The 112,022-nt window shown below is 72.0% G+C and carries 104 protein-coding genes and 3 tRNA genes (1 of these 107 cut by a window edge); 55 read left to right on the top strand and 52 right to left on the bottom strand.

The genetic code is table 11. The features are described 5' to 3' along the window. Window positions 1-161 precede the first annotated feature (161 nt). The 10 genes from dnaN to ACZ4TW_RS02070 all read left to right on the top strand — a co-directional run bounded on the left by dnaN (window position 162) and on the right by ACZ4TW_RS02070 (window position 9,946). Window positions 162-1,316 carry a DNA polymerase III subunit beta gene (gene dnaN, locus ACZ4TW_RS02115; protein WP_465539675.1) on the top strand — a complete coding sequence of 385 codons (1,155 nt, stop codon included), beginning with the start codon at window positions 162-164 and terminating at the stop codon, window positions 1,314-1,316. Window positions 1,317-1,377: 61 nt separating this feature from the next. Further along, window positions 1,378-2,691 carry a DNA replication/repair protein RecF gene (recF, locus tag ACZ4TW_RS02110; protein WP_465539673.1) on the top strand — a complete coding sequence of 438 codons (1,314 nt, stop codon included), beginning with the start codon at window positions 1,378-1,380 and terminating at the stop codon, window positions 2,689-2,691. Next, complete coding sequence (locus ACZ4TW_RS02105) at window positions 2,684-3,163, top strand: DciA family protein (protein ID WP_465539672.1); 480 nt, start codon at window positions 2,684-2,686, stop codon at window positions 3,161-3,163. Before recF ends, ACZ4TW_RS02105 begins: the two co-directional genes overlap by 8 nt. A gap of 123 nt (window positions 3,164-3,286) precedes the next feature. Continuing rightward, the gene (gyrB, locus tag ACZ4TW_RS02100; RefSeq protein WP_465539670.1) at window positions 3,287-5,302 is read left to right on the top strand and encodes a DNA topoisomerase (ATP-hydrolyzing) subunit B; all 2,016 of its coding nucleotides are present in this window, start codon (window positions 3,287-3,289) and stop codon (window positions 5,300-5,302) included. After that, window positions 5,292-7,883 carry a DNA gyrase subunit A gene (gene gyrA, locus ACZ4TW_RS02095; protein ID WP_465539668.1) on the top strand — a complete coding sequence of 864 codons (2,592 nt, stop codon included), beginning with the start codon at window positions 5,292-5,294 and terminating at the stop codon, window positions 7,881-7,883. Before gyrB ends, gyrA begins: the two co-directional genes overlap by 11 nt. 5 nt (window positions 7,884-7,888) lie before the next feature. Continuing rightward, the gene (locus ACZ4TW_RS02090) at window positions 7,889-8,293 is read left to right on the top strand and encodes a DUF3566 domain-containing protein (protein WP_465539667.1); all 405 of its coding nucleotides are present in this window, start codon (window positions 7,889-7,891) and stop codon (window positions 8,291-8,293) included. Between the two features lie 67 nt (window positions 8,294-8,360). Then, window positions 8,361-8,434: transfer RNA gene (locus tag ACZ4TW_RS02085), tRNA-Ile, on the top strand. Window positions 8,435-8,474: 40 nt separating this feature from the next. Beyond that, a tRNA-Ala gene (locus ACZ4TW_RS02080) sits at window positions 8,475-8,547 on the top strand. A 205-nt stretch (window positions 8,548-8,752) separates the two neighbouring features. After that, window positions 8,753-8,971: a hypothetical protein gene (locus ACZ4TW_RS02075; RefSeq protein ID WP_465539665.1), complete on the top strand. Its 219-nt coding sequence runs from the start codon at window positions 8,753-8,755 to the stop codon at window positions 8,969-8,971. A gap of 195 nt (window positions 8,972-9,166) precedes the next feature. Next, complete coding sequence (locus ACZ4TW_RS02070) at window positions 9,167-9,946, top strand: N5-glutamine methyltransferase family protein (RefSeq protein ID WP_465539663.1); 780 nt, start codon at window positions 9,167-9,169, stop codon at window positions 9,944-9,946. On the opposite strand, the gene ACZ4TW_RS02065 is transcribed toward ACZ4TW_RS02070, so the two are convergent. Next, entirely contained in the window at window positions 9,943-10,305 is a 363-nt protein-coding gene (locus ACZ4TW_RS02065; protein ID WP_465539661.1) for a GntR family transcriptional regulator, read from the bottom strand. The genes ACZ4TW_RS02070 and ACZ4TW_RS02065 overlap by 4 nt on opposite strands. A gap of 142 nt (window positions 10,306-10,447) precedes the next feature. Here ACZ4TW_RS02065 and ACZ4TW_RS02060 point away from each other — a divergent pair, with 142 nt between their 5' ends. Both ACZ4TW_RS02060 and ACZ4TW_RS02055 read left to right on the top strand, forming a co-directional pair. Beyond that, window positions 10,448-11,269 carry a hypothetical protein gene (locus ACZ4TW_RS02060; protein ID WP_465539659.1) on the top strand — a complete coding sequence of 274 codons (822 nt, stop codon included), beginning with the start codon at window positions 10,448-10,450 and terminating at the stop codon, window positions 11,267-11,269. Window positions 11,270-11,293: 24 nt separating this feature from the next. Then, window positions 11,294-11,737, top strand: coding sequence for an NUDIX hydrolase (locus ACZ4TW_RS02055; RefSeq protein ID WP_465539657.1), 444 nt, complete (start codon window positions 11,294-11,296; stop codon window positions 11,735-11,737). Between the two features lie 92 nt (window positions 11,738-11,829). On the opposite strand, the gene ACZ4TW_RS02050 is transcribed toward ACZ4TW_RS02055, so the two are convergent. Next, on the bottom strand, window positions 11,830-12,075 hold the full coding sequence (locus ACZ4TW_RS02050; protein ID WP_465539654.1) for a hypothetical protein: 246 nt from the start codon (window positions 12,073-12,075) through the stop codon (window positions 11,830-11,832). A 560-nt stretch (window positions 12,076-12,635) separates the two neighbouring features. Further along, the gene (locus ACZ4TW_RS02045; protein WP_465539652.1) at window positions 12,636-13,199 is read right to left on the bottom strand and encodes a hypothetical protein; all 564 of its coding nucleotides are present in this window, start codon (window positions 13,197-13,199) and stop codon (window positions 12,636-12,638) included. A gap of 121 nt (window positions 13,200-13,320) precedes the next feature. Between ACZ4TW_RS02045 and ACZ4TW_RS02040 the strand changes: the two genes are divergently transcribed. After that, the gene (locus tag ACZ4TW_RS02040) at window positions 13,321-13,860 is read left to right on the top strand and encodes a peptidylprolyl isomerase (RefSeq protein ID WP_465539650.1); all 540 of its coding nucleotides are present in this window, start codon (window positions 13,321-13,323) and stop codon (window positions 13,858-13,860) included. Window positions 13,861-13,867: 7 nt separating this feature from the next. Further along, window positions 13,868-14,725: a rhomboid family intramembrane serine protease gene (locus ACZ4TW_RS02035; protein ID WP_465539648.1), complete on the top strand. Its 858-nt coding sequence runs from the start codon at window positions 13,868-13,870 to the stop codon at window positions 14,723-14,725. Between the two features lie 226 nt (window positions 14,726-14,951). Here the strand turns inward: ACZ4TW_RS02035 and ACZ4TW_RS02030 are convergent, their stop codons facing one another. After that, window positions 14,952-15,191: a cell division protein CrgA gene (locus tag ACZ4TW_RS02030; RefSeq protein ID WP_465539646.1), complete on the bottom strand. Its 240-nt coding sequence runs from the start codon at window positions 15,189-15,191 to the stop codon at window positions 14,952-14,954. 94 nt (window positions 15,192-15,285) lie between these two features. On the opposite strand from ACZ4TW_RS02030, the gene ACZ4TW_RS02025 reads away from it, so the two are divergent. Genes ACZ4TW_RS02025 through ACZ4TW_RS02015 form a run of 3 tightly spaced genes read left to right on the top strand, consistent with a single transcriptional unit; the run spans window position 15,286 to window position 16,909 of the window. Next, window positions 15,286-16,113 (top strand): class E sortase, encoded by an 828-nt coding sequence (locus ACZ4TW_RS02025; RefSeq protein WP_465539644.1) that lies wholly within the window; start codon window positions 15,286-15,288, stop codon window positions 16,111-16,113. Beyond that, window positions 16,110-16,271 (top strand): hypothetical protein, encoded by a 162-nt coding sequence (locus ACZ4TW_RS02020; RefSeq protein ID WP_465539642.1) that lies wholly within the window; start codon window positions 16,110-16,112, stop codon window positions 16,269-16,271. The genes ACZ4TW_RS02025 and ACZ4TW_RS02020 overlap by 4 nt, the downstream gene beginning before the upstream one ends. Then, on the top strand, window positions 16,268-16,909 hold the full coding sequence (locus ACZ4TW_RS02015) for an anthranilate synthase component II (protein ID WP_465539640.1): 642 nt from the start codon (window positions 16,268-16,270) through the stop codon (window positions 16,907-16,909). The genes ACZ4TW_RS02020 and ACZ4TW_RS02015 overlap by 4 nt, the downstream gene beginning before the upstream one ends. Window positions 16,910-16,914: 5 nt before the next feature. On the opposite strand, the gene pknB is transcribed toward ACZ4TW_RS02015, so the two are convergent. From pknB to ACZ4TW_RS01970, 9 genes are all read right to left on the bottom strand, one after another. Next, window positions 16,915-18,621 (bottom strand): Stk1 family PASTA domain-containing Ser/Thr kinase, encoded by a 1,707-nt coding sequence (gene pknB, locus ACZ4TW_RS02010; protein WP_465539638.1) that lies wholly within the window; start codon window positions 18,619-18,621, stop codon window positions 16,915-16,917. A gap of 22 nt (window positions 18,622-18,643) precedes the next feature. Beyond that, entirely contained in the window at window positions 18,644-20,341 is a 1,698-nt protein-coding gene (locus ACZ4TW_RS02005) for a serine/threonine protein kinase (protein WP_465539636.1), read from the bottom strand. Continuing rightward, entirely contained in the window at window positions 20,338-21,792 is a 1,455-nt protein-coding gene (locus ACZ4TW_RS02000; RefSeq protein ID WP_465539634.1) for a peptidoglycan D,D-transpeptidase FtsI family protein, read from the bottom strand. The genes ACZ4TW_RS02005 and ACZ4TW_RS02000 overlap by 4 nt, the downstream gene beginning before the upstream one ends. Beyond that, complete coding sequence (locus tag ACZ4TW_RS01995; protein WP_465540251.1) at window positions 21,789-23,120, bottom strand: FtsW/RodA/SpoVE family cell cycle protein; 1,332 nt, start codon at window positions 23,118-23,120, stop codon at window positions 21,789-21,791. The genes ACZ4TW_RS02000 and ACZ4TW_RS01995 overlap by 4 nt, the downstream gene beginning before the upstream one ends. Window positions 23,121-23,181: 61 nt before the next feature. Continuing rightward, on the bottom strand, window positions 23,182-24,414 hold the full coding sequence (locus tag ACZ4TW_RS01990) for a PP2C family protein-serine/threonine phosphatase (RefSeq protein ID WP_465539632.1): 1,233 nt from the start codon (window positions 24,412-24,414) through the stop codon (window positions 23,182-23,184). 3 nt (window positions 24,415-24,417) lie between these two features. Continuing rightward, on the bottom strand, window positions 24,418-24,969 hold the full coding sequence (locus tag ACZ4TW_RS01985; RefSeq protein WP_465539630.1) for an FHA domain-containing protein FhaB/FipA: 552 nt from the start codon (window positions 24,967-24,969) through the stop codon (window positions 24,418-24,420). Beyond that, window positions 24,966-25,715 carry an FhaA domain-containing protein gene (locus ACZ4TW_RS01980; protein WP_465539627.1) on the bottom strand — a complete coding sequence of 250 codons (750 nt, stop codon included), beginning with the start codon at window positions 25,713-25,715 and terminating at the stop codon, window positions 24,966-24,968. Before ACZ4TW_RS01980 ends, ACZ4TW_RS01985 begins: the two co-directional genes overlap by 4 nt. A 100-nt stretch (window positions 25,716-25,815) precedes the next feature. Then, complete coding sequence (locus tag ACZ4TW_RS01975) at window positions 25,816-28,335, bottom strand: glycoside hydrolase family 65 protein (protein WP_465539625.1); 2,520 nt, start codon at window positions 28,333-28,335, stop codon at window positions 25,816-25,818. After that, complete coding sequence (locus ACZ4TW_RS01970) at window positions 28,332-29,033, bottom strand: HAD family hydrolase (protein WP_465540249.1); 702 nt, start codon at window positions 29,031-29,033, stop codon at window positions 28,332-28,334. Before ACZ4TW_RS01970 ends, ACZ4TW_RS01975 begins: the two co-directional genes overlap by 4 nt. Window positions 29,034-29,371: 338 nt before the next feature. Here ACZ4TW_RS01970 and ACZ4TW_RS01965 point away from each other — a divergent pair. From ACZ4TW_RS01965 to ACZ4TW_RS01950, 4 genes are all read left to right on the top strand, one after another. Continuing rightward, window positions 29,372-29,458, top strand: a tRNA-Leu gene (locus ACZ4TW_RS01965). A 101-nt stretch (window positions 29,459-29,559) separates the two neighbouring features. After that, window positions 29,560-30,231, top strand: a complete 672-nt coding sequence (locus ACZ4TW_RS01960) for a phosphatase PAP2 family protein (RefSeq protein ID WP_465539623.1) — start codon at window positions 29,560-29,562, stop codon at window positions 30,229-30,231. Between the two features lie 62 nt (window positions 30,232-30,293). Then, window positions 30,294-31,013, top strand: a complete 720-nt coding sequence (locus ACZ4TW_RS01955) for an ABC transporter substrate-binding protein (protein ID WP_465539622.1) — start codon at window positions 30,294-30,296, stop codon at window positions 31,011-31,013. Window positions 31,014-31,021: 8 nt separating this feature from the next. After that, window positions 31,022-31,399: a cupin domain-containing protein gene (locus ACZ4TW_RS01950; RefSeq protein WP_465539620.1), complete on the top strand. Its 378-nt coding sequence runs from the start codon at window positions 31,022-31,024 to the stop codon at window positions 31,397-31,399. Here ACZ4TW_RS01950 and ACZ4TW_RS01945 read toward each other — a convergent pair whose 3' ends face one another. From ACZ4TW_RS01945 to ACZ4TW_RS01935, 3 genes are all read right to left on the bottom strand, one after another. Next, complete coding sequence (locus ACZ4TW_RS01945; RefSeq protein WP_465539618.1) at window positions 31,400-31,954, bottom strand: YbaK/EbsC family protein; 555 nt, start codon at window positions 31,952-31,954, stop codon at window positions 31,400-31,402. Window positions 31,955-31,993: 39 nt separating this feature from the next. Next, on the bottom strand, window positions 31,994-32,380 hold the full coding sequence (locus ACZ4TW_RS01940; protein WP_465539616.1) for a DUF2255 family protein: 387 nt from the start codon (window positions 32,378-32,380) through the stop codon (window positions 31,994-31,996). Window positions 32,381-32,477: 97 nt separating this feature from the next. Beyond that, window positions 32,478-33,230 carry a DeoR/GlpR family DNA-binding transcription regulator gene (locus ACZ4TW_RS01935; RefSeq protein ID WP_465539614.1) on the bottom strand — a complete coding sequence of 251 codons (753 nt, stop codon included), beginning with the start codon at window positions 33,228-33,230 and terminating at the stop codon, window positions 32,478-32,480. Between the two features lie 48 nt (window positions 33,231-33,278). On the opposite strand from ACZ4TW_RS01935, the gene ACZ4TW_RS01930 reads away from it, so the two are divergent. Then, the gene (locus tag ACZ4TW_RS01930) at window positions 33,279-33,659 is read left to right on the top strand and encodes a DUF4406 domain-containing protein (RefSeq protein WP_465539612.1); all 381 of its coding nucleotides are present in this window, start codon (window positions 33,279-33,281) and stop codon (window positions 33,657-33,659) included. 14 nt (window positions 33,660-33,673) lie between these two features. On the opposite strand, the gene ACZ4TW_RS01925 is transcribed toward ACZ4TW_RS01930, so the two are convergent. Next, window positions 33,674-34,396 (bottom strand): SOS response-associated peptidase, encoded by a 723-nt coding sequence (locus tag ACZ4TW_RS01925; protein ID WP_465539610.1) that lies wholly within the window; start codon window positions 34,394-34,396, stop codon window positions 33,674-33,676. Window positions 34,397-34,637: 241 nt separating this feature from the next. On the opposite strand from ACZ4TW_RS01925, the gene ACZ4TW_RS01920 reads away from it, so the two are divergent. Then, window positions 34,638-36,419: an LVIVD repeat-containing protein gene (locus ACZ4TW_RS01920; protein WP_465539608.1), complete on the top strand. Its 1,782-nt coding sequence runs from the start codon at window positions 34,638-34,640 to the stop codon at window positions 36,417-36,419. Between the two features lie 59 nt (window positions 36,420-36,478). Here the strand turns inward: ACZ4TW_RS01920 and ACZ4TW_RS01915 are convergent, their stop codons facing one another. Next, complete coding sequence (locus tag ACZ4TW_RS01915; protein ID WP_465539606.1) at window positions 36,479-37,138, bottom strand: DUF305 domain-containing protein; 660 nt, start codon at window positions 37,136-37,138, stop codon at window positions 36,479-36,481. A 71-nt stretch (window positions 37,139-37,209) separates the two neighbouring features. Between ACZ4TW_RS01915 and ACZ4TW_RS01910 the strand changes: the two genes are divergently transcribed. Beyond that, window positions 37,210-38,394: a low temperature requirement protein A gene (locus tag ACZ4TW_RS01910; protein WP_465539604.1), complete on the top strand. Its 1,185-nt coding sequence runs from the start codon at window positions 37,210-37,212 to the stop codon at window positions 38,392-38,394. 12 nt (window positions 38,395-38,406) lie between these two features. Here the strand turns inward: ACZ4TW_RS01910 and ACZ4TW_RS01905 are convergent, their stop codons facing one another. Together ACZ4TW_RS01905 and ACZ4TW_RS01900 are read right to left on the bottom strand one after the other, a co-directional pair. Beyond that, window positions 38,407-38,577 (bottom strand): hypothetical protein, encoded by a 171-nt coding sequence (locus tag ACZ4TW_RS01905; protein ID WP_465539602.1) that lies wholly within the window; start codon window positions 38,575-38,577, stop codon window positions 38,407-38,409. A 78-nt stretch (window positions 38,578-38,655) separates the two neighbouring features. Next, a complete protein-coding gene (locus tag ACZ4TW_RS01900) occupies window positions 38,656-39,666 on the bottom strand; it encodes an SDR family oxidoreductase (protein WP_465539601.1) in 1,011 nt (336 codons plus the stop codon). Between the two features lie 90 nt (window positions 39,667-39,756). On the opposite strand from ACZ4TW_RS01900, the gene ACZ4TW_RS01895 reads away from it, so the two are divergent. The 5 genes from ACZ4TW_RS01895 to ACZ4TW_RS01875 all read left to right on the top strand — a co-directional run bounded on the left by ACZ4TW_RS01895 (window position 39,757) and on the right by ACZ4TW_RS01875 (window position 42,456). Then, window positions 39,757-39,888 carry a hypothetical protein gene (locus tag ACZ4TW_RS01895; protein ID WP_465539600.1) on the top strand — a complete coding sequence of 44 codons (132 nt, stop codon included), beginning with the start codon at window positions 39,757-39,759 and terminating at the stop codon, window positions 39,886-39,888. A 124-nt stretch (window positions 39,889-40,012) separates the two neighbouring features. Continuing rightward, window positions 40,013-40,504 (top strand): hypothetical protein, encoded by a 492-nt coding sequence (locus tag ACZ4TW_RS01890; protein ID WP_465539598.1) that lies wholly within the window; start codon window positions 40,013-40,015, stop codon window positions 40,502-40,504. Beyond that, window positions 40,501-41,730 carry an NRAMP family divalent metal transporter gene (locus ACZ4TW_RS01885; protein WP_465539596.1) on the top strand — a complete coding sequence of 410 codons (1,230 nt, stop codon included), beginning with the start codon at window positions 40,501-40,503 and terminating at the stop codon, window positions 41,728-41,730. Before ACZ4TW_RS01890 ends, ACZ4TW_RS01885 begins: the two co-directional genes overlap by 4 nt. 8 nt (window positions 41,731-41,738) lie before the next feature. Continuing rightward, a complete protein-coding gene (locus ACZ4TW_RS01880) occupies window positions 41,739-42,119 on the top strand; it encodes a hypothetical protein (protein ID WP_465539594.1) in 381 nt (126 codons plus the stop codon). Further along, on the top strand, window positions 42,106-42,456 hold the full coding sequence (locus ACZ4TW_RS01875) for a PRC-barrel domain-containing protein (protein WP_465539592.1): 351 nt from the start codon (window positions 42,106-42,108) through the stop codon (window positions 42,454-42,456). The genes ACZ4TW_RS01880 and ACZ4TW_RS01875 overlap by 14 nt, the downstream gene beginning before the upstream one ends. Here ACZ4TW_RS01875 and ACZ4TW_RS01870 read toward each other — a convergent pair. The 3 genes from ACZ4TW_RS01870 to ACZ4TW_RS01860 form a co-directional block, all read right to left on the bottom strand. Continuing rightward, entirely contained in the window at window positions 42,417-43,652 is a 1,236-nt protein-coding gene (locus tag ACZ4TW_RS01870) for a DNA polymerase domain-containing protein (RefSeq protein WP_465539590.1), read from the bottom strand. The genes ACZ4TW_RS01875 and ACZ4TW_RS01870 overlap by 40 nt on opposite strands. A gap of 9 nt (window positions 43,653-43,661) precedes the next feature. Continuing rightward, complete coding sequence (locus ACZ4TW_RS01865; protein WP_465539588.1) at window positions 43,662-44,648, bottom strand: hypothetical protein; 987 nt, start codon at window positions 44,646-44,648, stop codon at window positions 43,662-43,664. A gap of 106 nt (window positions 44,649-44,754) precedes the next feature. After that, window positions 44,755-45,264: a hypothetical protein gene (locus ACZ4TW_RS01860; RefSeq protein ID WP_465539586.1), complete on the bottom strand. Its 510-nt coding sequence runs from the start codon at window positions 45,262-45,264 to the stop codon at window positions 44,755-44,757. Between the two features lie 205 nt (window positions 45,265-45,469). Between ACZ4TW_RS01860 and ACZ4TW_RS01855 the strand changes: the two genes are divergently transcribed. Continuing rightward, the gene (locus ACZ4TW_RS01855) at window positions 45,470-45,943 is read left to right on the top strand and encodes an Hsp20/alpha crystallin family protein (RefSeq protein ID WP_465539584.1); all 474 of its coding nucleotides are present in this window, start codon (window positions 45,470-45,472) and stop codon (window positions 45,941-45,943) included. 3 nt (window positions 45,944-45,946) lie between these two features. Here the strand turns inward: ACZ4TW_RS01855 and ACZ4TW_RS01850 are convergent, their stop codons facing one another. The 5 genes from ACZ4TW_RS01850 to ACZ4TW_RS01830 form a co-directional block, all read right to left on the bottom strand. Beyond that, a complete protein-coding gene (locus ACZ4TW_RS01850) occupies window positions 45,947-46,300 on the bottom strand; it encodes a DUF7882 family protein (RefSeq protein ID WP_465539583.1) in 354 nt (117 codons plus the stop codon). 64 nt (window positions 46,301-46,364) lie between these two features. Then, window positions 46,365-47,609 (bottom strand): cytochrome P450, encoded by a 1,245-nt coding sequence (locus ACZ4TW_RS01845; RefSeq protein ID WP_465539581.1) that lies wholly within the window; start codon window positions 47,607-47,609, stop codon window positions 46,365-46,367. Between the two features lie 69 nt (window positions 47,610-47,678). After that, a complete protein-coding gene (locus tag ACZ4TW_RS01840) occupies window positions 47,679-47,984 on the bottom strand; it encodes a CDGSH iron-sulfur domain-containing protein (protein ID WP_465539580.1) in 306 nt (101 codons plus the stop codon). Beyond that, the gene (locus ACZ4TW_RS01835; protein WP_465539579.1) at window positions 47,981-49,078 is read right to left on the bottom strand and encodes an iron-containing redox enzyme family protein; all 1,098 of its coding nucleotides are present in this window, start codon (window positions 49,076-49,078) and stop codon (window positions 47,981-47,983) included. Before ACZ4TW_RS01835 ends, ACZ4TW_RS01840 begins: the two co-directional genes overlap by 4 nt. A 105-nt stretch (window positions 49,079-49,183) precedes the next feature. Further along, complete coding sequence (locus tag ACZ4TW_RS01830; RefSeq protein ID WP_465539577.1) at window positions 49,184-50,317, bottom strand: trans-sulfuration enzyme family protein; 1,134 nt, start codon at window positions 50,315-50,317, stop codon at window positions 49,184-49,186. Between the two features lie 105 nt (window positions 50,318-50,422). Between ACZ4TW_RS01830 and ACZ4TW_RS01825 the strand changes: the two genes are divergently transcribed. From ACZ4TW_RS01825 to ACZ4TW_RS01805, 5 genes are all read left to right on the top strand, one after another. After that, entirely contained in the window at window positions 50,423-51,340 is a 918-nt protein-coding gene (locus ACZ4TW_RS01825) for a DNA-3-methyladenine glycosylase family protein (RefSeq protein WP_465539575.1), read from the top strand. Between the two features lie 79 nt (window positions 51,341-51,419). Beyond that, window positions 51,420-51,899: a GNAT family N-acetyltransferase gene (locus ACZ4TW_RS01820; RefSeq protein WP_465539573.1), complete on the top strand. Its 480-nt coding sequence runs from the start codon at window positions 51,420-51,422 to the stop codon at window positions 51,897-51,899. Window positions 51,900-52,034: 135 nt separating this feature from the next. After that, on the top strand, window positions 52,035-52,874 hold the full coding sequence (locus tag ACZ4TW_RS01815) for a universal stress protein (RefSeq protein ID WP_465539571.1): 840 nt from the start codon (window positions 52,035-52,037) through the stop codon (window positions 52,872-52,874). 15 nt (window positions 52,875-52,889) lie between these two features. Beyond that, entirely contained in the window at window positions 52,890-54,305 is a 1,416-nt protein-coding gene (locus tag ACZ4TW_RS01810) for an MBL fold metallo-hydrolase RNA specificity domain-containing protein (RefSeq protein ID WP_465539569.1), read from the top strand. Continuing rightward, window positions 54,302-54,742, top strand: a complete 441-nt coding sequence (locus ACZ4TW_RS01805; RefSeq protein ID WP_465539567.1) for a pyridoxamine 5'-phosphate oxidase family protein — start codon at window positions 54,302-54,304, stop codon at window positions 54,740-54,742. Before ACZ4TW_RS01810 ends, ACZ4TW_RS01805 begins: the two co-directional genes overlap by 4 nt. Before the next feature lie 12 nt (window positions 54,743-54,754). Here the strand turns inward: ACZ4TW_RS01805 and ACZ4TW_RS01800 are convergent, their stop codons facing one another. From ACZ4TW_RS01800 to ACZ4TW_RS01770, 7 genes are all read right to left on the bottom strand, one after another. Continuing rightward, window positions 54,755-55,630: a carbohydrate kinase family protein gene (locus tag ACZ4TW_RS01800; RefSeq protein ID WP_465539565.1), complete on the bottom strand. Its 876-nt coding sequence runs from the start codon at window positions 55,628-55,630 to the stop codon at window positions 54,755-54,757. Window positions 55,631-55,706: 76 nt separating this feature from the next. Next, on the bottom strand, window positions 55,707-55,919 hold the full coding sequence (locus ACZ4TW_RS01795; protein ID WP_465539563.1) for a hypothetical protein: 213 nt from the start codon (window positions 55,917-55,919) through the stop codon (window positions 55,707-55,709). 150 nt (window positions 55,920-56,069) lie between these two features. Next, a complete protein-coding gene (locus ACZ4TW_RS01790) occupies window positions 56,070-61,358 on the bottom strand; it encodes a DNA/RNA non-specific endonuclease (RefSeq protein WP_465539561.1) in 5,289 nt (1,762 codons plus the stop codon). Continuing rightward, window positions 61,330-63,174, bottom strand: a complete 1,845-nt coding sequence (locus tag ACZ4TW_RS01785) for a S1 family peptidase (RefSeq protein ID WP_465539558.1) — start codon at window positions 63,172-63,174, stop codon at window positions 61,330-61,332. The genes ACZ4TW_RS01790 and ACZ4TW_RS01785 overlap by 29 nt, the downstream gene beginning before the upstream one ends. A 193-nt stretch (window positions 63,175-63,367) precedes the next feature. Continuing rightward, the gene (locus tag ACZ4TW_RS01780; RefSeq protein WP_465539556.1) at window positions 63,368-63,832 is read right to left on the bottom strand and encodes an SRPBCC family protein; all 465 of its coding nucleotides are present in this window, start codon (window positions 63,830-63,832) and stop codon (window positions 63,368-63,370) included. Further along, on the bottom strand, window positions 63,829-64,164 hold the full coding sequence (locus tag ACZ4TW_RS01775) for an ArsR/SmtB family transcription factor (RefSeq protein ID WP_465539555.1): 336 nt from the start codon (window positions 64,162-64,164) through the stop codon (window positions 63,829-63,831). Before ACZ4TW_RS01775 ends, ACZ4TW_RS01780 begins: the two co-directional genes overlap by 4 nt. Before the next feature lie 61 nt (window positions 64,165-64,225). After that, window positions 64,226-65,797, bottom strand: a complete 1,572-nt coding sequence (locus tag ACZ4TW_RS01770) for a molybdopterin-dependent oxidoreductase (protein WP_465539553.1) — start codon at window positions 65,795-65,797, stop codon at window positions 64,226-64,228. Between the two features lie 77 nt (window positions 65,798-65,874). Here ACZ4TW_RS01770 and ACZ4TW_RS01765 point away from each other — a divergent pair, with 77 nt between their 5' ends. After that, a complete protein-coding gene (locus ACZ4TW_RS01765; protein ID WP_465539551.1) occupies window positions 65,875-66,753 on the top strand; it encodes a DNA/RNA non-specific endonuclease in 879 nt (292 codons plus the stop codon). Here the strand turns inward: ACZ4TW_RS01765 and ACZ4TW_RS01760 are convergent. Continuing rightward, a complete protein-coding gene (locus tag ACZ4TW_RS01760) occupies window positions 66,719-67,282 on the bottom strand; it encodes an RBBP9/YdeN family alpha/beta hydrolase (protein WP_465539549.1) in 564 nt (187 codons plus the stop codon). The two genes, ACZ4TW_RS01765 and ACZ4TW_RS01760, sit on opposite strands and share 35 nt — an antisense overlap. A 154-nt stretch (window positions 67,283-67,436) precedes the next feature. Here ACZ4TW_RS01760 and ACZ4TW_RS01755 point away from each other — a divergent pair, with 154 nt between their 5' ends. Further along, window positions 67,437-69,011, top strand: coding sequence for an FAD-dependent monooxygenase (locus ACZ4TW_RS01755; RefSeq protein WP_465539548.1), 1,575 nt, complete (start codon window positions 67,437-67,439; stop codon window positions 69,009-69,011). 207 nt (window positions 69,012-69,218) lie between these two features. On the opposite strand, the gene ACZ4TW_RS01750 is transcribed toward ACZ4TW_RS01755, so the two are convergent. Then, window positions 69,219-69,596, bottom strand: a complete 378-nt coding sequence (locus tag ACZ4TW_RS01750) for a hypothetical protein (protein ID WP_465539546.1) — start codon at window positions 69,594-69,596, stop codon at window positions 69,219-69,221. 273 nt (window positions 69,597-69,869) lie between these two features. Between ACZ4TW_RS01750 and ACZ4TW_RS01745 the strand changes: the two genes are divergently transcribed. The 3 genes from ACZ4TW_RS01745 to ACZ4TW_RS01735 all read left to right on the top strand — a co-directional run bounded on the left by ACZ4TW_RS01745 (window position 69,870) and on the right by ACZ4TW_RS01735 (window position 71,964). Next, complete coding sequence (locus tag ACZ4TW_RS01745; RefSeq protein ID WP_465539544.1) at window positions 69,870-70,799, top strand: NAD(P)-dependent oxidoreductase; 930 nt, start codon at window positions 69,870-69,872, stop codon at window positions 70,797-70,799. 72 nt (window positions 70,800-70,871) lie between these two features. Then, the gene (locus tag ACZ4TW_RS01740; RefSeq protein WP_465539541.1) at window positions 70,872-71,519 is read left to right on the top strand and encodes a hypothetical protein; all 648 of its coding nucleotides are present in this window, start codon (window positions 70,872-70,874) and stop codon (window positions 71,517-71,519) included. Window positions 71,520-71,583: 64 nt separating this feature from the next. Beyond that, a complete protein-coding gene (locus ACZ4TW_RS01735; protein WP_465539539.1) occupies window positions 71,584-71,964 on the top strand; it encodes a DUF2834 domain-containing protein in 381 nt (126 codons plus the stop codon). A gap of 15 nt (window positions 71,965-71,979) precedes the next feature. On the opposite strand, the gene ACZ4TW_RS01730 is transcribed toward ACZ4TW_RS01735, so the two are convergent. Then, complete coding sequence (locus ACZ4TW_RS01730; protein ID WP_465539537.1) at window positions 71,980-73,554, bottom strand: carboxylesterase/lipase family protein; 1,575 nt, start codon at window positions 73,552-73,554, stop codon at window positions 71,980-71,982. 147 nt (window positions 73,555-73,701) lie between these two features. On the opposite strand from ACZ4TW_RS01730, the gene ACZ4TW_RS01725 reads away from it, so the two are divergent. Both ACZ4TW_RS01725 and ACZ4TW_RS01720 read left to right on the top strand, forming a co-directional pair. Beyond that, entirely contained in the window at window positions 73,702-74,352 is a 651-nt protein-coding gene (locus ACZ4TW_RS01725) for a DUF1349 domain-containing protein (protein WP_465539535.1), read from the top strand. An 85-nt stretch (window positions 74,353-74,437) separates the two neighbouring features. Then, window positions 74,438-77,044, top strand: coding sequence for a cation-translocating P-type ATPase (locus ACZ4TW_RS01720; protein WP_465539532.1), 2,607 nt, complete (start codon window positions 74,438-74,440; stop codon window positions 77,042-77,044). A gap of 15 nt (window positions 77,045-77,059) precedes the next feature. On the opposite strand, the gene ACZ4TW_RS01715 is transcribed toward ACZ4TW_RS01720, so the two are convergent. From ACZ4TW_RS01715 to pdxR, 5 genes are all read right to left on the bottom strand, one after another. Continuing rightward, complete coding sequence (locus tag ACZ4TW_RS01715; protein ID WP_465539530.1) at window positions 77,060-78,376, bottom strand: FAD-binding oxidoreductase; 1,317 nt, start codon at window positions 78,374-78,376, stop codon at window positions 77,060-77,062. A gap of 222 nt (window positions 78,377-78,598) precedes the next feature. Beyond that, window positions 78,599-80,737: a S9 family peptidase gene (locus tag ACZ4TW_RS01710; protein ID WP_465539529.1), complete on the bottom strand. Its 2,139-nt coding sequence runs from the start codon at window positions 80,735-80,737 to the stop codon at window positions 78,599-78,601. Between the two features lie 20 nt (window positions 80,738-80,757). Continuing rightward, complete coding sequence (locus tag ACZ4TW_RS01705; protein ID WP_465539528.1) at window positions 80,758-81,162, bottom strand: hypothetical protein; 405 nt, start codon at window positions 81,160-81,162, stop codon at window positions 80,758-80,760. Then, window positions 81,159-81,647 carry a LysM peptidoglycan-binding domain-containing protein gene (locus ACZ4TW_RS01700; RefSeq protein WP_465539526.1) on the bottom strand — a complete coding sequence of 163 codons (489 nt, stop codon included), beginning with the start codon at window positions 81,645-81,647 and terminating at the stop codon, window positions 81,159-81,161. The genes ACZ4TW_RS01705 and ACZ4TW_RS01700 overlap by 4 nt, the downstream gene beginning before the upstream one ends. Window positions 81,648-81,748: 101 nt before the next feature. Next, complete coding sequence (gene pdxR / locus ACZ4TW_RS01695; protein WP_465539525.1) at window positions 81,749-83,212, bottom strand: MocR-like pyridoxine biosynthesis transcription factor PdxR; 1,464 nt, start codon at window positions 83,210-83,212, stop codon at window positions 81,749-81,751. Between the two features lie 91 nt (window positions 83,213-83,303). Between pdxR and ACZ4TW_RS01690 the strand changes: the two genes are divergently transcribed. The 4 genes from ACZ4TW_RS01690 to ACZ4TW_RS01675 all read left to right on the top strand — a co-directional run bounded on the left by ACZ4TW_RS01690 (window position 83,304) and on the right by ACZ4TW_RS01675 (window position 88,161). After that, window positions 83,304-84,035, top strand: a complete 732-nt coding sequence (locus tag ACZ4TW_RS01690; protein WP_465539523.1) for a pyridoxamine 5'-phosphate oxidase family protein — start codon at window positions 83,304-83,306, stop codon at window positions 84,033-84,035. Between the two features lie 300 nt (window positions 84,036-84,335). After that, entirely contained in the window at window positions 84,336-84,536 is a 201-nt protein-coding gene (locus ACZ4TW_RS01685; RefSeq protein ID WP_465539520.1) for a hypothetical protein, read from the top strand. Between the two features lie 77 nt (window positions 84,537-84,613). Further along, window positions 84,614-87,571 carry a helix-turn-helix transcriptional regulator gene (locus ACZ4TW_RS01680; RefSeq protein ID WP_465539519.1) on the top strand — a complete coding sequence of 986 codons (2,958 nt, stop codon included), beginning with the start codon at window positions 84,614-84,616 and terminating at the stop codon, window positions 87,569-87,571. A 74-nt stretch (window positions 87,572-87,645) separates the two neighbouring features. After that, entirely contained in the window at window positions 87,646-88,161 is a 516-nt protein-coding gene (locus ACZ4TW_RS01675) for a glutathione peroxidase (protein WP_465540246.1), read from the top strand. A gap of 6 nt (window positions 88,162-88,167) precedes the next feature. On the opposite strand, the gene ACZ4TW_RS01670 is transcribed toward ACZ4TW_RS01675, so the two are convergent. Continuing rightward, window positions 88,168-89,703 (bottom strand): leucyl aminopeptidase, encoded by a 1,536-nt coding sequence (locus ACZ4TW_RS01670; RefSeq protein ID WP_465539517.1) that lies wholly within the window; start codon window positions 89,701-89,703, stop codon window positions 88,168-88,170. After that, complete coding sequence (locus ACZ4TW_RS01665) at window positions 89,700-91,400, bottom strand: MFS transporter (RefSeq protein ID WP_465539515.1); 1,701 nt, start codon at window positions 91,398-91,400, stop codon at window positions 89,700-89,702. The genes ACZ4TW_RS01670 and ACZ4TW_RS01665 overlap by 4 nt, the downstream gene beginning before the upstream one ends. Before the next feature lie 130 nt (window positions 91,401-91,530). On the opposite strand from ACZ4TW_RS01665, the gene ACZ4TW_RS01660 reads away from it, so the two are divergent. Next, window positions 91,531-92,442 (top strand): cation efflux transmembrane domain-containing protein, encoded by a 912-nt coding sequence (locus ACZ4TW_RS01660; RefSeq protein WP_465539513.1) that lies wholly within the window; start codon window positions 91,531-91,533, stop codon window positions 92,440-92,442. 144 nt (window positions 92,443-92,586) lie between these two features. Next, on the top strand, window positions 92,587-93,129 hold the full coding sequence (locus ACZ4TW_RS01655) for a DedA family protein (protein WP_465539512.1): 543 nt from the start codon (window positions 92,587-92,589) through the stop codon (window positions 93,127-93,129). Here ACZ4TW_RS01655 and ACZ4TW_RS01650 read toward each other — a convergent pair. After that, window positions 93,117-94,220: a DUF998 domain-containing protein gene (locus tag ACZ4TW_RS01650; RefSeq protein WP_465539510.1), complete on the bottom strand. Its 1,104-nt coding sequence runs from the start codon at window positions 94,218-94,220 to the stop codon at window positions 93,117-93,119. The two genes, ACZ4TW_RS01655 and ACZ4TW_RS01650, sit on opposite strands and share 13 nt — an antisense overlap. A 74-nt stretch (window positions 94,221-94,294) precedes the next feature. Between ACZ4TW_RS01650 and ACZ4TW_RS01645 the strand changes: the two genes are divergently transcribed. Continuing rightward, window positions 94,295-95,374 (top strand): LacI family DNA-binding transcriptional regulator, encoded by a 1,080-nt coding sequence (locus ACZ4TW_RS01645; protein WP_465539508.1) that lies wholly within the window; start codon window positions 94,295-94,297, stop codon window positions 95,372-95,374. Window positions 95,375-95,382: 8 nt separating this feature from the next. Here ACZ4TW_RS01645 and ACZ4TW_RS01640 read toward each other — a convergent pair whose 3' ends face one another. After that, window positions 95,383-97,104 carry a glycoside hydrolase family 32 protein gene (locus ACZ4TW_RS01640; RefSeq protein WP_465539506.1) on the bottom strand — a complete coding sequence of 574 codons (1,722 nt, stop codon included), beginning with the start codon at window positions 97,102-97,104 and terminating at the stop codon, window positions 95,383-95,385. A gap of 640 nt (window positions 97,105-97,744) precedes the next feature. Between ACZ4TW_RS01640 and ACZ4TW_RS01635 the strand changes: the two genes are divergently transcribed. Next, complete coding sequence (locus ACZ4TW_RS01635) at window positions 97,745-99,331, top strand: glycoside hydrolase family 68 protein (protein ID WP_465539504.1); 1,587 nt, start codon at window positions 97,745-97,747, stop codon at window positions 99,329-99,331. Window positions 99,332-99,385: 54 nt separating this feature from the next. On the opposite strand, the gene ACZ4TW_RS01630 is transcribed toward ACZ4TW_RS01635, so the two are convergent. The 4 genes from ACZ4TW_RS01630 to ACZ4TW_RS01615 form a co-directional block, all read right to left on the bottom strand. Beyond that, on the bottom strand, window positions 99,386-102,274 hold the full coding sequence (locus ACZ4TW_RS01630) for a GH32 C-terminal domain-containing protein (RefSeq protein WP_465539502.1): 2,889 nt from the start codon (window positions 102,272-102,274) through the stop codon (window positions 99,386-99,388). A gap of 236 nt (window positions 102,275-102,510) precedes the next feature. After that, on the bottom strand, window positions 102,511-104,220 hold the full coding sequence (locus ACZ4TW_RS01625) for a hypothetical protein (protein ID WP_465539500.1): 1,710 nt from the start codon (window positions 104,218-104,220) through the stop codon (window positions 102,511-102,513). 255 nt (window positions 104,221-104,475) lie between these two features. After that, window positions 104,476-105,426 (bottom strand): PfkB family carbohydrate kinase, encoded by a 951-nt coding sequence (locus ACZ4TW_RS01620; protein WP_465539498.1) that lies wholly within the window; start codon window positions 105,424-105,426, stop codon window positions 104,476-104,478. 4 nt (window positions 105,427-105,430) lie between these two features. Beyond that, window positions 105,431-106,492 (bottom strand): LacI family DNA-binding transcriptional regulator, encoded by a 1,062-nt coding sequence (locus ACZ4TW_RS01615; RefSeq protein ID WP_465539496.1) that lies wholly within the window; start codon window positions 106,490-106,492, stop codon window positions 105,431-105,433. Between the two features lie 116 nt (window positions 106,493-106,608). Here ACZ4TW_RS01615 and ACZ4TW_RS01610 point away from each other — a divergent pair, with 116 nt between their 5' ends. The 5 genes from ACZ4TW_RS01610 to ACZ4TW_RS01590 all read left to right on the top strand — a co-directional run bounded on the left by ACZ4TW_RS01610 (window position 106,609) and on the right by ACZ4TW_RS01590 (window position 110,735). Further along, window positions 106,609-107,703 (top strand): substrate-binding domain-containing protein, encoded by a 1,095-nt coding sequence (locus ACZ4TW_RS01610; RefSeq protein WP_465539494.1) that lies wholly within the window; start codon window positions 106,609-106,611, stop codon window positions 107,701-107,703. Window positions 107,704-107,824: 121 nt separating this feature from the next. Beyond that, window positions 107,825-108,865 (top strand): ABC transporter permease, encoded by a 1,041-nt coding sequence (locus ACZ4TW_RS01605; protein ID WP_465539492.1) that lies wholly within the window; start codon window positions 107,825-107,827, stop codon window positions 108,863-108,865. Next, a complete protein-coding gene (locus ACZ4TW_RS01600) occupies window positions 108,862-109,641 on the top strand; it encodes an ATP-binding cassette domain-containing protein (RefSeq protein WP_465539490.1) in 780 nt (259 codons plus the stop codon). Before ACZ4TW_RS01605 ends, ACZ4TW_RS01600 begins: the two co-directional genes overlap by 4 nt. Before the next feature lie 5 nt (window positions 109,642-109,646). Continuing rightward, a complete protein-coding gene (locus ACZ4TW_RS01595) occupies window positions 109,647-109,994 on the top strand; it encodes a putative quinol monooxygenase (RefSeq protein WP_465539488.1) in 348 nt (115 codons plus the stop codon). Between the two features lie 63 nt (window positions 109,995-110,057). After that, window positions 110,058-110,735, top strand: coding sequence for a TetR/AcrR family transcriptional regulator (locus ACZ4TW_RS01590; RefSeq protein WP_465539486.1), 678 nt, complete (start codon window positions 110,058-110,060; stop codon window positions 110,733-110,735). A 66-nt stretch (window positions 110,736-110,801) separates the two neighbouring features. Here the strand turns inward: ACZ4TW_RS01590 and ACZ4TW_RS01585 are convergent, their stop codons facing one another. Next, on the bottom strand, window positions 110,802-112,022 hold the final stretch of the coding sequence (locus ACZ4TW_RS01585; protein WP_465539484.1) for an immune inhibitor A domain-containing protein. It continues 1,572 nt past the right edge of the window; the window shows 1,221 of its 2,793 coding nt (coding positions 1,573-2,793); its start codon lies off the right edge, out of view; the stop codon is at window positions 110,802-110,804.

The following is a 112,022-nucleotide window of genomic DNA, read 5'->3' as shown; positions in this document are numbered from 1 at the left end:
ACAGTTTCCACACCGGTTAACACCGTTAAGAGATAGAGGGTTAATCCGGGGCGTTCGACAACCTCGGAGTCGGTCGGCCTCGGAACGCCGGAAATCCCCGCGCCCGGAATGACCGTCCGGATAGCATGGGAGCCGATCCAGCCCTCCACGACGGGAGAACCGTGAAGTTCCAGGTCAATCGCGACGTCTTCAGTGAGGCCGTGTCCTTCGCCGTCAAGCTGCTGCCGCAGCGCACGACACTGCCGATCCTCTCCGGAGTGCTGATCCAGGCGAGCGGCGACGGGCTCGTGCTCTCCTCCTTCGACTACGAGGTCTCATCGCGCACCGAGATCCAGGCCGATGTCGAGGAGCCGGGCACCGTCCTGGTCTCCGGTCGCCTGCTCGCCGAGATCGCCGGCCGGCTGCCGAACGCGCCGGTCCGCGTGTCGACCGAGGAGTCGCGCATCTCGGTGGCCTGCGGATCGGCGAGCTTCACGCTGCTGTCGATGCCGGTCGAGGAGTACCCGTCGATCCCCGAGATCGGCGAGCGCACCGGCGTCGTGCCCGCGGAGGAGTTCGCCTCGGCCGTCTCGCAGGTGGCGGTCGCGGCATCCCGCGACGATGTCACCCCGGTCATCACGGGCGTCCAGCTCGAGGTGCGCGAGAACAACCTGAGCCTCGTGGCCACCGACCGGTACCGGGTGGCCATCCGCGAGATCGAGTGGGATGGCGGCGGCGTCGCCGGCGAGGGCCAGGACGCGCCGACCGCGCTCGTGCCGGCCCGCACGCTGCAGGAGGTCGGCAAGACCTTCGGGCACTCGGGCACGATCTCGGTCGCCATCACGAGCCGTGACGACCGCGAGCTGATCGCGTTCTCGGCCGACCGCAAGACCGTCACGAGCCTGCTCATCAAGGGGAACTTCCCGCCGGTGCGTCGACTCTTCCCCGAGACGGTCGACAATTACGCCGTGATGAACACGGCCGAGCTCATCGAGGCGACGCGTCGCGTGGCGCTCGTGCTGGAGCGCGAGGCCGCACTGCGCTACACGTTCACGGCCGACGGACTCACGCTCGAGGCGATCGGCAGCGAACAGGCCCAGGCATCCGAGTCGATCGACGCGATCCTCACCGGCGACGAGACGGTCGTCTCGCTGAAGCCCCAGTTCCTGCTCGACGGCCTGCAGGCCGTGCCGAGCGAGTTCGTGCGCATCTCCTTCACGAAGACCGAGAACCCCAACAAGCCGGGACCCGTGCTCATCACGAGCCAGACCTCGCGCGAGCAGGCCGGCGCAGACAGCTACCGCTACCTGCTGCAGCCGAACCTCCTGCTGAGGTAGCGCAGCCGCGACTGTCGGCGGCGACGGGTAGCGTGGTGGTCTGCCAGAAGGGAGCCGCACCGTGCACGTCGCCAGGCTCTCCCTGACCGACTACCGCAACTACCGAACGGCCGATCTCGCCTTCGCTCCCGGCCCGACCGTCATCGTGGGCCGCAATGGGCAGGGTAAGACCAACCTCGTCGAGGCCGTCGGCTACCTCGCCACGCTCGGATCGCACCGCGTCTCGAGCGACCAGGCGCTGATCCGCGCGGGCGCCGAGGCCGCGGTGGTCCGCGCGGTTCTCGCCCACGGCGGTCGCGAGGTCCTGCTCGAGCTGCAGCTCAACCGGCAGGGCGCGAACCGCGCGCAGGTCAACCGCGCGGCGGCGAAGCCGCGCGACCTGCCGCGTTACGCGCACAGCGTGCTGTTCGCGCCCGAAGACCTCGCGATCGTGCGGGGCGAGCCGTCGGTGCGGCGCCGCCTGCTCGACGAGCTGCTCGTACAGCAGACTCCACGGCTCGCCGGCGTGATGGCCGACTACGAGCGCGTGCTCAAGCAGCGCAACTCGCTCCTGAAGAGCGCCCGCGCCCGAGGGCTGGCGGCCGCGCAGCTGCCGACGCTCGACATCTGGGATGAGCGCCTCGTCGGGCTGGGGTCCGAGCTCATCGACCGGCGGTTCGAGCTGGTCGGCGAGCTGCGGGCGCCGCTCGCGGCCGCCTACCGGTCGATCGTCGACGCCGATCACGCCCCCGAGCTGCGGCCGGTGCTCTCGATCGACGGCGCCGACCCCGACGACGAGTCCGCCGATGGCGGGTCGGCAGCCGGTGCTGCCGCGGCTGAGGCTCCAGGCGACGCCCCGGCCGACGTCGCCGAAGCAGCCCCGCGGCCCTCGACGGCCGAGCGCTTCGCCGCGACGCTCGCGACGCTCCGCCGCAAGGAGCTCGAGCGCGGCGTGACGCTCGCGGGCCCGCACCGCGACGACGTGCTCCTCCTTCTCAACGGCCTGCCGGCCAAGGGCTACGCGAGCCACGGCGAGTCGTGGTCGTTCGCGCTCGCGCTGCGCCTGGCGTCGGCCGAGCTCCTCCGGCGCGACTCGACCACCGGCGACCCCGTGCTCGTGCTCGACGACGTGTTCGCCGAGCTCGATCGCCTCCGCCGTGAGCGACTCGCCGCGGCGATCGGCGAGTACGAGCAGGTGCTCATCACCGCCGCCGTGCTCGAGGATGTGCCCGAGTCGCTCGCGCAGCGCGTCGTGCGCATCGACGCGGGTCGCGTCGTCGACGCGGACTCGAGCACTCCCGCTCCCGCCTCCGAGACGCAGCTCGAGCCCGCGTCCGGCCCCGACCGGGCGATCGAGGGCGCTCCCCAGCCCCAGCCGGAGGCATCCGGTGTCTGAAGCCGCCCGCACCTACCAGCACTTCCGCGAGATCTTCGGCGGGGAACCGCGCATCCGCCCGGGCCGGGCACGAGTCCGCACGCGCGAGACCACGGGAAGCGAGCCGTTCACGCCGGGCCGCGACCCGAAGCCCCTCGGCGCGGCCATCGACCAGCTCACCTCACAGCTCGGGTGGACCGGGCCGCTCTCCCAGCACGAGCTGCTCGCGACCTGGCCCGAGATCGCGGGCGACGAGATCGCGAGGCACTCCGACCCCATCGGGATCGAGGGGGGCGTGCTGCAGGTCCGCTGCGAGTCGACGGCGTGGGCGACCCAGCTCCGGTTGATGCGCGGCGAGCTGCTGGCGGCGATCCTCGACCGCCATCCGGGCGCGGGCGTCGAGACCATCCGCTTCCAAGGCCCGGATGCCCCCACCTGGAAAAGGGGTCCCAGATCGGTTCCAGGGCGCGGTCCGCGCGACACCTACGGCTGAGAGGGCAAAATCGGTCACTTCCCCTTCGTCGAGGCCTCAGAAGGGCGCGAAGCCGCCTGAGCCCGCCCCGGTCTTGATAGGATCAAGGGTCGCCAGAACGACGGTTTGGAGCCCGATTCACCCATGACAGCGGAACCGACGAAGGCCCAGGGTGCGCCCGAATACGGCGCCGACGCGATCCAGGTGCTCGAGGGCCTCGAAGCGGTTCGCAAGCGGCCGGGCATGTACATCGGCTCGACCGGCCCGCGCGGGCTCCACCATCTCGTGTACGAGATCGTCGACAACTCGGTCGACGAGGCGCTCGCGGGCTACGCGACCGACATCGACGTGACCATCCTCGAAGACGGGGGAGTGCGCGTCGTCGACGACGGGCGCGGCATCCCCGTCGACATCCACAAGACCGAGGGCCGCTCGACCGTGGAGGTCGTCCTCACGGTCCTCCACGCCGGCGGCAAGTTCGGCGGCGGCGGCTATGCGGTCTCCGGCGGCCTGCACGGCGTGGGTTCGTCGGTCGTCAACGCGCTGTCGAGCCGGCTCGAGGTGGAGGTCCGCCGTCAGGGCCACGTGTGGCGTCAGGCGTACGAGGTCGGGGTTCCCCAGGGCCCGCTCTCGCAAGATGAGGCGAGCGACGCGACCGGCACGACCATCACGTTCTGGCCGAGCGACGAGATCTTCGAGACGGTCGAGTTCGACTACGAAACCCTCCGCACCCGGTTCCAGCAGATGGCGTTCCTCAACAAGGGCCTGCGCATCACGCTCACCGACCTGCGGGTGGGCCACGTCGAGATCGACCCCGAGGACACGCCGACCACCGGCGCCATCACCATCCCCGCGCAGCGCACCGACACCTTCCTCTACGAGCGGGGCCTGGTCGACTACGTCGAGTACCTCAACCGGTCGAAGAAGGCCGACCTCGTCAACGACGAGATCATCTCGTTCGAGGCCGAGGACACCGAGCGCAAGATCGCGCTCGAGGTCGCCATGCAGTGGACGACGGCCTACACCGAGTCGGTGCACACCTACGCGAACACGATCAACACGCACGAGGGCGGCACCCACGAGGAGGGCTTCCGTGCGGCGCTCACGACGCTCGTGAACCGATACGCGCGCGAGAAGGGCATCCTCAAGGAGAAGGATGACAACCTCTCGGGCGACGACGTGCGCGAGGGCCTCACTGCGGTCATCTCGGTCAAGCTGTCCGAGCCGCAGTTCGAGGGCCAGACCAAGACCAAGCTCGGCAACACCGAGGCGAAGTCGTTCGTGCAACGCGTGGTCGGCGACCAGCTCGGCGACTGGTTCGACCGCAACCCGAACCAGGCGCGCGACATCATCCGCAAGGCGCTCCAGGCCGCGACCGCGCGGATCGCGGCGCGCAAGGCGCGCGAGGCGACCCGCCGCAAGGGCTTCCTCGAGACGAGCGGCATGCCGGGCAAGCTCAGCGACTGCACGAGCAAGGACCCGACGATCTCCGAGATCTTCCTCGTCGAGGGCGACTCGGCCGGCGGCTCCGCGAAGACCGGCCGCAACCCCGAGACGCAGGCGATCCTGCCGCTTCGCGGCAAGATCCTCAACGTGGAGAAGGCCCGCCTCGACCGGGCCCTCGGCAACGCCGAGATCCAGGCCATGATCACCGCCTTCGGTACGGGCATCGGCGAGGACTTCAACCCCGAGAAGGCCCGCTACCACAAGATCGTGCTCATGGCCGACGCCGACGTCGACGGCCAGCACATCACCACGCTGCTGCTCACCCTGCTGTTCCGCTACATGCGGCCGCTCATCGAGATGGGGTACGTCTACCTCGCCCAGCCGCCGCTGTATCGCATCAAGTGGTCCAACGCCGACCACGACTACGTGTACTCCGACCGCGAGCGCGACGCCGTGATCGCCGACGGCCAGGCGGCCGGCCGGCGCCTCCCCAAGGAGAACGGCGTGCAACGGTACAAGGGCCTCGGCGAGATGAACCACCAAGAGCTGTGGGACACCACGATGAATCCCGAGTCCCGCACGCTCCTGCAGGTGACGATGGATGACGCGGCCGCGGCCGACGAGATCTTCTCCACCCTGATGGGCGACGACGTCGAGAGCCGTCGCTCCTTCATCCAGAAGAACGCGAAGGACGTGCGTTTCCTTGACATCTGACGTGATCGAGCCCGGCGCCGGCGACGGCGAGGGCTTCGGCATCCACGGCCGCATCGACCAGGTCGACCTGCATCTCGAGATGCAGCGCTCCTACCTCGACTATGCGATGAGCGTGATCATCGGGCGCGCCCTCCCCGACGTGCGCGACGGCCTCAAGCCCGTGCATCGCCGTGTGATCTACACCATGTACGACGGCGGCTACCGGCCCGACCGCGCGTTCTCGAAGTGCACGCGCGTCATCGGCGATGTCATGGGCCAGTTCCATCCGCACGGCGACAGCGCGGTGTACGACTCGCTCGTCCGGCTCGTGCAGCCGTGGGCGCTCCGATACCCGCTCGCGCTCGGCCAGGGCAACTTCGGCTCGCCCGGCAACGACGGCGCCGCCGCGCACCGGTACACCGAGACCAAGATGTCGCCGCTGGCCATGGAGATGGTCCGCGACATCGAGGAAGACACCGTCGACTTCCAGGACAACTACGACGGTCGCACGCAGGAGCCGACGGTCCTGCCGAGCCGCTTCCCGAACCTGCTCGTGAACGGCTCGGTCGGCATCGCGGTCGGCATGGCCACCAACATCCCGCCGCACAACCTGCGCGAGGTGTCCGAGGGCGCGCTCTGGGCGCTCGAGCACCCGGAGGCGTCCCGCGAAGAGCTCCAGGAGGCGCTGATCCAGCGCATCAAGGGGCCCGACTTCCCGACGGGCGCGCAGATCCTGGGCGTGAAGGGCATCCACGACGCCTATCGAACCGGTCGTGGCTCGATCACGATGCGCGCCGTCGTCAGCGTCGAGGAGATCCAGGGCCGCACCTGCCTGGTGGTCACCGAGCTGCCCTACCAGGTGAACCCCGACAACCTCGCGATCAAGATCGCCGACCTGGTCAAGGACGGCAAGCTCTCGGGCATCGCCGACATCCGCGACGAGACCTCGGGCCGCACCGGCCAGCGCCTCGTGATCGTGCTCAAGCGCGACGCGGTGGCCAAGGTGGTGCTGAACAACCTCTACAAGCACACCCAGCTGCAGGACAACTTCGGCGCGAACATGCTCGCGATCGTCGACGGCGTCCCGCGCACGCTCTCGATCGACGGCTTCATCGCGCACTGGATCGACCACCAGATCGAGGTCATCGTCCGCCGCACCGAGTTCCGCCTGCGCAAGGCGGAGGAGCGGATGCACATCCTGCGCGGCTACCTCAAGGCGCTCGACGCGCTCGACGAGGTCATCGCGCTGATCCGCCGCTCCGCAACCGCGGAAGACGCCCGCGACGGGCTGATCGAGCTGCTCGACATCGACGAGCTCCAGGCCCGCGCCATCCTCGAGCTGCAGCTGCGCCGGCTCGCGGCACTCGAGCGCCAGAAGATCATGGACGAGGCCGCCGAGCTCGAACGCCAGATCGCCGACTACCGTGAGATCCTCGTCTCCCCGCTCCGCCAGCGCAGCATCATCTCCGACGAGCTCCGCGAGATCGTCGGCAAGTTCGGCGACGAGCGCCGCACGCACATCGTGCCGGGCTTCGACGGCGACATGTCGGTGGAGGACCTCATCCCCGAGGAGGAGATGGTGGTCACGGTCACGCGTGGCGGCTACGTCAAGCGCACGCGCAGCGACAACTACCGGTCGCAGCACCGGGGTGGCAAGGGAGTGAAGGGCGCGCAGTTGCGGGCCGACGACGTCGTCGACCACTTCTTCGTCACGACCACCCACCACTGGCTGCTGTTCTTCACGAACATGGGCCGCGTGTACCGCGCCAAGGCCTATGAGATCCAAGAGGCGGGTCGCGACGCCAAGGGCCAGCACGTCGCGAACCTGCTCGAGCTGCAGCCCGACGAGGAGATCGCCGAGATCCTCGACATCCGCGACTACGAGGTCGCGACGTACCTCGTGCTCGCGACCCGCGACGGCCTCGTCAAGAAGACCGAGCTCACGGCGTACGACACCAACCGCTCCCGCGGCGTCATCGCGATCAACCTGCGCGAGGGCGACGAGCTCGTCTCCGCGATGCTCGTCGACGAGCACGACGAGATCCTCCTCGTGTCGAAGAAGGGCATGTCGCTCCGCTTCGAGGCGACCGACGAGGCGCTGCGCCCCATGGGTCGATCGACCTCCGGGGTGAAGGGCATGTCGTTCCGGTCGGGCGACGAGCTGCTCGCGGCATCCGTCGTGCCCCACTCGATCGACGAGTCCGAGCTCGCGGGCGAGGCGAACGGCGGCAGCCCGAGCGACACGTACGTCTTCGTCGTGACCGAGGGCGGCTACGCGAAGCGCACGCGCATCGAGGACTACCGCCCGCAACAGCGCGGTGGCCTGGGCATCAAAGTGGCCAAGCTGAACGTGGAGCGGGGCGACCTCGCCGGGGCGATCATCGTGGGCGGCGGCGACGAGGTCCTCGTGGTTCTTGCCAGCGGCAAGGTGGTACGCTCTGACGTCGCCGAGGTGCCCGCCAAGGGCAGGGACACCATGGGCGTCGTGTTCGCGAAGTTCGATGCAGCAGACCGCATCATCGCCATCGCGAAGAATTCCGAGCGGAATCTCACGGAGGAAGCCGCAGAAGCCGAAGCGGCCGAGCCCGCAGGAGAGGAGTGACCGTCATGAGTAGCGTTGCCGAGAAACTGGCCGGCAAGTCGAACCGGAAGCCCCCCGCCAAGCAGGTGCGGCTGCGCCTGGTCTACATCGACTTCTGGTCGGCGGTGAAGCTGTCGTTCCTGGTCGCGGTGTGCCTCGCGGTCGTGAACATCGTGGCGTCGTTCCTCGTGTTCACGATCGTGCAGTCGACCGGCCTGTTCGAGAACCTGAACAGCCTGGTGCAGGATGTCGCGGGCGCCGGCACCGATCTTCGCTCCATCCTGTCGATCGGCAACGTGATGGGCTTCGCGATCGTCGTGTCGCTGCTGAACCTCGTCGTGACGACCGCCCTCGGCGCCGTCGTCGCGGTGCTGTACAACCTCAGCGTCAAGATCACGGGCGGCATCCTGGTGGGCTTCACCAACAACTGATCCGCAGCGTTCGGCTCGATTCGGAGATTCACGACCCTTCGGGTAGTCTTTCCTTCGGCCGAAATTCGGGGATATAGCTCAGGCGGTTAGAGCGCTTCGCTGATAACGAAGAGGTCCGAGGTTCAAGTCCTCGTATCCCCACTCCGACAACTCCACAACCGGATGCCGCGGCATCCGCCCGGGGGCCTTAGCTCAGTTGGTAGAGCGCCTGCTTTGCAAGCAGGATGTCAGGAGTTCGAATCTCCTAGGCTCCACAGTGTCGTGACACGCCGGTCATCGCACGGCGTCCACTCCCCCTGCGCTCGTCCGATGCGCGTGGCTCTCGCCCGGCCGTCGACCTCCCCGACCTGCCGCCGGCGCTTCCGGAAAAATCGACCGCCGGGTGCATCCGAACCGGCGCTGCGATGAGAAGTATCGGTATCGGGTGAATAGGCACCCGCCGATCGAAGGGGAAGTCCAATGAAGCGCATTCTCGCCACCGGATTCATCGCCGCCCTCGCCACGTTCGGCTTCGCCGGCGCCGCGCACGCTGCGCCCGCCGACGCCGCCTGCTTCGGCCAGATCCACAAGACGATCAACACGGAAGGCGCCCTCGGCTTCACGAAGGTCGGAGACGTCGTCAAGTTCGCCGGCGGCCAGGGCAAGAACGAGATCGCCCGGGGGATCTGCGGCGGCTGAGCCGTCCTGACGCTTCTCGGCACCGTCGTCGGCGGCTCGGAATCCTCGCGTCCGAGCCGCCGACTCGCGTGCAACCCCGTGGACGCGGCCGCGGGCCGACCCGGTCGAGCTCGATTCCGTTCTGCGGTGTCGCTCCGGTCGTGGCGTCGGCCTCGCACACGGAGGTCGGTGTGCGGACGTCCTAGGCTCCACTCTGTGGATGATTCGTCCGACGCGCTCGTCGATCGATTGCGTGCCGCCGGGTGCGTGTTCGCCGAGGAGGAGGCCGCGATCCTCCTCGAGCGCTCCGGGAACGACGCGACCGAACTGGAGTCGCTCGTCGCTCGCCGTGAGGCGGGCGCGCCGCTCGAGATGCTCGTCGGATGGGTGGGCTTCGGTCGGCTGCGGCTCGCGGTAGGGCAAGGAGTGTTCGTCCCGCGGCAACGCTCGCTCCTGCTCGCGAGCGCGGCGATTCGAGCCGCGCGCGACCAGGCCGACCCCGTCGTCCTCGAGCCCTTCTGCGGCGTCGCGCCCATCGCGGCGTCCGTCGCGAACGCGATCCCGACCGCCGAGGTGCATGCGGCGGATCTCGATCCGGTCGCGTTGGGCTACGCGCGACGGAACCTCCCGACGGGCGCCGGGGTGTACGAGAGCGACGGGCTCGCCGGCGTGCCGTCGCCGCTCCGCGGACGGCTCACGCTCGTGGCATCCGTGCCGCCCTACGTGCCGACAGAGGCCGAACGATTCGTGCCGCGCGAGGCGCTCGACCACGAACCGGCGGCGACGCTCTTCGCGGGCGCGGACGGGCTCGATCATGTGCGGGCGCTCGTCGACGAACTGACGGGATGGCTGCGCCCCGACGGACTGGTGCTCATCGAGCTGAATCGTGCCCAGTATCCGCCCGCGGCGGAGGCGGCCCGGCAGGTCGGATGGCGGCCCTCTCCCCGGCACGGCGGTGACGGACAGACCACGCTGCTCGCGTTGCGGTCAGCCTAGGCGGACGCCGGGTCGGGGAGGTCGAGGATGAGATCGATGACGTCCTGTCGGGAGTAGCCGTACCGACGGGCGAACTCGACGAGTTCGCGCGTGCGCTGCACGACGGCTCCGCGCTCGGGTGCCGCGACGACCGAGACGCCGCGCCCGCGGCGGAACTCGAGCAGGCCCTCCTCGCGGAGGAGCCGGAGCGCACGGAGCACCGTGTTCGGGTTCACGCCGAGCACCGCGGCGAGGTCTTTCGCCGGCGGGAGACGGTCGCCGGGCCCGGCGTCGCCTTCGGCGATCGACCGCCGGATCTCGGCGGCAACCTGCTCGTAGAGGTCGGTCGGATCGCGTCGATCGAGCTTGACATCGATCATGATGCTAATGATAATAGTTTCATCGGTTGGAGGGCAAATGACCATCTCGACAGCCCGCCGCCCGCCAGACCGTCAGCAGTCCGACGGACGAGGAAATCCAAGACCACGACGCCCCAAGATTCCGGTACCCGCGATTCGCGAGGTGCGGGACCTCCCGCCGGCCCTGATCCAAGACGGAGCGATCTCCGAAGCGCGCCGCCATGCCCGTCGTCGCCGCACCGCGTACGCCCTGGTCGCCTCGCTGACCGCCGCCGCGCTCGGCGCAGCCGCACTCATGAGCCTCGACGGAACGCCGTCCGCGCCCGCCGGCGCCGTCCGTGAGGAGGCTGCGGGCCCCGGAGCCGGCGCCCCGACGGGCGACCCGGCAGATGTCGTCACCGCATGGAGCCGCATCCACGCAGGATGGGTGTTCGTCTACGCGGATGGCACTGTGCTCATCTCGTACGATGGGCGAGCCCCGGTCGGTCTCCGCCTGAACGAGCACGGGCTCGAACTCGTGCGGTCGGGCGGGGTGGAGGCCGACGCGTTCGTCACCGCACCGTGGACCATCCCCGTGTCGGCCTGGCTCGACGCCGACGCCCGCATCTACGATGCCGAGCGGTACGCGATCTGCCGCCCGCCGGGTCCGGAGGGCGAGCCCGGCACTCCGCTGGGCGATGTGACCGGCATCGTGCCTCGGCTTCCCGATGACGTCGGAGGCATCGTCTCCGGCACGACGACGATGTTCTCGACCGGGCCGTTCGGTGAGGGCTTCGCACCCGATGCCGGCGGTGCGACCGGCTGCTGGGTGCTCACTGCGACCGACGCCGATGCGCTCTGGACCCACACGCGAACCCGTGGTGAAGGCGCACTCGACGGTATCGAGTCGGCGTGGGTCGAACTGACGGCGACGGATGGATCGACGTTCGGACTCGTGGCGCTGCCGGTGCTGCCACACGGCGGGTTCGTGCTCTGGGGCGGCTGATTCCGCGACGGGTACAGTGGCGGGATGGACATCCGAATCGCCGCGTACGGAGTCATCATCCGCGACGGGGCCATCCTGCTGTCCCACTGGAACGAGCACGGCCGGTCAGCATGGACCCTGCCGGGCGGGGGCATCGAGCTCCCCGAGCACCCGGTCGAGGCCGCCAGGCGCGAGATCTTCGAGGAGACCGGCTACGAGGCCGAGATCGAACGCCTCCTCGGCATCGACACCATGGTGGTGCCGGCCGCGAAGCGGCACCACGGCACCGCCCCCCTGTACGCCATGCGCGTGGTCTACCGCGCGCGCGTGGTGGGTGGCGAGCTGCGCAACGAAGTCGGCGGCTCGAGCGACGAAGCGCGCTGGTTCCCCCTCGCCGACGTCGCCTCGCTCACGCGCGTGAGCCTGCTCGACATCGCGCTCCGGTTCAACGACCAGGAGCCGGCCGACGGGGTGCTGCCCCGCAACTGAGGCCGCCGGCGCCGGCCGCCGACACGGGAACGGCCCCGTCCGACGAGCGGACGGGGCCGTTCCGATCGGCTCCTGTGCGGCGGTCATGACGATCAGAGCGTCCTGGCCAGCACCGCGAGGGTGGTGAAGTTGTCGTCTCGCAGGCGACGCGCGTCGCGCTCGAGCTCGGTGCGCCGCGCGAGATCGTCGCTGCTGCGACGAGCCTCCGCCGCGCGGCTCCATGCCAGGAGTGCGAGACCGGCGCGGCGCGCGAGGCGCTCCCTGAGGCGACCGGCCTCGGCACGCACGGCTGCGGCCTGTTGCGAGGTCGACGTGGTGACGGTGAGTGAGGTGTTCACGGTGATTCCTTCATCGGATGGTGGTGCGAACGGATGGCGCGCGCGGGTGCACGGGCCGTGAGGAGACGTGAGGTGAGGCGCTCCAGCGCGGCAAGCCGCGGCATCCACCGCCGGTCAGGGCGGAAGGGACGCGAGCATCCGGTTGGGAGCCAGCCGGCGGCTCGCGCACGCCTCGGAACGTGGCGGGCGGAGCAGACGCCGGTGCGATGGAGGCCGGCTCGGGATGCGGAGCTGGGCTCGTCAGGCGGGCATTGGTCCTGCGGTCAGCGCAGAGAGCGCGACGTCAGCAGGCGCCGGAGGGCGCGACGCAGGAGGCGACCTCCGAGCGGATGGAATCATCGTGATGCGGCATCTTCATGGTGGTCTCGCCTCCTCTCGCTTTCGGGGCTTCGCCGGAATGGCGGGCCGAGCAATGAACCTAGCGGGTTTCGCGCCGGTTCCGCAAGCATGCATCCGGAATCATCGAGAAGTTCCGTGCGCGCACTGAGATCCGGTCGTGGGCGCACGACGAAGGCCCCCGGTCCGAACGAGCGGAGCGGGGGCCTTCGAGCAACCGTGGGTCAGATCACCGGCGAGGGCGCGGTGCCCGACGTGGCGGACGCGCTCGAGGTGCCCGAAGCGCCGGACGTGGCCGCCGACTCCTCATCGGCCACCCAGAGCTCGTCGTCGGCCCGGAACGTCTGCCAGACGGCGTAGGCGACGCCTGCCGCCGCGACGATGCCCGCCCCGATCGCGAGATAGGTGCCCACACCGGGGCCCGTCTTCTGCTGGACCACGACGCCGCGCGGCGACACGCGCTCGAGCGCACGCCGAACACGCGTGTCGTTGGCGATGTCGCCGATCGAGAGCAGCGAGCCGACGGCGCTGCCGATGGTGCGCTCGACGGACTCACCCGCACCGCGCGCCGCGACACGCGCGCGGTCGAAGCCGGGCCGCACGTAGCTCTCGTAGCCCGACCGCACCCGCGGAACGACCTCTTCCTGCGTCAGGAAACCGAGCTGCCGCCGCGCCTCACGCGCGACCCTGCTCGCGTGGTCCAGCACGTCCTGCTGGTCCCCCCACAGTTCCTCTGCACTGCTGCGCAGCCGCTTGAGTTCCTTCCGGCGCTTGCGTGACAGGCTCATCTCGACCTCCATCGTTGTGCAGCGAACTCCTCCATCCTGCCACCGAACGGGCTGGAAATGGGGTGGGAGTGCAGGGGGTTGCATACCGCGGGCCGAATCCTCACGTGAGAGAATCGTCGCTATGCCGAATCCCACCGCAGTCGCGACGATCACCACGAACCACGGCGACATCAAGGTCGACCTCTACGGCCACCACGCGCCCAAGACGGTCCAGAACTTCATCGGGCTCGCGACGGGCGAGATCGAGTGGACGCATCCCGGCACCGGGCAGACCTCGACCGACCCGCTCTACGACGGCGTGGTCTTCCACCGCATCATCCCCGGGTTCATGATCCAGGGCGGCGATCCCCTCGGACAGGGCATCGGCGGTCCGGGCTACCGCTTCGACGACGAGATCCACCCCGAGCTCGACTTCACCGAGCCCTACGTGCTCGCGATGGCCAACGCCGGCACCCAGGGCGGCCGCGGCACGAACGGCTCGCAGTTCTTCATCACGGTCGGCCCGACCACGTGGCTGCAGGGAAAGCACACCATCTTCGGCAAGGTGACGGATGCCGCGAGCCAGGGCGTCGTCGACAAGCTCGCGTCGGTGCCGACCGACGGCCGCGACCGTCCGCTCGACGACGTCGTGATCGAGAAGATCACCGTCGAGCAGCTCTGACCGAGCGGTGACCGACGCGGCGCCCCAGCGCTCGAACTTCTGCTACCGGCATCCCGACCGGCAGAGCTTCGTGCTGTGCCAGCGCTGCGGTCGAACCATCTGCGGTGAGTGCCAGACGCCCGCGCCCGTGGGTGTCATCTGCCCCGAGTGCATGCGAGAGCAGCGGGCGTCGGCTCCGCGCACGAAGCCCGCGGTGCTGACGCGCGCGCGTTCAGCCGCAGGGCGCGGCGCGCCGGTCGTGACGTATTCCCTGATCGGCATCACCCTCGCCGTCTACGTGCTGCAGCTCGTCCCCGGCCTCGCCGTCACGGATCGCCTGCTCTATGCGGGCGTGTACTCGATCCCGGGCAACTTCGAGCCATGGCGAATGCTCACCTCGGTGTTCGTCCACTCGACCGGGCTCATCTTCCACGTGCTGCTCAACATGTACACGCTGTGGATCTTCGGCCAGCTCCTCGAGGGGCTGCTGGGCCGGTGGCGGTTCCTGTCGCTGTACCTGATCTCCGGGCTGGCAGGCTCGGTCGGCGTCCTCTGGCTGGGCGATCCGCGCACCGGCGTCGTGGGCGCGTCCGGCGCGATCTTCGGCCTGCTCGGTGCCTTCCTCGTGATCCAGCGCCGGCTCGGCGGCAACGCGACGCAGTTGCTCATCCTGCTCGGGATCAACCTCGTCATCGGCTTCATCCCAGGATTCAACATCTCCTGGCAGGCGCATCTCGGCGGCCTGGTGGCCGGTGCGCTCGTCGGGTTCATCTTCGTCGAGACCCGCAAGCGCGATCAGCAAGGGCTCCAGGTCGGACTGCTGATCGGTCTGACCGTGATCCTGCTCGTGCTGAGCCTCCGGTACTTCGTGTTCCCCGTCTTCTGACGACCCCTGACACGGGAGCGGCCTCGGGTTATCCACAACGCTGTCCACAATTGGGGAGAGTTACACGGGTGTGATTCCACACGATGTCCGGAATTACGCGGATGACCCCGTTCCACAGGGTGTGGATGATGTGGACAAAGCTGTGGATGATGTGGATAACCCTGTGCAGAGACGCCAAGAGGCGGGGCGGTTGCCGCAGCATCCGCCCCGCCTCGAAGGATCGCCGTCAGCGCCAGCGTGTCGTCATGAGGAAGCCGACGAACGCGATGCCGAAGCCGATCAGGATGTTCCACGAGCCCAGCGCCGCGACCGGGAGAGCGCCCTGGCTCACGTAGAAGACGATGATCCAGAGCAGGCCCAGGAGCATGAACCCGAACATGACGGGCTTGAACCAGACGGGATTCGGCGCGTCCTCGCCGCTCGGCTGCTCCGCGCGAGCGGGCTTCGAAGATTTCGTGCGTGCCATGCGGGAGATTCTAGTCGAACAGCCTGCGGTACCCGATCCCGGGTGCGCAGACGCACGGCGGGACCGGTCGGCGGCGCCGAATAGAATCGTCCGCATGCCACGTGGCGGGCTCGACGGGGATGCCGGTCGCGACGCAGTCGCCGATCGGCTGGGTGTCGAGCCCACGACCCACCCGAGTGTTCGCGTCGTCGGCGTCCTCGGCGAACTGCTCCTCACGGCGGGCGCGATCGCCCTGCTCTTCCTCGGATGGCAGCTCTGGTGGAACGATCCCATCATGGCGTCGCAGCAGTCCCGCGCGGCATCCGATCTCTCGACCGACTGGCTCGAGCAAGCCCGGGCCGGCCCCCGCGCGGGTGAGCCGTCCGCGATGCCGGCGACGGATGCCGCCGACCACGGCGACCCCGTCGTCGACGCGACCGCGTATGCGAACGGCGACGCGTTCGCGATCATGTACGTGCCGCGCTTCGGAGAGGGGTCGCAACGCACCATCGCCGAGGGCGTCGGCCTCGATGTGCTCAACAGCGCCACGGCGGGTGTCGGCCATTACCCGGGCACGCAGATGCCCGGCGAGGTCGGCAACTTCGCCATCGCCGCGCATCGCAGCGCGTACGGCGGCGGGATGCACGAGATCGACCAGCTGCAGCTCGGCGACGCCATCCACATCCAGACGCGCGACGGCTGGTACACCTACCGATTCCGCGACCTCGAGTACGTCACCCCCGAGACGAGCGCGGTGCTCGCGGCCGTGCCCCACCGCCCAGACGTCACGCCGACCGACCGCATCGTCACGCTCACGAGCTGCAACCCGCTGGGCTCGACCGCCGAGCGGATCATCGCGTACGGCGTGCTCGAATCGTGGCAGGCTGCCGACGCCGGGCCGCCGTCCGAGATCGCCGCCGAGGTTGCGGGATGGGGAACATGATGTACGGTGCCTTGTGGCGCATCCTTCCCGGCCCGGCCTGGGTGCGCGTCGTCCTCCTGCTGGCGATCCTCGCCGGCGTGGTCTTCGTCCTGTTCACCTGGGTCTTCCCCTGGGTCGACGGCATCATCAATCCAATCGACGTCACGGTGGAGCAATGACCCGGATCCTCGTCATCGACAACTACGACAGCTTCGTCTACACGCTGAACGGCTACCTGCAGGAGCTCGGAGCCCAGACCGACGTGGTGCGCAACGACGACATCGCGACGCCCGAGGTCGCCGAGCGCATGGCCGAGTACGACGGCGTGCTGATCTCGCCCGGCCCCGGCAAGCCCGCCGACGCCGGCGTGTCCATTCCCGTCGTTGAGGCCGCCCTGCACTCGGGGCAGCCGCTGCTCGGCGTGTGCCTCGGTCACCAGGCGATCGCCGAGGCGTTCGGGGCGACGGTCACGAATGCCGAAGAGCTGATGCACGGCAAGACGTCCCGGATCACGCACGACGACAGCGCGTTCTACGAGGGGGTTCCGCAGCCCTTCACGGCGACGCGCTACCACTCGCTGGCCGTCGTCGACGGAACGGTGCCCGAGGAGCTGGTCGTCACCAGCCGCACGCAGGGCGGGGTGATCATGGGACTGCGCCACGAGTCGGCCCCGATCTTCGGCGTCCAGTTCCACCCGGAGTCGGTGCTCACCGAAGGCGGCTACCGGATGCTCGGGAACTGGCTCGAGGTCGCGGGCCTGCCCGAGGCGAAGGAGCGCGCGCGCTCACTCAACCCCCTCGTGCGGGCCGCCGACTGAGCGACTCAGCCCGCGCAGTACGCGAGCTCGACCTCGGACTTCTGCGGCACGTCGCCCGGCGGCAGGGACTGCCGGATCACGGGTGAGCCCGCCTCCGACGCGCAACTCGAGTCGGGCACCGGAACCGCGCTCAGCTGGAGCGTCGACGTGCCCAGGTACGAGGAGGCGGCCTGCAGCGACTGACCGGTCAGGTCGGGCAGCGTCACCAGGCCGCTCGAGATCCGGAAGTTGACCGTGCCGCCCGCCTCCGTCGACGCGCCCGCAGCCGGGTCGGTCGCGAGCACGATGCCCTCGGCGACGGTCGGCGAGTTCTCCCGGGTCTCGCTGCCGGCGACCAGGCCGGCCGCCTGGAGGTCGGCCTTGGCCTCCTCGAGCGGCTTGTTCACGACGTTGGGGACGGTCACCGCCTCACGGCCCGTCGAGATGTAGACGTTCACCGGCGTGCCGGTGTCGACGATCTCGCCTTCTGCCGGTTCGGTCCGGATGACCTCGCCGGCCGGTATGGTGTCGTTCGTCTCCTCCATCTTGGTGGCCGGCAGCGTCAACGACTGCAGTTCGTTCGCCGCCTCCTCCCAGGTCAGCCCCGCCAGGCTCGGGACCTCACGCGAGTTCGACGGCAGATCGTCGGACGGCTGGAGGTTGAACGCCCAGTACATGACGGCGACGACGATCACGACGACCGCGATGATGCCCGACCAGATCCAGATCGCCGGAGGGCGACGCTGCGTGCGCGACATCGTGTCGTCCTCGGTGAGCTGCCGCAGTGCGAGCTCGGAGGTCGACAACGCCCCGGTCGGGGTGCCGAAGAACATGGCCGCCTCGTCGGTCTTCCGCTGCGAGGGCAGGCGACCGGATGCCGCGGCATCGACGTCGGCACGGAACTCGGCCGCGGTCTGGTACCGCACGTTCCGGTCCTTCGCGAGCGCGTGCATCACCACCGAGTCGAGTGCCGGCGAGACCTTCGGGTTGATCACGCTCGGCTTGACGGGACGCTCGCTCACGTGCTGGTAGGCGACCGCGACCGGGGTGTCGCCGCGGAACGGCGGGCGCCCCGTGAGCATCTCGAACAGCACGACCCCCGTGCTGTAGAGGTCGGTGCGGGCGTCGACCGTCTCGCCCTTCGCCTGCTCGGGCGAGAAGTACGACGCGGTCCCGAGGATCGCCGTGGTCTGGGCGACCGTCGTCGCCGAGTCGGAGACGGCGCGCGCGATGCCGAAGTCCATGACCTTCACCTGGCCGGTGGTGCTGATCATGATGTTGCCGGGCTTGATGTCGCGGTGCACGACGCCCGCCCGGTGCGAGTACTCGATCGCGGTGAGCACGCCGTCGATGACGCGGGCCGCCGCGAGCGGGTCGAGCGGACCCTCGTGGATGATGTCCTTGAGGAGGCGACCCTCGACGAACTCCATCACGATGAAGGGCAGCTGGACCTCCTGCCCGGACGAATCGCGCACCGTCTCCTCGCCGGCGTCGAACACGCGCACGATCGTCGGGTGCGCCATCCGCGCCGCCGATTGGGCCTCCTGGCGGAAGCGCATCCGGAACGCCGGGTCGGTGGCCAGTTGCGGCTTCAGGAGCTTGATGGCGACCTGGCGGCCCAGTCGCATGTCGGTGCCGGCATGGACGTCGGACATGCCGCCGCGACCGATGAGGGCGCCCACGCGGTACCGTCCCGCGAGCATGCGTCCGTCATCGTTCACGGTGCCTCCCATCGTGGTGGACTTCGGCTGTGGTTCAGTCGCCGACGGTGACCGTCGCCGCCGGGGACGCCGGAGACGACCCGCCACCGCTGCAGGTGTACAGGTACGTGACCTGGTGCGTGGTGCCCGACTGCTCCGACGCGGAGAACTGGAAGCTCGTTCCCGAGACGGAGGTCGAGGCGCCGTCGACCGACACCTGGTAGCCGGTCAGCTCCTGACCGGCCGGACAGGACGCGGCCGGCCAGCTCACGTTCACCGGCTCGCCGGGCGAGGGGTCGGCCGGCTGGACCGTCGGGGCGCTCGACGGGGCGCTCGGTGCGGCGGGCGACGTGAGATAGGTCACCGTGATGGCCGAGCCGACCGTGAGGGTGCCGCTCGGGTTCACGTCGGAGACCGTGTTGGCCTGCGCGGCCGTGTCGGCGGGCTGACCCTCCTGGGTCGTGACGGCGAAGCCGGCCTGCTCGAGTTCGGCGCGGACCTCGTCGACGTTCCGGCCGATGTACGCGGCACGATCGACGGTGACGGTCTCGGGGGCCGCGGTCGTCGGCGGGGGCGGCGGCGGGGTCGTCGTCGTGGGAGGCGCGCTCGTCGTGGTGCGCGCGGGCGTCGTGCTCTGGGTGGGGTCGGGGTCGTCGCCGCTGTTCACGGCCAGGGCGATCAGCGTGCCGATGAGCACGAGCGCGAGCAGTGCGATGAGGACGATGAGCGGCCAGGTCCACGGGCTCCGCTTCTTCTGCGGCTCGGCCGTCTCCTCCTCGGTCTCGGTCGTGGTCATCGCCGCGCCGGCAGCACCTGCCGGGAGGACCGTGGTCGCCGCGGTGTTCGCGCCCTGCTGCGGCAGGAGCGCGGTGGCGGCGGTCGCACCGGCTGCGGCGCCGAGGACCGCGGGAACGGCCGTGGCCGCACCGCGGACATCGCCTCGCCGCAGCGCGTTCGCCGCACGCGCGAGGTGCGCCGCGGTCTGCGGCCGGTCGGCCGGGTTCTTCGCGATGCAGGCGTAGACGAGGTTGCGCACCGGCTCGGACACCGTGACGGGGAGGTCGGGCGGCGTCTCGTTGATCTGCGCCATCGCGATCGCGACCTGCGACTCGCCGGTGAACGGTCGTCGTCCGGCGAGGCACTCGTACGCGACGATCCCGAGCGAGTAGATGTCGGTGGTCGGCGACGCAGGGTGTCCGGACGCCTGCTCGGGTGAAAGGTACTGCACCGTGCCCATCACCTGGCCGGTCGCCGTGAGCGGCACCTGGTCGGCGATCCGGGCGATGCCGAAGTCGGTGATCTTCACGCGGCCGTCGGGAGTGATGAGCAGGTTGCCCGGCTTGATGTCGCGGTGGACGAGACCCGCGGCGTGCGCGGCCTGCAGGGCCGACGCCGTCTGCGCGACGATGTCGAGCACCTTGTCGGTCGAGAGCACGTGCTCGCGCTCGAGGATCGTCGAGAGCGCCTCGCCGGGCACGAGCTCCATGACGAGGTAGGCGCTGCCCTCCTCCTCGCCGTAGTCGAAGACATTGGCGATGCCCTCGTGGTTCACGAGGGCGGCGTGGCGAGCTTCGGCGCGGAAGCGCTCGAGGAAGCCCGGGTCGCCGAGGTACTCGTCCTTCAGGATCTTGATGGCGACCTGCCGCCCGATGACGAGGTCGGTGGCCTGCCAGACCTCGCCCATACCGCCGATGGCGATCCGGGACTGGAGTTCGTACCGTCCTCCGAAGGTGAGCCCAGCGCTCGGTCTCATTTGTTCAGCACCGCCTCTAGTACCTGTTTCGCCACGGGCGCGGCAATTCCGTTGCCGAACCCCTCCTGACCAAGTCCCCCGCCGTCTTCCACGAGTACCGTGATCGCATACTGAGGGTCGTCGGCGGGGGCAAAACCGGTGAACCACAAGGTGTAGGGGTCATCCTCGCCGTTCTCCGCTGTACCCGTCTTACCGGCCACGCTGACGCCGTCTATTCTTGCATTACTCGCGGCGCCGTTCTCGACGCCGGCGACCATCATCTCGGTCATCGTCCGGGCGGTCTCCTCGCTGATCGCGCGACCGAACTGGGAGGCCTCGAACTCCTGGATGGAGCGGAAGTCGGGAGCCGTGATGGAGTCGACGAGCTCGGGGTTCATCACGATCCCGCCGTTGGCGATCGCGGCCGAGACCATGGCCATCTGCAGCGGCGTCGCTCGCACCTCGCCCTGCCCGAAGCCGGTGAGCGCGGTCTGCGGCTCGTCGGGGTTCGCGGGATAGGTGCTCGTCTCGGTGGGGTTCGGCGTCGTGAAGTTCGTGTTGAACCCGAACTTCTCGGCCTGCGCGCGGATGGCGTCGTCGCCCAGCTGGAGCGCGAGCTCGGCGAACGGGATGTTGCACGAGAGGCGCAGCGCGGTCGCGAGCGTGACCTCGGAGCCGCCGCCGCAGCTGCCGCCGCTCGAGTTCCTGACAACCGAGTTCGTGCCCGGGAGCGTGAACTCCGCCGGGTTCGGGAACGTCGAGTCGGGCGTGTACTGGCCCGATTCGAGCGCGGCCGCGGTCATCACGAGCTTGAACACCGAACCGGGCGGGTTCATGTCGCCACCGGTCGCGCGGTTGAACAGCGGGTCGGCCGGGTCCTGGAGGAGGGCGTCGTAGGTCTCCTCGACCTGGGCGCCGTTGTGCACCGCGAGCGAGTTCGGGTCGTAGGTGGGCTTCGTGACCATCGCGATGATCCGGCCCGTCGCCGGCTCGGTGACGATGACCGCGCCGGTGTAGTCGCCGAGCGCGTCCCACGCGGCCTGCTGCGCCACCGGGTCGATGGCGACCTCGACCGAGGCGCCCATGGGGTCCTGGCCCGAGACGATGCGGTTGAGCGAGTCGAAGAACTGCGATTCGGACCGGCCGCTGAGCTCGGCGTTGAGGGACTGCTCGAGCCCGGTCGCCTCGCCGTTGACGGGGATGAACCCGGTGACCGGTGCGTAGAGCGGGCCGTTCGCGTACACGCGCTGGAACTTGTAGTCGTCGTCGGACGGCTCGGAGAAGGCGATGGGCTCCCCGCCGACGAGGATCGGCCCGCGCTCGACCGAGTAGCTCTGGTAGAGCGTGCGGGCGTTGCGCGGATCGGCCGCGAGGTTCTCGGCCTGCACGTACTGGATGACCGTCGTCGAGACGAAGAGCGTCAGGAACATGAGGAGGGCGACGATCGTCACCCGCTTGAGCTCGCGGTTCATCCGTCGATCACCAGCCTCGGGTGGTTGCGGACCGTGTCGGAGAGCCGGAGCAGCAGCGCGACGATGATCCAGTTCGCGACGAGCGACGAGCCGCCCGCCGCGAGGAAGGGGGTGGTCAGGCCGGTGAGCGGGATGACACGCGTCACACCGCCGACGACGATGAACACCTGCAACGCGACGACGAACGCGAGGCCCACGCCGAGGAGCTTGCCGAAGTCGTCCTGTCCGGCGAAGCCGATGCGGAAGCCGCGGGCGACGAAGAGCACGTAGAGGGCGAGGATCGCGAAGACGCCGGCGAGGCCGAGCTCCTCGCCGAGGCTCGCGATGATGTAGTCGCTCTGGGGCACGGGGGTCAGGTCGGGCCGCCCCTGGCCGAGGCCGGTTCCGATGAGCCCGCCGTTCGCGAGGCCGAAGAGGCCCTGGACGAGCTGGTAGGAGCCCCCTGTGGCCTCGTACACCTCGGGGTTGAATGCGTCGAGCCAGTTGCGGAACCGGCCGTTGACGTAGTCGAGCGTCTGGCTCGCGAGGATCGCGCCGCCGAAGAACAGGCTGAGCCCGATCACGACCCAGGAGAGGCGGCTCGTGGCGACGTAGAGCATCACGAGGAACAGCCCGAAGTAGAGCAGGGCGGTACCGAGGTCGCGCTGGAAGACGATGACCGCCATCGAGAGCGCCCACACGACGAGCAGCGGACCGAGGTCCCGCGCGCGCGGGAATCGCATGCCGAGGAACGTGCGGCCCACCATCGACAACGAGTCGCGGTTGCGGACGAGGTAGCCGGCGAAGAACACCGCGAGGGCGATCTTCGCGATCTCACCGGGCTGGAAGGTCGCGAAGTCGCCGAAGCCGATCCAGACTCGCGCGCCGCTGACCTGGCGACCGAGGCCCGGCACGAGGGGCAGCAGGAGCAGCACGATGGCGATGAGGCCGGAGAGGTAGGTGTAGCGGAAGAGCACCCGGTGATTGCGGATCAGCAGGATGGTGGCCAGTGCGGCGACGATCGCGATGACGCTCCACGCGATCTGCCGCACCGCCGCGCTGTCCCAGCCGGCGTCGCCGGTGGCGATGTCGATGCGGTAGATCATGGCGATGCCGAGCCCGTTCAGCACCGTCGCGATGGGCAGCAGGAACGGATCGGCGTCGCGGGCGACGAAGCGCATCGCGATGTGCAGGCCGAACACGAGGGCGGAGAGGCCGGCGCCGAGCAGGACGAGCTGCGTGTCGATGCGGCCCAGCGCGCCGAGCTGCACGAGCACGATGGCGCCGGCGTTGATGACGCAGGCCGCGACGAGCAGCCCGAGTTCGAGGTTCCGGAGCTTCTGCGGCATGCGGATGCGACGGACGCTCGCCGTCGCGGGTGCGCGTTCCGCGGTGCGCCGGCCGCCTGACTCACTCAACGGACTCCTCCAATCGGGACACGATCCGGAAGGCCTCCTCGAGTGAACCGGCGCTGATCGTCTGCTCGACGCGCTGCTGGTCGTACACGCGCAGGTCGGCGATGTCGACGCCGGTCTCCGAGTGCAGGTGGTTGAGCGAGATCGGTCCGAGGTCCTGCTGGATGCCCTGGTACACGGCGACTCGGCCGTTGTACTCGCCGACGTAGTACCGGGTCTGCGTCCACCGGTAGCCGATGGCGAAGGCCGTGACGATCGCCGCGATCAGCAGGACGATCCAGAGGCCCCACATGAAACGCCGACGGCGTCGACGGCGCTCGTCCTCCTCGATCAGCTCGTCGAAGTACTCGGCCGAGTCGGGCTCGAAGTGCGTCTCCTGCACGGGGTGCGGTCGGAACGGCGTGAGGCGGATGCCCGGGCGCCGCACGGGTTCGGGCGCCGTGCCGAAGGCGAGGGGTGCCGCCGCGGAGCCCACCACGAGCGGCGGCGTCTCGGGGGCCGGCGGATCGCCGATGTCGATGACGACGACCGTGACGTTGTCGGGAGCCCCGCCGTCGAGGGAGGCCTTGACGAGCCGGTCGGCGACCTGCTTCGCCCCGGCGTCGCTGGAGAGGATCTCGTGCAGCTCGTCGAACGACACGACGCCCGACAGCCCGTCGGAGCACAGCATCCAGCGGTCGCCGGGGTGCGTGTCGATGACGAGGGTGTCGATCTCGGGCGAGGCCTCGACGTCGCCCAGCACGCGCATGAGCACCGATCGCCGAGGGTGCACCATCGCCTCCTCGGCCGTGATCCGGCCGGCGTCGACGAGGCGTTGCACGAAGGTGTGGTCGGTGGAGACCTGGCTGAGCTCGCCCGAGCGGAAGAGGTACACCCGCGAGTCGCCGATGTGGGCGATGACGACGCGATCCTGCTGCACGAGCATGGCGCTCACCGTGGTGCCCATGCCGGTGAGCTCGGAGTGGTCGGCGACGGTCTCCTCGAGGCTGCGGTTGGCCGAGAGCAGCGACTCCTCGAGGGCGGCGGCGGCCGCCTGCGAGCTCTCGTAGTCGCCGTCGGCCTCGGCGATCCGCTTGGTGGCGATCGCGCTGGCGACGTCGCCGCCGGCGTGGCCCCCCATGCCGTCGGCCACGAGGAACAGACGCCGGCCCGCGTAGCCCGAGTCCTGGTTGTTGGAGCGGACCCGGCCGACGTGCGAGACGGCCGCGCTCGCCTTGACGCTCGCCATGCGCTACCGCCGCAGCTCGAACGTCGTCGCTCCGACCTTGACGGTGGCTCCGAGCGGGATGGGCGTCGGCACGGTGACTCGGGAGCCGTTGAGGAACGTGCCGTTGGTGGAGTCGAGGTCCTGGATCATCCAGCGGCCGTTCCACAGCATCAGGCGGGCGTGGTGGGTGGAGGTGTAGTCGTCGCGGATGATGATCGCCGAGTCGCTCGACCGGCCGATCGTGATCTCGTCGCGGCCGAGGGGGAACTCGGCGCCGGCCTTGGCGCCCGACGTGATGACCAGGCGTGTGGCGTTCTCGGTCGTCGCATCGCCGCCGACGGATGCCGCGGGGGGCGCGGGACGTGACACGGCGGCGGTCGGCGCATCGGGACCGGCCGGCACGGCGGACCGCACCGGCGCGGGGGCGGGCGCGGCAGCGGCCGCCGCCTCGGGCTGGAGCTTCCGCACGCGCTGCCCGAAGAGGTCGCTCCGGAGTGCGTACACGATGGCGAAGACGAAGACCCAGAGCAGCAGCAGGAAGCCGAGCTGCAGGACGAGGAGGGTCAGTTCACTCATTGCGCCGGCCCCCAGAACCCGCCTGCATCGGGACGCTGGGCGCCGGGGTCGACGCGGCGGCCGGCCTGGGTGTCGGAGGGATCGGCTTGGGCGAGCACGCGGAACACGATACGCGAGCGGCCGATGGTGATCACGGAATCGGGTTCGAGCACGGCGTCGGAGACGGGCGCGCCGTTGACCTGCGTGCCGTTGGTGGAGCCGAGGTCGCGGACGCGGGCGCGCGCCCCATCCCACTGCACCTCGGCGTGTCGCCGGGACGCGCCGGAGTCGTCGAGGGTCACGTCGGCCTCGCTGCCCCGGCCGATGACGGTGCGCCCCTTGAGGATCGGGAACCGCCGGCCGTCGACGTCGAGCACGGGCGTCCACGCGACGCGCCCCTTCACGTTCTGCGAGTCGACCTGCACCATGCCCTCGGCCAGACCGGGATCGGGCTGGAGCGAGATGGTGATGCCGCCGGCGAACTGGAAGCGCTGGCTCGCCGCGTGCTTCTGCACGAGGTCGACGAGCTCATCGATGAGTGCGGGGCCGAGCGACGACATCCGCTGGTGGTCGGCCGGCGACATCCGCACGGCGAACCGGTTGGGCACGAGGACCCGGTCACGGGAGACGACGGCGGCCTTGGTGTCGATCTCGCGCTTGAGCGCGGCGGTGATCTCGACGGGCTGCAGCCCCGAGCGGAAGGTCTTCGCGAATGCGCCGTTGACGGCGCGTTCGAGACCCTTCTCGAAGTTGTCCAGTAGGCCCACAGGGTCTCCGTCCGGTCCGTGATTCGACTGACATGCTAGCCGCAGCGGGTGCGAACGCGCCCGGAGCGGCGCCGCCGTGCGGCGCGCTCGCCCGCCGGCCTCAGTCGAAGACCGCGGCGGCCTCCTCCTCGTCGACGTCGAGCGAGAGCGTGGGGATCGAGGCGGTGAGCAGGGTGCCGTCGGCGCGGCGAGCACCGCGCACGTTCTGCATCGTCGGAGCGCCCACACGGCGGGCGCCGTGCCCGTCGAGTGCGACCACGACCGGCGCGCCGGGCGCGACGAGGATGGCCTGCCCGCGCACCGAGATCGGGACCGCCACGTCGGGTTCGCCCACCTCGACCGTGAACCGGATCGACTCCGCGGTGAGGTCGACGCGGATGCGCGAGCCCCGGATGGTGAGGCGGAAGCTCAGTCGCTCCCAGCCGTCGGGCAGGCGCGGGTCGAACGTGAATCGGCCGTTGTGGTCGCGGAACCCGCCGAAACCGGACACCAGGCCGGCCCACACGCCGCCCGTCGAGGCGACGTGCACGCCATCGGCCGCGTTGTGGTGGAGGTCGGCGAGGTCGACGAACAGCGCCGAGCGGAAGTACCGCAGCGCGAGCTCGTGGTAGCCGACCTCGGAGGCGATGATCGACTGGACGACGGCCGACAGCGTGGAGTCGCCGGTGGTCAGCGGGTCGTAGTACTCGAAGTCGGCGAGCTTCTGCTCGGTGCTGAAGCGGTCGCCCTGCAGGTAGAGGGCGAGCACCACGTCGGCCTGCTTGAGGACCTGGAAGCGGTAGATCACCAGCGGGTGGTAGTGCAGCAGCAGCGGCAGGTGGTTGTCGGGGGTGTGCTCGAGGTCCCACAGCTCCTTCTCGAGGAAGGCGGAGTCCTGGGGGTGGACGCCGAGGTTCTCGTCGAAGGGGATGTGCATGTGCGCTGCGGCGCGGCGCCAGCTCGCGACCTCGGCCGGCGTGACGCCGAGGCGCTCGATGAGTCTCTTGTGCCCGATCGGGTCGTCGACCTGGAGGTTGTCGACGGCCGCTGCCGCGGCGGCGAGGTTGGCCCGCGCCATGACGTTCGTGTAGAGGTTGTCGTTCACGACGGTCGTGTACTCGTCAGGCCCGGTCACGCCGTGGATGTGGAACACGTCGTCGGTGTTGGTGCGCCAGAACCCGAGGTCCTCCCACATCCGGGCGGTCTCGACCAGGATGTCGATGGCTCCGCGCGCGAGGAAGTCCTCGTCGCCCGTGGCCGCGACGTACTGGCACAGCGCATACGCGATGTCGGCGTCGATGTGGTACTGCGCGGTGCCCGCCGCGTAGTACGCGCTCGATTCGAGCCCGTTGATGGTGCGCCACGGGAAGAGGGCCCCGCGCTGGTTGAGCTCGAGGGCGCGCGCGCGGGCCGCCTCCAGCATGCGCTGGCGGAAGCGCAGCACGTTGCGGGCCACGATCGGCGCCGTGTAGCTGAGGAACGGCATCACGTAGATCTCGGAGTCCCAGAAGTAGTGGCCGCCGTACCCGGAACCCGACACGCCCTTGGCCGCCACGCCGCCGCCGTCGGTGCGTGCGGTCGCCTGCGCCAGCTGGAACAGGTTCCATCGCGCGGCCTGCTGCAGCTCGGGCTGCCCGGCGATCTCGACGTCGGATCGGGCCCAGAAGTCGTCGAGCCAGGAGCGCTGCTGCGAGAACAGCTCGGCCACGCCGATCTCGGCGCCGCGGTCGAGGGTGCGGTCGCACCGATCGACGAGCTCGCGAGCGGGAACCTTCCGCGCGGTGTGGTAGCTGATGAGCTTGGTGATGCGGATGGGCACACCGCGCTGGGCGCGGATCCGGTAGATGTGCTTGGCGAGGTCGTCGCCGATCGAGCCGGTCTCGGTGAACTCGTTGTCGGTGACGATCGAGTGCAGCGCGCCCACCGAGATGGCCATCTTCGAGTTCGTCGCCTGGTAGCCGAGCATGTAGCGCCCGCCGTCGCGGCGCTGCACGCGCGGCTGCAGCACCCGCTCGGTGAACGTCTCCGCCTTGCGCGGGTCGAAGGCGCCGGGCGCCTCGGTCACGCCGCCGCGGTACTCGTCGCGGCCATCCTGCCGGTTGAGGATCTGGCTCGAGATGGTGACCGCGGCGTCGGCGTCGAGCAGTTCGACCTCGTAGTCGATGACGCCGAGGTGCCGGTCGGTGAAGCTCGCCATGCGTCGGCTCGTGATGAGCACGCGCTTGCCCGACGGAGTCCGCCATTCGATGCGGCGGCTCAGGACGCCGAGGCGGAAGTCGAGCCGGCGCTCGTACCCCATGATCTCGGCCTCGGTGATGACGAGCGGCTCGTCGTCGACGTAGAGGCGGATGATCTTGGCATCGGGTGCGTTCACGATCGTCTGCCCCACGCGCGCGAAGCCGAAGGCCTCCTCGGCGTGGCGGATCGGCCAGGTCTCGTGGAACCCGTTGACGAACGTACCGTGCATGTGGCCGTCGCGGCCCTCCTCGACGTTGCCGCGCAGGCCGAGGTACCCGTTGCCGACGGCGAAGAGGGTCTCGGTACGGCCCATGTCGCCGACGCCGAACTCGGTCTCGACGAGCGCCCACTCGTCGACGGGGAAGACGGTGCGGTTCATCGGGTCGGTGTCGGCGAACCTCATGCGCGGTCCTCTCCGTTCTGCTGGTCGGGGGACGGCGCAGCCCGGCCCGCCCGCTCGAGCGCGGGGATCAGCTCGTCGAGCTCGTCGACGATCACGTCGGCCCCGAGCTCGACGAGGGCCTTGCGGCCCACGCCGCGGTCGACGCCCACCACGAGTGCGAACGGCCCGGTGGCGCCGGCCTTCACGCCCGATTCGGCGTCTTCGATCACCGCGCACTGCTCGGGCGGCAGGTCGAGGAGTTCGGCGGCGCGCAGGAACATGTCGGGCGCCGGCTTGCCGGGGATGCCCTCGCGCGCCGCGACGGCGCCGTCGACGACGACGTCGAAGCGGTCGGCGATTCCGGCCGCGGCGAGCACGGCGGGCGCGTTCTTGGAGCTCGAGACCACCGCGACCGCGCCGCCCGCCCGCTCGATCGCGTCGAGGAGCGCGACGCTCGCCGGGTAGGGCTGCACGCCCTCGTCGGCGAGGGTCGCGTTGAACGCCTCGTTCTTGCGGTTGCCGAGGCCGTGCACCGTGTCTTCGGTCGGGGCGTCGGTCACGTCGCCCTCGGGCAGTCGGATGCCGCGGCTCTCGAGCAGCGACCGGACCCCGTCGTATCGGGGCTTGCCGTCGATGTACGCGAAGTAGTCGGCATCGGCGTACGGCTTCGCGCCGTGCGCCTCGAGGAACGGCGCGAACAGCCGCGCCCACGCGTGCATGTGCACGACCGCGGTCGGCGTGAGGACGCCGTCGAGGTCGAACAGCCAGCCGCGGATGCCGCCCAACTCGACCTCGCCGGGGGAGACGAGGGCGTCGGTCGAGTTCGCGCGCTCGCTGGCATCGCGGGGGAGGGTCACGGCGATCCTTTCGGTTGGGGGAGACGGTCGGGCGCCGTTGCCGGTAGTCAAGGCTATTCCTGTGGTGCGGGCGGCGCGAGGGGTTGCGGGCGACTCCGGGCTGAGGCCCGAGGCGATGCGAGGTGGGGAGGGGGAGTGGCCGGATGGCACGAGCAGGTATGTTAGTCTCGGTTGGCTGGTTCGCAACTGCGAATCGGTATGCGCAAGTGGCGGAATAGGCAGACGCGCACGGTTCAGGTCCGTGTGCCCGTGAGGGCGTGGGGGTTCAACTCCCCCCTTGCGCACCAGGTTCGACGTGATGGTCGGCATCAGGCCCGTTCGAGTTCAGGAATGACTCGGCGGGCCTCTTCCGTGCTCGACGACTGAACCCGCGACTAGGCTGCCGGGCATGCACCGGGTCCTCCGCTCGTTCGTCCTGCCGGGGCTCGCGGCGATCGCGGTGCTCGCAGTGGCCGGTCGAGTCGTCCGATTCGTCGGCGGCGACGACCCTCCCGAGGACCGGGCGGTCCGCGCGCTCCAGGGTGCGTTCGGCCACGGACCCCACGGCGGCGCCGCGTCGGTCGAGCGACCCGAGGCTCGTGAGCTGCTCGACCGGGTCACGGCTCCACTCTCGTGGTACTCGGGAGTGCCGCAGACGATTGCGAACGGGGCCTTCTGGTGCGCCGTGACGTGGGGGCTCACGCGCGACTGGCGCTCGGCCGTCGCCCCCGGTGCGGCGCTCGCGCTGGAGACGGCCTGCTTCGTCGGATCCGCGGCCCTGGTGGGGCGCCCGCGCCCTCGGAGCGTGTGGCGGCCGGAGCAGCCGCACGCCACGTCGTCGTTCCCGTCGGGGCACACGGCGGCATCCGTCGCGATCCACACCACGCTCGCCGACCTGCTCGATCGGCACGCGGGTCGCCGCGCCCGCCTTCTCGGGCCCCTCCTGCGATACGCGATCCCCGGCGGCATCGCGTTCTCGCGGATCTACCGCGGTCAGCACCACATCACCGACACGGTCGCGGGCGTCGTGCTGGGACGCTGGAGCGCCGCAGTCATCGACCGGGAGCTGCTCGAGTCCTGAGCCGCCAGGTGCCCGGGGAATCCGGCGACCCACGGCGCCGCCGCGGCGGGTATCCTCGCGCCATGGGCGAGCCCGCGCGCGCACTCCGGGTCGGATCGGCACTGCCCGATCCGCCCTTCGAGCGGCACGCGCCATCCGGGCCCGAAGGCTTCGACATCGACCTCACGCGCGAGCTCGCCGGCCGGCTCGGCTGGGAATGGGAGCTGCATCCGTACCTCGGCTCAGACTTCGAGGGGATCTTCGACGCCCTCGCCGCGGGCGACGTCGACTGCGTGGCATCCGGCACCACCGTCACGCCAGAGCGGCAGCAGCGGGCGGAGTTCTGCGCACCCTACTTCGTGTCGGGGCAGGCGCTCGCCGTCGACCTGCGACAGCACCCCGGCGTGCGCAGCATCGACGACCTCGAGGGCCTCGTCATCGGGGTCCAGCAGGGCAACACGAGCCAGCCGATCGCCGAACGGCTCGTCGCCGAGGGTCGGGCGGGGCGCGTGCGCGTCTACGCGTACGACGAGATCCCGCAGGCGATCGCCGACCTGTCGACCGGCGGATGCGACGCCTTCATGAAGCTCGAACCCGTGCTGCGCACGCTCGTCGCGCCCACCGCGAGCGTGCGCGTCGTGCAGGCCGGCATCTCGCGCGAGGAGATCGCCGTGAGCGTCGCGCGCGGGAACGACGAGCTTCGTCGCCGGCTCGACGACGCGCAGCGGTCGCTCGCGGCATCCGGCACCCTGCAGGCGCTGGTGCGGCGCTGGCTCGAATCGCCGGCGGAGGGGAGCGGGTGATGCGATGCGTGCGGTTGTACACGTCCGACGGGCTCAGCCACGTCGAGGAGGGCGAGCTCGAGCTCCCGCAGCCTCGGCGTGACGACCGCGCGACGGACGACCTGCCGGCCTCGCGCGTGCGATTCCAGCACAGCCCGCCCGGATCGAGCTTCGCCTGGCACGACGCGCCGGCCCGCCAGCTGGTCGTGACGCTGCGCGGCACGCTCGACTTCACGACCCGCGACGGCGAGCGGTTCACGCTGCGGGCGGGCGACGTGCTGCTCGCCGAGGACACCAGCGGGAGCGGCCACGAGTGGACCATCGTGGGCGAGGAGCCGTGGGAGCGCTGCTACGTGGTCCTCGCCGAGGGAGCCGAGGTGCCGTTCCGGGCGGACGGCGCCGGCTGATCAGTGCGCGGCCGGCGCGGCCTGCGCGAGCGGGAGCACCTCGGCGTTCGGCAGCGACGCGAGGAACGCGCCGGTCACGAGCAGCTTCGACCCGCGGATGCCGCTGCCCACGATGAGGCGTTCGTGCTCGGCGACCGACTCGTCGACGAGGATCGGCCAGTCGGCGGGGAGGCCGACGGGCGTGATGCCGCCGTACTCCATCCCGGTGAGGGCCACCGCGTCGTCCATCGAGGCGAACGACAGCCTGCGCGCCTCGAGGTGGCGGCGCACGACGCCGTTCACGTCGGCTCGGTCGGAGCCGCGGACCAGCACGGCCGCATGCCAGGTGCGCTCGCCGCGGCGCGCCTGGACGATGACGCAGTTCGCGCCATCCGCCATCGGGATCTCGTAGTGCTCGCAGAACGCGGCGGTGTCGGCGAGGCCGGGATCGATCGCGGCGACGAGCACATCATGGGTCGGGCCGTCCGTCGCCGCCTCGAGCGCCGCGGCCGTGGGCGGCGCGAGCAGTTCGGGCGAGTCGAGCGCGGGCGTGAAGTCGAGCGTTCCGAAGCGCATGGTGCGAGGGTACGACGGATGGCCCGACTCGCCGACGACTCACTCCCTCGCATCGAGGCGAAGGGTCGTCGCGCGGAGCGCCGGGCCGACGACCGTCTTCACGACGTTCGGCGGATACCGGTCGTACTTCCCGCGGTACGCGGCATCCACCGCCTGATGCGTCGCCTCATCGGCGGCGGGCACGTCGACGAACGCGACGTCGCGCTCGACCCCGCCGGCCCGGATGCGGCCGGTGCCGCTCCGCTTCGCGCGGACGAACCATCCGTTCTCGGGCCCGTACGCCGACCGCACGTACAGGTCGTCGCCGACACGCACGACCCAGATGATCACGTACTTGCGCAGCGTGCCGTCGCGCCGGTACGACGCGACGCGCAGTTCGTCGGCGTCGCCGATGCGGTCCAGCTCGTCGTGCGTCCAGCTGCTCATGTCGGTTCCTTCCGATGCGTCGATCCTGCGCCGACGGCGTCGGTGACCGCCAGTGCGAGCGCGAGACCGGGCGTGGGCTCCGGGTGCACGGGCGGAGCTATGTGCGGATGAGTGGGACCCCGGCCGCGGCCAGCGCCTCGAGCGCAGGGCTGTCGTCGGCATCGGTGATGACGCCGCTCACGGCGCCGAGCGGGAGCACCTCGAACGCCGACGCCGCCCCGACCTTCTCCGCGCTCGCGAGCACGTAGGTGTCGCCGGCGCGCGCCGCGAGGGCCCGCTTCATCGCCGCATCCTCCCGATCGCCCGTGGTGAGGCCGGCCTCGGCGTGCACGCCCGTGACGCCGAGCAGGAAGACATCGGCCCGCAGGTGCGACGCCGCCTCGACCGCGGTGGCGCCGTACGCCACCATCGAGTGCCGGAACAGCCGCCCGCCGATGATCTCGACGTCGATGCCGTGGTGGTCGGCGAGGGCGACCGCGACGGTGGGACTGTGCGTCACGACCGTGGCGCGGAGGTCGCGCGGCAGGGCCGCGACGACCGCCAGCGCGGTCGTGCCGCCGTCGATCGCGACGACCGAGCCCGGTGCCACGAGGGCCGCGGCGGCCGCCGCGACGCGCTGCTTGCCCGCGGGCGACACCGACGTGCGAGCGGCGTAGTCGGCGATCGCGGGGGAGACCGGGAGCGCGCCGCCGTAGACGCGCTGCACCAGGCCAGCCGCGGCGAGCTCGCGGAGGTCGCGGCGGATCATGTCCTCGGTGACGCCCAGTTCGGCAGCGATCTCTCGGGCGACGAGGCGGCCGTCGCGACGGAGGCGCTCGAGCAGCAGGTCGCGGCGTTGGGCAGTCAGCACACGTTTCTCCTTGATTGTGCGTGTTCATCCATACTATTCTGCCCAACCATGGAACCCAAGCTGATCCTCATCGCCGGCCCCTACCGCTCCGGAACGGGCGACGACCCCGCACTGCTCGACCGCAACCTCCGTCGTCTCGAGCAGGCCGCATGGCCCGTCTTCGAGAAGGGACACGTGCCGATGATCGGCGAGTGGGTCGCGCTCCCCGTGCTGGCGAGCGCCGGCGCCGACGGCATCGCCCACCCGCTTGCCGAGCAGGTCATGTACCCGACGGCCCACCGCCTGCTCCAGCACTGCGACGGCGTGCTGCGGCTCCCCGGCGATTCCCGCGGCGCCGACCAGGACGTCGCGATCGCGCGCGAACGCGGCATCCCGGTCTGGTATTCGATCGACGAGATCCCGGATGCCGCGGACGCCGACGCCGCCTGACCCGCTCCGCGCGGTCAGGCGAGGGTCGGCTCCTCGCCCAGCGGCTCGATCAAGGTCGGGTCGCCCGGATCCACCCGGCGGGAGTTGTTCACGCGCGGGTCGACCTCGTACTCGGTGATCGTGGGTGCCACCCGGTCGGACTGCGCGACCAGGAAGTCGACCATGGACCGGGCCTCGTCGGGCGACAGCTTGGCCGGGTCGAGGTAGTGGTCGATCGCGTCGAGCGGGAGGTACACCGGCATGCGGTCGTGGATCTCGCCCGAAGCGTCGCGGGCCTCGCGCGTGATGATCGACGTCGACACCTCCCACGTTCCGTCGTCGAGCTTGCGCGCGGTCGAGAGGCCCGCGGCGGCGAGCACCTCGTCGGGGCCGTGCAGGTAGTGCGCCCGCTTCTTGCCCGGCTCGCCGGTCCATTCGTAATAGCCGCGCATCGGCACGATGCACCGGCCCGAGGCGAACGCGCCCTTCCAGAGCCCGTTCGTCGCCACGGTCTCGATGCGGCTGTTGAACTGCGGCCGCTTCGAGTCCTTCATGAACGCCGGGTGGAAGTCCCAGCGAGCCGGCTCGAGTCGTCGCACGAACTCGCCGGTGTCGGACTTCGCGCGCTCGCGCACGATCGGGACCGTGTCGGTCGGCGCGAGGCTGTACGACGGTCGCCAGTCGGCGAAGTCGTTCTCGGCGTCGAACACCGCGGTGAGGTCGTCGGCCTGCTGGGAGACCACGAAGCGTCCGCACATGGGAGGCCCTCCGATCCGGATGGCTCGAGCCTACGCCGCGCTCCCGACACGCCGGACGGCGATGGATCGGGAAAACGGATGCTGCGCTCCACCGCACTTCATGGATACGTTGGGTGCAGAGATCGGCCCCCCCAGGCCGTGAGCCGCACGACGGCGTGCGTCTCTGCCATCGGAGGGCGATCGTTTCCGCAATGGAGCGAGAGAAAGAGGGCACCTGACGATGAGAACCTCGAACCGACCCGTGCGATGGCGTAGACGCGCCGTCGCCGCCGCCGGAGCGCTCGTGCTCGGCACGTCGCTGATGACCGCCACGGCGGCCTCCGGCGCAAGCGACCCCCGCGTCGACCTGCCGCCGGGGTACCTGGACGCGGTGACCGCCGAGAGCAACATCGAGCTCCTCGAGAACACGCCGCGCGTCGCACCGTTCGACGCGCCCCCCGGCAACTTCGGCTTCGTGAACTCCGACCTCGCCTTCACGGGCGACCACGCCATCGTCGGCAACTTCAACGGCTTCCAGGTGTACGACGTGTCCGACCCCACGGACCCCGAGCTCGAGTCGTCGTTCGTGTGCCCCGGTGGCCAGGGCGACGTGTCGGTCTACGGCGACCTGCTCTTCATGTCGGTCGAGGAGACGCGCGCGCAGACCGACTGCCAGATCGGGCCGAGTACCGGGACGAACCCGCTGCGGTTCCGCGGCGTCCGGATCTTCGACATCAGCGACCTGAGCAACCCCGTCCAGCTGCCGGGCGTGCAGACCTGCCGCGGTTCGCACACGCACACGCTCGTCACCGACCCCGATGACCCGGCCAACGTCTACATCTACAACTCGGGCACCTCCGGCGTGCGCTCGGCGCTGGAGCTTGCGGGCTGCGAGAACGTCTCCTCGAACACGCAGACGCCGATCACCTCCGGTAATCCTGCGCAGTGGCGGATCGACGTCATCAAGGTGCCGCTGGCAACGCCCGAGACGGCCGCGATCGTCAGCCAGCCGCGGATCTTCACCGATCCGGCGACCGGTGCGTTCAACGGCCTGCAGAACACGCTCACCGGGACGCCGCACCCCAGCGGGCCGGCCTACAGCCCGCTGCCGAACACGAACACGTGCCACGACGTCACGGCGTTCCCCGAGATCGGGCTCCTCGCGGGCGCGTGCCAGGGCAACGGCCTGCTCGTCGACATCTCCGATCCGGTGAACCCGGTGCGGATCGACGCGGTCGCCGACCCGAACTTCTCGTACTGGCACTCCGCGACGTTCAACAACGACGGCACGAAGGTCATCTTCACCGACGAGTGGGGCGGCGGCACGTCGCCTCGCTGCCGCGCGGCCGACCAGCCGCAGTGGGGCGCGAACGCGCTCTTCGACATCGTCGACGGCAAGCTGAAGTTCGCGAGCTACTACAAGCTCCCGGTGCCGCAGACGGTGCAGGAGAACTGCGTGGCCCACAACGGCTCGATCGTTCCCGTGCCCGGCCGCGACATCATGGTGCAGGCCTGGTACCAGGGCGGGCTCTCGGTGATCGACTTCACCGACACGGCGAAGCCGGTCGAGATCGCGTACCTCGACCGCGGCCCGATCAACACGCCGAACCCGACGGGACTGAACCTCGGCGGGTACTGGTCGACGTACTGGTACAACGGCAACGTGTTCGGCAGCGAGATCGCGCGCGGCTTCGACAGCCTGGCCTTCCTCGAGAGCGAATGGATGTCGGCCAACGAGATCGCCGCCGCAGGCGAGATCCAGCTCGACGAGTTCAACGCGCAGCTGCAGGCGAAGCTGGTGCACGCGCCGAGCTTCGCGGTCGTCGGGTCGTACGTCGATCAGGCCGATCGGGCGAACACGATGACCGACAAGGCGCTCGCCCAGGTTCGCAAGCACCTCGCGGAGGCCCAGGTGCTCGTGGCCGACGGTTCGAGCAACCGGTCCGTGATGGCTCAGCTCGACAACGCCATCCGCAAGTCGGGCCTGGCGGCCGATTCGGCCGTCGTGACGGCCATCGAGGAGCTGAAGGCCACCTTCAGCTGATCCCCACCGCATGACGATGCCCGGCGATCTTCGGATCGCCGGGCATCGTCACGTGCCCCTCAGGACGTGCGCTCGGCGAGCAACTGCTGCATGCGCGTGATCTCGATGCCCTGATCGCCCTCGACGTGCCGGGCGAACTGGCCGACCGACGCCTCGTTCCCGCCGCCGGCGGCCCACAGGTCGGCGACCATCTCTAGCGCACCCTGGTGGTGCCGGATCATGTATTCGAGGAAGAGCCGCTCGAACTCGACGCCGATCGCCGCCTCGAGGCGTTCGAGCTCCTCGTCGGTGAGCATGCCCGGCATGTCGTGCGTGTCGCCGTGCGCACCGTGCTCGTCGCGCAACGGCGTGCCGCGGTCCTGCAGCCAGCCCGTGATGAGCTTCAGCTCATCCTCCTGACTGATCCGCATCCTCTCGGCGAGCAGGCGGATGTCGCGGTCGTCGGTGCGTGCGTCGACCCATCCCGTCATGGTGATGGCCTGGTCGTGGTGCACGATCATGTCCTGCATGAACGACACGTCGGCCTCGGTGTGCTCGGCCTGCGGAAGCTGTGCCGCCTCCTCTGGCGACATCGTGCGGTTCGGCTCGCCGGGGGCCCCGAGTTGGACGATCGGGCCGGTCGGTTCGGGGCTGTCGGGGCCCGTCGTCGTGCACGCGGCAAGGCCGAGCGCGAGCACCAACGCCGTGCCGAACTGCCAGGACCGCCCCATCGCCGTCATCCCTCCAGTCAACACGAAATCATCGGGGCACGCGAACCGCCGGCAGCCGACGGCGATGCGAGGATGACGGCATGGTCTTCGGACTGCGCGCCGACGTGTTGCGCCCCACCGACACCGAGCGCGCCCAACGGGTCACCTACGTCGAGCTCTTCTTCGACCTCGTGTTCGTCTTCGGGCTGACCCAGCTCGGCTCCTACCTCTACCACAACCAGACGCCGCTCGGTGCGCTCGAGGGCGTCATCATGCTCGTCGCACTGTGGTGGGCGTGGGTCTCGACCACGTGGGTCACGAACTGGCTCGACCCGGTGAAGCTGCCTGTGCGCGCCGCGGTCATCGGGCTCGCGTTCGTCGCGTTCGTGATGAGCGCCGCGATCGCGGAGGCGTTCGGCGACCGCGCGTGGACCTTCGCGCTCGCGTACATCGTGCTCAAGCTGGGTCGCGCTGGCTTCATGGTGTGGGCCACCTCGCGCCACGATGCGACCGTGTCGCACGATTTCGGCAACGTGCTCGTGTGGGCGATCGGGGGGTCGGCGCTGTGGATCGTGGGTGCGCTGATGCCGCTGCCCCTGCAGCTGCCCCTGTGGGCGGCTGCGCTCGGCCTCGAGCTCGCGGGCAGCATCAGCGGCTACCCCGTGCCCGGCCGGGCGCGCATGGAGATCGGGCGTTGGGATGTGTCGGGCTCGCACATCGCCGAGCGCACCGCGTTGTTCGTGCTCATCGCGCTCGGCGAGGGCCTGCTCGTCACGGGGTTCGCGTTCGTCGCGGCGGAGTCATCCGTCGAGGGCGTGGTCGCGGTGGTGACCGCGTTCGTCGCCGCGGCCGCCTGCTGGTGGATCTATTTCGACCACGGCGAGCGGATCGGAGCCGAGGCGCTCGAGGCGGCCGGCGCGCCGGGGCGCACCGCCAGGACCGCGTACTCGTGGGTGCACCTGCTGGTCGTCGGCGGCATCGTGCTGCTCGGGGTGGGCGACAAGGAGGTGCTGGGCCATCCGCACGAGCAGAGCGTCGCCGCGGTCGTGACGGTGCTCGGCGGGCCGATGCTGTTCCTCGTGGGCACTGTCCTGTTCCGGCGCGTGCTCGAACGCCGGTGGATGCGCGCGCAGCTCGCGGGCATCGGCGGGCTCGTCGTCGTCGCGGCGGTCACGCCGCTGCTCGACCCGCTGTCGACGGGTGCGCTCGCGGCGCTCGTGCTCGTCGCGACCGCGGCGGGCGAGACGATCGAGCGGAAGCGGCGGCGCGTACCGGAGGGCGGGTAGCCGAGGGCGGGGTCAGCGCCCGCCGAACTCCTCGTCGTCGTCGTCCGGGTCGGCGACCTCCTCGAGTACGTACTCGGTGTCGTCCTCGCCGAGGCCCTCGGCCTCGAGCTCGTCCTCGTACTCGCTCTCGGCCAGGCGGCCCTTGTCGAACGGTCCCTCGAGCGGGTCGACGAAGCTGGTCATGGCATCCCCTCTCACCTGTGTGTCGTCAGGCTAACCCCGAGGGCGGTCGCCCGCACCCCCTGCTCCCGAGGGAGCGGGTCAGCGGCGCGGCAGCGCGAGGATGCGTTCGAACGCGGCATCCGCCACCGGGTCGACGACCTGCAGTTCGGGATGCGCGTCGTGGAACGCGACGATCTCGCGCGCGCCCTCGTCGAAGGTGATCGTCGTGCGGAACTCCGGCACGAGCGCCTTCACCTTGGCGTTGTCGAAGACCATCGAGTGCGCCTTGTCGCCGATGAGACCCGGCCCCCAGTCGGGATGCACGGCCGCGATGGTCTCGGATGCCACGTGCACGAGCTCGGGCTCGGCGACACCGGCGGCTTCGGCGAGCCATCCGTAGACCTGGTTCCACGTCGGCGCGTGATCGCCCGTGATGTGGAACGTGTCGCCGACCGCGACGGGGTTGCCGAGCAGGCCCACGAACGCCACGGCGAAGTCGGCGTGATGGGTGAGGGTCCACAGGCTCGTGCCGTCGCCGTGCACCACGACGGGGTTCCCGGCGCGCATGCGGGCGATGTCGGTCCAGTGCCCGGTCGTCGGGATCAGGGTGCGGTCGTACGTGTGCGACGGGCGCACGATCGTCGCGGGGAACCCGCGCTCGCGCACGGCCGCGACGAGCAGGTCTTCGCAGGCGATCTTGTCGCGCGAGTACTCCCAGAACGGGTTCACCAGCGGCGTCGACTCGGTGACGGGCAGCCGGCTCGGTGGGGTCTGGTAGGCGGATGCCGAGCTGATGAACACGTACTGGCCGATGCGTCCCTCGAAGAGATCGAGGTCGGCCTGCACGTGCTCGGGGGTGAAGGCGAGGAACTCGCAGACGACGTCGAACTCGAGCGGGTCGGCGGTTCCGTGCCCGAGGGCGCTGCGCACCGAGTCGGGGTCGCGGATGTCTCCGACGACCTGCCGCACGTCGGCCGGAAGCGGCCGCAGGCTCGACGAGCCGCCGCGATTCAGCACCGTCACGTCGTGCCCGACCGCGACGGCGCGTTCGACGCAGGCCGAGCTGATGACGCCGCTGCCGCCGATGAAGAGGATCCGCTTCGCGTTCATCGCCCCATGCTGCCATGGCGCTCGCCGCGCCCGCGCCCGCTTGTGCTGCCAAGGGTCGCGACACGCCGTCCACGCCATCAGGCGCGCGGCGTGTTGCGACCCCTCGGTGTGATCGCGGGCGTCATGGGTCGAACGGATGCCGCCGACCGCCCGGACACGGCCCGTCGAGCCCGGGCGCTCTTCCACGCCGCCTTCGCGCCGCGCTCGACGCCGGTCGAGTAGCCGCGACCCGACGCCTCGAGACAGCGGCCGCCCGAAGGCCTCGTGAGGCCCTTGGCGCCGTTCGACCCGAAGGAGGGCGCGCGTCGCCCGGCCGCGTCGGCGCTCGCCGCGGTAGTTTCGCGGTGTGGGGCTGGAGCGCCGGTGGCCGGTCCGACGCCGAGGCGGGCGCCGGCGCCATCCGTCGCGCTCGACACCGCCGACGACGGCGCTCGGCACCGGCGTCGCCATGACGCTCCTGCTGGCCGGCTGCGCGAGCCCGTCCGACCAGGTGACCGACGCCATCGACCAGGGGATCGCGGCGACCGCGACCGCAGGCCTGGCACTCGAGCTCGACGACCGCGACCGCATCTTCGGCACAACCGCGTCGACCGCGGTGGAGGATGCGCGCCGCGAGGCCGCGGACGCCGCCCGGACCGTCGCCACCGTCGACGCCACCGAGGCGAGCGAGGCAGGCCGGCGCGCCGAGGCGCTCGACGCGCTCGACGAGGCCGTGCTCGCGATCGATGCGGCCGTCGACGCGCTCGCCGGCGTCGGCGCCGATCCGGCCGACGCCGCCGACCGGGTCGCCGAGGCCGAGCAGGGCCTGCAGGCCCTCACCCGGGAGGGCCGCCCGTGAAGCGCATCTTCGCCGTCGCGCTCGGCATCCTGACCGCCATCGGCGGATTCGTCGACATCGGCGACCTGGTCACGAACGCGGTGGTCGGCTCCCGGTTCGGCCTCGGCCTGGCGTGGGTGGTACTGGTCGGGGTCGTCGGGATCTGCGTGTACGCCCAGATGTCGGGCCGCGTGGCCGCGGTCAGCGGCCGCGCCACCTTCGAGGTGATTCGCGAGCGGCTGGGTCCGCGCGCCGGGCTCGCGAACCTCACGGCGTCGTTCCTCATCACGCTGCTGACGGTCACGGCCGAGGTCGGCGGCGTGGCGCTCGCCCTCCAGCTGGCGACGAGCGTCGGCCCGGGATGGTGGATCCCGGTGGCCGCGTTCGGCGTGTGGATCGTGGTGTGGCGGGCGAAGTTCTCGCTGCTCGAGAACGTCACGGGACTGCTCGGGCTCGCGCTCATCGTGTTCGCGGTGGCGCTGTTCATGCTCTCGCCCGACTGGGGCGCGCTCGTCGACCAGGCGCTCACGCCCCAGGTGCCCGACGCCGAGCCCGTCGCGACGTACTGGTTCTTCGCGGTCGCGCTCTTCGGCGCCGCGATGACCCCGTACGAGGTGTTCTTCTTCTCCTCGGGCGCGGTCGAGGAGGGCTGGACGCGCAAGGACCTCGCCACCTCGCGCGCGAACGTGCTGGTCGGCTTCCCGCTCGGCGGGCTGCTGTCGATCGCCATCGCGGGGTGCGCGGCGGTCGTGCTCCTTCCGCAATCGATCGCCGTGACCTCGCTCAGCCAGGTCGTGCTGCCGGTCGCCCAGGCCGGCGGGATGCTGGCGCTGAGCTTCGCGATCGTTGGCATCCTGGCCGCCACGTTCGGCGCCGCCCTCGAGACCACGCTGTCGACCGGTTACACGCTCGCCCAGTACCTCGGCTGGTCGTGGGGCAAGTTCCGTCGCCCGGCGCGCGCGGCGCGGTTCCACGTGGCGATGATCGTGGTGCTGCTCATCGCGGTCGGCATCCTCGCCACGGGGGTCGACCCGATCGCGGTGACCGAGATCTCGGTCGTGTTCTCGGCGGTCGCCCTGCCGCTGACGTACCTGCCGATCCTGCTCGTCGCGAACGACCCGGAGTACATGGGCGAACACGTCAACGGGCGCGGCATGAACGCGATCGCGATGGTGTACCTGGTCATCATCCTCGTGGCGGCGCTCGCCGCCATCCCACTGCTGGTCATCACGGGGGCGGGCGCATGAGCGAGCGGATGGCACGACCGGCCGGCCGCGTGCTCGACGCGCAGTTGCACCTGCTCGACCGGCAGATCCTCGACCGCGACGGGGTGCCGGTGTCGGTCGTGGCCGACCTCGAGCTCGCCGGCATCGAGCCGGGACGGGCGATCGAACGCGATGCCGCGCCGCCGACCGTGACGGATCTGCTGGTGGGCATGGAGCTGCCCACTCGGATCTTCGGCGGCCGCCCGCCGCCGTCGCGACGCGTGCGGATCGCGTGGAAGCTCGTCTCCGACGTGGGCACGGTGCTGCGGCTCGGCGTCGCCGGCGACCGAGTCGACGCCACCTGGGTCGAGCGGTGGGTGAGCCGCCACGTCGTCGGCCGGATCCCCGGAGGTCGTCATGATCCTCACTGAGCTCCTCGGCGCCGACGTGGTCGACTCCAGAGGTGAGCGCATCGGCTCCGTGGTCGACGCGCGCTTCGCGATCGACGGGCTCCCCGGTCAGCTGCTCGCGCAGCCACGACTGGTCGGCCTGCTGGTCAGCCCGCGCAGCCGCACGTCGATGTGGGGGTACGAGCGCACGGGGGTCCGCGCGCCGTGGCCGATCGCCCACTACCTGCGGCGGGTGCACCGCGGCCTCTTCCTCGCGGCGTGGGCCGACCTCGCCCGGATCGACGAGGGGCGCGTGGAGTTGCGCGAGGGCTATGAGCGTCACGACCCGCGGTTGCGCACGGCCTCCCAGGGGTCGTAGTCGACGAGCAGCGGCTCCTGGTCCGGCCGTTCGCGCTCCGGCACGTGCTGCAGGTTCACGCGAACCCGGTACCACAGCGAGCTCGAGCCGCGCATGCCGTCGACCATCACGTCGGCCGGGCTGAGGTGCGGAACGACGCCGGCGTGGGCCGCCTTCCACCGCTCGAGCGCGTCGAGCGCCTCGGGCTTGGTCTCGGTGCGCGCGACCTCGATGAGCGGCATCGTCGACTGCCGGCGCCCCGATCCGTCGCCCGACCCGCGTGGTGCCTTCTCGGCCGGGCCGAGCTCCTCGGCGAGCCCGAGCAGCCCGTCGAGGTTCCCTGCGGCCTCGTCGATGCCCGCGTGCGGATCGCCGAGCTCGGCGTACCGCTCGAGCACGGTCGCGACCGTGAACTCCTCGGGCCGGCGGGTCGGCACCTCGCTCCAGTCGAGCGGGGTGGACACGCGCGCGTCGGGCAGGGGCCGGACCGAGTACGCCGACGCCACCGTACGGTCCTTCGCGTTCTGGTTGAAGTCGACGAACACGCTCTCGCCGCGCTCCTCCTTCCACCAGCGCGCGGTGGCGAGCCCGGGCGCCCGGCGCTCGACCTCGCGGGCGAGGCTCTCGGCCGCGAGTCGCACCTCGGGATAGGTCCAGCGGGGCTCGATCCGCACGAGCAGGTGCATCCCGCGCGAGCCCGACGTCTTCGGCCAGCCGACCAGCCCGTGATCGGCGAGCACGTCGCGCGCGATCATCGCGACGTCGACGATCTGCGCCCAGTCCACGCCCGGCATCGGGTCGAGGTCGACCCTGAGCTCGTCGGGGTGGTCGAGGTCCTCGGCGCGGACAGGGTGCGGGTTGAGGTCGAGGCATCCGAGGTTTACGACCCACGCCAGCCCCGCGGCATCCCGCACCACCGCCTCTTCGGCCGATGTGCCCGACGCGTAGTGCAACGTGGCGGTGTCGATGAAGTCGGGATGGTTCTCGGGCACGCGCTTCTGGAAGAACGGCTCCTTCGCGATGCCCTTGACGAAGCGCTTGAGCACCATGGGCCGGCCGCCGGCACCGCGAAGGGCGCCGTCGGCGACCGCGAGGTAGTACCGCACGAGGTCGAGCTTCGTGAGTCCGACCTCGGGGAAGACGACCTTGGCCGGATGGCTCACGCGCACGTCGCGGCCCTCGATCTCGAGGATCTCCGCGTCATCCTTGGCAGCCACGACACCACACTATGGGGTCACCGATACGGGAGTCACGCGCTGCGACCCGGCGACGGCAGCCGCCTCGTCGAGGGCCGCGGCCTCGCCGGGGACATCGGGATCAGCGAGCTCATCGGGCGGGCCCGTGGGCGTGTGCAGTTGCAGCAGGATGGCCGCAGCCAGGCACACCGCGCCCACGAGTGCGAGCACCGAACCCGCCGGCGACGCATCGCCGCCGCTCGTGCCGAAGGTGTCGGCGAGCTCGATCCCGAGGCCGAACCCGGCCCACCACAGGAAGAAGCTCGTGCCGTGGATCAGCAGGAGGCCTCCGGTGATCACCTGGTGCGGCGTCACCACGCCTCGAGCCGCGCCCATGAGCGCACCGATGGCGGCCGCGGCCGTGAACAGCGTCGATGCCATGGCCCAGGCGAGCGGGCCGCCGTCGACCCCGCCGCGGGCATCGAGCGCCGAGAAGATCTCGGACAGCGTCAGGCCGGAGACCTTCGCCAGCGGATTCCACACGAGCAGGTGCAGCGTCCCGAGCGCGATGACCGCCAGGTTGGCGGCGGCCAGCACGGCGACCGGCAGCACGATCGACCGGCGGTCGACCGGATCGCGGCGGTGCTCGGTGAGCCCGAGCACGATGACGGCGTACCCGCCGACGGCACCGGCGAGAGCGAGCAGGATCAGGAACGGCGAGCGGGCGAGGCCCGACCATGCGACGGTCACGGGTAGGACCACGGCCGCGCCGAGCGCGACGAATCGGCGCCACGGCGCCGGTTCACCCGCGGTGACGAGGAGGTAGGCGCCGAGCGGCAGCGCGATCCAGACGGCGGCGAACCCGAGGGCGACGGACCCGATCTCGACGAACGTGCGCCAGCCGGACGAGGCGAGCCCGGGGAGCGCGAGCCCGATGGACACGCTCGTCGCGGCGAGGATCACCGCCACGGCGAGGAACGCGGACCCGGCGCGTGCATGTCGGCCCGCGAAGGGCGCACGGTGCGGCATCACGGTCATGACGGCCTCATCCTCGTTCCGGCAGCGAGTGCCGATGCACACACCATGGCACCGATGGCCGCCGAACGGAACGGGTTGCGCGACGCCCGGGTCGCGGTGCCGGAATCTAGCGAGCGGCGTCGGCGCCCGCGTCCGCTCCCGCCCCGGCCGCGGCCGCGGCGGTCTGCTGGGGCGGTGGGGCACGGTGCACGCGAGCGTGCGCCCACGGGTGCAGCACGTCGAGCTGCACGAGCACGGCCGCGAGCTCGGCGATCCCGAGCGCGAAGTAGGTCGCCTGCAGCGCGCTGAACGGGATGTAGATCATCTGCACGAAGATCCAGATGAGGACGCCGAACCCGGCGACCGCCGACGCGAGCATCGCCCAGCGCATGCGCCGGGCCGCCATCACGAACGCCACGAGGTGGGTGCCGCCCACGACGAGCGCGAGCGCCAGGCCGGGCACGACGAAGGAGGCGAAGGGCGAACCCTCGAGGTAGGAGTCGGGGATGGCGAAGGGCGAGTCGCTCCAGTCCAGCAGCGATCCGGCGATGAGCGCGCCTCCGCCGAGCACCGACGTGACGGCCACGAAGGCCTGGACGAACAGCAGCGTCCCGCGCGCGATGCGTTGTGGCGTCATCCGCTGACCCCCTTCCGGTGCGTCGGGTCGAGCCCAGCGTTCCGCATCCGGATGCCCGGTGAAGGGGCCGAAGGTCACTCGGATCGGCCGTTCGGTGCGGCGGGACCAAAGGCCCCGTACCCGATCGGGGCCGGCGTGAGCATGGTTGCGGCGACCGCGTGGCGGGGTGGCCGCGCGGGCCCGAGCGATCGAAGGAGGCCCGATCATGGCCAGGAACGTCATCCGCTTCGACCCATTCGCAGAGCTCAACGCACTGCAGCGGCAGCTGTTCCCGGAAGGACTGTTCTCGCAGTCCCGGCGCACCGCGCCGACCACCGACATCTACACCGAGGATGACTCGAAGCTCACCGTCGAGGCCCACCTGCCGGGCTTCAGCGAGGGCGACATCGACATCGATGTCGACCAGGGGGCGCTCGTCATCCAGGCCGAACGGCGGGAGAAGGAAGAGGAGAAGGACAAGAAGAAGTACGTCGTGCGCGAGAGCAGCACCAGCTACTACCGGCGCATCGAGCTGCCCGAGATGGCCGACGAGGAGGGCGTGACGGCGAGGTTCGAGAACGGCGTGCTCAGGGTGACCGTGCCGTACAAGGCGCTGCCCTCGCCGCGCAAGGTCGCGATCTCCTCCGGCGACGAGCCGGCGGGCGGCGCACCCTCCGGCGGCGAGACCGCGACGGCCTGAGGATCAGATCACGCCGCCCCCGTCCGGGCTCAGGTCGCGCAGCCACGAGTCACCGTCGGGCGGCAGCACGATGCCGCCCGACTGCTCGATCTCCTGCGTCATCGCGTCGATGACCCTCGCGTCGGGCCCCGGGGCGACCGGGTCGTCGACGTTCAGGCGCACGGGGATCGTGGGGTGCAGCCACACGGTCGACGGACCGAACCCGGCTTCCGACCACGACAGGGTGAGCCCGCGGCCGGCGTCGAGCCGCCGTTCCAGCACGATCCTCAGGCTCGCGAGGGTGGCATCGTCGATTCGGATGGGGTACTGCGCTGCACTGTAGAACAGTGTTCCCATGTCGGCGGACCGGGCGCTCACGACCGGCGCGGCATCGACCAGAGAGTCGATGCGCTCGCTCGCGGCTCCCGGACCATCACCTCCCTCACGTTCGCATCGTCACGCGCATCCGGTCCATCGGCAGCGCGGGGATGCGCCGAAGGCTGATGCGCAGGTCTTGGTCGGGCACCTCGTACGGCCCGCGGGCGGCGAGGCGCGCGAATCGCGCGGTGAGCGCGATGGTGGCGGCCTCCCCGGGGCAGCGGTGACCCGTCGCCACGTCGCCGCCGCCCTGCGCGACGAGCGTGTCGGGATCCCCGTCCCACGACTCGAACCGCTCGGGCATGAACCGGCGGGGCTCGGTCCAGTTCCGCGGGTCGTGGTTGGTGGCGTACAGGTCGAGGATGGCGCGCTCCCCGGGTTCGAACCGGCGCCCGCGCCAGTCGAATCCGCTCTGCACGGTGCCGGCGATGACGGGGAAGAAGGGGTAGAACCGTCGCACCTCGTTCGCGAACCGGGTCGCGGCCTCCGCGTCCTCGGCGAGCACGGGCGCCCATGCGGGGTGCGTGTGCAGGGCATGTGCGGCGAAGACGAGGTACCGGCTGATCGCGACGACGGGCCGCAGCACGTTGAGCACCTCGACCGCCGCGACCTCCTCGGGCAGCGGCGCGCCGTGGTGGTCGCCCGCTTCGGCGATCGTTCGGATCGCGGTCTCGTCGCCGGCACGGACCCGCCCCGACCGCACGTCGGCCACGAGCGCTGCGGCCCAGTCCTCGGCGCGGCGCCGCCTCGCGCGGGCGACCCAGTTCACGGGGCCGATCGCCGACGCGGCATCCACCATCGCCGCGAGCCGGCCCGCGAGTTCGCGGTCGTCGACCGTCCCGGAGGGAACGCCCGCCCAGGCGAGCGCGGCGCGCGTCAGCACGAGGTTGCCGACGTCGTAGAGCGGCACGGTCTGGCCCGCGTGCTCGGCGCGAACGCGCGCCCACTCGTGTTCGAACTCGTCGACGAGGCGGGCGACGCTCGGCTCGTCGAGCATGCGGGCGAACATCGACTTGCGGTGACGGTGCGCCTCGCCCTCGAGGGTCTGGACGCTGCCCTCGTCCTGCAGCAGGTGCTGGACCGAGGTCGGCATAGCCCGCGCCCGGGAGAATCGATCGCCCTCGTAGAACACGGATGCCGCATCACGTCCGTGCATCACGACCCCCTTGACTCCGCCGAGCCGCGCCTCGAATACGTCGGTGTCGAGCGCCCGGAACCGGCGCGTGCCGTACAGGTATCCGCTGCGGAGGAACGCGACGGTGTCGTCGGGTGCCGGCGATCGCGGGATCGTACGGTCGGAGTCGTTCACCCTCCCACGGTATGCAGCCCGCTCGGGATGGGGCCATGGGGTTGACCGCAGGAGCACCGGTCGCAAGGGTCAGGCGATCGCCGCGCCGAGCTCGTCGTCGTCGACGTCGACGTCGACCGGTTCGGCCAGCACGACCGCGGGGGTGCGGGCCGGCGGCTCGGTGCGGAAGCCCACGACGCGGTGCGACCCGTCGCAGAACGGCCGGATCGCCGACGCGCCGCACCGGCAGAGCGCGACGGTGCGCCGGCGGCGCTCGATCGGCTCGCCGTGCTCGTCGACGAGCTCGATCGGCCCGCGCACGATGAGGGGTCCGTCGGGGCACGCGGTGATGCTCGTCGGTTCGGCGGATGGCGCGCCCGCGCCGTGCCCGGTCATGGCAGCGGCATCCGCAGCGCCGACTCACCGCGCTCGAACGCGGCACGGATGCCGTTCCAGAGCCGTCCGTCGATCGTCAGGCACGCGGATGCGCCGAAGAGCAGGTCGTCGACCAGCGCGGGTTCCGTCTCGGCCAGTCCGCCGGCGAGCTCGCGCGCGGCCAACTGCTCGTGCACGGCGTCGGCTTCGACGTGCTCATCGAAGTAGTCGACGACGTCGGCGGGGAAGCCCAGGCGGCGCAGGCCCCGCGCGTACGCGCGGCACGGCTGCGTCGAGGTCATCTCGTACGCGGCGAGGTGGCCGACGATCGCGCCGCGCCACCGCCGGTGCAGGCCGAGGAACGACATGAGGTTCATCGAGGTGAACGCGCGCGCCGGCACGTGGTCGGCGTACGCGCCGTACCGGTCGTCGAGGCCGGCCGCCCGCATCGCGGTGGCGAAGAGCTCGGCATGCTGGCGTTCCGGTCGCCCGCCGCCGTACTCGTCGGCCTGGATCTCGACGAGCGCGACCTTCGCGCGACCGTGCAGCCGCGGGATGGCCCACGTGTGCGGGTCGGCCTCCTTGAGGGTGTAGATGGAACGGCACGCGAGCACCTCGAGCACCTGCTCGGCCGTCGCGTCGCGCTCGACCCAGCTCGAGAGGCCGGGCGTGTCGTCGCGCGAGACGAGTTCGAACAGCGCCTCGGGCACGCCGCGGGTCGCGGTGGGCTGCGGCACGACGCGGCGCAGGCCCCGCTCGAACGCATGCTCGAGCTCGAGACGCACCTTCAGGAGCCGGGGCTCCCACTCCCACGCGTCGGGTACGCCCTCGATGCCGCCGTAGTGCAGTTCGTAGAGCAGGAACAGCGCGAGCTGGATGTCGTCGTCGTCGAGCACGTCGGTCGTGCGGGCCAGGGCCCCGGTGGCGCTGGCTTCGACGAGGTCGAGGCCGGCGAGCCTGGTGTGGCGCATGAGCCGGATGAGCGCCGCGCTCAGCGGCCCGCGCGGCTCCGGCAGCGACATCGGCCGCATTGGATCGCTCACGGCCGACGGCTCGTGGTTCGCCTGGCCGGACATCTCGGGCTCCGCGGATGTCACCGCATCGGTCGTCGTCACTTCGCGTGCCTCCTCGCGTTCGCGTCCACTTCCACGCTACGGCGGGGGACGAGGGCGAGGCAGGGGGTTGACCGGCGCGCGGCGGAATGACGGTGCGCCGGCGGCTCAGTCGGTCGCGATCGGCGGCGCGACCGCCTCGAGCGCCCGTTCGAGGTCGCGCGCGAGGTCGTCGGGGTGCTCGAGTCCGACCGAGAGGCGCACGAGTCCCTCGGGGATGGTCTCGGCCTCCGCGGCCCAGCGGCGGCGGCGCTCGAGTTGCGACTCCACGCCGCCGAGACTCGTCGAGTGCACCCACACCCGGGTCGCCTCGGCGACCCGCTCCGCGGCATCCGCCCCGCCCGCGACCACGATCGAGATGATCGCGCCGAACCCGGGGTAGCGGACCTCGTCGAGCGCGGGGTGGCCGGTGAGCCGTTCGACGAGCGCCTGCGCGGTGGCCTGCGCGCGCTCGAGCCGGACGGGCAGCGTGCGCAGGCCGCGCAGCGCCAGGAACGACTCCATGGGGCCGGGGATGGCGCCGTGCAGGCGCCGCCGGCCCTCGACTCGGTCGCGAAGGGCCTCATCGCGCGCGATGACGGCGCCCATGATGACGTCGCTGTGGCCCGAGATCGACTTCGTCGCCGAGTGCACCACGAGGTCGGCGCCCGACTCGAGCGGCCGCTGCAGCAGCGGGGTCGCGAACGTGTTGTCGACCGCGAACAGCGCGCCGGCCGCGCGTGCGGCGCGGCCGATCGCGGCGAGGTCGGCCACCTCGAGCGCGGGGTTGGTGGGCGACTCGATCCAGACGAGGTCGGCGCCGGGCGCGGCATCCGTCACCGCCGACGTGTCGGTCACGTCGACGTACCGCACGGTCGCGTTCCGCGAGGCGGCGAGGTCGTCGAGCAGGCCGATCGTGCCCGTGTACGAGTGGCGCGGCGCGACCACGGTGCCGCCGGTCGGGACGAGGTCGAGCACGGCAGAGATCGCGGCCATGCCCGACGCGAACGACACGCAGTGCCCGCGCTCGAGCGCGCCGAGCGCCGCCTCGAAGGCCGCCCAGGACGCATTGCCGTAGCGGCCGTAGGCGGCCGGACCGCCGGCGTGGTACGTGGACGCGAGGTGCACGGGCGTGCTCATGGGCGCGTCGGGCTCGCGCGCTGGCCGGCCGACGTGCACGGCGAGCGTGTCGGGGTGCAGGCCCGCGTGCTCGTCGTGGCGGGCGATGCCGGGGGTGGCGGATGCCTCGTGGTCGGCGGTCATGGCGGTGCTCCTCGGGTCTTCGGCGGTCCTACGATCCTCGCGCATCGCGCGCATCGCGCGCGGGACGCGGTGTCGCGTGACGGCGGCAGGGCGCAGACTGGAGGGGTGACCCCCGACCTCGCACTCGATTGGCGCGCGCCGCACGAGACGCACGTGGGGCACACGCTCGGCGTGCTGCGGCGCGGGCCGGGCGACCCGACGTTCGCGCTGGCGGCCGACGGAGCGGTGTGGCGCACGACGCTCACCGCCGCGGGTGCGGCGACGCTGCGCGTCATCCAGCGCGCGCCCGACCTCGTGCGCTGCGAGGCGTGGGGTCCCGGGGCCGAGGCGGCGATCGCGAGCGCGCCGTCCATGCTGGGCGAGCGCGACGACACGACCGGGTTCCGCACCGGCGTCGACGTCCTCGACGACGCGCATCGGCGCCATCCGGGGCTGCGCGTCCCGCGCACCGCGCGCGTGATGGAGTCGCTCGTGCCCGCGATCCTCGAGCAGAAGGTCATCACTCTGCAGGCGCACGCCTCGTGGCGCAGGCTCGTGCAGCGGTTCGGCTCGGCCGCACCGGGGCCGGTCCCGCGGCCGATGCGGGTCGTGCCGTCGGCGAGCGGATGGCGCGCCATCCCCGTCTGGGAATGGCACCGTGCGGGCGTCGATCCCAAGCGGGCGGCGACCATCCAGCGCGTCGCCGCCCACGCCGACCGCATCGAGGAGGCCGCCGACCTCCCGCACGCCGACGCGGCCGCGCGCCTCACGTACTTCGCCGGCATCGGGCCGTGGACCGCCGCCGAGGTGGCCCAGCGCGCGCTCGGCGACCCCGACGCGGTCTCGGTCGGCGACTACCACCTGGCGAACTACGTCGGCCACGCCCTCCACGGCCGCGACATGACCGACGACGAGATGCTCGAGGCCCTGGCACCCTGGGCGGGTCAGCGGTACCGCGTCATCCGCCTGCTCATGGCCGCCGGCCTCCGCGGCCGGCCGCGGCGCGGCGCGCGCCTGGCGTTCGTCGACCACACGGCGTACTGAGCGCGCCATCCGCCCGCCCGGCCGGCACGCGTAGGCTCGGGTCCGTCCACGGCCTGCTCGAGCCTCGAAGGGGGAAGCCATGGCGACGACGGCGAACATCCGGGTGCGTGACGCGGTTCCCGACGACGCCGGCACCGTCGGCCGCCTCCTCTTCGACTTCAACACGGAGTTCGAGAGCCCGACGCCCGACGCCGCGACGTTCGGCCGGCGATTCCGTCCGCTCCTCGCCCGACCCGACGTCCTCGTCTCGCTCGCCGAGGTCGACCCGGGGGAGCCGGCCGGGTTCGCCTACCTCACCCTTCGACCGACCCCGTACCACGACGGACGGCTCGCCCAGCTCGAGGAGCTCTACGTAGTCCCGGCGCTGCGCGACCGGGGCATCGGCACGGCGCTGCTCGTCCACGCGATCGACGAGGTCCGCGCGCGGGGCGCCGCCGAGGTGCACATCAACGTCGACGAGATCGACACCGACACCAGGCGCTTCTACGAACGCCACGGCTTCGTCAACATCCAGCCCGGCACCGACTACCGGATGCTCTGCTACATCCGCGAGCTCTGACGGGCGCGACCCTGCCGGGCGACACGCGCGCCGCGCCGTCCGGTCGCCCGAGTGACCTTCGGCCCACCTCGGCGCGCCGCGCTCCGGGAGGCTGGCAGCACGGACCGCAGCGGAGCGGCCGGCGAAGGGGTGGTCGTGGTGTTCTCGCAGATCGTGGTCGGCTGGGACGGCTCGCCGCATGCCGAGTCGGCGCTGCGCTGGGCGCTCGGCCGCGGCGGCGACGCGACCGTCGCGCTCGTGCACATCATCCCCGGCACCGACCAGTCGAGCGAGTATCTGCGCGCGACCGGGGAGCTCTCGGCCGCCAGGGTCGGCCTCATGGACCGAGCGGAGCAGGTCCGCGCCGAGCACCCCGGTCGCACCGTCACGACGCACACCGTGCACGGTCGTCCCGAGAAGGAGCTCGGCGCCTACCTCGACCACGACGCGCTCGTCGTCGTCGGCACGTCCGCGCACGGACGCGAGACCGCGTGGACGCTGGGCGCCCGATTGGCGGGTCGTCGCGGGCAGGGCTGCGTGGCCGTGATCCCGTACGACTGGGACGCGACGCCGCGCTCGACCGTCGTCGTCGGCGTCGACGGATCGGCCGAGTCGATGGCCGCGATCCGGGTCGGTGCTGAGGAGGCGGCCGCGTCCGGCCAGGCGCTCGAGCTCGTGCACGCGTGGGTCGTGCCGACGAGCTGGAACTCGGCGTACGTCGAGTACCTCGGCGACGTCGAGATGATGGAGGAGATGCGACGCGACGTGCTCGACGACGCGCTCGAGTACGCAAGGTCGCGCGGCGCGAGCCCGACCGGCCGGCTCGAACGCGGCGGGCCCGCACCCGTGCTCGCCGAGCTCAGCGAACGCGCGAGCGTGGTGGTCGTCGGAAGCCACGCCACCGGCGGAATGGCCAGGTTCCTGCTCGGGTCGGTCAGCCACGACCTGCTGCTGACGGCGGCCGGGCCGGTCATCGTCGTCAGCGACGTCGAATGAGCGTCGAGTGACCCGATGACCCAGACGAAGCTCCGATTCCTCGGTGCGGCCGACACGGTCACCGGCTCCCGGTACCTCATCGAGACCGCCGGCGTGCGCGTCCTCGTGGACTGCGGGCTGTTCCAGGGGTACAAGGTGTTCCGCGAGCGCAACCGGCGCCCGTTCCCGGTCGCACCCGAGTCCATCGACGCGGTCGTGCTCTCGCACGCCCACCTCGACCACTCCGGCTACCTTCCGGCGCTCGTGCGCGACGGGTTCACGGGACGTATCTGGGCGTCACCCGCGACGATCGAGCTGTGCCGGATCCTGCTGGCCGACAGCGCGTACCTCATGGAGGAGGAGGCCCGGCACGCCGCCTCGCGCCATTGGTCGCGGCACGCCGACCCGCAGCCGGTGTACACCTCCGACGACGTGCGGGCGACCCTGCCGCGCTTCGACGAGCTCGGGTTCGACGAGCACCGCGAGGTCGCGCCGGGCGTCGAGGCGCGCCTCGTGCACGCCGGCCACATCCTGGGCGCGGCGCAGGTGCGGGTGCGGGTGGATGGCGCGCAGCTGCACTTCACGGGCGACCTCGGCCGCGCGTCCGATCCGCTCATGCGCGGGCCCGCCCCGCTCGAGCGCTGCGACGTGCTGGTGACGGAGTCGACGTACGGCGACCGCCGGCACGCGGCCGAGGATCCCGCCGCTCGGCTCGGCGAGGTCATCCGGCGGGTGACGCGAAAGGGCGGCGTCGTGCTCATCCCGGCGTTCGCGGTCGGACGCACCGAGAGCGTGCTGCTGCACCTGTCGCGGCTTCGCGACCGCGACCTGCTGCCCGACGTGCCGATCTACCTCAACAGCCCGATGGCGGTGGACGTGGCCGCGATCTACGAGCGCTACCCCGAGGAGCACCGGCTCGACCGCGACGAGCTCGAGCGGATGTACCGGCTCGCCACGCGCATCACGACCGTCGACGACTCGAAGCTCCTGAACCTGCGCGGCGGACCCATGGTGATCATCTCCGCGAGCGGCATGCTCACCGGCGGGCGGATCCTGCACCACGTGCGCGAGTACGGCCCCGACCCCAGGAACGCGATCGTCCTCACGGGCTTCCAGGCCGGCGGCACGCGCGGCGCCGCGCTGGTCGCGGGCGAGCGGAGCCTGCGGATGTTCGGCGAAGACGTGCCGATCCGCGCCGAGGTGGTGCAGCTCGACAGCATGTCGGCGCACCCCGATGCCGACGAGGTGGTGCAGTGGCTGCGCTCCGCGACCGACGCGCCGGCGATGACCTACGTCACGCACGGCGAGCCACACGCGGCCGACGCCCTGCGTGCGAGGATCGAGCACGAGCTCGGCTGGGCCGTGCGCGTGCCCGACCACTCCGAACGCGTGCCGGTCGAATCGCGAGAGCTGTCGACCGCCGAACCGTCCCGAACGAGGAGGACCCCATGAACGGACCCGACGACGACCGCTCGCCGACGCGCAGCCTCAGCGAGGAGGAGTGCTGGCGGCTCATCGAGACCGCACCCTACGGCCGGATCGCGGCCGCGGCCGCGGGCGAGGTCGACATCTTCCCCGTGAACCACAAGGTCGACGAGGGCCCCGATGGGCGCGCGATCGTGTTCCGCACGCAGCCGGGGACGAAGCTGCTCGAGCTGACCATCCACGCGAACGTGGCGTTCGAGGTCGACGGGTACTCCGACGAGGAGGCGTACAGCGTCGTCGTCAAGGGCCGGGCACGCGAACTCGAACGCCAGGGGGAGATCGGCCACGCCGAGACGCTCGGCGTGACGCCATGGGCACCCGAGGTCAAGGACCGCTGGGTGCGGGTCGAGGCGACCGAGGTGCACGGTCGCGCGTTCCAGCGCGCGCGCACGGGCGACGGATAGCCGCCCGCGACGCTAGTCGACGAGCGCATCCAGCGTCGGGTGCAGGTGCCGTGTGCCGAGCACGGATGCCGCGTGCTGGGCGCCGACCTCGAGCGCCGAGTCGATCGCCGCCCCATCGAGCGTGGCGTGCAGCACGCCCGACATGAACGCGTCGCCCGCACCGTTGGTGTCGACGACCTCGACCGGCACGGCGTCGACGCGGTGCTCCGACACCCTGCCGCCCTCGCCTGCGCTGAGCGCCACCGCGCCCTCCGGGCCGAGCGTGCACACCGCGAGGCGGACGCCGTCGTCGAGGCAGCGGCGCAGGAACGGCAGCGGGTCGGCGCCGAGTCGATCGGCGTTCATGAAGACGACCTCGGCGGCGTCGATGAAGGGCCGGTGGTACTCGGCAGTGCCGTCGTAGTCGTGCACGTCGGTCCAGATCGGGCGGCCGCTGGCCCGGGCGTCCGGGATCAGCCGGCGCGATCGCTCCGAGAGGTCGAGCACGATCGCCGCCGCATCCTCGAGCTCGGACGTGAGCCGGCCGTCGTCGGGGGAGGGCGCGTCGTCGGGCGTCGAAAGGTACAGCGACACACGCTCGCCGCGGGGCGTCATCAGGTTGAGGTGCCGCTCGGTGCGCCCGCCGTCGACGACGTCGAGCTCGAGTCCGGGCACCCGCTCGAGGATGCCCCGAAGCCGCTCGCCGTCGGCGTCGCGCCCGATCACGGTGAACAACTCGACCGGGCGCCCGAGCGCCGCGAGCCCGAGCGCCTTGCCCGCCGACGTGCCGCCGACCGTCTCGTGGTCGCCGAGGGCGAACCGCATGTGCGGCACTGGCTCGGGAAGCTGCTCGAGCAGCACGATCCGGTTCCACGCCGCCGGCCCCGAGATGACCACCTTGCCGCTCACGCCCGCTCCCGTCCGCCGCGCGCGTCGCGGCACCGCGTCCCATCCTGCCCCGGATGACGCGCCGGCGCCCGTCGCGTCAGCGATCGATGAACTGCTCGAGCTCGTCGGCGCTCACCGCGATGCCCGCGTCGGAGAGACGCTGCCGCAGCAGCTCGCCCTCGTCGTGCGCGTGCCCGAGTCGCACATCCTCGCGCACCTGCTCGAGGATGCCGCGGATCTGCTCGGATCGCGTCGCCTCGGTGGCGCCCTCCTCGACGGGGCCGTCCTGCGTGCCGGGTGTCTCGGCCATGGTTCCCTCCATCCGGGCGGCGCCCTGAACGGACTCGCCACCTTCGATGCTGCCCCTCGAGGCGGCATCCGTCGAGCCGTTGACACGGCGGATGCCGCGTGCCCGCCGCCGCCGCGGCATCCGCTGCTCGAGGTCTGCCCCACCCGCGGGCTACACGACGATCCGCGCGAGCGAGTCGAGCGGCACGAAGACGGGCTCGCCGGTCTCGATCGCCTCGGCGCCGATCGCGTTCGCCCGCAGCGGGTCGGCCTCGACGTAGTGCTGCAGGTCCAGGCCGGTGCCCTCGGCGAGGTCCGAGATCGCGATCTGGAACGTGCGGTACGGTCCGAGCACGAAGCCCTCGAGCCCCTCCACACGGGATCGCTTCTCGAGCAGGTCGCGGATCAGCTCACCCTGGCTCAGCAGGTACGCGGTGGCGTGCAACTCGGAGCCGCCCGCCTTCGGCATCACGACCACCTTCCAGAACTCCTGCGGGACGGGAAGGCCCGGTGCGAGCTCGGGATCGTCCGCGCGGAAGACCGGTCCAGTGAACACGCAGGCCCGGAACCCCTCGGTTCGCGCGCTGTCGAGGATGTAGTTCTCGAGGCCCTGCCAGAGATCCTTGCCCTGGTTCATTCGCGAGTGCTGCAGGGCGGAGTTCGTGTAGTGGAACGTGTCGTCGTTGGCGAGCTTCGCGCGGGCCGTGACGTCGGTGGGCGAGGTCGCCGCCGGGTCCCAGTTCGGGTCCTCGCGCCGGACCATGTGGCCGCGGTCGATCTCGGGATCGTCGTAGTCCCGGCGCGTCAGCTGCGCCTCGAGCGGGATCCGCGCGTCACGGAACCACTTGTCGCCCGTCCGCTTGATCCGCACGGGGTGCTCGCCGTCGATGTTCACCGCGGTGATCAGGGGCTGGCGCCGGCCGAGGTCGTACTTCACGCCGAAGTGCGTGTAGCGGAGCTCGAACGGATGTCCCGGGTCCTCGTCGCTCGGACGCGCGAGACCGGACTCCATGGCGTCGGTCGTTCCCGGCCACGGCGCGCTGAGCCCGCCCTCCAGGAAGTCGGGGTCGTAGCCCGCGCGCTCGCCGAAGAACTCCGGCGGGTGGACGCCGTCCGAGGCCGCCTCGACGAGCTGCTGCTGCCCGGCGCGCGCGGCCTCGAAGCCCGCGGCGAGCGGTCGCTCGCCAGCGAGCAGCCGGCGGAGCGTGCCCACGCCGACCGCGTGGTTCTCGACGCCGTACCGGCCGGCGAAGTGGAGCCCCACGACCCTGCCGTCGTGGAGGCTGATCAGCGGCGAGCCCGAGTTGCCGCCGAGGCTCGTGCAGTCGTGCGTGAGCGACTTGCGCCCGCCGAGCGCCTGCATCACGAATCCGGGCGCGAAGCGCTTGACCTCGTAGAGGTCGCGGAAGTACTTCGCCTGGTCGGCGGCGTCGTTGCGCGAGTCGTACGCGGGGTACCCGATGACCGCGACGAGCTGCTCCTCCTCGGCCTCGGCGTCGGCGAGCGGCAGCGGCGAGGGCAGGTCGTCGCCGACGATGCGAAGCAGCGCGACGTCGGGGGAGGCGTCGTCGGCCAGGTAGGTGATCGCGACCACCTCGACCGGCCGGGCGTCACCTGGGTTCGACGCGACCTCCTCCTTGAAGTCGATCTCGGCGCCGTAGCGCATGCCCGTCGTCGGCGACCGCAGGAAGACGCCGCTGCCGTCGAAGCCGCGCTGCGCGACGACCTTGGCCACGTGCCGGTTCGTCGCGACGATGCGCGTCGAGGCGTCCTCCTCGCCGATGACCCAGCCGGTGCCGCCCCACGCCATGGAATGGTTCACGAACTCGACGCGGCCGACCGAGAGCACGCTCCGCTCCACGCCCTTGATGAGCGCATCCGTCCCGGCGGCGAAGTCGGGCAGCTCCTCGAGCTCGACGGCGTCGTTGCGCACGATGAGCGGTGGGCGTCCCACCCGCCGCACGATCGCTTCGAGCGCGTCGAGCTGGAGGACGCTCTCGAGCTCGTCGCCGCGGTCGAGCGCCTCGGCGGACCCCTGCGAGACGAGCACGTCCGGCAGTCGGCCGGTCGTCGCCGCCCGCTGGACGGCGTCGCGCAGGGCGGGCGAGTCGGCGAGCCGCCTGCGCAGGTCCCCGAGTCGGCGTTCCTCGTCGGGTCGTCGGTCGGTCATGGTCGTGTTCCTTCGGTCGGGCCGGCGGGCGGGACGATCCGATCCGCCGGCGGTGGTGGTGGTCAGGGGTCCTTCGGTCGGGTGCGCGGGCGGGGTGGGTCGTCCTCCGGCCGGTGGCGGTGGAGGTCGTCGGTCCTGGGCGGCCAGCAGCACCGCGACGGCGGGGACGAAGGCGCTCGGTAGGTTCCGGCGGAGCAGGAACGCCGCTGCCGGCGCGGCACCGCGCTGCGCTGCCGTGCGCGCCGCCTCGCCGAGCGTCTTCGGCGAACGATCGCGCAGGAGCGACAGGACCTCGGCGGCGCTCGGGTGCTCCGGCGCCCACGCCTCGAGCTGCGCGGCGGCGGCGGCCGCCGGGTCGGCCGAGTCGAGCAGGGCGGCGAGCCGATCGGTCATGGTGACGTCGATCGGCCGGTTCCATCCGGCGGGGGACCGGGTGCCGTAGGACCACGACCCCGCGACCGTGCGCCTCCACCGCTCGGCGGCCGCGGCGACGAGCCGCAGGTCCGGATCGCGTCGGAGGTACGCGTCGGCGCCGGCGAGCTCGGCGAGCAGGCCCAGGTCGGTGAGGCCGTGCACGGCGAGCGTGCGGCTGGCCTTGCGGTCCGGCCACGGGCCGGTCTGCAGGGGTGCGAGGTTCCCGAGCTCCTCGAGCCGGTGCTGCACCGCTGCGGCGTAGTCGGCGAGGTGGCGATGCCCCGGCAGTCGGCTCATGGTCTCGACGAGGTCCGCGAACGGCGTGAGCGCCGCGGAGGCACGCGCGAGCACGCTCGTGCGGTCGGCGTGCTCGATCTCGATCGGGCCCGTGCGGTCCTCGATGCGGCGGAGGCCGTCGCGCACCGCGTCGAGCGATGCCTCGTCGGTGCCATCGGTGCGGCGACCCCACCGGAGGACGGCGGCGACGAGCGGATCATGACCGGGACGCCGCGTCGACGCGGGCGTCGCCGTCGTCGGATCCACGCGATGCAGCGCGAATCCCAGCGCCGCACCGGCGAGACTGGTGAGCATCGGCTCCGACGCGAGCTCGGCGGCGCGCGCCCGCAGGTGGTCGTGCGACCGGAGGGCCTGGACCGTCGCGCCGAACGCGAACTCGGCCCCCATCTCCAGCCGGCAGATCGCATCGAGCCGGGACTGCGCGAACTGCATGTCGAGCGACGGCGCGGCGCCGAGCCATCCGCCCCGGTCGGCGATCAGGCGGGTCGCCTCCGTCCAGCGGCCGGAGCGCCACAGGAAGGTGAGCACGACGTCGGCATCGGCGCCGGCGGGGTCGATCGGCGACCCGCGCAGCGCACGCTCGAACAGGTCGTCGCCCTCCAGCCAGTCGGAGCGGCCGTTCAGCGAGCGAAGTTCGCGCACCGCGTTGGACGTGGTGGAGGTGCCGCGGGCCGTGCCGCCGTCCCGGTGCGGCGCCGCCTGCTCGGCTCGGCCGAGCTGCACGAACTCCTGCGCGTTCGCGGGGAGCTCCGCGATGGAGTCGGCGTCGAGGCGTGCGAGCGCGGATGCCGCGATGGTCGGCGGGTCCGTCGTCCGCCGCATGAGCTGCAGCAGGTGGTACGCCGCCTCGGTCGCGGCCCATGGCTCCCCGCGAGCCCCGAACCATCGCGCGGCGTCGCGATCGACGCGCGCGGACTTGACCGGCGCCGATGCGTAGAGGAGCGGACGGACCATCCTGCCGAGCTCCGGGATGGGCCGGATGAAGCCGGCGGCCACCGGGTCGGGCTCGAACAACCAGTCGAGCTGCGCGAGTGCCTCGGCGAGCCGCGACGCGCGTGCGGGCTCGAGGTGGCGCAGGCCCGACGCCGGCCCGACGAACTCCGTGATCGCCTCGGCGTCCACGCGCCGCGCGACGACGGCCGCACCGACGACGCGGCGGACGTCGGCATCGGGCACGCGGGCCAGCAGGGCGCGGTACAGGTAGGGTGCGGTCAGGCCCTCACGACCGTGGGCCTGCAGCGCGGCGTCGGCGCCGTGGTCGCGCACGAGCCGCGCCGCGAGCCTCAGGCTCAGCGAATCGCCCCGCGCGATCTCCCGCACCGTCCCGCGTTCGGCTCGATCGACGCCGAGCCGCTCCAGCTCGTGGTCCGCGGCCGCGGCATCGAGGCCCGGAAGCACGATGCGTTCGCCGATCCTCGCGCGGATGCCGTTCACGGCGTCGCCCGGCCCGGCGCCGAGCACCGCGACCTGGGTCTGGATCAGCTCGGCGAGCTGGGCGATCCACTCGAAGAGCCGAGCGGGATGCGTCTCGCCGCGGCCGCGGAGGAGCTCGAGGTCGTCGAGCACCAGCAGCACCCGCTGCGCGGGCGCGTCGAGGGCACGTCGCAGGGCGAGCGCGAGCACCTCGGGTACCCGCTCCGGACTGTCGCCCTTGAGCTGCGGCCCGCCCGGCCCCGGGCTCGCCGCCTGCTGCCGCGCCTGCTGGACGAGCGACGACGAGCCCGGCACCTGGCCCGACACCTGGCGGGCGAACTCGAGCGAGAGCCCGATCGTGTCCTGGACGTCCAAGCCCGCGCGCTCGAAGTCGAATCGGACGACGACCCAGCCGTCGTTCCCCTCCAGGAGCCGCGCGGCGACCTCGTCGACCAGGGTGGACTTGCCGACTCCCGGGCCGCCCTCGACGTACAGGACCGCCGGCTGGAAGCCGACGAATCCGGTGTCGAGCCAGTGGAGGATCCGGTCGAGCTCGGCCCGGCGGGCGGGGACCCGTTCTCCCGGCGATCCTCGCGCCGCGCCGAGCAGCTCGACCCGGATCAGCGCGGACTTCACCCGCGACAGGTCGGCATGACGGGCGGCGTGGCCGTCCGCACGCCCCAGGCCGACGGCGATCCGCTCCAGCGCGGCGACGTCGCCGTCCCGAAGCGCGGTCGCGATCGCATCGGTCGTGAAGGCTCCCTCCCCGGCGATGGCATCCAAGAGGTCGGCGGCGGGCTCGTCGAGCGGCTCATCGCGCCGTCGCCGCATCGCCTCGTGGAGCTCGCCCGTAGCGACGAGCCCGTCCAGCACCCGCCGGCGGGCGGCGCCGCGCATGAGCCATCGGTCGCCGCCCGGTGCGGCGACCGTGTCGCAGTCCTGGGAGAGGCCGGCCGCGACCGCGGTCAGCATCGCGGCGTCGGCCCGCCACGGTTCCCCGACGCGGCGGAGCGCGTCGACCGGGTCGAATGCCGCCGACAGTGCGCCGTACTCGCGCGCCTGCAGCACCGCCGCGGCGAGCGCGTCGGCCGGCGGGCCGGCCGGCCCTTCGGCGGCCGGCACGTCGCCACCCGAGCGCTCACGCGGCGGGGTCGGCTCGTCCGTCATCTGCCTCTCCGCCCGCGCGGAGGGATCGGAAGTAGCTCTGGAGGGCGGCCACGATCGCGGGGAGGTCCGCGTCGGAGTACATGCCGTTGAACGGCCTGAAGTCCACGAGGAGGACCTTGAGCACGACCTCGATATCGCGTGGAACGGCGTCGCCGGTCAGCTCGGTCGTGGCGAGCGTAAGGCAGTCGAGGATGTCGGCGCGGGTGAACCCGCCGATGTCCTCGACGACGAGCCCCGGCGGGTCCCCGGGATTCGCGGCCGCCGGGCTGGAGAACTCGAGCCCGCCGAGCCGGACCGTCTCCAGGCCGGCGATGACCAGGCGGATGCGCGGCAGGTTGAGGCATTCGGCGACGAAGGCCTCGAGGTCGAGTCGGCGGGCCTCGGGGAGCGGAAGCGACGGGTTGTCGATGAAGAACCAGACGGTCCTGCCGGTCTCCTCCGCGGCGAGGTCGATCGCCTGGGCGAGTCGGCGCGCGCGGTCGGTCGGTCGTCCCTCGACGGGCGCGTGCGACCCCGTCGGAGGACGTGACGGACCCGGAAGCGGGAACCCCGCCAGGTCGACCCATCGCGCGATGTCCGAGAGCAGGTCGTCGGATGCCGCGTCGAGCGGCACCGCGACGACCCGGTGCTCGGGTCCCCTCCGCATGAGCAGTTCGACGAGGATGCGGTGCGAGAAGCCGAGACCGGCGTCGCCGGCCGCGATGCCCCGCCGCCGGATCCGGATGCCTCGGATCGCGCCGTTCTCGGCGCCGGCCGCTGCGGCGACCGCGCGGGCGAAGCCGTCGCGGCCGATCACGAGTTGCGTCGTGTCGCCGTCGAGTCGCCAGATCGCGGTCGGGGCGACGTCGCGTGCGACCAGCTCGGCGACCTCGTCCCGGAAGCGTCCCAGCGGCACGAACCGACCGCGCCTGACGACGCGATCGCCGTCCTCGGAGATCGTCGCCCCGGCCTGGTGCACCCCGATGAGCGTGAACCGGTCGTCGAAGCACGCGCCGCCCGACGAACCCTTCGCGGTCGGGATGTCGTGGTGGAGGCGGGCCGTGACCTTCCGGCGTCTCGTGACCGTCCCGTGGCCGAGGTTGCCGTCCTCGCCGCCCGGGAAGTCGAGCAGGAAGACCGGCGACCGCGACGCCACCGTCGGCGCGGACTCGGGCAGCGGGACATGGCCCAGATGGCGGGCCGCAGCCGTCCGCAGGGAGAGCAACGCGACGTCGTGCCGATCCTCGACCTCGGAGTCCGAGTCGGGCGCCCGCTCCTCCCATTCGCCGTCGCCGCAGGGGGACTGGTACACCGGCGGCATGGTCGCGTCGTGCCGCGTGCCGTCCTCGAGCCGGACGACGACTTCCGGGAGCGGCTGGTCGGGGCCGTCCGGCCCGTGCAGCCGCACGACGTGCCACGCGGTCAGCACGAGACCCGGGCCCACGAGGCATCCGGTGCCCTTGAAGTCGTGGTCGACCTCGATCCGGCACCGGAACCGCCCGGCCTTCGCGGTGAACCGGTTCAGGTCCTCGAGGCCGAGGCGGCCGCCGGCGGACCCGCGGGTGGCCTCGGCGTCATCAGCGGCGTCGACCTCGTCGCCGGGCAGGCGCACGTCGCGCGCACGCAGCGCCTCCATGAGCGGCCCGACGAGGCCGTGCCCGCGGAGGTGGTCGATACACAGCCGCACCGGGTCGGACCCGAGCAGCGCGGCCGCCGCCGCGAAGGAGCGCAGGTCGACCGGGGCCCGGCCGCCGTCCCGCTGGATGGCCGCGAGCGCGTCGTCGACGGCATCCGGGGCGCGACGGATGACCTCCTCGAGGTCCTCGTCGGTCCACATGGTCGGTCCCCCCGGTCCGCCGCGACGTGGCGTGGTCGGAGCCGGCCCCGTCCGTCACCCCATTCGATACCGCAGCGCGGGAGCGCACGCAAGGGAACTGAGGGAAGTTCAGGGCCTGCCCGGGAGTGATTCCGGGCGCGCCCGGAGCGGCGCGAGCTCGGGCCGAGGCGCCGACCCGGCGTGGGGGCCCCGCTCAGCGACGCCTGAGGTACGCCTCGATGCGGTCGAACGCGCCGACCCACGCCTCGGTCTGGAAGAAGTCGCGGATCTCGGGCGTCGGGAATCCCGACTGCTCGACCGTCATGAGCGTGCCGCCGGGCACCGCGTCGAACGTCACCACGACGTGCGTGGTCATCGTCGCGCCGCTCGGGTCGCTGCCGGACGACTCGGTGACGAGCCGGTGCGGACGGTCGATCTCGAGGAACGTCTGCTCCTCGCGGAACAGCGTGTCGCGGTCGGGTCCCCACACGGCCACCTGTCGGCCGCCGACGCGGAGGTCGACCTCGATCTCGACGACGCCCGGCTCCTCGTCGAGGATCGAGAACCAGATCTTCTGCTTCTCGGCGTCGGTATAGGCGTCGAAGACCTCCTCGGGCGTCGCGGGGAGCTCCCGCGTCATGCGGAGGGCGATCGTCTCGCTGGTGCCGATGTCGCTCATGATTCCGTTCCCTTCCTGAGGGTGAAGTAGGCCTGGAGGCCGTCGAGGCGACGCTCCCAGAGCCGCTGGTAGTAGCTGATCCATGCCATCGCGTCGTCCAGACGCTCGGAGCCGAGGTGGACCTGCCGCGCTCGGCCGACCTTCTCGGTGGTGACGAGGCCCGCGGCCTCGAGCACGTCGACATGCTTGCGGATGCCGGTGAGCGTCATGCCCGCCGGCTCGGCCAGCTGGGTGATCGTCGCCGGGCCGTCGCCGAGCCGCGTCAGGATCTCGCGTCTCGTCGAGTCGGCGAGGGCGGCGAACGCCCGATCGAGTGCCTGTTGCTGAACCATGTGGTTCAGTGTACATCACTGAACCGATCAGTTCAATATCAGCTCGAGCGGATGTCGCGGCTCACGTCACCGTCACGGCCACCCGGTGCCAGCCCGTCGCGCCGTCGGGCGCGACCGGCGCTCGCTCCTCCACCTGCACGCGCCCGTCGAGGTCGACGGCGCGCACCGTGACGTCGTGGCTCCCCGGCGTGGCATCCCAGTCGAGCACCCACTGCACCCACGTGTCGCGGTTCACAGGGGTCGAGACATCCGCTCGCTGCCACCGGCCGTCGTCGATGCGCACCTCGACCCGCTCGATGCCGACGTGCTGCGCCCACGCCATGCCGGCGATCGCGGTACGGCCGGCCGGCACGGGGCGGCCCGCTCGAGGGGTGTCGATGCGCGACGACAGCTTGATCGGCCCCCGGGCGCTCCACCCTCGGGGCGTCCAGTACGCGACGTCGGCCTCGAAGGTCGTGACCTTCAGCTCGGCCAGCCACTTCGTCGCGGAGACGTACCCGTAGAGCCCCGGCACGACCATGCGCACGGGGAAGCCGTGCTCGAGCGGCAGCGGTGCCCCGTTCATGCCGACCGCGAGGATGGCATCCCGACCCGAGTCGACGAGGGCCTCGAGCGGCGTCGACGCGGTGAACCCGTCGACGCTCCGCGAGAGCACCATGTCGGCGCCGGGCTCGGGTTCGGCCATCGCGAGGATGTCGCGAACGGGCACCCCGAGCCACACCGCGGTGCCGATGAGGTCGCCCCCCACCTCGTTCGACACGCACGTCAACGTGACCGCGAACTCGTCCACGCCCATCGCGACGAGCTCGTCGAACGTGAGCTCCACGCGCCGGCCGACCATGCCGTCGATCACGAGCCGCCACGTCGCGGGGTCGACGACCGGCACGGTGAGCGCGGTGTCGATGCGGTAGAAGTCGGCGTTGGGCGTCACGAGCGGCGCGAGGCCCGGCACGTCGAGCTCGGCCCCGGCCGGGATCGTCACGGTCGTGCGGGGTGCCGGCAGCTTCAGGGCGTCGCGGATGGCGTCGATCGACGCGCTCGCGGCGTTCGAGATCCGCGCGCCGATGCCGACGACGAGGGCGGATGCCGCGGCGATCCCCGCGACGACGAAGAACCCGCGCCGGTCGACGCCGCCGGCCGGCGCGGCCTCCGCCGGCGTGGTCTCGCGGCCGACGCTCGCGCGCAGCCGGTGCACGAGCAGCCGCAACACCAGGATGCCCGCCGCCGTGCCGGCCACGGGCGGGACCCACGAGAGCATCCCCGCGCCGGCCCGTGTCGCGATCGCGGCCAGCGAGAGCGCACCGGCGACCGCGAGCAGTACGGCCCCCCACGGCGGGCGCCGGAGCTCGAGCACGCCCGCGATCGCGCTCGCGACGACGACCGCGAGGCCGAGCGCGCCGAGCAGCACGACCTTGTCGGCCGTGCCGAACGCGGCGATGGCGAACTCCTTGACCGGTTGCGGCACGATGTCGATCACGAACGCGCCGACCGCCAGGACGGGGCTCGCGTCGCGCGCGACGAACATCGCGGCGAGTTCGGCCGCGGCGAGGAACGCTCCGGCGGCGATCACGCCGGAGACGGCCGCCCACGCCGTCGTCGCCGGCGCGCGCACGGCCGTTGCGGGCTCGACCATTCCGCTCCTCCGATCCGCGGAGTGACTCGCCACGATCATCGCACCTGCGTGTCGGGGGCGCATGGTGTGCTGGACGCATGGGCTTCGACGCGCGCTTCCTGGGTTTCGACGCGGCGATGCCGGTGGTTCCCGAGGCCGATGCCGAGGCATCCGTCGCCCTCGACTACCTGCACTTCACGGTCCTGCTCGACACGCGGCGTCGGTTGGCTCGCATGACCGGAGTGAACGTCGACGGCGCGGCCCTCGTCGAGGTCGAGCGCGGCGACGACTGGCGGTTCGACGCGCGCATCCCCGAGCACTGGCAGGCCGGGCCCGAGGTGTACGCGCGCAACGACCTCGACCGGGGGCATCTCGTGCGTCGGCGCGACCCGGTGTGGGGCCCGCCCGAGGTCGCCGAGCGCGCCAACGCCGACACGTTCCGCTACACGAACGCCGCACCGCAGCAGGGCGTGTTCAACCAGTCGCTCGAGCTCTGGAACGGGCTGGAAGACCACGTGCTCGAGTACGCGCGCGTGCACGCGCAGCGACTGAGCGTGTTCACCGCGCCGGTGCTCGACCCCGACGATCCGCCCTATCGCGGCATCCGGGTGCCGCTGCGGTTCGTGAAGGTCGTCGCGTGGCGGTCGGGCGACGAACTCGCGACGGCCGGGTTCGTGCTCGACCAGTCGCCCGTGCTCGACCTCTCCGAGGCGGCGCGCGCCGCGCTCGACGAGCGCGAGCGAGCGCGACTCGCCGCGGGCGCGATGGCGGTGCCCGACCTGGGGCCGTTCCGCACGTTCCAGGTGCGGGTCGCCGATGTCGCGGCGCTCACCGGTATGTCGATGCCGGCGCTCGTCGAGGCCGACCGGATGGTGCGTGCCGGGGCCGTCGAAGGGGCGCCGGGAAGGCCCGGCACGCCGGGCTTCTCGGACTGGCGCCGGGTCAGCCGGCCCGGCGAACTCCGGCTCGGGCCGTAGCGACGAAGTCCTCGAGCAGCTGCAGCCCCTCGGGCCACTCGCCGTATCCGCTCGCGACATTGACGTGCCCGCGGGCGCCGAGCGCGTGCAGCGGGGAGCCCCACGCGTCGGCGATCACCTCGGCGCGGTCGGGCGAGCAGTACGGATCGTCCGACGACGCCAACACCAGCGAGGCGATCGGCAGGCGCGAGGTCGGGGCCGTGAACGCCGCCGCCGCACCCGGGAACTCGGGGCCCGACGGATCGGGCGGTGCGACGAGGAAGGCGCCCGCGACGCGCGCCGATGCGGCATCCGTTCGCTGCGCCCAATGCGCCACGGCGAGACAGCCGAGGCTGTGCGCGACCAGCACGGGCACGGGGTCGGCGTGGCCGACGGCGCGGTCGATCGCGGCGATCCAGTCGTCGAGGTCGGGCTCATCCCACGAGGCGGGCGCGATTCGGCGTGCGTCGCGCAGGCCGACCTCCCAGCGCGACTGCCAGTGAGCTGGGCCCGACCCGCCGATACCGGGGACGATGACGGAATGATGCACGGAACTCCTCGTGGCGGGGAGCGGGCTTCGGGGGAAGGCGCCGGGGTGCCCGCATCTTGGAATCGGACCAGCATGGCAGTTCCACCTGAGAACCACGTCGCATTCCGTCATCCGTCCCTTCCGTCGGCGATCACGGCGGTGACAGGCTGGGGACATGCCCGACCCATCCGGTACGCCGCCGACCCTTCCCGCCCGCACCGACGTGCTGATCGTCGGCGCGGGGCCGAGCGGCCTGTTGGCCGCGAACGTGCTCGCGAAGCTCGGGGTCGACGCGATCATCGCCGACGGCAAGGACGGCCCGACCCGCGAGTCGCGGGCGCTGGTCGTGCAGGCGCGCTCGATGGAGCTCTACGACCAGCTCGGCCTCGTCGACCGGGTGCTCGCCGAGCGCGGTGCCGCGCTCGGCGCGGTGCTGTGCTTCCGGCATCGGGTGCTCGGCGAGATCCCGTTCCGGCAGTTCGGCGCCGCCACGACGCCGTTCCCCGACATCACGGTGCTCGAGCAGAGCCGCAACGAGCGGCTCCTGGTCGACGCGCTCGCCGCGCGCGGGCGGGAGGTGCGGTGGGGGCACCGGCTCGTGGCGCTCGAGCCCGGCACGAACTCCGTCGTCGCGCGGTTCGAGGGGCCCGACGGCCCCGCGGCCGTCGAGGCGCGCTGGGTGATCGGCGCCGACGGCGCGCATTCGGCGGTTCGCGAGCTGCGGGGCATCCCGTTCGAGGGCGTCACGAACCAGCACACGTTCTTCGTCGCCGACGCGATCGGCGCGACCGGCCTCGTCGAGGGGCGCGTGAACATCCGCATGGCGCCCGACGACCTGCTGCTGTCGTTCCCGATGGGCGAACCCGGGCATGCCCGCATCCTCGGCGTCGTGCGCGACGCCGATCTCGCGGCGGGCGGTGAGCTGCCCGAGGAGCTCGTGCGCTCGCGCATCGCCCGGGGATTCACGGTGGGCTACCGCTCGTCGACCTGGTTCGCGACCTACCGCCTGCACCACCGGGTCGCGGCGCGATTCCGCGACGGGCGGTGCTTCCTCGTCGGCGACGCCGCGCACATCCACTCGCCCGTCGGCGGGCAGGGCATGAACACGGGCCTGCAGGATGCGCACGACCTCGCCTGCGCGCTCGCCGACGTGCTCGTGGGCGGCATGCCGGAGCGGCGGCTCGATCGCTACGAGGCCGAGCGTCTGCCCGTCGCGCGCAAGCTCGTCGCCACCACCGACCGGCTGTTCGGACTCGTCACGTCCGACACCGCGCTGACCCGGTTCATCCGCGGCCGCGCGATCCCGGCGATGGGCCCGGTCGCGATCCGGCTGCTGCCCCGCCTCATCGGCGGGCCGCGGCTCTTCGGCTTCCTGTCGCAGACGCGCATCAGGTACCGGATGTCTCCGACCGCCCCCTCGCGCTCGCAGGCGCGCGACGACATCGTGGGCAAGCGCCTGCCCTATGCCGGTGGCGACCCGTCGAACTTCGACTCACTGCGCTCGATGCGCTGGCAGGTGCACGGGTACGGCGCCCCCGCGGAGTTGGCGGGCGGCGTCGCGTCGGCGCTCGGCATCGAGCACCACGTGTTCCCACCCGACGCGAACGGGCGCCTGCGCTCGGACCGACTCTACCTCGTGCGACCCGACGGCTTCGTCGCGGCCGAGGCGAGCGTGGCGGCGGGGAGCGCCGCGCGCGCCCGTCGGCCCGGTGCCGTGCCGGTCCCGTTCAGGGAACAGCTCTCGGGCTGACGGCTGACGCCTGACGGTTGACGCCCGACGGCTGACGTCTGACCGGCGCTGTGGCTTACGCCTCGGCGAACACGTTCGCCGCTCACGAAGGCGGGTACTTCGGTACTTCGGTACTTCGGTACTTCGGTACCGATTCGTGGGAGAGGAACGTGCCCGGGTTCGCGCTGCGGCTCCGCGCTCCGATGCCGGGCACCGGTGACGCGGCGGTCAGCTGCCGGCTGCCGCCGGGTCCGCCGGTTCGGCCGGCTCGGCCGGCTCGCCCGAGGCCGCGACCGGCACGATGGCCACCCGAGCCGACCAGCTCGTCGCGTCGCGCGACATGGCCCATGGCTCGGTGCGCTTGAGCCCGTGGCATCCGAGCACCACCTTCGCGACGCCGTCGGCGAGGTCGCGCGACGACGGCGGATTCGTGCGCGACAACTCGTCGAGGCTGAACGCGTCGACTGCGATCGGCTCGATCCCGCCCGCCGGGTAGAGCAGCAGGTCCCAGGACTCCACGTCGTCGGTCACCACGACCCGGCGCAACTCGACGCGCCCCGCGTGCTGCACCTCGTCGTCGGTCAGGCATCCGAATGGCTTCGTCATGCGCGCACCCCTGATCACAGCCGACCACAGCAGGCCCGGCGATGCAACCGGCTCCGGGGCGAGTCGCGGACCGCGTATCGTCGAACGGTCGCGGATGCACGGTGCGACGCGCCATCCGTGACGTCTCGATTTCGCCGGGGGCACGTTCGTGCGCCCGACGAGCCGCCCTCCGGCGCGCGACCCCGGGCGCGACCGGTGCGTGCGCGTCCCGCGCGTCGTAGCGTGGGAGCAGCACGGCGACGGGCCGCGCGACGCGACGTCGAGGAGGACGCCATGGCCGTCATCGGGTGGATCGGGCTCGGGCACATGGGCGGGCCGATGGCCGCGCACCTGTTCGCGGCCGGGCACGACGTGGCCGGGTTCGACGTCGACGCGCGCTCGATCGAGCAGGCGGCGGCCGGCGGCATCCGCACGGTCGAGGACGCCGCGGCGGCCGCGCGCGACGCGGACGCCGTGTTCACCTCCCTCCCGCGATCCGAGCACTCTCGCCAAGTGCTCATCGGCGACGCGGAGCACCCCGGGGTGTTCGACATCGTGCGCCGAGGAACGCTGGTGCTCGACACGTCGACCGTCGACGTCGAGACGTCGCGCGCCTGCCATGAGGCGGCGGAGGCCCGCGGCATCCGCTTCGTCGATGCGCCTGTCTCGGGCGGCATCGCCGGTGCGCACGCCGGCACGCTGACGTTCATGCTGGGCGGCGACGAGGAGGCGACCTCGGAGGCGGCGGCGCTCGTGCAGCCCATGGCGGGCCACGCGTTCGTGGTCGGCGGGCCGACCTCGGGCATCGCGGCGAAGCTGGCCAACAACCTGATGCTCTTCATCACGCTCCAGGCCTCGTCGGAGGGCGCGCGCCTCGCCGAGTCGCTCGGCCTCGACCCGACCGTGTTCCACGACATCGCGACCGTGTCGTCGGGTGACTCGTGGCCGTTGCGCACGTGGTACCCGGTGCCCGGCGTCGTCGAGACCAGCCCGGCGAACCGCAACTTCGACGCGACCTTCACGACGCGCCTCGCCGAGAAGGACCTGTCGTACGCGCTCGCCGCGGGCGAGGCCGCCGGCCTCGACCTCGCCGCTGGCCGGCTCGCGATGGAGCGCTTCACGCGGCTCATCGACGAGGGCTACGGCGACAAGGACTGCAGCCTCGTGGTCAAGTACGTCGGACGTGACGGCCGGACGCCGGGGTTCGACCCCGATGCGGGCTGAGCGGCCGCTCGCTCGCGGCATCCGTTCACCCGTCCTCGGTACCCTCGAAGGGAGCGACGCGAGGAGGTGGGTATGGGCTGGCTGCGGCTGCCGTGGCGGCGAGAGCGTCGCGTGGCGATGACGCCGTTCGACCGCACTAAGCTGCCCGAGGTCAAGACGCCCAGCTTCGACGAGATGCTCGAGGAGGGCCTGCTCATGGCCGAATCGGCCGGGCGGATGGCGCTGAAGAACCGCCTCATCGTCGGCGCGCTGCGCGGCGACGAGCCGTACTCCGACGAGCGCGCCGCCGGGATGGCGCGCGCGGTCCTCTACGAGCTCGTGCAGGAGGCCGACGAGGGCGCCGAGCACATCGCCGCCGAACGGGAGACCGCGGCCCAGCGCGACGGCCGGTCGCAGCACCAGCACGACTACCACCGCGACGACCTGCTGAACCTCCGACGCCGCGAGAAGGTGCACGCGGCCGTCGCGAAGGAACTCTGGACCCGCCGATCCGACGAGACCTACATCACCGAGCTCGTCGCACGTGCGCGCGACGACGCGTGGGAGGAACTCGGTGCCGCGATCGAGCAGGAGCTCGACCGCCGCTGGCCGCGCTTCGACGAAGAGCCCGACTACGCCGACCACCGTGCCGAGCGCATGGAGGTCGTCGCCGACGACCTGCTCCGCGATCTCGCGAGGCTCGAGGCCCAGCGCGCGGTCGAGTCGATCCCCGAGTACTGAGTCTCGATCCCCGAGTACTGAGTCGATCCCGCGTGCCGCGGGCGGCATCCGCCACACTGTGCGCATGACCCGCAACTGGACCCCGCTCGCCGTCGTCTACCTCGTGCTCGCCGTCGCGGGCCTCGTCGGCACGTGGACGTGGAACGTCGTCGCGATCGCGGAGCGCAACGACTTCATCGGCGACCTGACCTCGAGCGGCCCGGCGGTCTCGTCGATCACGACCGACCTGCTCGTCGTGGCGGTCGCGGGCAGCATCCTCATCGCCGTCGAGTCGCGCCGGCTGCGCATGCGGTTCGCCTGGCTGTACATCCTCGGCTCGGCGTTCACGGCCTTCGCGTTCACGTTCCCCCTGTGGCTCGCGATGCGGGAGCGGCGGCTCGCCGCCATGAGGATGGAGCGCGACAGGCCGGCCGCCAAGGGTGCCGGCACGACGCCCATCAGTTAGCGGTTCGCCTCCGCGCTACCACGTTGTGAACAGCTCGCCCCAACCCCGCTCGACGGCCGGTGTGGAGACCGGGGTCGGCGCATACAGCGCTGGGACGTTCTCATCGAAGAAGTCGCAATGCCCCTCGTGATACCCCTCGATGAGGCCGCCTGGCTCGTCGAGCACCGCGATCGACCCCCCGTCTGTCGTGTAGGCCGGCCACTCGGGCACGGTGGCACCGTTCGGGTCGCCGGTTCGGGCGAAGTTGGTCCAGTAGTCCGCCATACGGTCCGAGAGCGTCTGCTCTGCCGCGCTGAACTCGTATCCGCCGATGAGATCTGGATCGCCCCAAAGGATCGGGTCGTCAAGGGCGTGCCCGGCTCTCAACCCGGCCAAGAAGGGATCGTTCTCGTACACGTGCGTGTAGAGGTAGCGGTACACCTGTTCGCCGCCCGCACGCGCGAGCCGTCGGATCGGGCACGTGTACGCGCCGTCAGAGGCGAGAGCGATCGTCGCCCAGACGGGCGCTTCGTAGGCATCGACGGGATACAACCTGGCGGCCCGGACGGCATTCGGGCCACCCACGAGGTTGTGGATGTCCTGCGGCCGCGCCTGAGCCGGATAGCTCCCGGCGATCAGGTCCTCTATGAACCAGAACGACGCCTCCTCGCGGTTCGACCCGACCAGCATCGGGAATGGCGTCGGGTCCGCGGCGATCGCCTCGAGTGGCGGAGTCGGCAGCACCCGACCGCCGGTCCACGGGGACACGTCGTTGAAGCCAGCGGCGAGCACGAGATCTGCCGCAGGGCGTCCACGCAGGCATTCGAGGATCGCATTCGCCTCTCTACAGCCGACAGCCTCCGCCACGGCGACTCCGAGGATCTCGCCGTCGGAGATCGTGTAACGACCGCTCGCGGGGTTCAGCGCTTCCGTCTGCGCAGCGAGTCGTGTGAAGAGGCCCTCGCCCAGAGGTGATGCTGCAATCGCCACTGCGTCGAACGAGCCGGCGGATACACCGAAGAGCGTGACATTCGCCGGATCACCGCCGAACGATGCGATGTTGTCGCGAACCCACTCGAGCGCCGCGAGTTGGTCGAGCACCCCGTACTCGCCCGACGAACCGTCGCCCTCGACCGTCAGGTCCGGATGACCGACGAATCCGAACACGCCGAGACGGTAGCCCACGGTGACGACGATCGCTCCCCGCTCGACGAAGACGGACGCATCGCGATGCGCGCGGCCGAAAAAGTTGCCGCCGCCGTGCAGATGCACCATGACTGGAAGTTCGGCGGATGGAACGGTCCCGACCGGCGCGAACACGTTGAGGTAAAGGCAATCCTCGCTGCCCTCGACGGGTGCATCGAGTCCGAGCTGGATGCACTGAGCAGAGAACTCCGGCGCGATTCGGACGCCGCTCCATGGTTCCGGCGGTGCGGGCGGACGCCACCTCAGGTCGCCGACCGGCGGCGCTGCGTAGGGGATGGCGCGCCATTGTGCGACGCCGTCGGCCACGAGACCGCCGACGTCACCGGAAACTGTCTCAACCACGGGCGCCGGCGCCGCCAGTGCGTCGGCGGGTGTCGCGAATGCCGTCGACAGCATGACTGCCATCGCCACGAGCCCTGGAATTCGGAACATCGCGACCCCTCGCCCGACGAGGCGCCGCCTCCGTCGATCGATCGGGTCATGGCTCATGCTGCCCCTGTCGTCTCCGGCCGTCAAGGTGAGCGCGTCCCGCGAACGGACTACCGTGATCGCATGACCGACGACGCCCCCGCGACCTCGCCCGGACCCGCCGACGCGGTACGCGCCGCCCCATGGGACGCCGGCCGCTGGAGCCGCGACCCCGTCGCGGTGCGCGCCGACGAGGAGGGCATCGTCGTCGAGGCCGCAGAAGGCAGCGACTTCTGGCGCACCACCCACTACGGGTTCGTGCACGACGACGGGCATGCGCTCCTCGCGCCCTGGCCGACGGACGCCGCGGTCGAGGTGGCGTTCGACACGTCGACCCTCACCGGCCTGTACGACCAGGCGGGACTGATGCTGCACGTCGGCGACGAGGTGTGGGTCAAGGCGGGCATCGAGATGAACGACGGGGTGCCGCACGTGGGCGCCGTGGTGACGAACCGCGTCTCCGACTGGTCGCTCGCGCCGGTCCCCGAGTGGGCCGGACAGGTGGTCACCGTGCGCGCGAGCCGGTCGGGCGTCGACGGCGACGCGGTCACCGTGCGGGCGCGCGCCGGCGAAGGGGAGTGGCGCACCATCCGGGTCGCGCCGTTCGACGCGGATGCCGCGACCGCCGGGCCGATGGTCTGCGCCCCCATGCGCTCCGGCCTCGAGGTGCGCTTCACCCGCTGGACGTTCGTGCCCGCCGACGTCGACCTGCACGAGGACCCGCCCGCCGCCTGAGCGACCCCGCGCCGTCCCACGGGACCGACGTCCCACGCCCGCTCGGCGCCCCGTCCGTACGCTGGGCGGGTTCGAAGGGGTGGCGATGACGGTGGTCGAGGCTCCCGGGCTGAGCTCCGCCGAGGCGGCGGAGCGGCGCGCCCGGGCGGGTCCGAACACGCTGCCGGCCGCGAAGCGGCCCTCGCCGATCCGGAGGCTCCTCGCCGAGCTCACCCATTTCTTCGCCTTGCTGCTCTGGGGCGCGGCCGGGCTCGCGCTGCTGGCGGACCTCCCGGAGCTCAGCATCGCCGTCGTCGGCGTCATCGTGCTGAACGCGATCTTCGCGGCAGCCCAGCAGGCGCGTGCCGACCGCGCGGCCGAACGGCTGCGCGACATGCTGCCGACGCGCGTCACGGTGCGGCGCGACGGTCGCCGCCAGGTGGTCGAGGCCGCCGACGTGGTGGTCGACGACCTGCTGCTGCTCGAGAGCGGCGACCGGGTCCCAGCCGATGCGACGGTGCTCGGCCAGACAGGCCTGCTCGTGGACACCTCGATGCTCACGGGGGAAAGCGTCGCGGCCGCGGTCGGCGCGGGCGAGTCGCTGTTCGCCGGCACGTTCGTCGTCGAGGGCGAGGCCCGCGCCCGCGTGACGGCGATCGGACGGGACACCCGCCTCGCCGGCATCGCGAAGCTCACGGCCACCCCGGAGAAGCCCGACACGCCGCTCACTCGCGGGCTCCGCGGCGTCGTCCGGCTGACCGCGACGATCGCGATCGGCATGGGCCTGCTGTTCCTCGTCATCTCGCTCATCGTGGGCAACCCGATCCAGGCCGCCTTCGTGTTCGCGATCGGCGTGACGGTCGCGCTCGTGCCCGAGGGATTGCTGCCGACCGTGACGCTCTCGCTCGCGTGGGGGTCCGAGCGGATGGCGCGGCGCAACATCCTCGTGCGGAACCTCGAGGCGGTCGAGACCCTCGGCTCCACGACGTTCATCTGCACCGACAAGACCGGCACCCTCACGCGCAACCAGATGACGGTGGTGCGCGCGTGGACGCCGGCCGGATCGCTCGAGGTCGACGGCGCGGGCTACGGCCCCGAGGCCGGGCTCACCTGGTCGACGCCCGCGGCGGAGGCGGCGGTCCGCGAGCTCGCGCTCGCCGGAGAGCGCTGCTCGACCGGGTACGCCGCGCACGTCGACGGATCGTGGCAGGCGCACGGCGACCCGATGGAGGCCGCACTCGACGTGCTCGCACGGCGCCTCGGCGTCGACACCGACGCGGACCGCCGGACGGCCGCGCCCGAACACCGGTTCCCCTTCGATCCGCGGCTGCGCCGCATGGCGGTCGTGCGCTCCGACGAGGTGATCGTCAAGGGCGCCCCCGACACGGTGCTCCCGTTGTGCGACGACGGCGACGGCGACGCTCATGCCACGGTCGACGCGCTCACCGAGCGGGGACTGCGGCTCCTCGCGATCGCGGTCGCGCCGCGCGCCGGCCGCACACCGCGCACGCTCGAGGAGTGCGGCGAGGGCCTGCGGCTGCTCGGGCTCGTCGCCCTCGAGGACCCGCCGCGCGACGACGTGGTCGAGGCGCTCCGGGCGTGCCGCGACGCCGGTGTGCGCGTGGGCATGATCACGGGCGACCACCCGGCGACCGCGCGGGCCATCGCCGACGAGGTCGGACTGCGGTTCGCGGACTCGCCGGTGCTCGTCGGGGCCGAGCTCCCGGCCGACGACCAGCACCTCGGCGCGGTCCTCGACCGCGACGGCGTCGTCGTCGCACGCGTCTCACCGGAGGACAAGCTGCGGATCGCGCGCGCCCTCCGGGCCCGCGGGCACGTGGTCGCCATGACGGGGGACGGCGTGAACGACGCGCCGGCGCTGCACGAGGCCGACATCGGCGTCGCCATGGGCCGATCGGGCACCGACGTGGCGCGCGAGGCCGCCGACCTGGTGCTGCTCGACGACGCGTTCTCGAGCATCGTGGCGGGCATCGAGCAGGGACGCGCGGCATACGTCAACATCCGCCGGTTCCTGACCTACCACCTCACCGACAACGTCGCGGAGCTCACGCCGTTCGTCGTGTGGGCGCTCTCGGGCGGCCAGTTCCCGCTGGCGCTCGGGGTGCTCCAGATCATCGCGCTCGACCTCGGCACCGACACGCTCTCGGCCGTCGCGCTCGGGGCGGAGCCGCCCGCGAAGCACCTGCTCAGGGGACCGCCGGTGAGCGGCAACCTGATGAACGCCACGGTGCTCCGCCGCGCGTTCGGCGTGCTCGGCCCGCTCGAGGCGGCGCTCAGCCTGCTCGCGTTCGTCGTGTCGATGATGGCGGCGGGCTGGCGTCCGGGCGGGCCGTTCCCGACCGGCGACGAACTGCTCGCCGCGTCGGGCGCCGCGTACATGACCGTCGTGATCGCCCAGGCCGCCAATGCCTTCGCGTGCCGGTCGTCGTCGAAGTGGCCCGGGGCGCTCGGATGGTTCGGCAACCGCCTGCTCGTCGGTGCCGTGCTCGTCGGCACCGCGTTCTCGCTCGTGATGCTGTGGGTGCCGCCGATCGCCGAGATCCTCGGGCAGGCGAACCCGCCGGCGGCCGGGTGGATCGTCGCGATCGCGTCGTTCCCGACGCTGCTCGCCGTCGACGCGCTCGACAAGCGGCTGCGGGCGCGCCGCAGCCACGAGCACGCGCACGAGCCGCCCCGCGCGACCACCGGGTGACGCCGCCCCGACGGGCTAGGGCGCGATGTGGTGGCTCGCGCGGAACACGTCGCCTGGGTCGACCTCGCGCTTGACCGCCCGCAGGCGCTCGAGCGTGGTCGGCGGGTAGATCTGGCCGATCAGCTCGTCGCCGAACTCGGGCGTGAAGTTGGAGTACATGCCGGTCGTGAACGCCAGCGCGTCGTCGACGGCGACGCGCGCGGAGGCGACCTGGTCGTCGGTCGCATCGCCGGGGAGGATGCCGTTGACGGCCACGAGGGCCTGGCCGTCCCGTTGCGCGATCGCCGTGGCCTGGGCCGGGACCCGCGAGAACGCACCGCCGAGTCCGCGGATGAGCAGCATGGTCGGCACGTCGCGGTCGACCGCACGCGCGAACGCGTCGAGCGCCGCGTCGGAGAGGTCGGGCGCGAAGCCGTTGCCGCCGACGAACCGGAACGGCGGCTTGCCCGGCGGCGCCGCCTCGAGCAGGTCGCCGTAGGCGACGGGAGCGAGCGACACCTCGGCGACCGAGGGCAGCGAGAGCATCGGCTCGAGCATGCGGCGCAGTTCCTCCTCGGTGCCGAGGAGCGCGACGGCGAGCTGGGGCCCCGCCGGGATCTCGGGCATGAGCGGCGGCATCACGAGCAGGGTGCCGTTGAACTCGTCGGGCGCGTCGCGCAGCACATCGCGCCAGGCGCCGAGCACGGCCCGCACGTCGGACTGGTCGAAGCGCACGTGCCCGCCGACGAGCCCGCCGACTGGTGCAGCCTGGAACGTGAAACGGGTGGCCACGCCGAAGTTGCCGCCGCCGCCGCGGAGCGCCCAGAACAGTTCTGGGTGCGACGCGGCGTTCACGGTGAGCACGTCGCCCGAAGCGGTCACGAGCTCGACCTCGCGGAGGATGTCGATCGTGAGCCCGTGCGTGCGCGCGAGCCAGCCGATGCCGCCGCCCAGGGCCAGCCCGCCCACCCCGACGTCGAGCGTGTCGCCCGACGTGATGCCGAGCCCGTGCGGGGCGAGGGCCGCCGCGACGTCGCCCCAGTGGGCGCCCGCGCCGACGTGCACGAGACCGTCGCTGCCCGCGAGCTCGACGTCGGCGAGGCCGGACAGGTCGATGACGAGCCCGCCCGTCGCCGGGTCGGAGCCGTGGCCGCCGGCGCGGACCGTGATGGGGACGCCGGCGTCGACCGCGGCGCGGACCGCCACGGCGACCTCGGCGGCGGAGGCGGGACGGACGACGGCATCGGGCGTGCCCGTGGCGCCGAAGACCGCGGCGCCCGCCTCGTACTCGGGGGTGCCGGGCGCGTGCACGCGCTGCGGCATCCGCTCACTCAGTTCGGCGATGAACGACATGGGGGCCAGTCTGCCGATCGCCACCGACATCCGGCGAGCCCCGATCAGGGCACGATTCGTCCACTTCCCGCCATCCGCCCCGCCCACGCACCCCAACACCGCCCGCATTCACAGGAGAATCGGCGATTCGCCTGCCGTGCGCCGGGATTGCGACCTGTGGATCGCCGATTCTCCTGTGATCCGCAGATTGCGCGGAGGCAGGGGGGAGGTGGGAGGCGCCCGCTACTCGCCGCTCGGGTGCGCGCCCGCGGCATCGATGATCCAGGCGTTGGCGAACGCGCGCTCGCGCCACGCCGCGTACCGTCCGGAGACGCCGCCGTGACCCGCCGCCATCTCGACCTTGAGCAGCGGATCGGCCCCGACCTCGCGCAGCCGCGCCACCCACTTCGCGGGCTCGACGTAGAGCACGCGCGTGTCGTTGAGGGAGGTGATGGCCAGGATCCGCGGGTACTGCACGGGGTGCACGTTCTCATACGGCGCGTACGACTTCATGTACGCGTACACCTCGGGGTCGTCGAGCGGGTTGCCCCACTCGTCCCACTCGATCACGGTGAGCGGCAGCGACGGGTCGAGGATCGACGTGAGCGGGTCGACGAACGGCACCTCGGCCACGATGCCGGCGAACAGGCGCGGTGCGAGGTTGGCGACCGCGCCCATGAGCAGTCCGCCGGCCGAGCCGCCCTGCGCGACGAGGTGGTCGGGCGTCGTGATGTCGCGGTCGATGAGGTGCTCGGCCGCCGCGATGAAGTCGGTGAACGTGTGCTTCTTGTGCAGCTTCTTGCCGTGCTCGTACCAGAGCCGGCCCATCTCGCCGCCGCCGCGCACGTGCGCGACCGCGAACACCATGCCGCGGTCGAGCAGCGACAGGCGAGGGATGCCGAAGCCGGGGTCGATCGCGTGCTCGTACGAGCCGTAGCCGTAGAGCAGTGTCGGCGCCGGGTCGCCGAGCGTGACCAGGTCGGGGCGGTACACGAGCGAGATCGGCACCTTCGTGCCGTCGGGCGCCGTCGCCCATTCGCGGTGCTGCGCGTACCGCTCGGGATGGTAGTCGCCGAGCACGGGCTGCTGCTTCCGGACGTCGCGGCGGCCGGATGCCACGTGCACGTCGATCACGGTCGACGGCGTGACGAAGCTGCCGTAGCCGATGCGCAGCGACGGCTGCTCCCAGTCGGGGTTCGCGCCGACGCCGGCGGAGAACAGCGCCTCGTCGAACGTGAGCTCGTGCAGGGTGTCGTCGGGCGTCGCGTCGGCGGGAAGGCCGTTCGCGGGCACCTTCGCGATCGCGACGCGCGGCAGCCCGTCGCGGCGGTACTCGAGGGCCACGAAGTCGCGGAACGCGTGCGCCGCCTCGATGCGCATGCGCGGATCGTGGGGGAGCAGCATCCGCCTCGGCCCCTGCGGGTCGTCGGCGGCGACGCTCACGAGCTCGAAGTTCACGGCCTCGCCCTCGTTGTGGACGATGAGCAGCCGGTCGCGCCCGCCCGCGACGACGTGCTCGACGTCGTACTCGACGCCGTCGCGCCGGGGCCAGACGACGCGGAACTCGCCGGTCGGGTCGGCGGCGTCGAGCAGCCACGACTCGCTCGTCACGTGCGAGCCGGCCTCGAGCACGAGGTACCGGCGGCTGCGCATGAGCCCGACGCCGAGCCAGAACCGCTCGTCGGGCTCGTGGAACACCCGCACGTCGGCGGCGGCCGGCGTGCCGACCTCGTGCCGCCAGATGGTGTCGGGCCGCCAGGCGTCGTCGACCGTCGCGTAGAAGAGGTACCGGCCGGATGGCTCGAACACGGCGCCCGCGGCGGTGCCGGGGATCTCGTCGTCGTACTCGCGCCCCGAGCCGTCGAGCGCGCGGAGCCGGATCGTGTACCGCTCGTCGCCCTCGACGTCGACGGCGTAGAGCATGGTCGAGCCGTCGGCGGTCACGTCGAAGCTGCCGAGCGAGAAGAACTCGTGGCCCTCGGCCTCGACGTTGTCGTCGAGCAGCACCTGCTCGCCGGGCAGCGGCGAGCCGTCCTCGGGGATGGCGGGCGGCTCCCAGTCGCCGGCGCCGCGCGCCGCGACGCGACAGTGGATGCCGTACTGCAGCCCCTCGACCGTGCGCGAGTAGTACCACCAGTCGCCCTCGCGCGTCGGGACGCTGAGGTCGCTCTCCTTGGTGCGGCGCTTGATCTCCTCGAACACCTGCTCCTGCAGCAGCGACAGGTGCTTGGTCTTCGCCTTCGTGTAGGCGTTCTCCAGCTCGAGGTGGGCGATGACCGCGGGGTCGTCCTTGTCTCGCAACCACTCGTAGTGGTCGATCACCACGTCGCCGTGGTGGGTGCGTTCGGTCGGTCGCTTCTCGGTCACCGGAGGAGTCAGCACGGGCTCCACGCTACGCCGTGTCACTCCTCGGCGTCCTCCTCGGCGATCTCGCGCACCTCCCACTGGTCGCCGCCCATCGCGATGAGGACGCCCCGGACGCGCTCGCCGTCGCGGATCGCCTGGAACGCGATCGGTGCGGCCTCGCCGGCCGCGAGGCTCGTGCTCGCACTGAACGTCGGCGACTCGTAGCCGAGCGCGATCAGCGCAGCGGTGCGCTGCTCCACGTCCCAGATCCCGGACATCGAGTACGTCATGGCTCCCGCCGCCAGCGCGCCGAGCACGATCGCGACATAGCCGCTCTCGCGCAGCGGCTTGTTGCGCCGACGCGTTCCGATGATCGACACGGCCGCGCCCGCGAGCACGACGATCGCCGGGAACACGAGCGGCCACGGGCTCCACGGCGCGAGGGTCACGACCTCGTTCACCCGACACCCGTCTTCTGCCAGTCCAGATTCAGCACCTGGCCGATGTAGACGGTCTCCCCGTAGTCGTAGATCTGCGGGTTCATGCGCAGCAGCTGCTGCTGCGGCAGGTTGAAGCGCTGCGCGACGTCGAAGAAGCTGTCGCCCGCGACGATCGCGTAGCGCTCGGGCTCCCCGGTCGCGTCGAGTTCGGGCGTGCCGGTCGCGCCCGTGCGGGGACCGTCGTCGATCGCGGGACCCCACTCGTAGACCGGGGCCGGCGCGTTGGGCACCGGGTCGGGAGGTGGCGGCGCGCCCGGGTCGGCCGGTGGCGGCGGGGGCGCGACGGTCACGGTCGCCGTCGCGGTGACGGTCGCGGTGACCGTCACGGGCGCGGCCTCGACGACCTGCGGCGGGGCGCACCCGGCGAGCAGCGTGAGCACGCCGCAGAGCGCGAACAGACCGGCCGCGAGCAGGGTCGCGGGCGTTCCGGGTCGCCGATGACGCATCCCGCCCCCGTTCGTCGCGGCGTACGGGACCGCGACGCGCTCAGGCTATCGACCCGCGGACCGCACGTACAGACCGGCGAGCCATCCGGAGACCACCCCGGTCAGACCGCCCGACGGACGGCTGTGCGCACGCGCGCGAGCGCGTCCACGAGCCGCGCGTCGGGCGGCGACGCGTACCCGAGCACGATGCCCGACGGCCCGGCCCCGGGTACCGCCGAGTAGTCCGACAGCGGCGACACGAGCACGCCGTCGTCGGCGAGGCGCGCGGCCACCGCCGCCGCGACCTCGTGCGAGGGCAGCCCGACGACCGCGTGCAGGCCGCCGTCGAGGCCCGACAGCGGCGCGCCGGCGATGCCCGAGAGCTCCCCGAGCACGAGCTTCCGGCGGTGCGCGTAGTCGCGTCGCGCCGCGGCGATGTGCCGCCGCACGGCGCCCGTCGCGAGCAGCTCGGCGGCGGCCTCCTGGGCGATGCCGGGCACGGGGCACGTCTCGTCGTCGCGCACGGCCGCGACCGCGGCCCGCAGCGCAGGATCGGCGGGCAGCACGAGGTAGCCCAGCCGGAGCCACGGCGTCAGCACCTTCGAGAAGCTGCCGACCAGCACCGCCCGACCCCCGCGGTCGAGCGACGCGAGCGCCGGCAGCGGCGCACCGACATGGCGGAACTCGCTGTCGTAGTCGTCCTCGATGACGACCGCGCCGGATGCCGCGGCCCACTCGAGCAACTCGAGGCGCGCCGCGACGGGGAGGCGGCCGCCCATCGGGTACTGGTGGCTCGGCGTCACCATGACCGCGTGCGGGGCGGGCCGGATGGCGCGCAGCGCCGTCGCGTCGATGCCGTCCTCGTCCACCGGCACGGGAACGGTGACGAGCGCACCGCGCCGCTCGAGCACCCGCCGTGCCGACGGGTACCCGGGGTGCTCGACGGCAACTCGGGGCGTGCCGTCGACCAGGATGCGCAGCGCCGACGCGAGCAGCGCGACCGCGTCGCTCGTACCCGCCGTCACCACCACGTCGTCGGGCGTGCAGGTCACGCCGCGCGCGTGGCGGAGGTGGTCGGCGATCTCGGCTCGCAGTCGGGTCGCCCCCATGCGCGGCGCCGTGTCGCCGGGCACCGCGAGGCGGGCCGCATGCCGCCATGCCGCACGCCAGGCGCGCTCGTCGAGCCGCGCCGTCGACGGCCGGCCCGGCCGGAGGTCGAGCTGCTCCTCGGGGTCGGTACGCCGGGGCGGGTTCTCTCGAGCGCCGGGATCGCGAGTCGCTCGAGGCCCGGGCCCCCGGGCGTCCGGGGAGGCGGGCTGGGTCCCCTCCTCGACCCGCATGAGGGGCGCCACGCGGGTCGGCGCACCCTGGCGCATCTCGAGGTAGCCCTCGCCCGCGAGCTGCTCGTACGCGGCGACGACCGAGCTGCGCGCGACGCCGAGCTCGGTCGCGAGCGACCGGGTCGACGGAACGGGGTCGCCGGCCCGCAGGCGGCCGTCGAGGATCCCGCGGCGCAGGCCCTCGACCAGCTGGGCGCCCAGCGGGCGGGCATCGTCGCGGTCGATGGCGAGCAGCGGACCATCCATGCGGCATCTCCTCGTGACCTCCCGACTGGACTGCCGGAACGAGTCGGAACTGGTCTGCTCACCATACCAGCGGACCGCGCACACTGGCAGCATGACCTCGATCTCGACGCCGACCCAGGCGCCCGCCGCTCCCGCCCGACGCATCCGCCGCCTGCCGGATCGGCAGACCACCGACCGCGTCGCGCTGCACGAGCTCCTCGACTCCGAGCTCGTCGGGCACCTCGCCGTCGCCGTCGAGGGCGTCCCGGTCGTCGTGCCCATGGGGTACGCCCGCGTCGGCGGGCACGTGCTGCTGCACGGCTCGACCGGCGGGGGATTCGCCCTGCGCGCGGCATCCGCCCGACTGCCGGTCGCGTTCTCGGTCACGGCCCTCGACGGGCTCGTCTACGCGCGGTCGCTCTTCGACAGCTCGATGAACTACCGCAGCGCGACGATCCAGGGCGTGCTCGAGCCGGTCCCGCTCGATGAGGCGGATGACGCGCTCCTCGCGCTCTCCGAACGGCTCATGCCGGGCCGGCCCGCCGAGCTGCGCGGCACGCGCCGCAAGGAGGTCGCCGCGACGCGCGTGCTGCGGCTCGCGCTCGACGACGTCGTCATGAAGCAGCGCTCGGGCGGACCATCCGAAGACCTCGACGACGGCGAGGACCACGCCTCGTGGGCCGGCGTCGTGCCGCTCGAGCGGCGCTGGGGCGCCCCGGTCGCCTCCGGGCTGACCCCTGCGGGAACGCCCGTCCCGGATTCCGTGATCGCGCTGACGACGCGCGCCGCGGCATCCGACAGCCTCGGACTACGCACATCGCCCGATGGCACCCCTGTGCCGTAGCGGGCACGCTCGCTGCAGAGAAGATCGAAAGGAGGTGCGGAATGTTCGCCACCATGCTCGTGCTCGGCCTCATCGTCGGCTGGGCCGTCACCGCGGCGCTCGTGCAGTTCCGTCGCGACGGCTACCACCGCACGCGGACCCTCGCCCACTGAGGCGGGGAACGACCCGGACATCCGCATCGATCCCGCCCGCCTGAGGTCCCCTCACCGCCTCGGCACCGCGAAATACGCACATCGCCCGATGAACCGGAGATGCCTTAGGGAGCAACCTCGGATCATCGCCCCGATCCAGGAGGACACCATGCAGCACTCAGCCGGCTTCATCACCCTGCGGCTCCTCGACGCCGACGTGCAGCGCGCCGAGCACGAGCTCGCCGTGCACCGGGCCTCGGCGGAGCGCGCAAGCGCCTCGGAGGGCCGGATCGCCGGCCTCGCCTCCCGCCTCCGGCTCGCCACGCAGCGCCGTCGCGGCGTGCGCCACGCGCCGCAGTTCGCGCGGTGAGCGACGAACGCATCGGACCTCGGCGCCGGGACCTCGTGCCCGGCGCCGATGTCGTGGGTGCGTGGGAGCATGGTCTGGTGACCAGCTCCCCGTCGAGCCCCACCATGATCGGCCGAGACGCCGAACTCGCCTGGCTGAACGGCCTGCTCGAAGGCGTGCGCGCGGGCTCGCCCGCGACCGCCGTCGTCGGCGGCGAGGCCGGCATCGGCAAGAGCCGGCTGGTGCGCGAGTTCACGGCCGGCCTCGGCCCCGACGTGCGGCTCGTCCTGGGCCAGTGCGTCGACCTCGGCGACGTCGCCGCTCCCTACGCCCCGATCAAGGGGGCGCTCCGCGGGCTCGTCGCGCAGGTCGGGCCGGAGCGTGCGCTCGAGGCGGTCGGTCCCGGGCGGGCGGCGCTCATCGCGCTGCTGCCCGAGCTCGCGGCCTCCGGCGGTGGGAGCACCGGCGAGATCGTGATCACCCCCGGGGGTGCCGGCAGCGGGCAGCTGCACGAGGCCGTCGCCGTGCTGCTCGAGACCCTCTCTCGCGACGAGCCCATCGTGCTCGTCATCGAAGACCTGCACTGGATCGACGCCGCGAGCCTCGCGCTGCTCCGATTCCTGCTCCGCTCGCCCGGCGCGAGCCGGGTACTCATGCTGCTCACGTACCGCACCGACGACGTGCCCCGGGGGCATCCGCTTCGCGGCTTCCTCACCGAGGCCGAGCGCGACCGCTGGGTCGACCGGCGCGAGCTCTCGCGCCTGTCGCAGGGCGAGGTGCGCGACCTCGTGCGCTCGCTCATCACCGACGAGTCGCCCAGCGAGCGAATACTCGACACGGTGTTCCTCCGCAGCGACGGCGTGCCGTTCTTCGTCGAAGAGCTGGTCGGCATCGACGGATGCCGCGACGAGGGCTTCGTGCCCGACACCCTCCGCGACCTGCTGCTCGCCCGGTACGAACGGCTGCCCGATTCCGCCCAGGAGTTCCTGCGGCTGCTCTCCACCGGCGGCGTCCGGGTCTCGCACGCGACGCTCGCCGCCGTCCACCGCGGTGACGACGACGAGCTCGACGCGGCGGCGCGCGAGAGCGTTCGGTTCGGCGTGATCGAGATCGACGGCGACGACTACGCGTTCCGGCACGCGCTCGTGCGCGAGGCGATCCTCGCCGACCTGCTGCCCGGCGAACGGGCGCGGTTCCATGCGCGGTACGCCGAGGCCTACGAGGCGCAGGCCGCAGCGGGCGGGCGCCGCCTCGCCGCCGAGATCTCGTACCACTGGATCGGGGCCCGCGATCCCGCGCGCGCCTTCCCGGCGACCATCCAGGCCATGCGCGAGGCGCGCGCGGCCGTCGCATACGCCACCGCGGCGCAGCTTGGCGAACGCGCCCTCGAACTGTGGGATTCGGTGGCCCATCCCGAGCAGATCGCCGACATGAGCCGCATCGAGCTCATGGGTCGCACGGCGTCGTACCTGCGGCACGCCGGCGAGGGCGAGCGGAGCCTGGCGGTCGTGAAGGCCGCGCTCGCCGAGTGCCCGCGCGACGACGCGCAGTACCCCCGCCTGCTGCGCGACAAGGCCCTCTACCTCGCCGGCGTCGGGCGCGCTGGGTCCATCCCCGTCTTCGAGGAGGCGCTGGCCGCCCTGCCCGACGACGATTCCGACGACCTGCGCGTCACTGTGCTCACCGGGCTGGCCGGCCGGCTCATGATCGAGGCGCGCCTCGACGAGGCCGTCCGCATCGCCGACGAGGCCTACGAGCTCGCGAGGCGCATCGACTTCCCGCGATACGCGTCCATCGCGATGAACATCGCCGCCGTGAGTCGCGCCGCCCGCGGCGAGGTCGATCGCGCGCTGGTCGACATCGAGCGGGCCCGCGAGCTCGCCGAGGGCGACGGCGCCGCGCTGCTGCGGTACTGGGTCAACGCCTCCGACCTGCGCAACCTCGTCGGCGACTATCCCGAAGCCGTGCGCCTGGCCGAGGAGGGCCTCGACCGCGCTCGCCGCCAGGGCGTCGAACGCAGCTCGGGCGTCATCCTCGCGTCGAACGCCGTCGACCCGCTGTTCGCGCTCGGCGAATGGGAGCGCGCCGACGCGATCATCGAACGCGGCCTCTCCCTCGATCCTCCCGCCCCGTTCCACGCCTACCTGTTGCGTGCGAAGCTGTGGGGTCTCGTCTGGCGCGGCGACGCCGAGCAGGCCGCCGAGCTGCTGCGCGCCCACCGCGCCATGATGGCGCCGATCATGGCGATCGAGATGCAGACCCGTCTCGGCGTCGGGCGGGTCGCCGTCGAGATCGGGCTCGCCATGGGCGACCTCTCGCAGGCGTGGCGCGACGGGCGAACGATCCTCCATGAGAAGGAGCTCCCGCTCGCCGGCTACGCCGAGCCGCTGCTCTGGGCGCTCTCGCGCGTGATCGCGGCCGTCCGCGCCGACCCGGCGCGGGTCTCCGAGATCGAGGCCGACGAGATCCTCGAGGCCGAGCCCGAGCTGCGGCGCGTGCTCGACGACCTCGCGTTCTGGCCGACGCACAGCCTGTGGGCGGCGCTCGTCGACGCCGAGCTCCAGCCGACGGATGCCTCGTGGCGCGCCGCCGTCGATGAAGCCTCCGCCGACACGGCCCCGGGCTACCTGCTGCCGTACGCCCAGCTGCGACTCGGCGAGGCGCTGCTCGCCGCCGGCGACCGGCAGGGCGCGCGCGACGCGCTCCAGGCCGCATTCGACGGCTCGGTCGCGGGCGGCGTGACCGTCGTGCAGACGCGCACCGCACGCGTCGCGATGCAGGCGGGGATCGTGCTCGACGGCGCGACCCACGGTGACGTCTCACGCGGCTCGGCCGGGGTCGCGGGGGCCGACGATCCGGCCGACGCGGTCGCCGAGCTCACGGCCCGCGAGCGTCAGGTGCTCGACCTCATCGCCGAGGGCCTGAGCAATCGCCAGATCGGCGAGCGGCTCTACATCAGCGGCAAGACCGCGAGCGTGCACGTGTCCGCGATCCTGCGCAAGCTCGGGGCGTCGAGCCGAACCGAGGCGGTGTTCCTCGCACGCGTCGCACGGTGAGCGTCGAGCGTGCACCCAGCGGGCGCAGCTAGCGTGGAGCCGTGACGACGCTCGACGAGATCCCGTTCCAGACGATGTCCGGTGAGACCCGCACGCTCGGCGACTGGGCGGGGCAGGTGCGGCTCGTGGTCAACGTCGCCTCGCGCTGCGGCCTGACCCCGCAGTACGCGGCGCTCGAGCAGCTGCAGCGCACCTACGGCGACCGCGGCTTCACGGTGCTCGGCTTCCCGAGCAACCAGTTCCTGCAGGAGCTGTCGTCGAACGACGCGATCAGCGAGTACTGCTCGACCACGTGGGGCATCACGTTCCCGATCCTCGACCGGGTCCGCGTCAACGGCCGCAAGACGGCGCCGCTCTTCGAGGCGCTGAAGCGCTCGCGCGATGCCGCCGGCATGGCGGGCCCGGTGCTGTGGAACTTCGAGAAGTTCCTCGTGCTGCCCGACGGCGAGGTGCTCCGGTTCCGCCCCAACGTCGAGCCCGACGATCCGGCGATCGTGTCGGCCATCGAGGCGGCCCTTCCGCGGCCCGACCGAGCCGGCGCCGCCCGCGATCGGGCCGACGGCAACGCCGACGCCGACGCCGTGGCCTGAGCCGGCTCAGCCGACGGGCGTGAAGTCCCGCGCCAACTCGGCGAGGATGCGCGCGCCGTAGCCCGTCGCGCCCTTCGAACGCCACGCGTCGTCGGAGTCGGACTGCATGGTGCCGGCGATGTCGAGGTGCGCCCACGGGGTGTCGCCCACGAACTCGGCGAGGAACAGGGCCGCGGTCGTCGCGCCGGCATCCGTACCGCCGAGGTTCGAGATGTCGGCCACGTCGGAGTCGAGCTGCTTGCGGTACCTCCGCTCGAGCGGGAACTGCCACGCGGTCTCGTCGACCCTGATCGACGCGTCGCGCACGCGGTCGATGAGCGGCTGGCTCGTGCCGAGCAGCACCGACATGCGCGAGCCGAGCGCGCGCAGCGCGGCGCCCGTGAGCGTGGCGATGTCGACGATCGCGTCGACCCCCTCCTCGGTCGCCAGCACGAGGCCGTCCATCATGACGAGGCGACCCTCGGCGTCGGTGTTCTTCACCTCGACGGTCGTGCCTCCGCGTGCCGTGAGCACGTCGCCGAGCTTGTACGCGGAGCCCGAGGGCATGTTGTCGGTGCACATCAGCCACCCCGTGACCCGCGCGGTCGCGCCGAGCTCGCGGAGCGCGGTGAACGCGCCGAGGACCGCTGCGGCGCCGCCCATGTCCATCTTCATGAGCAGGTGCATGGGGTCGCTCGGCTTCAGGCTGATTCCGCCCGAGTCGTACATGATGCCCTTGCCGACGAGGCCGAGGTGCCCGGTCGGTGCGCCGTCGGGGGAGTACCTCAGCACGACCATGCGGGGTTCCTCGGCGCTGCCGGCGTTGACCCCGAGCAGGCCCCCGCAGCCGAGCTCGATGAGCTGCTGCCGGTCGAACGACTCGACGTCGAACCCGAAGCGTCCGCCGAGCAGTTCGGCGACGTCGGCCATGTCGGTCGCCGTCAGGTGGCTCGGCGGCGTGTTCGCCAGGTCGCGCGCGATGGCGGTCGCGCGCGCGGCCACCAGGCCCGTCGCGATGCCCGCGGATGCCTCCGCCGCATCCGCCCCGTCGATCCGGAACTCCACGCGTCCCAGCCGCGCCTCGCGCGGTTCGCCCTTGAGCGCGTCGTACCGGTAGCGCCCGAGGAGCACGCCCTCGGTGAGTGCGCGCCCGGCGGCCTCGGCGCCGATCGACCCGAGCGACGGCACGCGCAGGCCGATGTTCGCCGCCTTCGGCACGGCGCGGACGAACGCGGCGGCGGCGTCGCGAAGGCCGGAATCGGCGAACTCGGGGGCCGGTCCGCCGCCCACCACGATGATGAGCGTGCGCCCGGCCTGAGGGATCAGCAGCGCCTGGCCCGCCTTGCCCTCGAACCCCGCGCGCTGCAGCGCGTCGCGGTCGAGTCCGATGCCCTCGGGCAGCGGGCCCTCGTCGTGCACGATGACGCCGATCGCGTCGAGGCCGGCGCCCCCGGTGCCGCCGCCGAACTCGTCGACCGCGGCGACCTCGACCGCATCGAACGCATCGAGCGAGGGGATCGGCGAGAAGTCGGCCGGAATGAGCTTGCTTGGACTACGGGTCACGTCGTCGCCTCCTGGCGTTCGGGATCGACGACCTCGTCGACCGGGTCGTCGTCGTCGGGTTCGATCTTCTCGGGCAGTTCGCCGTCGCGGTAGTCCGGCATGCGCAGGGCGGGCACGATCGCGAGCAGCGAGAGCAGCGCGAGCCCGAGCAGCGAGATCTGCAGCGCCCGCAGGCGCGCCTCCTCGTTGATCTCGATGGCCGCGGCGACCTCGGCCTCGGAGGCCGACGTGCCGCCGAGGGTCTCCTCGAGCTGCGCGTTCGTGAGGAAGTCGGCGTCGTCGAAGTTCACCTCGCTGATCAGCTCGTCACTGATCTCGGGATGCTCGACTGCGGCGGTCGCGAGCGACGAGGCGAGGATGCCGACGGCGAAGGCCGTCGCGACGGCGATGCCCACCGACCCCGAGAGGTTGTGCACGAGCCCGCGCCACGCGCCGACGTCGCCCGCGAGCTGCTTCGGCGCGGCCGAGAGCAGCGTGTTGAACACGAGGGCGACGATCGATCCCTGGCCGAGCCCGAGCAGGATGAGGCCGACCACGACGAACGCCTGGCCCCAGTCGCCACGCACCGTGAACGCGAGCAGCGTCAGCGCGGCCGCCACGACGACGAAGCCGGCGGCCCCCAGCACGCGCGGGGTGAATCGCCCGTAGAGGTACGCGATGAACGTCGAGGACAGGAAGATCGAGAGCGTGTAGGGGATGATCGAGAACGAGGTCTCGATGCCGGAGAGCCCCTGCACGACCTGCATGTACAGCGGGATGAGGAAGTTCGCGGCCGTGCCGACGAAGAGCATCGTCGCCATGCACGCGGTGACCGCCCGCTCGGCGCCCGTGGCGAGCACGCGGAGGTCGAAGATGCGGGGCTTGCCGGCCGCTCCGCGCCGCCGCAGCCAGAGGAAGAACACCTGCCCGACGACGAGGCCGAGCACGATGAGGATCGGCGCGGGGGAGATGCCCAGCACGTCGAACGGCGCCTGCGCGGTCGCGTTCCAGATGCCCCACGTGTTCAGGCCCGAGAAGCCGAAGCTGAGCAGGATGATCGACGCCGCCGCCAGCAGGGCGCCGGTCCAGTCGATGGTGAGCCCGGGCTGCGCCGGTACCGCCTTGAGCCGGAAGCTCAGCAGGAGGTTCACCACCCCGAGTGCGACCATGAGCCAGAACGACCAGCGCCAGCCGATCGTGGTCGCGAACTGCCCCGCGATGAGCAGCGCCAGCACGCCGGCCGCCGGGATGGCCGCGGCGAGCAGCCCGATCGCGCGCGCCTGCTGCGACCCGTGGTAGTTCGTGGCGATGAAGACCGTGAGCGCGGGCGCGATGAGCGCGATGACGGCGCCGGACGACGCCTGGGCGACGAAGAGCACCGCGGGCGTGGGGGCGAGCGCGACGCCGGCCATGGCGACGGCGTGGATGGCGACCGCGACCTGGAACACGAGTCGCGTGCCGAAGCGGGCGCCGACCTTGGCTCCGAGCAGGATGAACGCGGCCATGGAGAAGGTGCCGGCCGTGATGGCGATGCCGACCGAGGATGCCGCCGTGTCGAGGTCGGTCGTGATGCCGGCCATCGACACCGTCAGGGCGTTCACGGCGAACGACGCCTGGATCTGGGTCATCACGACGACGATGAGCGGCAGCCACGAGGCCCGCGCCGCGGTCTCCGTCGCCTGCCGGGTGGAGCCGGCGGACTGCGGGCTGGAACTCATGTGGACCCCCCGGACCGGCCCGGCGCGGGGAGCCGGGCGTCGATCCGACAGTAGCCCGCGGGCCGCGCGAGCGATAGGGCGGCGAACCGATGGCGTCGCGGTCGGATGCCGCGGGGCTAGTCTGTCCTGCATGACAACCGCTGCAGCCGCGCGCGGAGAGGCGCGGGGCCTGCGACTCTCGGTCTCGGTCGTCGCCGTGCTGTCCGTCGCCGGCATCGTCATCGGGATCGTGTCGGGCTCACGGCTGCTCCTGCTCGAGGGCGCGGTCGCCGCCGTCGGCGCCGGCTCGGCCTGGCTCGCCCTGCGCGCGCTGCGGGCCGGCGGGGTCCAGTCGGCCCCGCACCATCCGTACGGCCCCGCGGCCCTGCCGCCCCTGCTCTCGGCGCTGCACGGTCTCGCCATCGCGGCGCTCGTGGTGTTCGCGGCGGCGGATGCCGTCGCGGCACTCGTCGCGGGTGGTCGCCGGGTCGACCTCGTGCTCGTCACCGGATTCGCCGCCATCGCCGCCGTGGCCTGCGGCGTCTGCGCCGTCGTCATCGGCCGAGCGCACGACGGCGGGCTCGGCGAGGCCGTGCGCCGACGGTGGCGCGACGGAGCCATCCGGTTCACCGTCAGCGCGCTGCTCGCCGGCGCCGCCCTGGCACTGTCGATGAGCGGCGTCCTTCCGTCCGCCGTGGAGTGGGCCGACCCGATCCTCGTGCTGGTCGCCTGCGCGCTCATGCTGCCGTCGCCGGTGCGCACCCTGCGTCGGGGTCTCGAGGACCTGCTCGAGGCGATGCCCGACGGCCACACGCTCCTCGCGATCGAGCGGGCCGTCGACGGCGTCACCGCGAGGTTCGACCTGCCCGGGCCCGAGGTGCGCTCGACCTGCCTGGGCCGCTCGCTGCATGTCGACGTGGTGTTCCTGGTGGACGCGGCGGCCGGCCCCGTCACGATCGACCGCGAGGACGAGGTGCGCCGCGCGGTGCACGCCGCGCTCGACGCGCTGCCCTACGACGTCCAGGCGACTGTGGAGCTCACCACCGACCCGGCGCTCGCCTGAGTGTCGGAGCTGCCGAGCTGCGGAGCGCTCGGCCCCGGCCCATCTCCGAGCACCGGCGACTAGACTCCAGCCTGAACCCACGACCGCGACGTCCGGGCGGCCGTCGACCGTCCGCCGCGGTCGACGACGGCGACGGGCGGACACGTGGAGATCTTCGAGGGCTGGCCCCTTCCGGCGGCGATCGGCGTGCTGTTCGTGATCGTGCTGCTGCGTGCGGGGGGCACGTACGCCCTCGGGCGCGGCTCGCGGGCCGGGGTCAAGCGCCTGCTCGAGCGGCGGGGGCGGATGGCGCCCCAGCTCGCTCGCGCGGAGGCGGTGATCGAGCGCTACGGCTCGCCGGTCGTGGCGCTGTCGTTCCTCACCGTGGGCTTCCAGACGGCGGTGAACCTGGCGGCGGGCGTGCTCCGGATGCCGCTCGTGAAGTACCTTCCGGCGCTCATCGTGGGCGGCGCCATGTGGGCGACCCTCTACGGCGTGCTCGGCCTCGCGACCGTGAACGCCATCGTGCAGGCGGCCTCGCAGAATCCGGTCGCGGCGATCCTCAGCGTGCTCGGCGTCGCGGCGCTGCTCGCGCTCATCGAGTTCACGACGCGCCGGGCGCGCGCGTTCGCCGCGGCCCAGTCCGCGGCCGTGCCGCCGAGGCTGCCCGACGACGCCGACGCGGGCCAGTCGGGTCAGGCGGAGTAGCCGAGGTCCGAGTCGTCGAACTCCCGATGGGCGATGGCGTTGACGAAGCGGATGAACACCGAGATCCATCCGAAGATCGTCGCGAACGCGAGCAGTTCGAACGCCGTGAGGTTGTAGTACCCGATCGGCTCGAACAGGAGGGCGCCGCCGAGCAGCAGCGCGGCGCCGGCCCCGCAGAACCAGAAGAAGCGCGCGGGCATGCCCCGGAGCGTCCATCGTGCGGTGAGCAGCATGGTGAGGAAGATCAGCGACATCCCGATCGCGCTCAGGTTGTGGAGCAGCATGCTGACGTCGAGCGGGAAGATCCCGACGCACGCGAGCAGGGTGCCCATGGCGATGAAGGCGACCGACACGAACCGCGGGGTCCAGGCGTGGACGAGCACGCCCTGGCGCACGAGCGTCGTGAGGTCGCGGTGCACGTAGAGCGCGAAGGTCGTGACGAAGGCGCCGCCCAGGATCACCGCGAGGTTGAACAGCCTGCTCGAGAAGTCGTCGGCGGTGCCCAGCTGGCTGAAGTGGTACTCCCACCACGCCGGGTCCTGCGCCGTCGCCATGCTCGCGAGCACGGCCACCGACATGAAGATCACGAGCAGCGTCGCGAGGCGATCGGTGGTGATCGCGGAGACCGACAGGTAGATCCAGTACCCGGCCAGGCCGGCCGATGTCGCGGTCGCGCCGGTCGCGGTCAGCCCGTCGACGACGAGCCCCTCGAAGCTCCGCTGCAGCGTGACGAACACGACGACCGCGAGGATGCCCCCGATGACGGCGTGGACGGCCGCGACCGTGGCGACGTCGAGCGAGAACTTCCACGGTTTGAGATGACGGCGCCATTCCTGGCCGGGCAGGTTGCGCGAGCGCCAGTACCCGGTCGCGCCGAGCACCAGGCCGGTCACGACCACGGCGATGGCGGATGCCGCGCCGGCCGACCAGCCTCCCCACAGCGGCCACACGCCGCCCGCGAAGCCGACGGCGGCGACGAGCCCGCTCGCGGCGGCCGCGACCGCACCGCCCACGAGGGCCTCGGTCTCGACCGCGAGGCGACGACCGGGGGATGCGGAGGTGGCCGGCGACGGCGCCGTCGATGCGGTCATGGCGTCATGGTAGGAATCCGGCGCCGCGCGGGCCGGGACGAAGGTCCGGCGCGCCCCGGCTAGGCTCGGTGCGCGTGGGGGAGCACCGGACCGAACGGGGATCGCCGCTCGCGCGCGGGCCGCGTCCCGGCATCCGTGCCGTCGCGCGCGCTGCGGGCGTCTCGCCCACGACCGTGTCGCACGCGCTGTCGGGCTCCCGATCCGTGCGTGCCGAGACGCGCGAGCGCGTGCTGCGTGCGGCCGCGATGCTGGGCTACTCGCCCGACCGGGTCGCCCAGGGCCTCCGCCGCCGTCGCACGGGCGTGATCGGGCTCGCGAGCGACCGCATCGCGACGACGCCGTTCGCGGGCCGGATCATCCAGGGCGCCCAGGAGGTCGCACGCGAACACGGCCTCCTGCTGATCGTGTCCGACTCCGAGGGCGACGCCGACCTCGAGGCGCGGCAGCTGCGCGCGCTCGTCGACCAGCGGGTGGACGGCATCCTCTTGGCCCGGATGTCGCACCAGGTCGTGACGCGGCCCGACGGCATCGAGGACGTGCCGGTCGTGCTGGTCGACGCGGTCCCCGGTGGCGGATGGCTCGTGCCCGCCGTCGCACCCGACGAGCCGGGCATCGCGGCGACCGCCGTGCGGCGCCTGCTCGACGCGGGCCACCGCCGGATCGCGTTCGCGAGCACGGTCGACGAGGCGCCCGCGCGGCGCGGCCGCGAGGCCGGGTTCCGTACGGCGCTCGCGGAGGCAGGGCTGGATCCCGCCTCGGCGCTCGTGGTCGCCGGGTCGTCCGATGCCCGCGGTGGTCGGGCCGCCGGGCACGCACTGCTCGACCGGCCCGGGGACGAGCGTCCGACCGCGGTGTTCTGCTTCAACGACCAGATGGCCATGGGCGTGGCGCAGGCCGCCGCGGCGCTCGGCCTCGCCATCCCCGACGACCTCTCTCTCGTGGGCGTCGACGACCTCGAGATCGTCGCCGAGGCCCTCGAACCCGGGCTCACCACCGTGGCGCTGCCGCACCGCGAGCTCGGCGCGTGGGGCATGCGCGCGCTGCTCCGCCTCCTCGACGGAAACGCCGACCCCGGAGCGGGCGCGCCGGTCGCGACCCCCACGTTCCTCGAGTGCCGCCTCGTCGAGCGCGGCTCGGTCGCCCAGCCCCGCTGAGTCGCGGCTCAGCCCGCGCCGCGCTCGGCGAGACGCTCGACGGGCGCGACCGCGAGCGGCGCGAGCTCGAACGCCGCGAGGCGGGTCGACCCGCCGACGGACTCGACCGACAGGCCGTTCGCGCCGGGCCGGCCGAACGCCAGGCTCGAGAGCGCGGCCTCGCCGTCGTTCGCGAACACCTCGACCGACGAGCGGTCGACGACGACATCGAGCACGACGCTGCCGTCGGAGCCGGTCGCGACCGGCGCGGCGCGCACCTCGCGGTACGCCTCGGGCATGGCGGATGCCGCGGCGTCGGCGTCGCGCGCGACGAACACCGTGCCCGACGCGAAGTCCACGCCGACGGTCGCGAACGCGCCGTCACCCTCGAGCACGCGGAAGCGCACCTCGCGCGCCGGCCGCCTCGGGTCGGGCGCGACGGTGACGCGCAGGCGATAGGCGTCGGAGGCCGGCTGCGGGAGCGGGGCCTGCGCGCCATCCGCCAAGATGACGGGGTCGAGCCGCTCGGGCTCGCCCTCCAGCTCGCCCATCGCGCCGACCGGCGTCGACCTGAGCGAGGGGCGACCGCCGTCGTCGACCAGCCGGAGCTCGCGCACGATCGAGTCGGCGCCGCCGCTCCAGTCGTCGGTCGGCAGGTCGCCGGCGTAGGCCCAGTTGTTGAGCCATCCGATCGCCGAGCGCGAGGCGAGGCGTTCGACCGGATCCCGGCGCGGATCGTCCCAGGTCACCGCGGCGTAGAAGTCGGCGCCGCGGTCGAGCCACTGCGGCTCCTCGGCGTCGGGCGTGAAGCGCTCCCCGTCGAACTCGCCGGTCCAGTACGCGGTGCCGGTCGTCATCCCGTATCGCTCGCCGTTGACGCCGGCCAGCAGCACCCAGCGCCGTTTCGCGGGGTCGCCGTCGACCGACATCTCGAAGAGGTCGGGGCACTCGAGGATCCCGAGGTCGTCGCGCTCGAAGGCGGATCGATAGGTCCACTGCTTCAGGTCGGGCGAGGTGTAGAAGCCGAGCCGGTGGCCCTCCGCGAGGATCATCGTCCACTCGCCGCGGGCCTCGTCCCAGGTCACCTTCGGGTCGCGCCAGTGCACCTCCCCGGGATTCTCCATGATCGGATTGCCCGCGTAGGGATCGAAGCGGTCGCCGCCGTCGGTGGAGACGAAGAGCGATTGGCGCTGCACGCCGTCGTCCTGCTGGGTCACGATCGCGATGACCGCGCCCTCGCCGAACCCGGCGGTGCCCTCGGTGTCGACCACGGCGCTCCCGGTCAGGATGTCGCCCAGGCCGTTCTCGTACTTCTCGATCGCCACGCCCTCCTCGCGCCAGTGCACGAGGTCGGTGGACGTCGCGTGATACCACTCGGTGCCGTTCCCCTCGGGATGGTCGGCGTTGTAGAGGTAGTAGTAGTGCCACTCGCCGTCGAGCCAGAAGGGCCGCTGCGGGTCGTTCATCCAGCGCTCGGCGGGCGTGAGGTGCACGGCGGGACGGTACGCGGACCAGTCGGCCGGGCGCGTGTAGCGGGTGTCGTCGCCTGGCGCGGCGGTCGGCGTGGAGCTGCCGTCGTCGGGTGCGGTGCCGGGCGCCTCGGAGACGAGGACCAGGCCGGCGACGAGTGCGATGACCGCCGCCGCAGCGGCCGCGGCGATGGCGACGGCACGACGTCGGTGATGCCCGGGATGCGCGGGCGCGTGCGCATCGGCGCCTTTCGGCACCGGTGACAGGGGTGTGCGGTTCATGATCCTCCGTGGTGTTCGCGCGCCGCGGCCGGCCGTCACGCCCCGTGCGGGCGATCCGGTCGAACCGGCGGCGCGCCTTCGCAAGCAAGGGTGTTCGGGAGGGACGCACGCGCCACTCGAGGAATCGGGGCCCACGCTAACCGGGCCCAAATCGTTTTGCAAACTTCTCCGGACGAGCCCGGCTCGTGGAAGCGCGACCATCCGCGCCAGCGCGCTGATCTGGGAATTTCCATGCATTCGCACCTGTATGTCAGGTTGCGAATTCGGCTTGACATCGTTGTCAGATTCCGCATAGGTTCCTGTGCCGGGGGAAGACGCACACGCCGCGTTCTCGAGGAATGCGCCATCGCACGCCGGGCTCCGTCACCGGCACGGCGGCGACGAACGTGACGACAGTCGACGTGCCGTGCGCACGTCGCACCACGACGGCGACGTCTCGCCGCACCACCGACTCCCGACCGTCCCGCCGAGCGGACGGCCGGACACGACCGGGTCGGACGCCGGTTTCCGCGCACTCCGCGGGACGCGGCATCCGCCCTCGATCGCCGCACCCATGCGGACGATCCATGCACCGGCGGCCCCGCGGCCGCCGGCCGCCGCCGCACCCGCGGCGGCACCGAACCCTACGAAAGGCGACACCATGTCGACACTCACCCGGCGCACCAGGCGCCCGCTCATCGGAGCGCTCACCACGGCCGGCGTCGTGGTCGGGACGCTCTTCACCGGCGCGGCCGCGGCCGTCGCGGAACCGGAGCTCCAGCCCGGACCCGAGCCGACCGTCCACACGCAGGAGGCGTTCGACCCCGAGGACGACTTCACCGCGAAGTGGACCCGCGCCGACGCCCGCCAGATCAAGCGGATGTCCGACCCCGACGCGGGCTCGCGCGAGAACTCGATGCCCCAGTCGGTGACCATGCCGACCGTGCCGCAGGACTTCCCCGACATGTCCAACGGCGAGGTCTGGGTGTGGGACACCTGGCCCCTGACCGACGAGGACGGCAACCAGTACAGCGTCAACGGCCAGGAGATCATCTTCTCGCTCGTCGCCGACCGGAGCCTCGGCTTCGACGAGCGTCACCACTACGCCAAGATCGGCTGGTTCTCGCGGCCCGCGGGCATCCCGGCCGATGAGCGCCCCGAGAACGGCGGCTGGACCTACGGCGGCCTCGTGTTCGACGAGGGCGTGACGGGCGAGATCTTCGAGGACCAGTCGTTCACCCACCAGACCCAGTGGTCGGGCTCCGCGCGCATCTTCAAGGGCGGCGAGATCAAGCTGTTCTTCACCGACGTGGCGTTCTACCGGAACCCGGACGGCTCCAACATCAAGCCCTACGACCCGCGGATCGCCCTGAGCGTCGGCAAGGTGCACGTGAACCCGAACGGCGTGAAGCTCACGGGCTTCGACAAGGTCCACGACCTGCTCAAGGCCGACGGCGTCTACTACCAGACCGGCGAGCAGAACGAGTTCTTCAACTTCCGCGACCCGTTCACCTTCGAGGACCCGGACAACCCCGGTGAGACCTACATGGTGTTCGAGGGCAACACGGCCATGCCGCGCGAAGAGGCCTACTGCACGGAGGAGGACCTCGGCTACCGCGACGGCGACCCCTACGCCGAGACCGTCGACGAGGTCAACGCGTCGGGCGCGACCTACCAGATCGCGAACGTCGGCCTGGCCAAGGCGAAGAACAAGGAACTCACCGAGTGGGAGTTCCTGCCGCCGGTCCTCTCGGCGAACTGCGTCACCGACCAGACCGAGCGCCCCCAGTACGTGTTCAAGGACGGCAAGGCCTACCTCTTCACGATCAGCCACCGCGGCACCTACGCCGCCGGCATCGACGGCCCCGAGGGCGTCTACGCGTTCGTCGGCGACGGCATCCGCAGCGACTTCCAGCCCCTCAACGGCGGTTCGGGCCTCGCCCTCGGCAACCCGACGAACCTGAACTTCGCCGGCGGGCAGCCGTTCGCGCCCGACTACAACCAGCACCCGGGGCACTTCCAGGCGTACTCGCACTACGTCATGCCCGGCGGCCTGGTGCAGTCCTTCATCGACACGATCGGCACCCACGACGACTTCGTGCGCGGCGGCACCCTCGCCCCGACCGTGAAGATCGACCTCGACGGTGCCACTTCCTCGGTCGACTACTCCTACGGTGACGGCGGGCTCGGCGGCTGGGCCGACATCCCGGCGAACCTCGACGTCAACTCGGGCGGCAAGCTCCAGTAGGCGTGCGTGCGGGTCGAGGAGACGGCGTCGCGCCGCTCCTCGACCCGCACCTGCTCAGCCCGCCACCGTCACGACGAGCTCACCGCCGTCGGTCACGCCGGCCGAGTTCTCGAGCTCGACCCGGTAACGGTGCTCGCCGGGCGCCGCATCCGTCACCGCGAACTCCACGGTCCGCGACGACCCGGCTTCCCGGTAGGCGCGCTGCACCACCCGCCCGTCCTCCAGAAGGCGCACGACGGTGGTCGGCTCGCCGCGGCCGACCTTCACCTTCACGACGTAGTCGCCGTCGGCGTCGGGGCCGCGCCGGGGGCCCGTGAGCGACGACAGCTCGGCCGCGGGCGGGGCGGCGGTCGCGCCATCCGCCCCGGCCTCGCGATACATCGCACCATGCATCGGCGTCACCGTCAGCGATTCCAGCCAGGCGTCGCCGCCCTCCGCCCACAGGCCGATGGCCTCGGCGCCCGCCTCGGGGAACACCTGGTCGGTGATCGTGGTGCGCCCGCCGTCGGCGAAGACCTCGACCGACGCGCGGTCGACGTAGACGGTCAGCGCGAGCCGGCCGTCCTCGAGCGCGACCGGCGCATCGTCGAGCGAGGCGAACGCCGGGTGGAAGCCCGTGTCGCCCGACTCGCGACGATCGACGAACAGGCGAGCGGATGCCGCATCCCACCCGATCCGCGTCGCCGCCGTGTCGCCGCCCAGCACGCTGAGCCCCACCGCATCGGCCTCGCCCGGTGCGAGCACCGCGTCGATCCTCACGACGTCGCCGGTCACGGGCAGCGTCTCGGCACCGTCGGCGATCGGCCGCGCGCCATCCGCGTAGGCGATCGCGGGTCGCTCGAGCGCTGCGAACTCGGGGACGACGCGCTGCGCGAGTCGCGGGCCGCGCTCGGTCGTCACCAGCTCGACGTCGCGCGGCAGCGCCATCGCGCTGCGCCACGCGCCGGTCGGGATGTCGTTGGCGTAGTCCCAGTTGTTCATCCAGCCGAGCATCACGCGCCGTCCGTCGGGTGCCCCCGAGAACGACACCGTGGCGTAGTAGTCGCGGCCCCAGTCCAGCCAGTCGTAGCCCTCGATTCGGGGCGCCGCCGCCGTATCCGAGAACATCACCTGGTCCACCAGCACGTGACCCCAGCCGAACCGGTTGTTGTCCACGAGCCGGATGGACGCCTCGCGGCCGGCGAACTCCGAGACGTCCCAGCTCACCCAGTCGAGGTTCTCGCTATTCCGGCCCGTCGCAGTGCGCACGACCTCGCCGTCGACGACGAGGTTCACGGAGGTCTCGTCGGAGCGGGCCTGCGCCGCCTCGGCACCGAGCACCACGTGGTCGAACGTCAGGTGGCCCCACCCGCCCGTCGCATCGTCGTGCACGCGCAGGCGCGCCTGGCGCCCGGCGAACTCCGAGACCTCCCAGGAGCGCCAGTTCAGCTGACCCGCCTCGGGTCCGGTGGCCGTGCGCACGACCTCGCCGTCGACGACGAGCTGCACCTCGAGCGTGCCGTCCTGGCGCTTGCCGCCGCCCAGCAGGAACGACAGGTGATCCTCGCCCGCCTCGATGGTGAACTCGGGCGAGATGAGGTCGCCGCGGTTGCCGTCGCCCAGCGGTCCGCCCTCGAACGTGTTGATCCGCTTGGCGCCGAGATAGTAGTCGCCGCCCTGCGTCGACGGGTTCCGCCACGGCTCGAGCGCGAAGTCGCCCGTCGCCTCCCAGCCGGTGCCCGCGAGGGTCGTGCCGTCCGGGAACTCGAAGCCCTCGAAGAGCAGGCGGCCGGCGGGGGGCTCGTTGCCGAGCTGCGTCCCCGCGACGTGCGGGTGGTTGCCGCCGCCGACGAGGAGGTTCACGTGGCCGCGGTCGACCGTGAAGCCGGGGGACTCGAGGGTGCCGACGGGCCAGTCGCCGTCGTGGAAGCCGTTGACGAGCCCCGCCCCCACGAAGCCCGACACCGGGTTCTGGCCCGGCAGCGTTCCGGCGGCCGGCGCCCTGCCCCACGGGCCGTCCTTCCAATTGCCCGGTTCGTTCCCGACGGACCAGTCGCCCCAGGTGCCGTCGTCGAACGAGGCGAACATGTCGCCCGCCGGCAGCGCGTCATCCGTCACCGTGCTCTCGGATGTGAACGTCGTGCCGTCGAACTCGCCCACGAAGTACTGTCCGCCGGAGCCGCCCGCCACCGACCCCGGGTTGAGATTGACCACCATGACCCACTTGACGTTCGACGGGTCCCCGTCGACCGCGAGCGGGAACAGGTCGGGGCACTCCCAGATGCCGCCGGTCGCGTTCGCCGGGCCGAAGTCGCTGAGGTGGGTCCAGGTCTTCAGGTCGTCGCTGCGGTACAGGACCACCTTGTACTGCAGTGCCTCGACCGCCACCATGACCCAGTACGACTCGCCCGTCTCGGGGTTCGTGTACCGGATCACCTTCGGGTCGCGGAAGTTCGCGGAGCCGCGGTCGAGCACGGGATTGCCCTCGTACTTGGTCCACGTCTGCCCGTCATCGGTGCTGTACGCGAGCGACTGCGCCTGGACGCCCGCGAGGGTCGGGTGCGCCGGCGTGTAGGCGCTCGTGTAGATCGCGACCAGGGGCGGATCCTCGGCGGTGCCGAAACCGCTGGTGTTGCCCTCGTCGACCACGACCGAGCCCGAGAAGATGTCCTCGATGGCGGTGCCGGTCTCGTCGAAGGTCTGCGGGATGGCGATCGGCTGCTCCTCCCAGTGCACGAGGTCGGTGCTCGTCGCGTGGCCCCAGCTCATGTTGCCCCAGCGCGTGCCGGAGGGATTGTGCTGGAAGAACAGGTGCCACGTGCCGTCGTGGTGGACGAGACCGTTGGGGTCGTTCATCCAGTTCCGCTCGGGGGTGAAATGCAGCGCGGGCCGGTACTGCTCGTCGGCGGGATCCACGCTCACCTCCTCCGCGCTCGCGGCATGGATCGTTCCGAATGCCAGCATGATGGTCGCCGCGCAAGCGGCCCACATCCTGCTCATCCTGCGTCTTGATACCGTCGTCATCGGCCGGTTCGCCCTTCATCGCGCGTGTCACGCCTGGCGGAGTGACATCGTTGTCAGATTCGGCGGCGATGCTACGCAGTGTCCAGCGGACAAATCAAGGGCTGAGAGCGGATGGCGCGCCGGCGGTTGTGTCCGGGCGACGGCCGGGCTCGCGGTGGGACCGCGAACCGGCGCTGCTATTCGGACGCCGGGTCGACGCCGGCGGTGAGTGCGAGCGAGCCGTACTGCACCGTGAGGTTGGTGGTCGACCCGCGCACGGCCAGTTCGGCGGTGCCGTCGGGACCGAGGACACCCGTGTGGAGGACCGTCCGGCCGTCGGAGACGGTGTAGGCCGAAACCGGCGAGCCGGTGAGCGTGAGCGTGCGCCAGCCGTTGGCGCTCGGCTTGCCGTACTCGGCCTGGATCGGCGCGCCGGGCGCCGGGCTGCCGGGTGCGCTCACGAGGTTGCGGTCGCCGGGCTGGCCCGGCGCGGCGATCGCGCCCGAGTCGCCGCCGGACGGGGTCTCGGACGGGGATGGTGCCGGCGCGGGATCGGGCGCCGCGGCGCCGTCGGTGGAGTCGCCCGCGCCCCGATCGGCGCCGTCGGCGGACGGCGGTGGTGCCGTGTCGGTCGTCGGCGGCACCTGTGCGCCGGCCTCGGGGTCATCGCCGGGATCGGGCGGGAGCTCGGTCGCGACGACGACCGGTGGCTGCATGTCGGGTGCCTGCGCCGCGACGTCGGCTGAGCCGCCGGCCTCGGGAACGCCCGTCGTGGCCGTGGGCGCCGGGCCGTTCAGGGTGACGGCCGTGACGATCGCGGCCGCGGCGGCGGCGCCGCCGAGCACGGTGACGACGGCCGCGAGCCGGCGCCGCGGCGTGCGGCGAGCCGCGCTCAGGACGGTGACGGGGGCCGGGGCCACGACCGGGTCGGCCGTCGCTGCTGCCGCGACCGGAGGGACGGCCGCGGTCACGCCGGCTGCGCGAGCTGCCGCCGCCGCGACCGCCGCGCCCGCGCCGACCAGCGGCGCGACCACGGCCCGGTCGTCGACCGACGGTACCGGCTCCAGCGCCGCCGTCGAGGAGCCGGGCCGGGTCGCCTCGAGGAACGCGGTACCGGCGGCCCCGCCCAGGACGAGGATCGGGACGCTGGCCATCAGGCGTCGCGCGAGCGCGGTCGCATCGCCCACGGCGGCGCGGCAGGTCGCGCACGTCTCGAGGTGCGCGCGGACCTTGGGGCGGAGGCGTTCGGTCGCGCGGTCGGCGAGCGTGCGCCGCGCGAGGATGCGCGCGCACTCGGAATCCTCCGGTACCCGCAGCGCCACCGCATCGGCCCACGCGGAATCGAGGCCGGCGCGGGCCTCGACCAGCAGGCCCTCGGCGCGAGGCAGCGTCGACCCCAGTTCGGCGGCGATCTCGGCGGCGTTCCGACCGTCGACCTCGGCGAGCCAGAGCACCTCCTGCGCGGCCACGGGCAGGCTCGCGTACGCGGCAGCGACGGCCGCGCCGTCGCGCATGCCGTCGGGCAGCGCATCGACGTACCACTCCTCGGGCGCGAGCAGCGAGGGCTCGCCCTCGACGGGCCCGGCCGCGCGGCCGTCTGCCGTCGCTGCGGCTTCGCGGACCGCGGCGAGCACGTAGGGCTGGGCGGCGCCCGACGGTCCTCCGCCGGCGCGGACGGCCTGCGCGATCAGTGCGGCCGCGGCGCCGACGACCTGTTCGACGTCGGCTCGGCCGGGGGTCGCCGAGGCCGCCGTCGAGGCGGTCGCCTCATGGCGACGCCACAGGCGCGTGAATGCGAACGCGTCGCCGGCGCGCGCGGACCGGACCAGATCGGCGTCGGTGGGGGCGTCGACGACCGGAAGCAGGAGTGGGGTCGTTGCGGGATGGCTGCCGGAGGCGTCCTGCACATCCACTCCTCTCCCGTCCGCCGGGGGTGGCGGACGCGTGAAGCCGCGCTCGTCCGTTGGGCGGCGCGCGATCGGGGTGCACGCCGACAGGTCTGGGGGTCGCCTCGGGCTCAGCGGGTGCGTCGACCGGCACCTCCGGGGGTCGGGGGTGTCGAGCCGGCCGTGCGGCGCACCGCGCCGATGTCGCCATCAGCGGTTGGGGCCGAGTCTACGACGTTCCACCTGTTGCGCCGCAAGACCCCCGTTACGGGCGTTTCAGCTGCCGAGCTGCGGCGAGACGACGCCGGTTCGCAGTAGCGCCCCCTCGTGACGCACGGTTGCGGCGGCGATCGTCATGGCCTCCTCGAGTGCTCCGGACCACTCCTCCGCGGTGCTCGGGACGCCGTCCACGGCGATGTGGTGCACGATCGCCGAGAGCGTCGCGTCGCCCGCGCCCATGGTGTCGACGACGGGCCCCGGCAGGGTGACGATGCCCGTCGTCACCTCGAGATCGCCCTGGTGCACCGAGGCGCCGAGGCGGCCGGCGGTCGCGAGCACGGCGGGTCGGCGGGCGGATGGCGCGGCGCCGGGCTCGGGCGCGCCGCCCCCGAGTCGGCGGACGAACTCCTCGAGCGGCGCCTCGATCAGCAGCGCGGCATCCTCGTCGCCCACCTTCACGAGCAGCGATCGCGCGGCGACCCGCTCGAAGTTGGCCAGGAACCGATCGCGATCGTGCATCATGCCCGACCGCGGGTTGCCGTCGACGACGAGTCGGTGCTCGGGGTCGCGGATCGCCTCGAGCAGCAGGGCGACCTGCTCGTCGTCGTCGAACGGGTAGCAGCTGACGACGACGAGCTCGGCCTCGTCGAGCGCCGCGCGGGTCGCATCGTCGAAGCGAAGCCGGCGCTGCTGGGCCGCCTCGTTGAATTCGTACCGGGGCTCGCCGTCGGCGCGGTCGGAGACCGCGCGGGACGTGCCGTGCGGCGAGGGGCTCTCGACCAGCCCGACGCCGAAGTCGGCGAGGAACGACCTGATGCGGGCGGCCGGCTCGTCGTCGCCGAGCATGGCGACGAGCGTGGCCTGCTCGCCGAGGAGTGCCAGCCCGACCGCGACGTTGAGCGCGGCGCCGCCGACGAACTCGCGTGCGCCGGTGGGGTCGCGGAGCTCGTCGATGAGGGCGTCGCCGACGACGGTGATCCGGGCGGGGGAGGCGCTGCGCTGCGACATCGGCTCAACCTTCCTGTCTGGGCTCGATCTCGCCCGAGCCGCGTTCGATGAGGCGCGTCGGCACGATCCGGCGCGCGGGCGGCGTGTCGTCGCCGTCGAGCCGCGCGAAGACGCGCTCGGCGGCGATCCGGCCGATCTGCTGGGGGTCCTGGGCGACCACCGTGACGCCGGGCTCGAGCAGGTCGGCGAGCGGCACGTCGTCGAAGCCGACGAGGGCGGTGTCGCGGTGCCGGCCGAGCTCGCGCAGCGCACGGATGACGCCGATCGTCACGAGGTTCTGGCTCGAGAAGATGGCCGTGGGAGGGTCGTCGCGGTCGAAGAGCTCGAGGGTCGCCCGGCGCGCGGACGCCTCGTCGTGCAGTCCGTCGACGACCGGGATGTCGCGCGTCGCGACGCCCGCGCGCCCGAGTTCCTCGAGGAAGCCGCGACGCCGATCCTGCGCCGTGCGGATGGTCGGCCGGTCGCCGAGGTGGGCGAGCCGGCGGTGGCCGCGTTCGAGCAGGTGCCGCGTCGCGAGCGCGGCTCCCTCGCGGTTGTCGCTGACAACGGTGTCGGAGGTCACTCCGGCCGGCTCGCGGTCGACGAAGACCACCGGCGTGCCGCGGCGCAGCTCGGCCGCGAGGTAGGCCTGGCTCTCGGACACGGTGGTGAGGATGAGGCCGTCGACGCGGCGGCGGAGGAACGCCTGGACCGCCTCCTGCTCACGGTCGGGGTCGTCGTCGAGGCTCGAGGCGAACACGGCGACCCCGCGACGGAGCGCCACATCCTCGACGGCGCGGTGCACTGCGCCGGAGAAGGGGTTGTCGACGCTGCCGACCAGCAGGCCCAGCGTGCGGGTGCGCCCGTCGGCCCGACGGAGATTGCCCGCCGAGAGGTCGGGCTGGTAGTCGAGGCTGCGCGCCGCCGCCAGGACCTTGGCGGTGGTGGCGGGCGAGACGTTGGGCTCGCCGTTGATGACCCGGGAGACGGTCTTGACGCCGACGCCGGCGAGCGCCGCCACGTGCCGCATGGTCGGCCTCGAGCGGGCGGCCTCGGGTGCCGCGGCGCCGTTTGACAACGGTGTCACGATTCGGTCTCCAATGAGCGGGTTGGTCTTGACTATACACATCGGCATGAACTAGACCTAACGTGACATCGTTGTCAGGAAGGCAACGAGGCCCCCACACCAGAGGAGATTCCCCGATGAATCACGGAAGCCACGGCGCGTTCCGTCGCCAGCTCATCGTCGCCGGCTCGCTCACCGCAGCTGCCGCGCTCGCCCTCACCGGATGCGCCTCCGGCGGATCCGCCGACGAGGCGGGCGACGAGGAGACGATCAGCGTCTCGCTCATCACCAAGACCGACACCAACCCGTTCTTCGTCGCCATGCAGGAGGGCGCCGAAGCCGCAGCCGACGACCTCGGCGTCGAGATCACGCTGGCCGCCGGCTCGGAGGACGGCGACGAGGACACGCAGATCCAGGCGATCGAGAACGCCATCTCGCGCGGCGACTCCGGCATCCTCATCACCCCGAACGGCCCCGCCGTCGAGGACGCGCTGGTCAAGGCGCGCGACGCCGGCCTCTACGTCATCGCCCTCGACACGCCCCCCTCCGACCCGGAGTCGGTCGACATCACGTTCGCGACCGACAACTACCTCGCGGGCCAGGAGATCGGCAAGTGGGCGGCCTCGAAGCTCGGCGGCGAGAAGGCCACGATCGCCATGGTCGACCTCTTCGACGACAAGGTCGTCTCGGTCGACGTCGCCCGCGACCAGGGCTTCCTCGACGGCATGGGCATCGACCTGGCCGACGAGACGAAGAACGGCGACGAGGCCGCGACGGGCCAGTACTCGGGCGGCGAGTACGAGATCGTGGGCAACGAGGCATCCCAGGGCGCCGAGGACGGCGGCCGCACCGCCGCCGAGACGCTGCTCTCGCAGAACCCCGACATCAACGTCGTCTACACCATCAACGAGCCCGCCGCGTACGGCGCCTACGAGGCGTTCAAGGCCGCCGGCGCGACCGAGGGCCTCATCGTCGTCTCGGTCGACGGCGGCTGCGCCGGCATCGACGCCGTGAAGGAGGGCATCATCGGCGCGACGAGCCAGCAGTACCCGCTGAAGATGGCGGAGCTCGGCGTCCAGGCCATCCACGACCTCGTTACCACGGGTGAGACGCCCGAGGTCAGCGAGGGCCTCGACTTCTACAACACGGGCGTCGCGCTCGTGACCGACGAGCCGCAGGACGGGGTCGAGTCGATCGACACCGCCGAGGCGAGCGAGATCTGCTGGGGCTGATCCGGTGACCGCGTGAGCGGCGCGCGCCGGCACGGATGACGTGCCCCCTCGCCTCCCGGCCGGCCCGCGCCGCCCACGCCCACCCGCCCTCCGCAGCCGACCTCTTCCGAACGGAGCCCACGTGACTCAGCACACCACCGAGCCGCCGACCTCGGCGCTCGACCTGGCCGAGGAGTTCCTCGACCGCACCACCCCGCTCAGCCGCATCCGCAACACCCTGCACCGGTATCCCGCGATCAGTCCCGCGATCGTGCTCGTGGTCGCCGTGATCGTGTTCGGACTGCTGAACGACCGATTCCTCAACCCCGCCAACCTCTCGCTCATCACCCAGCAGGTGGCGGTCGTCGGCACGCTCGCCGTGGCGCAGACGCTCATCATCCTCACGGCCGGCATCGACCTGTCGGTCGGCGCGGTCATGGTGCTGAGCTCGATGGTCATCGCGCAGTCGACCGTTCAGGCAGGGCTGCCCGCCGTCCTCGGCCTCGTCGCGGGCCTCGTGGTCGGTCTGGGCGCCGGCGCGCTCAACGGTGCGCTCGTCACGCGCCTCAAGCTGCCGCCGTTCATCGTGACCCTCGGCACGCTGAACATCTTCCTCGCGCTCACGCTGCTCTACTCGGGCGGCGCCACGGTGCGGGGCGGCGAGATGCCCGAGCTACTCACGTGGACGGGCGCGACGTTCCCGGTGTTCGGCGTCAACTTCACGGTCGGCGTCGTCATGATGCTGCTGCTCTACGTCGCCATCGCGTTCATCCTGCAGAAGACCGCGTGGGGACGGCACGTGTACGCGGTCGGCGACGACCGCGAGTCCGCGCGCCTCGCGGGCATCCGCGTGAGCCGCGTGCTCATGAGCGTCTACCTCGCCGCGGGCGCGATCATCGCGCTCGGCGCGTGGATCCAGATCGGCCGCTCGAACGCCGCATCGCCGAACGCGGGCGCCGACCTCAACCTCGACTCGATCACCGCCGTCGTCATCGGCGGCACGAGCCTCTTCGGCGGTCGCGGAACCGTCTGGGGCACGCTCCTCGGCGCCCTCATCGTGGGCGTCTTCCGCAACGGCCTCGCGCTCGCGGGGCTCGACGTGCTCTGGCAGACCTTCGCCGTCGGCGTGCTCATCGTCGTCGCCGTGTCGGTCGACCAGTGGATCAGGAAGGTACGCGCATGACCGCGAACGACACGGCGACCCGCGCGCCCATCCTCACCGCCAAGCGCCTCGTCAAGACGTTCGGCCGGGTCGTCGGCCTCGATGGCGTGAGCCTCGAGCTGTACCCGGGCGAGGTGCTCGCGGTGATCGGCGACAACGGCGCGGGCAAGTCGACGCTCATCAAGTGCCTGACGGGCGCCGAGATCCCCGATGAGGGCGAGATCACGCTCGACGGCCGGCCCGTGCACTTCAAGCGCCCACAGGACGCGCGGGCGGCCGGCATCGAGACGGTCTACCAGGGCCTCGCCGTCTCGCCGGCGCTGGACGTCGCCTCCAACCTGTTCCTCGGCCGCGAGGTGCGCCGCAAGGGCGTGCTCGGCTCGGTGTTCCGCATGGTCGACCAGAAGGGCATGCGGCAGCGCGCGAAGGACGAGCTGTCCTCGCTCGGCATCTCGACGCTGCAGGATGTCACGGTCGCCGTCGAGAACCTCTCGGGCGGGCAGCGCCAGGCCGTCGCGGTCGCGCGTGCGGCGGCGTTCGGGTCCAAGGTCGTCGTGCTCGACGAGCCCACCGCCGCGCTCGGCGTGCGCGAGTCGAACCAGGTGCTCCAGCTCGTCCACAGCCTCCGCGACCGCGGCATCCCCGTCATCCTGATCTCGCACAACATGCCGCACGTGTTCGAGGTGGCCGACCGCATCCACGTGCAGCGCCTCGGCAAGCGCGCCGCGACGATCACGCCGCAGACGCACTCGATGACCGACGCCGTCGCGATCATGACCGGGGCGAGCCGCGGATGAGCTGGATGGACGCTCCCGGCCCCGTCGAGCTCGTTGCCGAGTTCACGGCGCTGCCGGGCAACGAGGCCGAGGTCGAGTCGCTCCTGGCCGAGCTCACCGCGGCCGTGCGGGCCGAGCCGGGATGCCTCGCGTTCGACTCGTACGTCGAGACCGAGCCGCCCGTCGTGGCCGAACTCGCCGTCGACGAGGCGGTGGACGGACGGAGGTTCGTCGTCGTGGAGGCGTACCGCGATGCGGCTGCGTTCGCGGAACACCTCGCACAGCCGCACGGTGCCCGGTTCAACGCCGCGCTCGGGCCGCTCATCGCCGAGCCGGGCGGCTCGGTGCTCCGGTTCCTGCGCCCGGTCGGGTAGGGCCTCCGCCGGGGCGGCGCGGAACGCTGTACGGTGTGTCGAGTCGCCCCGACGGAAGGCCCCATGAGACCCGGACCCAGACGCAGCCTCACCCACGCCGAGATCCTCGACGCCGCGTTCGAGCTGCTCGAGGCCAAGGGCTTCGACGCCGTCTCGGTGCGGGGCGTCGCCGGCGCGCTCGGTCTCACGCCCACGGCGATGTACACGTACTACCCGAACAAGCAGGCGCTGCTGGCCGGCATGGTCGAGCGGGTCCTCGGCCGGCTCGAGATCGAGGCGGGGCCGACGGATGCCTCCGGCGCCGGCGCCGCGAGCCCGGCGCGCGCCGCGCGCACCCGCGTGCTGGCGGTGGCCCGGGGCCTGCGCGAGCTGCTCGTCGAGCGACCGGGCGCCGTCGGGCTGCTGCTCGCGACGCCGCTCGACGGTCCCAACGCGACACGCATCGACGAGGAGCTGCTCGCGGCGTTCAGCGTGGCCGGCCTCGACCTCGCGAATGCGGGGCGAGCGGCGCACGCCGTGCGCGTCCACGTCCTCGGCGCGGTCGCGTTCGACGCCGCCGAGGCCGGGCGGGCCGTGGAGGCCGAGCTCGAGGACGAGGCGCCGGCCGCGGCATCCGACACCCTCTGGGACGACCTCGAGTCGTTCCCGCTCAGCGATCGCAGCCGCGCCCTGGCCGACGATCCCGCCGGCCGATTCGCCTGGGGGGTCGAGCGGCTGCTCGACGGACTGCTCGGGGCCTGACCCCGCACGCGACGAGGCGCCGACCCCCTGAGGGGCCGGCGCCTCGCCGTGTCGGGTGGCCCCGGATCAGCCCGCGCTGGGCGGGGTGATGCTGATGAGCGCCGTCTTGTTCCCGTCGAGGGTCTTCGTCACCGTGACGGCGGTGCCGTAGCCCACGCCGGCGTCGGCGGGGTTGCCGGTGCCGAGCGTCGTGAACCCGAGGTCCATGCCGAAGAGCGACGTGACGGGGTTGCCCGCCGGGTCGACCACGCGGGTCGTGTACGGCTGGTTGCCCACCGAGGGCACCACGGCGGAGCCGTCCGCATAGCGGTAGAACAGCGAGCCGTCACGGAACTCGAGGCCCGGAACCCAGCCCTGGTCGTCGGTGAAGGTGCTCACCGCCGCCAGCGCGGGGATCTTCGTGCAGTACTCGGCGAACGCCCCATCGGTGAAGCACTCCGTGAACTCGTACGTCTTCTGCAGGCCGAAGGCCGCGTTCGACGACTGCGCCCGCGAGGGCAGGTTCTTCAGCCTGGACGTGTCCTTCGCCGCCGCGTCGCCGGTACGGCGCAACGGGTCGAAGTGGCTGTCGACGAGCAGCAGCCCGCCCTTCGCGCCCGCGCTCGGCATCGCGGTCAGGTTCGACCGGATGTGATTCGTGTTGCCGTAGGTCGTGTCGCGGTACCAGACCAGCGCGCCGGGCGCGTTGTACCGGATCTTGTCGACCTTCCACGCGTCGGTGCTGTACACGGTGTCGTAGGCGTGGTTCAGGCCCTCGTCGAACCCGTCGAAGTTGCGCCACTCCACCAGGTAGTAGTGCGCCTTCGACGACGTGCCCGAGTCGGTGCGCCATCCGGGACCCGTGGTGTCGACGAACGTCGAGACCGCGGGGGTCCAGCCGTTGTCGCCCGACTCGACGTCGTCGGACCAGACGGTCTCGCCGCCGCTCGTGAGCGAGAAGTCGTCGGCGAACCAGCCGCGGTCGAGGTAGGCGGCATCCGTCGTCTGGCGCAGGCGCAGGTCGACCGTCCGGCCCGCGTACGCGCCGAGGTCGACGTACTGGTGCTGCCAGCCGTGCGAGTCGCCGGTCAGGCCGTACTTCTTGTTGCCGAAGGTGGCCATGTTGCCGTTGGGGTCGGCGTAGCCGTCGGGGGTCGTGACCTCGGCGCCGGCCTCGTCGTAGACCTTCAGCTCCGTCCACGAGTCGCCGCCGTCGGTCGAGACCTCGACGAAGCCGTAGTCCCAGTCGAGCTCGATGACGTAGTCGTTCCACATCCAGAACTTCGCGTCGGCGGGAACCTGGAGGCT

It is taken from the genome of Agromyces sp. NPDC029043, from assembly GCF_055564615.1.
This window is presented reverse-complemented; position numbering and strand designations above follow the sequence as displayed.

What these genes read in the sequence shown, in the direction of transcription:
- ACZ4TW_RS01975 (WP_465539625.1), bottom strand. Translation starts at nt 28,335, where the DNA reads ATGAGGTTCGCCGACACCGACCCGATGAACCGCACCGTCTTCCCCGTC.
- ACZ4TW_RS01770 (WP_465539553.1), bottom strand. Translation starts at nt 65,797, where the DNA reads ATGGTCGAGCCCGCAACGGCCGTGCGCGCGCCGGCGACGACGGCGTGG.
- ACZ4TW_RS02015 (WP_465539640.1), top strand. Translation starts at nt 16,268, where the DNA reads ATGACCCGGATCCTCGTCATCGACAACTACGACAGCTTCGTCTACACG.
- ACZ4TW_RS01745 (WP_465539544.1), top strand. Translation starts at nt 69,870, where the DNA reads ATGGCCGTCATCGGGTGGATCGGGCTCGGGCACATGGGCGGGCCGATG.
- ACZ4TW_RS01880 (WP_465539594.1), top strand. Translation starts at nt 41,739, where the DNA reads ATGGCACGACCGGCCGGCCGCGTGCTCGACGCGCAGTTGCACCTGCTC.
- ACZ4TW_RS01620 (WP_465539498.1), bottom strand. Translation starts at nt 105,426, where the DNA reads ATGTCGCAGCGCAGCGCCTCCCCCGCCCGGATCACCGTCGTCGGCGAC.
- ACZ4TW_RS01860 (WP_465539586.1), bottom strand. Translation starts at nt 45,264, where the DNA reads ATGACGCCACAACGCATCGCGCGCGGGACGCTGCTGTTCGTCCAGGCC.
- ACZ4TW_RS01660 (WP_465539513.1), top strand. Translation starts at nt 91,531, where the DNA reads ATGACAACCGCTGCAGCCGCGCGCGGAGAGGCGCGGGGCCTGCGACTC.
- ACZ4TW_RS01985 (WP_465539630.1), bottom strand. Translation starts at nt 24,969, where the DNA reads ATGAGTGAACTGACCCTCCTCGTCCTGCAGCTCGGCTTCCTGCTGCTG.
- ACZ4TW_RS01875 (WP_465539592.1), top strand. Translation starts at nt 42,106, where the DNA reads ATGATCCTCACTGAGCTCCTCGGCGCCGACGTGGTCGACTCCAGAGGT.
- ACZ4TW_RS01740 (WP_465539541.1), top strand. Translation starts at nt 70,872, where the DNA reads ATGGGCTGGCTGCGGCTGCCGTGGCGGCGAGAGCGTCGCGTGGCGATG.
- ACZ4TW_RS01665 (WP_465539515.1), bottom strand. Translation starts at nt 91,400, where the DNA reads ATGAGTTCCAGCCCGCAGTCCGCCGGCTCCACCCGGCAGGCGACGGAG.
- ACZ4TW_RS01715 (WP_465539530.1), bottom strand. Translation starts at nt 78,376, where the DNA reads ATGTCGTTCATCGCCGAACTGAGTGAGCGGATGCCGCAGCGCGTGCAC.
- ACZ4TW_RS01595 (WP_465539488.1), top strand. Translation starts at nt 109,647, where the DNA reads ATGGACGCTCCCGGCCCCGTCGAGCTCGTTGCCGAGTTCACGGCGCTG.
- ACZ4TW_RS01690 (WP_465539523.1), top strand. Translation starts at nt 83,304, where the DNA reads ATGACCTCGATCTCGACGCCGACCCAGGCGCCCGCCGCTCCCGCCCGA.
- ACZ4TW_RS01830 (WP_465539577.1), bottom strand. Translation starts at nt 50,317, where the DNA reads ATGACCGCCGACCACGAGGCATCCGCCACCCCCGGCATCGCCCGCCAC.
- ACZ4TW_RS01925 (WP_465539610.1), bottom strand. Translation starts at nt 34,396, where the DNA reads ATGTGCGGACGCTTCGTGGTCTCCCAGCAGGCCGACGACCTCACCGCG.
- ACZ4TW_RS01650 (WP_465539510.1), bottom strand. Translation starts at nt 94,220, where the DNA reads ATGACCGCATCGACGGCGCCGTCGCCGGCCACCTCCGCATCCCCCGGT.
- ACZ4TW_RS02075 (WP_465539665.1), top strand. Translation starts at nt 8,753, where the DNA reads ATGAAGCGCATTCTCGCCACCGGATTCATCGCCGCCCTCGCCACGTTC.
- ACZ4TW_RS01610 (WP_465539494.1), top strand. Translation starts at nt 106,609, where the DNA reads ATGAATCACGGAAGCCACGGCGCGTTCCGTCGCCAGCTCATCGTCGCC.
- ACZ4TW_RS01630 (WP_465539502.1), bottom strand. Translation starts at nt 102,274, where the DNA reads ATGCTGGCATTCGGAACGATCCATGCCGCGAGCGCGGAGGAGGTGAGC.
- pdxR (WP_465539525.1), bottom strand. Translation starts at nt 83,212, where the DNA reads ATGGATGGTCCGCTGCTCGCCATCGACCGCGACGATGCCCGCCCGCTG.
- ACZ4TW_RS01725 (WP_465539535.1), top strand. Translation starts at nt 73,702, where the DNA reads ATGACCGACGACGCCCCCGCGACCTCGCCCGGACCCGCCGACGCGGTA.
- ACZ4TW_RS01805 (WP_465539567.1), top strand. Translation starts at nt 54,302, where the DNA reads ATGAACGGACCCGACGACGACCGCTCGCCGACGCGCAGCCTCAGCGAG.
- ACZ4TW_RS01685 (WP_465539520.1), top strand. Translation starts at nt 84,336, where the DNA reads ATGCAGCACTCAGCCGGCTTCATCACCCTGCGGCTCCTCGACGCCGAC.
- ACZ4TW_RS01590 (WP_465539486.1), top strand. Translation starts at nt 110,058, where the DNA reads ATGAGACCCGGACCCAGACGCAGCCTCACCCACGCCGAGATCCTCGAC.
- ACZ4TW_RS01755 (WP_465539548.1), top strand. Translation starts at nt 67,437, where the DNA reads ATGCCCGACCCATCCGGTACGCCGCCGACCCTTCCCGCCCGCACCGAC.
- ACZ4TW_RS02005 (WP_465539636.1), bottom strand. Translation starts at nt 20,341, where the DNA reads ATGAGACCGAGCGCTGGGCTCACCTTCGGAGGACGGTACGAACTCCAG.
- ACZ4TW_RS01960 (WP_465539623.1), top strand. Translation starts at nt 29,560, where the DNA reads ATGCACCGGGTCCTCCGCTCGTTCGTCCTGCCGGGGCTCGCGGCGATC.
- ACZ4TW_RS01720 (WP_465539532.1), top strand. Translation starts at nt 74,438, where the DNA reads ATGACGGTGGTCGAGGCTCCCGGGCTGAGCTCCGCCGAGGCGGCGGAG.
- ACZ4TW_RS02040 (WP_465539650.1), top strand. Translation starts at nt 13,321, where the DNA reads ATGCCGAATCCCACCGCAGTCGCGACGATCACCACGAACCACGGCGAC.
- ACZ4TW_RS01945 (WP_465539618.1), bottom strand. Translation starts at nt 31,954, where the DNA reads ATGCGCTTCGGAACGCTCGACTTCACGCCCGCGCTCGACTCGCCCGAA.
- ACZ4TW_RS01930 (WP_465539612.1), top strand. Translation starts at nt 33,279, where the DNA reads ATGGAACCCAAGCTGATCCTCATCGCCGGCCCCTACCGCTCCGGAACG.
- ACZ4TW_RS02055 (WP_465539657.1), top strand. Translation starts at nt 11,294, where the DNA reads ATGGACATCCGAATCGCCGCGTACGGAGTCATCATCCGCGACGGGGCC.
- ACZ4TW_RS01730 (WP_465539537.1), bottom strand. Translation starts at nt 73,554, where the DNA reads ATGGCAGTCATGCTGTCGACGGCATTCGCGACACCCGCCGACGCACTG.
- ACZ4TW_RS01905 (WP_465539602.1), bottom strand. Translation starts at nt 38,577, where the DNA reads ATGACCAGCTTCGTCGACCCGCTCGAGGGACCGTTCGACAAGGGCCGC.
- gyrB (WP_465539670.1), top strand. Translation starts at nt 3,287, where the DNA reads ATGACAGCGGAACCGACGAAGGCCCAGGGTGCGCCCGAATACGGCGCC.
- ACZ4TW_RS02045 (WP_465539652.1), bottom strand. Translation starts at nt 13,199, where the DNA reads ATGAGCCTGTCACGCAAGCGCCGGAAGGAACTCAAGCGGCTGCGCAGC.
- ACZ4TW_RS01700 (WP_465539526.1), bottom strand. Translation starts at nt 81,647, where the DNA reads ATGCGTCATCGGCGACCCGGAACGCCCGCGACCCTGCTCGCGGCCGGT.
- ACZ4TW_RS01865 (WP_465539588.1), bottom strand. Translation starts at nt 44,648, where the DNA reads ATGACCGTGATGCCGCACCGTGCGCCCTTCGCGGGCCGACATGCACGC.
- ACZ4TW_RS01790 (WP_465539561.1), bottom strand. Translation starts at nt 61,358, where the DNA reads ATGACGGACGAGCCGACCCCGCCGCGTGAGCGCTCGGGTGGCGACGTG.
- ACZ4TW_RS01785 (WP_465539558.1), bottom strand. Translation starts at nt 63,174, where the DNA reads ATGTGGACCGACGAGGACCTCGAGGAGGTCATCCGTCGCGCCCCGGAT.
- ACZ4TW_RS01750 (WP_465539546.1), bottom strand. Translation starts at nt 69,596, where the DNA reads ATGACGAAGCCATTCGGATGCCTGACCGACGACGAGGTGCAGCACGCG.
- ACZ4TW_RS01735 (WP_465539539.1), top strand. Translation starts at nt 71,584, where the DNA reads ATGACCCGCAACTGGACCCCGCTCGCCGTCGTCTACCTCGTGCTCGCC.
- ACZ4TW_RS02030 (WP_465539646.1), bottom strand. Translation starts at nt 15,191, where the DNA reads ATGGCACGCACGAAATCTTCGAAGCCCGCTCGCGCGGAGCAGCCGAGC.
- ACZ4TW_RS01780 (WP_465539556.1), bottom strand. Translation starts at nt 63,832, where the DNA reads ATGAGCGACATCGGCACCAGCGAGACGATCGCCCTCCGCATGACGCGG.
- ACZ4TW_RS01900 (WP_465539601.1), bottom strand. Translation starts at nt 39,666, where the DNA reads ATGAACGCGAAGCGGATCCTCTTCATCGGCGGCAGCGGCGTCATCAGC.
- ACZ4TW_RS01765 (WP_465539551.1), top strand. Translation starts at nt 65,875, where the DNA reads ATGGGCTTCGACGCGCGCTTCCTGGGTTTCGACGCGGCGATGCCGGTG.
- ACZ4TW_RS02065 (WP_465539661.1), bottom strand. Translation starts at nt 10,305, where the DNA reads ATGATCGATGTCAAGCTCGATCGACGCGATCCGACCGACCTCTACGAG.
- ACZ4TW_RS01810 (WP_465539569.1), top strand. Translation starts at nt 52,890, where the DNA reads ATGACCCAGACGAAGCTCCGATTCCTCGGTGCGGCCGACACGGTCACC.
- ACZ4TW_RS01910 (WP_465539604.1), top strand. Translation starts at nt 37,210, where the DNA reads ATGGTCTTCGGACTGCGCGCCGACGTGTTGCGCCCCACCGACACCGAG.
- ACZ4TW_RS01955 (WP_465539622.1), top strand. Translation starts at nt 30,294, where the DNA reads ATGGGCGAGCCCGCGCGCGCACTCCGGGTCGGATCGGCACTGCCCGAT.
- ACZ4TW_RS01795 (WP_465539563.1), bottom strand. Translation starts at nt 55,919, where the DNA reads ATGGCCGAGACACCCGGCACGCAGGACGGCCCCGTCGAGGAGGGCGCC.
- ACZ4TW_RS01820 (WP_465539573.1), top strand. Translation starts at nt 51,420, where the DNA reads ATGGCGACGACGGCGAACATCCGGGTGCGTGACGCGGTTCCCGACGAC.
- ACZ4TW_RS01970 (WP_465540249.1), bottom strand. Translation starts at nt 29,033, where the DNA reads ATGCACGCGTGGGCGCGGCTGTTCGCGCCGTTCCTCGAGGCGCACGGC.
- ACZ4TW_RS01940 (WP_465539616.1), bottom strand. Translation starts at nt 32,380, where the DNA reads ATGAGCAGCTGGACGCACGACGAGCTGGACCGCATCGGCGACGCCGAC.
- ACZ4TW_RS01915 (WP_465539606.1), bottom strand. Translation starts at nt 37,138, where the DNA reads ATGACGGCGATGGGGCGGTCCTGGCAGTTCGGCACGGCGTTGGTGCTC.
- ACZ4TW_RS02020 (WP_465539642.1), top strand. Translation starts at nt 16,110, where the DNA reads ATGATGTACGGTGCCTTGTGGCGCATCCTTCCCGGCCCGGCCTGGGTG.
- ACZ4TW_RS02025 (WP_465539644.1), top strand. Translation starts at nt 15,286, where the DNA reads ATGCCACGTGGCGGGCTCGACGGGGATGCCGGTCGCGACGCAGTCGCC.
- ACZ4TW_RS02000 (WP_465539634.1), bottom strand. Translation starts at nt 21,792, where the DNA reads ATGAACCGCGAGCTCAAGCGGGTGACGATCGTCGCCCTCCTCATGTTC.
- ACZ4TW_RS01640 (WP_465539506.1), bottom strand. Translation starts at nt 97,104, where the DNA reads ATGAACCGCACACCCCTGTCACCGGTGCCGAAAGGCGCCGATGCGCAC.
- ACZ4TW_RS01855 (WP_465539584.1), top strand. Translation starts at nt 45,470, where the DNA reads ATGGCCAGGAACGTCATCCGCTTCGACCCATTCGCAGAGCTCAACGCA.
- ACZ4TW_RS01995 (WP_465540251.1), bottom strand. Translation starts at nt 23,120, where the DNA reads ATGCCGCAGAAGCTCCGGAACCTCGAACTCGGGCTGCTCGTCGCGGCC.
- ACZ4TW_RS01840 (WP_465539580.1), bottom strand. Translation starts at nt 47,984, where the DNA reads ATGACCGGGCACGGCGCGGGCGCGCCATCCGCCGAACCGACGAGCATC.
- ACZ4TW_RS01675 (WP_465540246.1), top strand. Translation starts at nt 87,646, where the DNA reads ATGTCCGGTGAGACCCGCACGCTCGGCGACTGGGCGGGGCAGGTGCGG.
- pknB (WP_465539638.1), bottom strand. Translation starts at nt 18,621, where the DNA reads ATGGGAGGCACCGTGAACGATGACGGACGCATGCTCGCGGGACGGTAC.
- ACZ4TW_RS01635 (WP_465539504.1), top strand. Translation starts at nt 97,745, where the DNA reads ATGTCGACACTCACCCGGCGCACCAGGCGCCCGCTCATCGGAGCGCTC.
- ACZ4TW_RS02090 (WP_465539667.1), top strand. Translation starts at nt 7,889, where the DNA reads ATGAGTAGCGTTGCCGAGAAACTGGCCGGCAAGTCGAACCGGAAGCCC.
- ACZ4TW_RS01600 (WP_465539490.1), top strand. Translation starts at nt 108,862, where the DNA reads ATGACCGCGAACGACACGGCGACCCGCGCGCCCATCCTCACCGCCAAG.
- ACZ4TW_RS01775 (WP_465539555.1), bottom strand. Translation starts at nt 64,164, where the DNA reads ATGGTTCAGCAACAGGCACTCGATCGGGCGTTCGCCGCCCTCGCCGAC.
- ACZ4TW_RS01990 (WP_465539632.1), bottom strand. Translation starts at nt 24,414, where the DNA reads ATGGCGAGCGTCAAGGCGAGCGCGGCCGTCTCGCACGTCGGCCGGGTC.